Below are 112,173 nucleotides of genomic sequence, written 5' to 3'. Positions count from 1 at the left end.
GCGCGGCCTTCGGCTCGATCTGCGGCTCGTCGGTGGCCACGGCGGCCACCATCACCTCGGTGGCCCTGCCCGAGATGCGGCGCCACGGCTACAGCGGGCGCCTGTCCACCGGCACGCTGGCCGCTGGCGGCACGCTGGGCATCCTGATCCCGCCGTCGGTGCCGCTGGTCATCTACGCCATCCTCACCGAGCAGAACATCGCCAAGCTGTTCGCCGCCGCGATGGTGCCCGGCATCATCGCGATGCTGGGCTACATGGTTGCCATTGCCATCTACGTGCGGCTGGTGCCGGGCCAGGCCCCCGAGCACGACGAGGCGCCGGCCATCACGCTGCGCTCGCTGGCCGGCATCGCGCCGATCGCCATCGTCTTCCTCATCGTCTTCGGCGGCATCTACGGCGGCAAGTTCACGCCTACCGAGGGCGCCGCGGTGGGCTCGGCGGCCACCTTCATCGCCGCGCTGATGAAGCGCGAGATCAACTGGAGCAAGTTCAAGCAGTGCTTCTATGCCACCGCCGAATCGTCGGCCATGATCTTCATGATCTTCATCGGCGCCGACCTGATGAACTCGGCCCTGGCGCTGACGCAGGTGCCCACGCAACTGGCCAGCGTGGTGCATGGCTGGGGCCTGCCGCCGCTGATGGTGGTCTCGGCGATGCTGCTGTTCTACGTGGTGCTGGGGGCGGTGATGGACGAGTTGTCGATGATCCTGCTCACCATCCCGATCTTCTTCCCGATGATCATGGGCCTGGACCTGGGCATGACCAAGGAGCTCACCGCCATCTGGTTCGGCATCATGGTGCTGATGACCGTGGGCTTCGGCATGCTGGCACCGCCGGTGGGGCTGAACGTCTACGTCGTCAATTCGATGGCCCGCGACGTGCCCATCGGCGAGAGCTACCGCGGGGTGATGCCCTTCCTGATCAGCGACACGCTGCGCACGGTGCTGCTGCTACTGTTCCCGCCGATTTCGCTGTGGCTGGTGAAGTACGTCGGTTGACCTACGGGTAAACCGCGAGCACTGCGCCGCGCCCCGGCCGTTAAGTTCCCGCCCAGCCCAATTTCCCGCAAGGAGACCCGCCATGAAACGCCGTTCACTGATCCAGGGCGCTGCCGCGTCGGCCCTCGGAGTTCCCCACCTCATGGGCTTCGCCCAGCAGGCCGTCACGCTGAAGTTCCACACCTTCATGGCGCCCTTGTCCAACGTCTGGCTGACGATGCACAAGCCGTGGATGGAGAAGGTCGAGAAGGAGTCGGGTGGCCGCATCAAGTTCGAGGCCTACCCGGCCATGCAGCTCGGCGGCACCCCGGTGCAGCTGTACGACCAGGCGCGCGACGGCGTGGTCGACGTGGTGTGGACGCTGCCGGGCAACACCGCGGGTCGCTTTCCGCGCATCGAGGTCTTCGAACTGCCGTTCATGATGAACAACGCCGAGGCCACCTCCAAGGCCTACTGGGAGTACTTCAGCACCCAGTGCCCCGACGAGTTCAAGGAAACGCACGTCATCGCGCTGCAGGTGCACGGCCCGGGCATGTTCCATTCGGTCAGCAAGATGATCAAGAGCCCGGCCGACCTGAAGGGCATGAAGGTGCGCGGCCCGACCCGGCAGATCACCAAGATGCTGGGTTCGGTGGGCGCCACGCCGGTGGGCATGCCGCTGCCGCAGATCCCGGACGCGCTGTCCAAGGGCACGGTCGAGGCCTGCGCCATCCCCTGGGAGGTGGTGCCCTCGGTCAAGGTGCACGAACTCACCAAGTTCCACAGCGAGTTCCCGGCCAGCGGCCCGGCGCTGTACACCACCACCTTCGTGATGGCGATGAACAAGGCGAAGTACGACTCGCTGGCGCCCGACCTCAAGAAGGTGATCGACGCCAACTCGGGCCTGGCCACCTCGGCCTGGCTGGGCAAGACCCAGCAGGGCAACGACGCCATCGGCCGCAAGGCGGCGGTCGACCGCGGCAACCAGATCCACACCTTCACGGCCGCCGAGGCGCAGGAGTTCATCAAGCTGTCCAGCCGCGTCGACGACGAATGGGTGGCCGACATGGACAAGCGCGGCTTCAAGGGTGCCGCGCTGCTGGAAACCGCCAAGTCGCTGATCGCCAAGCACGGCAAGGGCTGACGGGCCAATACCCCGGCGCCCGCTGAAAAGGGCCGCTTCGGCGGCCCTTTTTGTCGTCCCGTTGCGGGTGGATTCAGGCCAGCCGCAGGGGCTCGCCGCGCCAGCGCGAGTTGGCCAGGGCCTCGGGATAGTTCGATTCGAGCCCGTCGAGGGCGGTGGCGAACTGGCTGCGCGGCAGGCTGGAGACGATGACCTGGGTATCGGCCGCCAGCACGCTGTTTTCAGGCCGCCGCAGGCCCACCGGCGTGAGCCGGTAGCCCAGCTTGGACATGCACGACAGGTTGGGCGTGCCCGCCGCATGGGCCGACAACAGAACCCGTGCGCCGCAGCGCTGGGCGGCGCTGATGTAGTGGTGCCGCATGATCGGCAGCAGCCCGAGGCCGCGCTGCCCCACCGCCGAGGCCGCGCGCTGCAGCACCACCGCCGGCAGTTCGTCCGCCAGGTCGTCGGGCACTGGGTTCTCGAGCAGGTCGCCCACGGCACGTGCCGAGCGCAGCAGCGTCACGGCCACGGTGGACAGCAGCATGCCGTCGCGCTCGATCAGCAGCACCCGGGTGTCGGGGTGGTCGCGCTCGCGCTTCAATGCCGACATGTCCAGACCGGGGAACCAAGGCGCCGCCGCGTAAGAGGCGAAACGCAAGGCATCGATCGCCGGCGCGTCCTGCGGCCGGGCCACCCGCACCACCAACTGCGGTGCGGCCGGTGGTTCCGAGAGGGGCACCGCCAGCGGGATCGGCAGCACGGCCCTCTGTGAAGTGCCGAGCGCGGCGGTGTCGTTGAACGGTCTCATGGGTGCCCGATCCACACGGATCGCCTCCTGGCCCCGATGCTAGGCACTCCTCCGCGCGGCGTGAAGTCTCGACACCTTTTGTAGCCAAGTCGTTGATCTGGCTAAAGCATCTCGAGCGCCAGCAGTTCCTGGATGGTCTGCCGCCGCCGCACCAGCCGCGCTTGACCGCCGTCAACCAGCACCTCCGCCGCGAGCGGTCGGCTGTTGTAGTTGGAGGACATCGAGGCCCCATAGGCGCCGGCATCGTGGAACACCAGCAGGTCGCCCACCTGCGCCTCGGGCAGCTCGCGCGACAGCACCACGCCGCCCTCGCCCTGCGTGAACACGTCGCCCGATTCGCACAGCGGCCCGGCCACCACCGACGGGCGCAGCGCGCGCGGCCGCTCGTCGGCCGGCAGCAGCTCGATGCCATGGTGGCTGCCGTACATCGACGGCCGCATCAGGTCGTTGAAGCCGGCATCGACCAGCACGAAGTGGTTGGCGCCCATCGCCTTGGTGGCGCGCACCTCGGCCACCAGCACGCCGCACTCGGCCACCAGGAAGCGCCCGGGCTCGATCTCCAGCTGGATGGCGTGGCCGCGCGCGGCGGCGATGCGGCGGCGCGCGTCGTCCCACAGGCTGAAGTAGTGCGCCGTGTCGATGCGCGGTTCGCCGTCGCGGTAGGGGATCGACAGGCCGCCGCCGGCCGAGATGGCCTCGATCGGACCCGTCACCCGCGCGGCCAGGTCCACCATCGCCTGGCACACCTGCTGCAAGTGGCCGTAGTCGACGCCCGAGCCGATGTGCATGTGCAGGCCCACCAGGTGAAGGCCGTGCGCGCCGATGGCCGCCAGCGCCTGCGCGAGGTCCTCGTGCCAGATGCCGTGCTTGCTGTGCTCGCCGCCGGTGTTGGTCTTGTTGCTGTGGCCGTGGCCGAAGCCCGGGTTGATGCGCAGCCACACGCGGTGGCCGGGCGAGCGCCGGCCCAGCTGGTGCAGCATGTCGACCGACCCGGCGTTGACGGGGATGCGCTCGCGCACCACGCGGTCCAGCGTGGCCGCGTCCAGCAGGTCGGCGGTGAAGACGATCTCGCCGGCGTCGCCCGGCGCGTAGCCGGCGGCCAGCGCGCGCTCGATCTCGCCCAGCGACACCGCATCGACGCGCACGCCCTGGGCGCGCATCAGCTGCAGCAGGTGGATGTTGGCGTTGGCCTTCTGCGCGAAGCGGATGGTGTCGAAAGGCCGCAGTTCGGCGATGCGCTCGCGCACGGTGTCGGCGTCGTACACCCACAGCGGCGTGCCGTGCTGTTGCGCCAGCTGGCGCAGGAGGGTCGGGGCGAAAGGGTTCATGGGACGCGATGGTGCGTCGGCCTCGCAATGCATGCAATGACAGAAATTCGACTGGATCATGCAAAATCGATATGCATGAAGCTCACCCACCGCCAGATCGAGGTGTTCCGCGCCGTGATGGCCGCCGGCCACGTCACCCGAGCGGCCGATGCCATGGGCAGCTCGCAACCCACCGTCAGCCGCGAACTCGCGCGGCTCGAACGCACGCTGGGCATGGCCTTGTTCGACCGCGTGCGCGGCCGGCTGCGGCCCACGGTGCGGGCGATGGCCCTGCTCGACGAGGTGGAGCGCTCGTTCATCGGCCTGGAGCGCATCGCCGCCGCGGCCGCGGGCCTGCGCGAGTTCGCTCAAGGCCGGCTGGCGCTGGCCTGCCTGCCGGCGCTGGGCCATGCGCTGCTGCCCGACGCCGCGCGCCGCTTCCTGCTGGGGCATCCGCAGGCCGGTCTGTCGATCACCTCGCAGGAGTCGCCGCTGCTCGAGCAGCAGCTCACCGAGCAGCGCTTCGACCTCGGCCTGGTCGAGGCGCGGCAGGCGCCGCCGGCCACGGCGCTGAAGCCGCTGCTGCAGGCCGACGAGGTGGCCGTGCTGCCCGATGGCCACCCCTTGTTGGCCCGGCGCGTGCTGCGCCCGCGCGATTTCGCCGGGCAGGCCTTCGTCAGCCTCGCGCGGGCCGATCCGTACCGTCAGGCGGTGGACGCTCTTTTTGAAAGCCAGGCGGTGGCGCGCACGATGGCGGTCGAGGCGGCCAGCGCCGTCACCGTGTGCGCGCTGGTGCGCCAGGGCCTGGGCGTGGCCATCGTCAACCCGCTGACGGCGCTGGAACTGGCCGGCCCGGGCCTGCACATCCGGCCGCTGTCGGTGTCGATCCCCTTCCACGTGGGCCTGGTCAGGCCCGAGCTGCGCGCCCCCAGCCCGCTGGCCGAGCCCTTCGAGCGCGCGCTGTTCGAGGCGGCCGCGGCGCTGCAGGCGCGGCTGGTCGGGCTGTCGCGGAAGGCCTGAGCTCCCGGCGGCTTCATCCCTACGATTGGGGATACCGGCCTTGCCCGTCCCCCCTAACATCCCATGGCCATCGGAGGGCCAGGGTGACCGAGATCAGCGAGTGGGTGCAGCGTGCCAGCGCCGGCGAAACCGGCGCGCGCGACGCGTTGTTCGCCGCCGCCTACGGCGAGCTGCGCAAGCTCGCGCGCTCGCGCCTGCGCGGCGGCAACCGCAGCCACTGCCTCGACACCACGGTGCTGGTGCACGAGTCCTACCTGCGCGTGCTCAAGGGCGGAGCGATCCGCGCCGAAGACCGCCGGGCCTTCTTCGCCTATGCCTCCAGCGTGATGCGCTCGGTGATCGTCGACGCCGTGCGCGAACGCCAGGCCCAGCGCCGTGGCGGCGATTGCGAGCAGCAGACGCTCGATACCCAGGTGCTGAACCAGCTTCCCGCCGCCGAGGTGGAGTTGCAGCAGGTGCATGAAGCCCTCGACGCCCTAGCCGAGGCCGAGCCGCGCCTGGCCAAGGTGGTTGAGATGCGCTACTTCGGTGGCTACACCGAAACCGAGATCGCCGAGGCGCTGGACCTCACCGAGCGCACCGTGCGCCGCGACTGGCACCGGGCCCGCCTGCTGCTCGACGCGATCCTCAGGAACTGAGCGGGGCGCGGGCGCCCCACGGCGGCGGCGTGGGGGTGCCGATGCGGCCGCACCCGTGCCAGGGCCGACTCAGGGGGGGCTTGTCCTCTTTCGTCCCCGATCGGCGTCTGGGTTTGTGTCGGGCCGCCATCGAGGCACGGGCCTGGCAGTGGAGACGCCCATGACGATGTGGAACTCGGTGACCTGGCTCCTGGCCTGCGGCCTGGCCGCATCGACCTCGGCCCACGGCGCTGCGGCAGCGCCGACACCGGCACAGGCCGAGGCGGCTCAGTCCGGGGCCCTGCCCTGGGGGCCGCCGGTGCCGCGGGCCCTGCAGGCGTCGGCGCTGGCCCACCGCCAGCGGGTGCTGGCCCACTGCGTGCGCCTCCGGATGAACCAGGCTCGGTCGGTCGACGAGGCCACCCAGGCCTGCCTGCAGAGCCTGCCGTGGCCGCAACCGCGCCCGACCCATCGATGGGCGTCCCGCCCGATGCCCGACGGCACGGGGGTGGCGCAATGACCGCCCGCCAGCAGGCGGCGTCCGGTCCGGCCTCTGCAGCGGCCTGTGCCCTGCCGGCGCGCGAGCGCATCTGGACGCTCGACGTGCTGCGCGGCGTCGCCCTGATGGGCATCCTGATCATGAACATGCCGATGTTCAGCAGTTCCGGCTTCGCCGAGGCCGATGGCGCGCACCAGTGGCCAGGCGCCATCGACCAGGCGGCCGAGCAACTGCGCGACATGCTCTTCTCGGGCAAGTTCAACAGCATGTTCTCGATGCTGTTCGGGCTCGGATTCACGCTGCAGTACGCCCGCATGCGCGAGCGCGACCCGGCGCGCACCCCTGCCCTGTACCTTCGGCGCCTGGTCCTGCTCGCGCTGCTCGGCGCGCTGCACGCGGTGCTGTTGTGGACCGGCGATGTGCTGCACGTCTATGCCGTGCTGGGCATCGTGGCCTTGTTCGGGCTGGCGCGGATGGGAGACCGCGGCATCGTCGTGTTGATCGGGCTGTGCCTGCTGTATCCGCTGGCGGCCGGCCTGTTGCGGCTTCAGCTGGTCACGCCCGAGATCACCGCGATGCGCGTGGCCCAGGCACAGGCTTTCGAGGCCAGCAACAACGCGGCCTACGGTCACGGCAGCCTGGCCGACATGGTGGTCGAGAACGCCCGTGTGATGGCGTATGCCTACGGCAACCGCTGGTCGCTTTGGGGCAGCTTCGGCTGGTACGTGCAGATGCTGCTGACGATGCTCGTCGGCGTGCTCGCCGGGCGACGGCACTGGGCTGCGCGCATCCCGGAGCTCATGCCGCAGATCCGGCGCCTCATGTGGTGGGCCCTGGCGATCGGGCTGGCCTGCGGGGCAGGCTTCACCCTGATCTTCGAGTTGAACCGTGCCCCCGGCCCGTCGCCGATCAAGGTGCTGGGCGGGCTGTGCTACTGGTTCAGTCGGCTGTCGATGACGATCTTCTACGTGTTGCTGATCACGCGCATCGCCCACGGCCCGCGAGGCCCGCGCCTGCTCGCGCCCCTGGCGGCGGCGGGTCGCATGCCGCTCACCAACTACCTGATGCAGACGGTGCTGTGCCTGCTGATCTTCCAGGGCTGGGGCCTGGGCCTGTGGGGGCACGTGGGCCCGGCCGCCGGGGTGGCGCTCGCGCTGGCCATCTTCTTCGCGGTCCAGGTGCCATGGAGCCTGTGGTGGTTGGCGCGCCACGAGCGCGGCCCCTTGGAGGCCCTGTGGGCCGGATGGACCTATGGCCGGCCATCCGGCAGGGCAGCGCCGGCCGCCTTGATCCGCTGACAGGCCAAGGCCGTGGCGGCGCCCGGCGTGGCCGGTGCCGCCACGGCCCCAGGCTCAGCGCGTCGGGCTGCAGCTGGCGCTGCAGGCGTCGCTCTTGCTGCTGCCACAGGCCGCCTGGCATTGCAGATCCGGGTTCTCGGCCAACAGCAGCAGCAGGCCCTGCTGCGCCTGGGTGGACAGGTTGCAGATCTTGTTGGGGTAGGGCGTCGGCACTTTGCTCCACATGATGGAGATCCGCATGGCCCGGGTCGACGTGTCGATCGAGTCGCGCGGCAGGGTGGCAAAGGCACTCAGCGCGTCATCAAGGGCCTTGCAGATGGCAATGGCCTCGGGGCTTGTCGGTGTAGTGGCCCGGGCGCTGGGCACGGGGGTGAGGGGCAATGCACAGCCGCTGGCCGCGATCGCCAGGGCGAGCATCAGCCAGCGTCCGGGTGGGGCAAGGCGTGTCATGGATCGATGCATGGTTCCTCCGATGTGCGTTGTCTACAGTACCCAAGGGGCCGCGGCGGCCGGGTCGGCAGCCAGGGCGTTCACCATCGGCCGCCATGCCGAATCGGCAGGCAGCAGCTCCAGGTACTTCCGCGCTGCGTCGGCGGCGGCGGACGGCGCTGCACCCGGCAGGCGCGCCTCGGCCAGCGCGGCCTCGAGCGCATTGCGTCGCCGCAGCGGATGCGGTTCGGGCAGCGCGGCGGCGAGCAGCGACCGTGCCTCGGCATGGCGCGTGCGGGCGGTGGCGGCAGCACCGGCCTGGCGCTCCAGCGCCCCCAGCAGATCCAGCGCCAGTGCCAGGTCGACAGGCGCCACCGGATGCGCCGGATCGCTGCCCCGGTGCGCGGCCGGCACCGGGTCGAGCAGGGCGCGTGCCTCAGCGATGCGCCCGGCGCGCAGGGCCACCTCGCCTGAGATGCGCCGGGCGCGCAGCAACGACACGCTGCCGGGCGCCAGGCCCAGCCGGACCAGCCCGGTGCGCACGGCCTCCATGTCGGCCAGCGCCTCGGTGTGGCGGCCCAGCGCCGACAGGGCGCGCGCGCGGGCCTGGCGGGCGAACAGCCGCTCGCTGCCGGGCTCGTCGTCGCGCGCGGTGGCCAAGGCCTCGTCGGCGTTGATGAGGGCTTGCTCGAAGCGCCCGAGGGCGTACATCGACTGCGAGAGCAGCCTCCTCACCAGCGCGCCGAGGGGGGCACCACCCTCGGCGACCGACAGCACCTGCAGCGACGACACGGCGTCCTGGTGGCGGCCCAGATCGGCCAGGCTCAGGGCCTGGTTCAGGCGCAGGTGCTGCGCGTCGGCCGCACGCATCGGCACCTGCGCGGCCGTGGCCATGGCCTGATCGAGCGCCTCCGCGGCCTCGCGCAGGGCACCGGTGCTGCGCAGCATGATGGCCAGGTGCAGCCGGGCCATCGCCGATTCGGCGTGGCGCGGGCCGAACGCGGCGTCGTGCTCGCGCACCGCATGGCGGCCATTGACGACCATCGCGTCGGTGTCGCCGCGGGCGTTGGCCGACAGCATCCAGGCGCTGTAGGCGTAGGCCCGCGCCTTGGCGCAGCGGGCGCTGGTCGCGGGGCAGCCGGCCAGCGCCTGGCCCGCAAGGTCATCGGCCTCCTTCGACCGCTCGGCACTCGGGCTGACCAGCAGTTGCAGGGCCAGTTGCGCGCGGGCGATTTGCAAGGCGGGGTCGTCGCGCTCGGCGTGCCGTTCGAGCAGCGCCAGGCCTTCGCGCAGGATGGATTCCGCCTCGGCGGGCTGCTGGAAGCGGCGGAACAGCACGCCCAGCTCGACCAGCACCTGCGCGCGAAGGTCCGGCTGGCTGGCAAAGCCCAGCCGCGCGCGTGCCAGGGCGGCCTGGGCCATGCGGACACCGGTGACCTCTGCGCCGGTCTGCCCGTCCAGTGGCTCGGCGTCCTCGAACAGGTCGAACAGGAACTCGCGCGCCTGCGCCGCGCGGTCGGCCTGCACCCGGGTGCGGGTCTGCTGACTCGCATACAGCGCAGCACTGGAGCCCATCAATCCGAGCACCACGGCCGCCGCGCCCAGAGCGAGGCTGTGACGGCGGGCGAACAGCGCGGCGCGGTGCCATGGGGCCGCCGGCTCGGCGGTCACCGGGTGCCCCGACAGCACCCGGCGCAGGTCGTCGCCCAGTCGCTCGACCGAGCTGTAGCGCTCGTCGGGGTTGTCGCGCAGGGCCCGGCGCAGCACGGCCCGCAGGTCGCGGTCCAGCCCGGCGCGGCCGGCCTTCAGCTGGTCGGCCGGCGCATCGGGCAGGGTGCCGGTGAGCATCTCGTGCAGCACCACGCCGAGCGAGTAGATGTCGGCTGCAGTGCTCACCGGATCGCCCTGCCGCTGTTCGGGCGCGGCGTAGCGGGGCGTGTGCGTGCGCTGGCTGCCATCGCTCAGGCTGTTGGTCATCGGGCCGTCGATGTCCAGCAAACGGGCAATGCCGAAATCCAGCAGCTTGACCTGCCCCCCGTGGTCGACCAGCAGATTGGACGGCTTGATGTCGCGGTGCACCACCAGCAGGCGGTGGGCATGGGCCAGGGCGGCGCAGGTCTGCAGCATCAGGCCCAGGCGCTGCCGCAGATCGAGCCCCTCGCGATCGCAGTGGGCGATCAGGTTGACGCCCTGCACGCGCTCCATCACGAGATAGGGGCGGCCGAGCGCATCGATGCCGGCATCGTAGAGCCGTGCGATGTGCGGATGCTCCAGCAGCGCGCCGATCTGGCGCTCGCGCGCCATGCGGTCGGCCAGCCCGGGGTGGCGCGACAGGCGCGGCATCTTCACCGCCACCTCGCGTTCGAAGATGCCGTCGACGCGGTCGGCCAGCCACACCGCGCCCATGCCGCCGCGGCCGATCACCTGGCGCAGCCGGTAGGGCCCGACGCGCTCGCCTTCGGCCGCCTCGGCCGGGGTGCTGTCGCCTGCGTCGGCGGCCAGTCCGTCCAATTGGGGCAGCGTCGCCAGCAGACTGCCCTCGGTGTCGGCGCCCGACTGCGCCAGCATCCGACGCAGCGGTTCGACCAGGGCCTGCCGGGCCGCCGGCAGTGCCGCCAGCCAGGCCTCGCGTTCGTCCACGGGCAAGGCCAGCGCCTCGTCGAGCAGGCGGCTCAGGTCGCGGATCTGGTCGGCGGTCAAAGGCATGGGTGCAGGCAATGGTGCGGCGAGCTCGCCACTGCCCTGGGCCGGCAGCAGGCACGGCCTCGGCGGGATCGCACGGCCATGGCATGACAGACGCGATCCTGGCCGCAAAGCGGACACCCGTCGTCATTCGACTTCATGATGGGCGCGCCGGTGGCGGGGCCGCACCGACCCTCGCACGGCCTGGTCAGCGCCGTGCGGCCGGGCCGGATTCGCGCCCGTGCCTGGCGTGTTGCATGGGCCGACCGAACGCGAGCAGGGCCTCAGTGGGTGCGCAGCGCCACGACGATCACCAGGCTGTCGTGGGGCTGCAGCCGGTCGATGGTCAGGCACAGCGCATGGTCGAGGCCCATGCGCAGGCCGTGCATCGCATTGAGCCCATCGGGGTCGGACAGCGTGCAGCGGGGCGGCAGCGGCACGCGGACGACGGCACCCTGCATCACTTCGTCGCTGGTGTTTTCGACGACGATGGACAGCCCCCGCGCGGCAAGCTCGTCCGCGTCGAAGCCCTGACCGGCGATCTCGGCCCGGTCGGCCGTGGCGGCTGTCTGGTGCATGGTGGTGGTACTCCGGCGGTTGAAGCCCGCTGCACCCATCAGACGGGGTGCTCGCGCCAGACCGGACAAGCCCGGGCCCGTGGCGGACGGCCCATGCCGTCGGCCTGGGCGCTGCATCACACCGGCTCGGACACCTCGATCAGGTTCAGGTCCGGGTCGCGCAGGTAGACCGAGCGGATGCGGCCGGTGGCGCCGGTGCGCAGCACCGGACCTTCGACGATCGGCCAGCCGGCGGCGGCCAGGCGGGCCATCACCTCGGCCAGTGGCACGCTGGCGATGAAGCACAGGTCCAGCGCGCCGGGCACCGGCGTGTGCGCCTTGGGCTCGAATTCGCGGCCCTTGACGTGCAGGTTGATCTTCTGCGCGCCGAAGGCGAAGGCCTTGCGCTCCACCGGCGGCGTGCCACCGACGAAGGCGTCGAGCCGCATGCCGAGGACGCGGGTGTAGAAGTCGACGCACGCAGCCTCATCGGCGGTGGTGAGCACCAGGTGGTCGAGGTGGTCGATCATGGGCGCTGCGCCCTCAGTTCGTCCAGCACCGCGGCGGTGTCCTGCCCCAGCGCGGGCGCATTGCGGCGGTGGCCGCCGGGCGTGCGCGACAGCTTGGGCACGATGCCGGGCACGGTGAGCAGGCTGCCGTCGTCCATCGCCACCGTCTGCAGCATGCCGCGGGCCTGGTAGTGCGGGTCGTGGGCGATGTCGGCCACGGTGTAGATGCGGCCGCCGGGCACGGCGGCGGCGTCCAGCGCGGCCAGCACCTCGTCGACCGTGCGCGTGGCCGTCCAGGCGCCGATGGCGGCGTCGATCTCGTCGACGCGGGCGACGCGGCCGGTGTTGTCGGCCAGCGCCGGGTCGCGGCCCAGGTCGTCGCGGCCGATGGCCGCCATCAGCCGGCGGAAGATGCTGTCGCCGTTGCCGGCCACCAGCGCGTGGCCGTCGCGGCAGGCGTAGGCGTTGCTGGGCGCGATGCCCGGCAGCGCGCTGCCGGCCGGGCCGCGCACCGCGCCGAAGGCGCTGTACTCGGGCAGCAGGCTCTCCATGCAGTTGAAGACGGCCTCGTACAGCGCCACGTCGATCACCTGGCCGCGGCCGCTCCGGTGGCGTTCGTTCAGCGCCATCAGGATGCCGATCACGCCGTGCAGCGCGGCCAGCGTGTCGCCGATGCTCACGCCCACGCGCACGGGTGTGCGGCCGGGTTCGGCGCTGAGGTGGCGCAGGCCGCCCATGGCCTCGGCCACGACGCCGAAGCCGGGCTTGTCGCGGTAGGGCCCGGTCTGGCCGTAGCCGCTGATGCGCAGCACGATGAGCCTCGGATTGGCGGCCAGCAGGTCGTCCGGCGCCAGGCCGAAGCCCTCCATCGCGCCGGGGCGGAAGTTCTCGACCAGCACGTCGGCATCGGCGGCCAGTTGCCGCACCACGGCCTGGGCCTCGGGGTCTTTCAGGTCCAGCGCCACCGAGCGCTTGTTGCGCGACTGCACCTGCCACCACACCGAGGTGCCGTCCTTCAGCAGCCGCCACTTGCGCAGCGGGTCGCCGCCGTCGGGCGATTCGATCTTGATGACGTCGGCGCCGAAGTCGGCCAGCGTCTTGGCGGCGAAGGGGCCGGCGATGAGCTGCCCGAGTTCGATCACCTTGAGCCCGGCCAGCGGGCCGGCGCCCGCGGCGCCTGGGGGGAGGGGGGTGTCAGCCATGCCCCGCAGCATGCAGCGCGGCGCGGCGCGCGTCCATTGCCGATTGTGCGGGTGGACCTTTCGGGGTCGACGATGCAATGGGCCGGCGGGTCCGTTGGCCGGCGCCGTCACGCCACCGACAGGCTCACCTGGATCTGGTCGCGGCCCTCGCGCTTGGCGCGGTACAGCGCCTGGTCGGCGCGGGTCAGCGTGTCGTCCAGCGTCTCGTGGGGGCCGACCATCGCCACGCCGATGCTCACCGTCACCGGCTCGGCGATGCCCAGCCCGTCCGACCAGGGCGTGTCGGCGATCGCGCACCGCAGCCGTTCGGCCACGCGGCGCGCCGCGGGCAGGTCCTCGATGGGCATCACGGCGACGAACTCCTCGCCGCCATAGCGCGCCAGCAGCGCGTCCGGCCGCAGCTGCGAATGCAGCTCCAGCGCGGCCACCTGCAGCACCGCGTCGCCGCGCGCGTGGCCGTAGGTGTCGTTGATGGTCTTGAAGCGGTCGAGGTCCAGCATCATCACGGCCACGTCGTGGCGGCGCTGCCGGTGCTGTTCGATCAGCGGGGGCGCCAGTTCGCGCAGCGCGCGGCGGGTCATGCTGCCGGTGAGTTCGTCGGTGATGGCCAGCGTGCGCAGTTGCTGGCGCAGCCGGGTGTTGACCAGGCCGAGCAGCAGCGTGGCCACGATCATCGGCAACACGCCATAGAGCACGCCGAAGGCCGAGCGCATCGGCTCGGGCGCGTAGAGCAGGTCGAGGCGCGCGGGTCCGGTGTCGCCCAGCGTGACACCCAGCCGCAGCCAGCCCGACAGGGCCATCGCCGCGAGGGCAGCGCCGAGCGCGCGCTCGGTGCTGTCGCGCGGGCTGGTGATGAAGCCGCGCGTGAGCCAGGCCGTCAGCGAGCCCGCGGCCGCCAGCGAGGCCGCGTAGGCGAGGCCGAACAGCCGGTCATCTGCCGCCATCGTGGCGGCCGTCACCACGGCGAAGCCGGCGGTCAACGCGCCCGTCCAGACTGCCGACAGCCTGCGGCCCTGCAACTGGCCCAGCCCCCCGGCGATCAGCACCAGCCCGGCCAGGCTGCCGAACGTGAGCGTGAACTGCGCCAAGGGGTGGCGCAGGCCGTCGCCCAGCAGGGTCACGAGCAGCGACAGGCCCAGTGTGACGAAGCCCCAGCCGCACCGTTGCAAGGCCGCCTGCGTGCGCGGCTCGTTGGCTTCGGCCATGCGCAGCATCGCTGCACCGACCAGCGAGCCGGCGCCGCAGACCACGTAGCCACTGAGAACGTCGACGTGCAGCATGTGCCATGGCCCTGGACGGGCCACCTTCGCCGGGTTGTCGGCCTGCCGCCACCAGGGCTTGAGGCCGTGCGCCCTGGCGCGGGGCGTGCAGCCGGTCACAATGCCCCGACCTGCCACCTTTTTCGTCGGCGCCCTGCGCCGGCCCGCGCCATGAACCGCCCCAGTGACATCGGTCTCGTCGGCCTGGCCGTGATGGGCCAGAACCTGGTGCTCAACATGGCAAGCCGCGGCTTCCAGGTGAGCGTGTTCAACCGCACCCCCGAGGTCACCGACGCCTTCGTCGCCGCGCACCCCGGCCAGCACCTGGCCGGCTTCCATGCGCTGGACGACTTCGTGCGCAGCCTGGCGCGGCCGCGCAAGGTGATGCTGATGGTGAAGGCCGGCGCGGCGGTCGACGCGGTGATCGGGCAACTGGTGCCCTTGCTCGAGGCCGGCGACATCGTCATCGACGGCGGCAACAGCCTGTACACCGACACCGAGCGGCGCGACGCGCAACTGGCGGCGCTGGGCCTGCGCTTCGTCGGCGCTGGCGTCTCGGGCGGCGAGGAGGGCGCGCGCAAGGGCCCGGCCATCATGCCCGGCGGGCCTGACAGCACCTGGGACGAACTGCGGCCGATCTTCGAGGCCATCGCCGCGCGCGTCGACGGCGCGCCCTGCGTGCGCCACATCGGCCCGGGCGGCGCCGGCCACTACGTGAAGATGATCCACAACGGCATCGAGTACGGTGACATGCAGCTCATCTGCGAGGCCTACAGCCTGCTGAAGGCGGCGGGCCTGTCCACCGACGAGATGGCCGCGGTGTTCGACCGCTGGAACGAGGGCGAGCTGCAGAGCTACCTGATCCAGATCACCGGCCGGGCGCTGGCGCAGAAGGACCCGCAGACCGGCCTGCCCGTCGTCGACCTCATCCTCGACAAGGCCGGGCAGAAGGGCACTGGCCAGTGGACGCTGGTCAACGCCGCCGAGCAGGCGGTGGTGGTGAGCACCATCAACGCCGCCGTGGAGGCGCGCGTGCTGTCGTCGCAGAAGGCGCTGCGCGTGGCGGCCAGCACGCAGCTGCAGGGCCCGCTGCCGGCGATCGGCGGCGACCGCGCGGCGCTGGTGGCGCAGGTGCACGACGCGCTGTACGCGTCGAAGATCGTCAGCTACGCCCAGGGCTTGACGCTGATGCGCAGCATGAGCGATCGCCAGGGCTGGGCGCTCGACCTCGGCGGCATCGCGTCGATCTGGCGCGGCGGCTGCATCATCCGCGCGCGCTTCCTGAACCGCATCACCGAGGCCTGCAGCGCCGACCCCGGCCTGCAGAACCTGATGCTCGCGCCCTTCTTCCGCGAGGTGCTCAACCGCAGCCAGGCGTCGTGGCGTGCGGTGGTGGCGCTGGCCGTGACGCAGGGCGTGCCGGTGCCGGCCTTCAGCGCGTCGCTGGCCTACTACGACAGCCTGCGCACCGCGCGCCTGCCGGCCAACCTGCTGCAGGCGCAGCGCGACTTCTTCGGCGCCCACACCTACGAGCGCATCGACCGGCCCGCGGGCGAGTGGTTCCACACCGTGTGGCCCGAGGTGATCTGATCGGCCCCTCGCGTGCTCCGCGCCGCCCGGCCCGCGCCCGCACTGCTGGCAGTGGTGTCGTTCAGACTGTTCAGGTGTCGGCATGCGACGATGCCTTCATGAGGCGCTCATTTGACGTGGTGCTCTTTGGCGCCACGGGCTTCACCGGGCAGCTGGTGGCCGAAGCGCTGCTGGCCCGCAGCGGCGAGGGCCTGGCCTGGGCGTTGGCCGGCCGCAGCCTGCAGCGCCTGGCGGCGGTGCGCGACCGCATCGGCGCGCCGGCCGGGCTGCCGCTGATCGCCGCCGATGCCACCGACCCGGCCGCGCTGGCCGAACTCGCGGGCCGGGCCCGGGTGGTCATCAGCACCGTCGGGCCCTATCAGAAACATGGCGCGGCCATCGTCACCGCCTGCGCCCGGGCCGGCACCGACTATGTCGACCTCTGCGGCGAACCGGCGTGGATGGCGCAGATGATCGGCCGCCTGCAGGCGCCGGCGCGGGCCAATGGTGCCCGCATCGTGTTCTCGTGCGGGTTCGACTCCATCCCCTTCGACCTGGGCGTGGTGGTGCTGCAGCACGCTTCACGTCGCCGCTTCGGCCGGCCGCTGGTGCAGGTGCGCGGGCGGGTGCAGATGCTGCGCGGCGGGCTGTCGGGTGGCACCGCCGCCAGTGCGCTGGCCACCTTCGAGGCCGCCGCACGCAGCCCCCGCGTGGCCCGCGCGATGGCCGACCCCTTCGCGCTGACGCCCGGCTTCAGTGGCCCGCCGCAGCCCGATGGCCAGGGGGCGGTGTGGGACGACTGGGCGCAGGCCTGGGCCGGCCCCTTCGTGATGGCCACCATCAACACCAAGAACGTGCACCGCACCAACGCGCTGCGCGGCCACCCCTGGGGCCGCGACTTCGTCTACGACGAGCGCCAGCTCACCGGAGACGGTGCGGCCGGGCACCGCCGGGCGCTGGCGCTGGCCGGTCTGACGCGGGTGCAGGGCGCGCTGCTGGGCTTTGCGCCGACGCGTGCGCTGCTGCGCCGCCTGGCCCTGCCGCAGCCCGGCAGCGGGCCCAGTGCCGCGCAGCGCGAGCGGGGCGGCTTCGAACTGCGCTTCACCGGTCAGACGGCCGATGGCCGCCGCCTGCAGGCCACGGTGAGCGGCCACCGCGACCCGGGCTACGGTGCCACCTCGCGCATGGTCACCGAGAGCGCGCTGTGCCTGCTGCACGACATCGACCACCACGCCACCGGCGGCGGCGTCTGGACCCCCGGCGCTGCGATGGGCTTGCCGCTGGTGCGGCGGCTGGAGGCCCATGCCGGGCTGCGCTTCACGGTGGACGGCTGACCGGCCCGGCGGCCGCTATCCTCGCGCCCACGCCCACGCCCACGCCCACGCCCCGAGCACCATGGCCATCGACATCGTTCCCATCGCCGAAGCGCACATCGAAGGCTTCCACGCCTGCCTCGACACGGTGGCCCGCGAGCGGCGCTACCTGGCGCAGATCGAGGCGCCACCGATGGAGCGCGTGCGCGACTTCGTGCGTGATGGCCTGGCGGCCGACGTGGCGCAGTTCGTCGTGCTCGACGGCGGTCGCGTGGTGGGTTGGTGCGACATCTTCCCGTCGTGGGCGCATGCGCTGGCGCACACCGGCTCGCTGGGCATGGGCCTGCTGCCCAGCCACCGTGGCCAGGGCCTGGGCGAACGGCTGCTGCGCGCCTGCCTGGCCAGGGCGCGGGCGCGCGGCCTCGAACGCGTGGTGCTGGAGGCGCGGGCCGACAACGCGCGCGCGCTGCGGCTGTACGAGCGCGTGGGCTTCGTGCGCGTGTCGGTGGAACACCGGGCGATGCGCTTCGACGGTGTCGACCACGACTCGGTGCGCATGGTCTGGCTGGCCCCCGATCCCACGGCCCGCGCCGCGCCGGCCAGCGACCAAGCCGCACCGTGGCGCCTGCGCGCCGCCACGTCGGCCGATGCGCGCTGCCTGGCGGTGCTGGCGCAGCAGGTGTTCCTCGACACCTATGCCACGCAGGGCGTCCGCCCGCCGATCGCCGACGAGGCGCTGTCGGCCTTCGCGCCCGACACCCTGGCCGCGTTGATCGGCCGCACCGGCACCGAGCTGATCGTGGCCGAGCGCGACGGCCACCTGCTGGGCTTCGCGCAGGTGAGCCTGGGGGTGGCGCAGGCCATGGTGCCGGGCGGCCTGCCAGCCACGGCGCAGGCCGAGCTCGACCGGCTGTACGTGCAGGAGCGGTTCACCGGCCAGCACCTCGGCACGCGGCTGCTCGCCGAGGCCGAGCGGCGGGCCGCCGCGCGCGGGGCGCGGGTGCTGTGGCTCACGCCCTGGGTGCACAACGCGCGTGCGCTGGCCTTCTATCGCCGTCGCGGCTACGTCGACCACGGCGCCACGGTGTTTCGCCTGGGCGACGAGTCGCACGAGAACCGCGTGCTGGCCAGGGTGCTGGACTGACCCTGCCGCCGGGCGCGGACGTGGCGGCGGCCACGTGCCGGCCCGGCCCCTGCCGGGCTCAGTTGCTCAGCAGCAGTTCCAGGATGATGCCGGTGGTGATGGCCACCAGCAGGTAGTCGCCGCCGGCCTGCACCCAGTGGTAGCCGCGCGGCGGCGCATTCAGGCGGTGGCCGCGCCAGTCGTCGACCACGTAGTAGCGGTTGTTGTACTGCGGGGGCAGGCGGCCGCCGCGGTAGTAGCTTCCGTCGCGCCCGCGGCCGGGGTCGGCCCAGCGATAGTTGGCGCCCGGTCCCATGCCGCGGTCGGCCCAGCGCCCGTCGCGGCCTGGCCCGTCGAAGCGGTCTGCCCGTCGCCCGTCGCGGCCCTGGCCATCGAAGCGGCCCTCCCAGCGGCCCCCGGAGGCGGGTGGCACGCCGCGGTCGTCGCGGCGCTGCCAGCCGTTGCCGCGGTCGCCCGGCTGGGGGCGGTCCGGGCGGTTGGCGTTGTCGTTGCGGCGATCCTGAGGGCCGTTGCCGCGCGATTGCTCGCCGCGGCCTCGGTCGTCGCGCCCTGGGCGATCGTCCCGCCCCTGGGGCTGCGCGAACGCCAGGCCGGCAGCCGCCACGGTCAGTGCGACGGCGGCGGACAGTGTGCGTGTGAAGGCCATGGGGTGCTCCTTGTGTGGCGGTGGTGCACCGCGCGATGCGGGCACTCGCCGAGCCTCCAAGGTAGTGCGCCGGGGGCTGTGGCGTCGGTGCGCTGGCGAACGTGGCGCCTTGGCCCGGCAGCGCGGGGTCAGCGCCGCGTGGCCAGCCAGATGCCCGGCAGGATCATCAGCGCGCCCAGGCCGTGGAAGGCCTCGATGCGCTCGCCCAGCACCGCCCAGCCGATCAGCGCGCTGTACAGCGGCCCCAGGTACAGCACCATCGACACCCGCGCCGCGCCCAGTGCGCGCTGCATCATCGAGAAGGCGCCGTAGGCCCCGGCCCCGGGCAGCAGCGCGGTGGCCAGCACCAGGCCGGCGCTCTTCCACGACAGCTCGGTGGGCAGCCAGGCCAGCGCCTCCCACAGCGTGAAGGGCAGCAGCACCACCACGCCGGCCGCGGCCACCAGCGTCAGCCGCGCCAGCGGCCCGAAGGCCGAGGGCCACGCGCGCAGCAGCAGCGAATAGGCCGTCCAGCAGGCCACCGCGATGGCGATCCAGGCATCGCCGGGGTTGATGCGCAGCTGCCCCAGCGCCGCCCATTCGCCCTTCACCAGGATGTGCGCCACGCCGGCCAGTGCCAGCGCCACGCCCACCAGTTGCCGCGGCCCCAGCCGCTCGTGCAACCACAGCGCCGAAGCCAGCGCCACCAGCACCGGCGACACCGAGTACAGCAGCCCGATGTTGATGGCCGTGGTGCTGCGCCCGCCGATGTAGACGAAGGCGCCGCACACCCACATGCCCAGCGCGCCGAGCACCAGCAACTGCTTCCATTCGGCGGCGATGTGCCGGCGCTTGGCGACCAGTTCGTGCCGGCAGAACAGCGCCAGCACCAGCGCGGCCACCGCCCAGCGGCCCAGGGCCAGCGCATGCGGCGCGATCACCCCCGGCGCCCAGCGCGCGGCGAGGTAGTTGACGCTCCACAGTGCCGGCGTGATGAAGATCAGCATCTGGGCCGTCCGCACCTGGGCGGCGGACACGGTGGGGTGGGCGTCGGCGTCGGCGGCGGGCATCGCGGCATTGTCCGCGGGCCCGGAAGTGGCCCGCGTGGGGCCCGCTCAGACCAGGCCGATGGCCCGCACCGCCAGCGCGAACGGCCCGGCCTGGCGGTCGGCCGTCATCAGGCCGATCTGGCGCAGTTGCGCCGGGTCCAGCGGCGCCGCGCCGGGCACCGGCCGGCCGCGCCAGGTGGCGGCGAAGGCCGACAACGGCAGGCGCAGCGTGGTCCAGGTGCCCAACGGCGGGTCGAACTGGGCCTGGTGGTTGACGCCGTCGAAGCCGTCGTCGGTGCGCAGGTTCAGCTTGTAGCGGCGCCCGTCGCCGCACAGCTCGATCACGCAGGCCTGCGCGCCGGCCAGCCCCAGCGGCAGCGGCCGGGTGCGCACCGAGGCAAAGCCGCCGCCGTGGCGCAGCGACACCTCGCCCTCGAACACCGCGTGCCCGGCCGGGTCGGCCCGCAACCGGCTGGTTGAGCAGCCGCCCATCACGGCGTCGTCGATCGGCGACCAGTCGGCCACCGAGGCGGGCGTGTCGAAGCGGAACAGGGTCAGGCGCATGCGTCGATCATCACAGCTCTGCAACACCCTTCACGCGCCGGGGCATCGCCAGCGCCTGTGCCACCGGCTCGACTGCACGGCCGTGGAAGTGGTCGAGCAGACCCGTCCACTGCGCCCGCACCGTGGCCACGCTGGCCAGCTTGACATGGCCGTAGCCGCGCACGCCCTCGGGCAGACGCGCCAGGCGCAGGGCAGGCTCGAGGCGGTCTGGCCGCAGGTGGGCCAGCACCTCGTCGAGCAGGGCTTCGTAGTCGGCCAGCAACTGCCGCTCCATCCTGCGCTCGGCGGTGTGGCCGAAGACGTCGAGCACGCCGCCGCGCAGCCGCTTGCCATGGGCCAGCCACGCCATCGCGCGCAGCGCCCAGGCGCCGAACTCGATCTTGCGCGGATGGCCGTCGGGGCCGCGGCGAGCCAGCAGCGGCGGGGCCAGGTGCACGCTCACGCGCTCATACCCTTCGAACTGCGCGTCCAGTGCCGCCTGGAAGCCGCCGTCGCTGTACAGCCGCGCCACCTCGTACTCGTCCTTCACCGCCATCAGCTTGGCCAGGCCCTGCGCCACCGCGCGGGTCAGGCGCAGCGGCCGGCCGGCCTCGCCCAGCGACAGCTCGGCCGCGCGCACGCGCTCGACGCGGTCTCGGTAGCGGCCGGCCCAGGCGGCGTCCTGGTAGGCGGTGAGGAAGGCCACGCGGCGAGCCAGCAGGCCGTCGGGCCCATCGAGCGGCTCGACCGAAGGCACAGGCACCCGGGCCTGGCCGGCGCCGCCCAGGCGGCGCAGCGCGTCGGGCGCGGCCATCGCCAGCCGCCCCAGCGTGAAGGCGGTCTGGTTGGCCTGCACCGCCACGCCGTTGAGTTCGATCGCGCGCATCAGCGCCGCATGGCTCAGCGGCACCAGCCCGCGCTGCCAGCAGGCGCCCAGCATCACGATGTTCGACGGCAGCGTGTCGCCCATCAGTGCCTGCGCGATGGCCTGGACATCGAGCGTGGCCAGCAGCGCGTCGTTGCCCACCGCGTGCCTCATCTTGGCCAGCAGCGCCGCGGCGTGCAGCGTGGCGTCGGGCTGGCGCACGAAGGTGGCGGTGGGCACCTCGTGCGTGTTGGCCAGGATCACGGTGCGGCCGGGCTTCACGGTGCCCAGCGCGTCGGGCGAGGCGCCCACCACCAGGTCGCAGGCCAGCAGCACGTCGGCCTGCTGGGTGTCGATGCGCACCTGGTTCAGCAGGTCGGCCGTCGGCGCCAGCCGCACGAAGCTGAGCACCGAGCCGCCCTTCTGCGCAAAGCCCATGAAGTCGAGCACCGAGGCCTGCTTGCCCTCAAGGTGAGCGGCCATTGCCACCAGCGCGCCGATGGTCACCACGCCGGTGCCGCCGACGCCGGTGACCAGCAGGTCGAACGGGCCGGTCCAGGCCCAGGCCGGCGGTGGCGGCAGCGCATCGGCCTCGCGCGCCAGGTCGGCCGCGTCGAAGCCGCCGGCCGCGCGGCGCTTCAGCCGCCCGCCGTGCACCGAGACGAAGCTGGGGCAGAAGCCGTCGACGCACGAGTAGTCCTTGTTGCACGAGCTCTGCTCGATCTGGCGCTTGCGGCCCCAGTCGGTCTCCACCGGCACCACGCTGAGGCAGTTGCTGGCCTGGCCGCAATCGCCACAGCCTTCGCACACCGCCTGGTTGATGAACAGGCGCCGCGGCGGATCGTCCAGCTCCTTCTTCTTGCGGCGGCGGCGCTTCTCGGCGGCGCAGGTTTGCTCGTAGATCAGCACGGTGACGCCGTCCACCTCGCGCAGCCGGCGCTGCACCGCGTCGAGTTCGCTGCGGTCGTGGAAGGTGGTGGCCGGCGGGAACTGGCCCTGCTGCCCGCGGTACTTGCCGATGTCGTCGGAGACGATGGCCAGCTGGCGCACGCCCTCGGCCTCCACCTGCCGCGCGATCTGCGGCACGCTGGTGCTGCCGTCCACCGGCTGGCCGCCGGTCATCGCCACCGCGTCGTTGTAGAGGATCTTGTAGGTGAGCGTGGCCTTCGCCGCCACGGCCTGCCGGATGGCCAGCAGGCCCGAGTGGAAGTAGGTGCCGTCGCCCAGGTTCTGGAACACATGCCGCTCGGTGGAAAAGCGCGACTGCGCCGCCCAGTCGACGCCCTCGGCACCCATCTGGATCAGGCCCGAGGTGCCGCGCTCCATCCAGCTGGCCATGAAGTGGCAGCCGATGCCGGCCTGCGCGCGCGAGCCCTCGGGCAGCCGCGTGCTGGTGTTGTGGGGGCAGCCCGAGCAGAAGTAGGGTTGGCGGCGCACGCCGTCGGCCTCGTTGTGCAGCAGCGCGGGCTCGAGAAAGTCCACCACCAGGTGGCGGCGGTCGAGCGCCGGGTTCAGCCGCGCCAGCCAGTCGGCCACCGTGGCCATGATGCGCGAGGGCCGCAGTTCGCCGAGTGACGACAACACGGCGCGGCCATGCTCGTCGGTCTTGCCCACCACGCGGGGGCGCTGCGCGTCGGGCCGGTGGTACAGCAGTTCCTTGATCTGGCGCTCGACGACGGGGGCCTTCTCCTCGATCACCAGCAGGTCGGTCAGGCCCTGCGCGAACGCGACGATGCGCGTGGGCTCGAGCGGAAACACCAGCCCCACCTTGTACACGCGCACGCCGGCGGCGGCCAGCGCGTTGGGGTCGAGGTCGAGCCGGCGCAGCACCTCCATGAAGTCGTAGTGCGCCTTGCCGACGGTGACGATGCCCAGCGTGGCGCGCGGGCTGGCGACGATGTGCTTGTCGATCGCGTTCACCTGCGCGAAGGCCCGCACCGCGTCGAGCTTGTGGGCCAGGCGCACTTCCAACTCGAGCGAAGGCAGGTCCACCGTGCGGATGTGCAGGTTCACGCCCGGCGCGGGGTCCACCGGCAGCTCCAGGTGGTGTGGCACCGTGTCCAGGTCCACCGTCATGCCCGACTCGACCACCTCGCTGATCGCCTTGAAGCCGACCCAGGCGCCCGAGAAGCGGCTGAGCGCCCAGCCGTACAGGCCGAACTCCAGGTACTCGGCCACGTTGGCCGGGTGCACCAGCGGCATGCTCCAGGCCTGCAGCGCGCCGTCGCTCTGGTGCGGCGTGCTCGACGAGACGCAGCCGTGGTCGTCGCCGCACACCACCAGCACGCCGCCCAGCGGCGACGAACCGTAGACGTTGCCGTGCTTCAGCGCGTCGCCCGAGCGGTCGACACCCGGCCCCTTGCCGTACCACATCGCATACACGCCATCCACCGTGCGCTTGGGGTCCAGCCCCACGCGCTGCACGCCCAGGCAGGCGGTGGCGGCCAGGTCTTCGTTGATGGCCGGCAGGAACTGCACGCCGGCGGCATCGAGCAGCGGCTTGGCCTTCCACAACTGCTGGTCGACCATGCCCAGCGGGCTGCCGCGGTAGCCGGAGACGAAGCCGGCGGTCTTCAGCCCCGCGTGGTCGTCCACCGCGCGCTGCGCCAGCAGCAGCCGCACCAGCGCCTGCGTGCCGGTGAGGAACACCGCGCCGGTGGTGGCCGACAGGTTGTCGGCCAGGCGGTAGTCGCGCAGGGCGGGGGCGGGCTGGAGTGATGGCATGTCGATCTCCCGGTGGGGCGTCGGATGCGCGAGATTCTTGGGGTGGCCGCGGAGAGTTTGTGCCCGAAATGACTCCCGACAAAGGCCCCGGCGAGAGAATCCCTCTCAGGAGATGCCGGAATGGAAAACGAACGCTTCGATCGCGCCACGCGCCTGATCCTGCAGGCCCTGCAGGTGGACGGCCAGCTCAGCACGCAGCAACTGGCCGACCGCGTGGGCCTGTCGGCCACGCCGGTGTGGCGGCGCGTGAAGGAACTGGAGGCCTCGGGCGTGATCCGCCGCCACGTGGCCCTGGCCGACCGCGAGAAGCTGGGCCTGTCGATCTGCGTGCTGGCCCATGTCTCGCTGGTGCACCACAGCGAGGGCGCGGTCGAACAGTTCGAGCGCATGGTGACGGCCAGCCCCGAGATCGTCGAGTGCCAGGCCATCACCGGCGAGGCCGACTACGTGATCAAGGTGGTGGCCCCCGACATGAAGGCCTACGACCAGTTCATGCAGGCCAACCTCTTCAAGCTGCCCGGCGTGGCCAGCGTGCGCAGCAACGTGGTGCTGCGAGAGGTGAAGTACGAGACGGCGTTGCCGGTGGGGTGACGGGCCGCGGGCGCGGGCGCCCGGGCCACGCACCCACCAACGGGCTCACGCCGCGAACGTGAACCGCGTCCCCGTCGACGAGCGGATGAACCGGTCCGGCATCTCCTGCTGCACCATCGAGATGAAGGTTTCGCCCGAGCAGTGCATCGGGATCAGGAAGTCGGGGTTGATGGCCTTCAGCTCGGCGAGTGTCTGCCGCTGGTAGTCGGCCGGGTGCGGCGCCAGGTGGAAGCCGCCCAGGATGGCGTGCACCTTGTCGACGCCGGTCACCTTCATCGCGGTGCGCACCGAGTTGACGATGCCGCGGTGGCCGCAGGAGGTCATCACCACCAGGCCGCGGCCCTTGACGTGGTAGACGGTGGCCTGCTCGTGCTCGAAGTCGTCGGGCGCTATCGCGATGCTGCGCTTGGCCTCGGGCAGGCCGGCCGGCGCGCAGCCCACGCCGCCGGACTGGCCCACGCTCATGCGGGTGGGCGACAGCACGCGCTCGAACGACGCGCGCGGGATCCAGCCGGTGGTCACGCCGTGGTCGGCCAGGATCGACGGCTTCTCGGCGAAGGTGACGGTGAGGCCGGCGTCCTGGATGGACTGGCGGTCGAGGGCGCCGAAGCTGCCGGGGTCGCCGGTGACGTTGAGCTCGCGCGTGCAGAAGCACTCTTCGCCGCCCAGGTAGAAGGGCAGGCCGGCCTTCAGCTTGCCTTTGTTGGCCTGCAGGAGGCCGACCATGCCGCCGAAGTGATCGTAGTGGCCGTGGCTGAGCGCCATCGCGTCCAGCTTGCCGGCGTCGATGCCGGCCAGCAGCAGGTTGTTGAGCAGCGTCTCCGACGTGTAGGCAAAGTCGATCAGCACCTGGCGCGTTTCGGCGCCGCGGGTGGATTCGAGGTGCAGCGCCAGGCCCCATTCGTTCTGCAGCGTGCGCTTGGGCGGCGTGCGCGGGGCCACCGCGAAGCCCAGCCGCTGCACCAGCACCGGGCCCTGCGTGCGCGGCGGCTCGAAGGCGTGGTGGTACGAATCGGTGACCACGCGCACCGCCAGCTTGTCGACCACCGGCACCGCGGCCGGCGAGGCCAGCGCCTGGGCCTGCGCGACACGGCTGCCGAACAGGCCGCCGGCGGCCAGCACGGCGATCGAGCCCGCGCCGGCGCGGAACAGCGCGCGCCGCGTGGGCTGGCCCAGGTAGTCGGATTCGGTGGGGTGGTCGTCGGGGGTGTTGAGGGTGGGCATCGCGGGTCTCCTCGGGGGCGCTTCGTCGAGCGCACGGGTGGGCCCGCATCGCATACCGTCACGGGCATGCGGCCGATTCTGCGGGGGGCCGGCTGCCGGGTCAATGACGCAACGGACCGTGCCACGCGCAGGCCTCGGTCAGTAGGTTTCTAGGTGCAGGCGACCCTCGCGCTTCAGCGCGGCGCCGACCGTGTCCCAATCGAGCCCGGCCTGGGTGGCCACGTCGCGCAGGGCCAGCACCACGCCTTCTTCCATCGCCTTCAGGCCGCACACGTAGAAGAACGCGTTGGAATCGGCCAGCAGCGCGGCCAGGTCGGCGGCGCGCTCGCGGATGGCGTCCTGCACGTAGCGCCTGGGCTGGCCCGGCGTGCGGCTGAAGGCGAAGTGGATGTCGATGAAGTCCTTGGGAAGGTTCTGCAGCGGGCCGAAGTAGGGCAGCTCTTCCTTCGTGCGGGCGCCGAAGAACAGCATCAGCTTGCCGCCCTCGAACTTGCCCGACGCGCGCAGCCGCCGGCGCCATTCGGTCATCGCCCGCATCGGCGCCGAGCCGGTGCCGGTGCAGATCATCACGATCGACGAGCGCGGGTGGTTCGGCATCAGGAAGCTGGTGCCGAAGGGGCCGATCACCTGCACCTTGTCGCCCACCAACAGGTCGCACATGAAGTTGCTGGCCACGCCGCGCACCGGCCGGCCCTGGTGGTCTTCCAGCACGCGCTTGATGGTGAGCGACAGGTTGTTGTAGCCGGGGCGCTCGCCGTTGCGCGGGCTGGCGATGCTGTACTGCCGAGCATGGTGCGGCCGGCCCGCCGCATCGGTGCCCGGCGGGATGACGCCGATGCTCTGGCCCTCGAGCACCGGGAAGGGCATGGTGCCGAAGTCCAGCATCACGTGGTGGGTGTCGTACTCCCTGCCCACCTCGGTGACGCGCACGTTGCCCACCACCGTGGCGGTGATGTGCTTCTCGGCCGCCTTCGGGCCGTAGAGGTTGGTGTAGGCGTGCGCGGCCGACCACGGCGGCAGCGTGGCGCCGTACTGGCCGGCGTTGAACGGCGCGGTGCCGGTGGGGTCGGCCACTGCCACGGTCTCCGCGGGCACTGCCGCGGGTTCGTCGACGGCCGCGCCGCCTTCGACGATCAGTTGGTCGGGCGACAGTTCGGCCGGCAGCTCGTCCCAGCCGAACTGCTCGTCGAGGCTGTAGGCCTTCAGGCGCAGCACCTTGCGGTAGTTGTCGATGCTGCCGGTGGGGCAGGGCGAGATGCAGTCGTTGCACCAGTTGCACTTGGTGGCGTCGACCACGTAGTTGCGCGCGTCGTGCGTGATCGCGCCCACCGGGCACATCGTCTCGCAGGTGTTGCAGCGGATGCAGATCTCGGGGTCGATCAGGTGCTGCTTGATGACGGCGCTGTCAGCGACGCCGGTGGCCGTGTCCATGGAGGTCTCCTCGCGAAAAGGGGGCCTTGCAGCCCCCCGTCACTCTAGCGGGGCGCAGGGCCCTCAAGCAAAACGGACGTACTCGAAGTCGACCGGCTGGCGGTTGATGCCCATGACCGGCGGCGCGATCCAGTTGGCGAACTTGCCCGGCTCGACGACGCGGCCCATCAGGCTGGCGACGAAGGCGCGGTCGCCACCGGACGGCAGCCAGGCGTCGACGTTGGCCTTCCATTCGGCGTCGCTGACCACGCGGCCGTCCGGCGACACCTTGGCGCCCGACAGCGAGCCGATGTTGCGGTGGAAGGCCTTGTGAGGCACCTTCAGGCGGAAGGGGATGCCGGCCTTCTCGATGACCTTGTTCCAGCGCTCGACGCCGCCGACCGAATCCTTGATGTAGTCGTCGCGCAGCACCTCGTTCAGCGCGTTGAGCATCGGCACCTCGCGCTCGACCAGCTGGCCGCCCACGACGTTGAGCACCTTGTAGGTCTGGCCCTTCAGCACGTGGTCGTCGACGCGCTTGCCTTCCTCGAAGCGGCCCTTCAGGCCGGTGGAGTAGAAGGTGGCGGCGTTGCTGGACTCGTCGGCGCCGAACAGGTCGATCGTCACGCTGAAGTGGAAGTTCAGGTAGCGCTGCAGCGTGGGCAGGTCGATCACGCCAGCGGCGCGCAGCGTGGCCGGGTCGTCGGTTTTCAGCTCGTTCATCGCGTTCACGGTGCGCTGGATGACGCGCGAGATGCCGCTCTCGCCGACGAACATGTGGTGCGCCTCTTCTGTCAGCATGAACTTGGTGGTGCGGGCCAGCGGGTCGAAGCTGCTCTCGGCCAGCGCGCACAGCTGGAACTTGCCGTCGCGGTCGGTGAAGTAGGTGAACATGAAGAAGCTCAGCCAGTCGGGCGTCTTCTCGTTGAAGGCCTGCAGGATGCGCGGGTTGTCTTCCTGGCCGCTGCGGCGCTCGAGCAGCGCCTCGCCCTCTTCGCGGCCGTCGCGGCCGAAGTACTTGTGCAGCAGGTACACCATGGCCCACAGGTGGCGGCCTTCCTCCACGTTCACCTGGAACAGGTTGCGCAGGTCGTACTGGCTGGGGCAGGTCAGGCCCAGGTGGCGCTGCTGCTCCACGCTGGCCGGCTCGGTGTCGCCTTGCGTGACGATGATGCGGCGCAGGTTGGCGCGGTATTCGCCGGGGATGTCCTGCCAGGCGTCTTCGCCCTTGTGGTCGCCGAAGTGGATCTTGCGGTCTTTCTCGGCCGGGTTCAGGAAGATGCCCCAGCGGTAGTCGGGCATCTTCACATGGCCGAACTGCGCCCAGCCCTGCGGGTCGACGCTGACGGCGGTGCGCAGGTAGACGTCGAAGTTCTGCGAGCCGTCCGGGCCCATGTCGTCCCACCACTGCAGGTAGTTGGGCTGCCACTGCTCGAGCGCGCGCTGCAGCGTGCGGTCTTCGCTGAGGTTGACGTTGTTGGGGATCTTGTCGGTGTAGTTGATGGTGCTCATGTTGTCTGCTCCGTATTCTGTTTAGACACGATTCCAGTCGAAGGCGGCTTTGTCGCCTTTTCCGTAGACTTTCAGGGCACCCTTTTCGCCGACGGCGTTGGGGCGCTGGAAGATCCAGTTCTGCCAGGCAGTCAGGCGGCCGAAGACGCGGGTGAACATGTTCTCGGGGCCGTTGAAGCGCAGGTTGGCCTCCATGCCGGTGAGCGCGTCGGGGCTCATCGAGACGCGCTCCTCGATGGCGATGCGGGTTTCGTCGGCCCAGTCGATGTCGTCGGGGTTGCTGGTGACCAGGCCCAGCGCGAAGGCGGCGTCGGCGTCCAGCGCCTGGCCGGCCTTGGCCCGCACCGCATCCAGCGCGGGGGCCTCGTCGTAGAAGCGGCGCTGCAGGCGGCTCTGGCCGGTGGCCATGGGGTAGAGGCCGAAGTTGGTGTCGCCCACCGTGATCTTCGGCGCCTTGGCCTCGTCGTCCGGCAGCGCCAGGTGGTAGCTGCGGTCGCAGGCCAGGGCCAGTTCGAGGAAGCTGCCCGCGAAGCACGAGCCGGCGTCGATCAGCGCAAACAGGCTGCGCGACGACACGTCGAGCCGGCTGAAGGTGCGGCGCAGCAGGCCGATGGTCTCGCGCACCAGCCAGTGGTTCTGGTGCGCCATCAGCGTGGCGTCCATGGCCATCACGGCGGCGGCGTCGCCGCGGGTTTGCAGCAGCCACAGGCCGATGTCGAGCTCGTTGGTGCGCATCTGCAGGATGGCGTCTTCCAGCTGGCGGGCCAGGGCCAGCGGGAACCAGGCGGCGCCGGCGGCCTGGATGCCGGCCAGGTCGGCGGGCTGGGCGCCGGCGGGCGCCGTCACGGTGAACACCGCGGTGCGCTTGGCGCGGTCGATCTCGACCGTGACGTGGTCGTAGCGCAGCGCGTCGGCGTCGATCGTGCAGCGCAGCGGGGTCAGCGCCACGCCCTGGCCGTCGGCTGGGCGATCGCTCTTGGCGGCCAACTCCAGCGCGCGTTCCTGTACTTTGGCCGCGAACTGCGCCGGCTTGGCGATGTCGTCGACCAGGCGCCAGTCCTTCGCCTTCTGGCCGCGCACGCCCTCGCTGGTGGTGCAGAAGATGTCGGCCAGGTCGTGGCGCACGTGACGCTTGTCGGTGACGCGGGTGAGGCCGCCGGTGCCGGGCAGAACGCCCAGCAGCGGCACCTCGGGCAGGCTGACGGCGCTGCTGCGGTCGTCCACCAGGATGATCTCGTCGCAGGCCAGGGCCAGCTCGTAGCCGCCGCCGGCGCAGGCGCCGTTGACCGCGGCCAGGAACTTCAGGCCGCTGTGGGCGGACGAGTCTTCGAAGCCGTTGCGGGTCTCGTTGGTGAACTTGCAGAAGTTCACCTTCCAGGCGTGGCTGCTGACGCCCAGCATGAAGATGTTGGCGCCCGAGCAGAACACCTTTTCCTTCGCGCTGGTGACGACCACGGTGCGCACCTCGGGGTGCTCGAAGCGGATGCGGTTGAGGGCATCGTTGAGCTCGATGTCCACGCCCAGGTCGTAGCTGTTGAGCTTGAGCTTGTAGCCGGGGCGCAGGCCGGCGTTCTCGTCGAAGTCGGCGGCCAGCGTGGCCACCGGGCCTTCGAACTTCAGCTTCCAGTGGTGGTATTGGTCGGGCGAGGTCTGGTAGTCGACGCGGGGGGCTTGGCTCACGGTGGTCTCCAGGAAAGACGATGCAGTCAGGTGCAGGTGTTGGTGGGATCGATGAGACGCATCATAGTGCATGTCAACGACATGGTCAACTGAAAGCTGCATTTAAATGCATGTTCCGTCAGGCGGGCAGCTCCAGCGCCGCCCTCACCAGGCTGCGCAGGGCGTCGAAGGTGGGTTGCAGCGGCTGGCGGCTGGTGTCGAGGGTGAACTCGGCCTTCGAATAGAAGGCGGCTCGGCCGGCCAGGATGGACTTCAGGTCATCCATGGCCTCGCGGCTGGCGGCCATCGGCCGCATGTCGCCCTGGGCGACGACGCGCTTCATGTGGTCCTCGGGGTCGGCCTGCAGCCACACCGTGGTGCAGTGGGCCAGCAGCAGGTTGAAGTTGGCCGGGTCCGAGACGATGCCGCCGGGCGTGGCGATCACCGCCTCGGGGTAGATCTGGATCGCTTCTTCCAGGGCGCGGCGCTCGTAGCGGCGATAGGCGCTCTGGCCATACAGGGCCTGGATCTCGGTGATGCTGCAGCCGGCGAACTTCTCGATCTCGCGGCTCAGTTCGACGAAGGTGAAGCCCAGGTCCTGCGCCAGCAGCGCGCCCAGCGTGCTCTTGCCGGCGCCGCGCAGGCCGATCAGCGCCACGCGCTCGCTGCGCTTGCGGGTGCCCGCGCCCAGCGTGGCGTTGGCGCCGCCGGTGCCCAGCAGCTCGCCCACCGCGACGCGCACGCGGCGCAGCGTGGGTTCGTCGCAATGCTCCAGCAGCTCGCGCAGCATCAGCCACTCGGGCGACGAGGTGGTGATGTCGCCGATGAGTTCGGCCAGCGAGCATTGCAGCGCCCGCGCCACCTGCAGCAGCACCAGGATCGAGGCGTTGCCGAGGCCGTATTCCAGGTTCGCCAGGTGCCGCTCCGACACATCGGCCGCGGCGGCCAGCGCCTTGCGCGTCATGCCGCGGCGGGCCCGCATCGCCCGGGCGCGTTCGCCCAGGGCCACCAGGAAGGGGTTCTTGGCCTCCTCGTCGCCGGCCTGGGGTGACTCGGCCTCGGTGGCCGTGCCGCCGCCGCTGACGCGGTCGAGCGCCTCGGCACTCAGTGGATTCCCTCGGGTATGCATTATAGTGCTTGACATGGTCATTGGGCGGCCCTAAAGTGCCGACACGCACAATACTGCATCTCCCTGCCCAAGGCAAGCGAGCCGCAGGCTGCACGGAGACGCCCCCCATGACCCCCGAACGCTTTCGCGCCCAACTGGCCGAACTGACCGCCGCGCTGGCCGGCAGGCCGCTGGACGCCGACCTGGACGCCTGGCTCAACCACGAACACGGCGCCGGCAGCGCCACCTTCGCGGCACTGACCGCCGCCTGCGAGGCCGGCACCCAGGCGGGCTGGCTGTGCAACCGCGAAGGTGGCGGCATCCGCTACGGCCGCATCTTCAAGCCGGCCGACGACCTGCACGGCTTCTCGGTCGACGTGGTGGACATGCAGGACATCGCGGGGCCGCACCATGTGCACCCGCAGGGCGAGATCGACCTGGTGATGCCGCAGGGCGGCGACGCCCGCTTCGACGGCCGACCCGCCGGCTGGGTGGTGATGCCGCCGGGCAGCGCCCACCGCCCCACCGTCACCGGCGGCCGCGCCCTGGTGCTGTACCTCTTGCCGCAGGGCGCGATCGAGTTCACAAAGTAAGGCCGGCGGCTGCTGCCTTCGGCCCGTCGCCTTCAGGAGACACCCCATGACCCCCGTCGCCACCACGGATGTCGCCCCGCCGGGCGAACTCTTCAACTTCGCCCAGCACCTGCTGTCGCTGAACGTCGACCGCGCGGCCAAGGCCGCCTTCGTCGACGACCTCGGCACGCTGACCTACGGCAGCCTGGCCGACCGCGTGCGGCGCATGGCCACCGGCCTGCGGTCGCTGGGCCTGAAGCGCGAAGAGCGCGTGCTGCTGCTGATGCTCGATGGCAACGACTGGCCGGTGGCCTTCCTCGGTGCGATGTACGCCGGCCTGGTGCCGGTGGCGGTGAACACGCTGCTCACGGCCGACGACTACGCCTACATGCTGGAGCACAGCCGCGCCCAGGCGGTGCTGGTGTCGGGTGCGCTGCTGCCGGTGCTGACCGGCGCGCTGATCAAGTCCGACCACGAGGTGGGCAAGGTCGTGGTCTCGCGCCCGGCGGCGCCGCTGCACCCGGCCGAGGTGGAACTGGAGGCCTTCCTCGACGCGCATGCGCCGATGGCCAAGCCGGCCCCCACGGGCGCCGACGATCCCGGCTTCTGGCTCTACTCGTCGGGTTCCACGGGCCGGCCCAAGGGCACCGTGCACTCGCACGCCAATCCGTACTGGACGGCCGAGCTGTACGGCCGCCGCGTGCTCGAGCTGCGCGAGGACGATGTCTGCTTCTCCGCCGCCAAGCTGTTCTTCGCCTACGGCCTGGGCAATGCGCTGACGTTCCCGATGAGCGTGGGCGCGACGACGCTGCTGATGGGCGAGCGGCCCACGCCCGACGCGGTGTTCAAGCGCTGGCTGGGGGGCGTGGGCGACGTCAAGCCGACGGTCTTCTACGGCGCGCCCACCGGCTTCGCCGGCATGCTGGCGCACCCGCAGCTGCCGGCCCGCGACGCCGTGTCGCTGCGCCTGGTGTCGTCCGCCGGCGAGGCGCTGCCGGCCGAGCTGGGCGAGCGCTTCAAGCGCCATTTCGGCGTCGACATCGTCGACGGCATCGGCTCGACCGAGATGCTGCACATCTTCCTGTCGAACACGCCCACGCGGGTGCGCTACGGCACCACCGGCTGGCCGGTGCCGGGCTACGAGATCGAGCTGCGTGGCGACGACGGCGCGCCGGTGCCCGACGGCGAGCCGGGCGACCTGTACATCCACGGGCCGTCGTCCGCGATGATGTACTGGGGCAACCGGGCCAAGACGCGCGACACCTTCCAGGGCGGCTGGACCAAGAGCGGCGACAAGTACGTGCGCAATGCCGACGGCAGCTACACCTATGGCGGCCGCAGCGACGACATGCTCAAGGTCAGCGGCATCTACGTCAGCCCCTTCGAGGTGGAGGCCACGCTGGTGCAGCATGCCGCGGTGCTGGAGGCCGCGGTGATCGGCGTGGTCGATGCCGAGGGCCTGACCAAGACCAAGGCCTTCGTCGTGCTCAAGGACGGCGCCCAGGCCACCGAGGCCGAGCTGAAGGCCTTCGTCAAGGACAAGCTGGCGCCCTACAAGTACCCGCGGCACATCGCCTTCGTCACCGAGCTGCCGAAGACGGCCACCGGCAAGATCCAGCGCTTCAAGCTGCGCGAGCTCGAGCGGTCGTGACCCCTGGCTTCGTCGACATCGACTGGGCCGGGCGGCCCGTGCGCCTCGAGCACCAGTGGCTCGACGCGCACCGCGCCGGCGCGCCGCTGATCATCTTCCTGCACGAGGGCCTGGGCTCGCTGGCGATGTGGCGCGACTTCCCCGCGCAACTGTGCCGCGCCGCCGGTGCGCGCGGGCTGGTCTACTCGCGGCCCGGCTACGGACGGTCCACCCCGCGCGCGGCCGAGGAGGCCTGGGACCTGGACTTCATGCACCGCCAGGCGCACGAGGTGCTGCCGGCGCTGCTGGCGGCCCTGGGCGTGGACACGGCGGTCGACCGGCCCTGGCTGTTCGGCCACAGCGACGGCGGCTCGATCGCGCTGCTGCACGCGGCGCGGTACGCCGACCGCGTGCGCGGGGCCATCGTCGTCGCACCGCACATCGTGGTCGAGGACCTGTCGGTGGCCAGCATCGAGCAGGCGCGCCGGGCCTACGAAGACACCGACCTGCGCCAGCGCCTGGCCCGATACCACGACGACCCGGATTCGGCCTTCTGGGGCTGGAACCGCATCTGGCTGCACCCACCGTTCCGGCAGTGGTCGATCGAGGCCGAGATCGCCGCCATCGCCTGCCCGCTGCTGGCCGTGCAGGGGGTGGACGACGAGTACGGCACCCTGGAGCAAATCCGGGGCATCGCGCGCCGGGTGCCGCACACACAATTGCTGGAACTGCCCGCCTGCGGCCACTCACCGCACCGCGACCAGCCCGACGCCCTCATCGCCGCCGTCACGGCCTTCCTGACACGACACGGAGACTCCGCATGAACCTCTTCCGCACCACCCTGCTCGCCGCTGCTGCCGCCACCGCGGTGCTGGCCACCCCGATGGCGATGGCCCAGGGCGCCAAGCTCAAGGTCGGCCTGATGCTGCCCTACACCGGCACCTTCGCGGCGCTGGGCGTGGCCATCGAGAACGGCTTCCGGCTGTACGTGCAGGAGCAGGGCGGCAAGCTCGGCGGCCGCGAGATCGAGTTCGTCAAGGTCGACGACGAGAGCGACCCCAGCAAGGCCACCGACAACGTCAACAAGCTGGTCAAGCGCGACAACGTCGACGTGATCGTCGGCACCGTGCACAGCGGCGTGGCCATGGCGATGGCCAAGGTGGCCAAGGACACCGGCACGCTGCTGATCGTGCCCAACGCCGGCGCCGACGCGGTGACCGGCCCCATGTGCGCGCCCAACATCTTCCGCTCGAGCTTCAGCAACTGGCAGCCCGGCTTTGCGATGGGCGAAGTGGTGGCCAAGAAGGGCCACAAGAAGGTCGTCACCATCACCTGGAAGTACGCGGCCGGCGACGAGTCGGTGAAGGGCTTCAAGGAAGCGCTCGAGAAGGGCGGTGGCCAGGTCGTCAAGGAGCTGAGCCTGCCGTTCCCGGGCGTGGAGTTCCAGGCGCTGCTCACCGAGATCGCCGCGGCCAAGCCCGATGCGGTGTACACCTTCTTTGCCGGTGGCGGCGCGGTCAAGTTCGTCAAGGACTATGCCGCGGCGGGCCTGAAGAAGAGCATCCCGCTGTACGGCGCCGGCTTCCTGACCGACGGCACGCTGGAGGCCCAGGGTGCCGACGCCGATGGCCTGTTCACCACGCTGCACTACGGCGACAGCCTGGGCACGCCGCGCGACAGCAGCTTCCGCCTGGCCTATGCCAAGAGCTACAAGCTGCAGCCCGACGTGTACGCCGTGCAGGGCTACGACGCGGCGCAGATCCTGGGCACGGGCCTGGCTGCGGTGAAGGGCGACGTCAGCAAGAAGGCCGAGTTCGCCGCCGCGGTGCAGAAGGCGAAGATCGACAGCCCGCGCGGACCGTTCACCCTGTCGAAGGCGCACAACCCGGTGCAGGACATCTACCTGCGGCAGGTGGTGGGCAAGGAGAACAAGGTGGTGGGCATCGCCTCCAAGGGCCTGACCGACCCGGCCCGCAACTGCCGGATGTGACGCATCTCCCTGCTGCGCGCCCCGATCTCAGGCCTGCGGTGCTCGCCGTACGGGTGTACGGCTGTGCTCCTCGACCTGACCTCGGGGCGCTCGCGACGGGACCTGCGCCACATCCGATTTCAGCTGGACCTCAGTGATCGAACCTGCACGGCTGCGTTGACCTGCCCATGGACCTTGCCACCTTCCTGATCCAGTGCCTGAACTCGCTGCAGTACGGGCTGCTGCTGTTCCTGGTGGCGTCGGGGCTGACGCTGATCTTCGGGATCATGGGCGTCATCAACCTGGCGCACGGCAGCTTCTACATGATCGGCGCGTACATGGCGTTCGCGCTGGCGCCGGTGGTGGAGCGCACGTTCGGCGGCGGCTTCTTCGCGACGCTGGCGGTGGGCGTGGTGCTGGCCGTGCTGCTGGGCTATGTGCTGGAGTGGGTGTTCTTCAGCTTCCTCTACGAGCGCGAGCACCTGCAGCAGGTGCTGATGACCTACGGGCTGATCCTGGTGTTCGAGGAACTGCGCAGCCTGCTGGTCGGCGACGACGTGCACGGGGTGCAGCCACCGCCGCTGCTGGCCGGCACGCTGCCGCTGGGCGAGTTGATGACCTACCCGGTGTACCGGCTGTTCGTCAGCGGCGTGTGCCTGGCGCTGGCGGCGGGCATGTGGTTCGTCTTCACGCGCACGCGGCTGGGCATGATGATCCGCGCCGGCAGCACCAACCGCGAGATGGTGCAGAGCCTGGGCATCGACATCAAGTTCCTCTACCGGGTGGTCTTCGCGGCCGGCGTGGCCATCGCGGTGCTGGCCGGCATGGTGGCGGCACCGGTGTCCAGCGTGTACCCGGGCATGGGCAACTCGGTGCTGATCATCTGCTTCGTGGTGGTGGTGATCGGCGGCATCGGCTCGATCCGCGGCGCATTGCTGGCGGCCCTGCTGATCGGCGCGGTCGACACCTTCGGCAAGGTGCTGCTGCCGCAGGCCGCCGGCGTGCTGGTGTACGTGCTGATGGCGCTGATCCTGCTGTGGAAGCCGGACGGCCTGTTCAAGGCGGGATGATGACGCTCGACCGTTCCAAGGCCGCCTTCGTGATCGTCGCCTTCGCCGCGCTGGCGCTGTGGCCGCTGGTGTCCGGCGCCTATGGCGTCGACCTGGTCACCAAGATCATGGTCTACGCCATCTTCGCGCTCAGCCTCGAATTGCTGGTCGGCACCACCGGTCTGGTGTGCTTCGGCCAGGCGGCCTTCTTCGGCATCGGCGCCTATGCCACCGTGCTGCTGTCGCCGGCCTCGGATGCCCCCGGCCTGCTCTGGCTGCTGCCGGCCTGCGTGCTGGCGGCCGCGGCCTATGCGCTGGCGGTGGGGGCGCTGTCGCTGCGCACCAAGGGCGTGTACTTCATCATGGTGACGCTGGCCTTTGCGCAGATGGCCTACTACGTGGTGCACGACACGCCACTGGGCGGCGGCACCGACGGCATCTACCTGACGGCCAAGCCGGTGCTCGGCACCTGGGTCGACCTCGACAAGCCGGTGGTGCTGTACGGCTTCACGCTGGCCTGCCTGGTGGCGGTGTTCGGCTTCCTGGCGCTGCTGCTGCGCTCGCCCTTCGGCCGCGCGCTGGCCGGCATCCGCGTCAACGAGCAGCGCATGCGGGCCACCGGCTTTTCCACCTACCCGTACAAGCTGGCGGCCTTCACCGTGTCGGGCGGCATCGCCGGGCTCGCGGGTTTCCTGTTTGCCGTGAAAGATGGATTCGTCAACCCCGAACTGATGAGCTGGCACCTCAGCGGCGCCGTGCTGATCATGATCATCCTGGGCGGCCTGGGGCACCTGCGTGGCGCGCTGATCGGTGCCTTCGCCTTCGCGCTGCTGCAGGAGTTCTTCAAGTCCGAGGCGGTGTTCGGTGCCTTCGCCAAGCACTGGCACCTGGGCCTGGGCCTGACCATCATCGCCAGCGTGGCCCTGCTGCCGCGCGGCCTGGTGGGGCTGCCCGGCCAGTGGCGCGACCGGCTGACCGGGTCATTGAGCGGGCGATCGGGCAGCGACCGCCGCGCCGAATCCACGGAGGCCACGCATGGGCCCGTCTGAGGTATTGCTGCGCGGCCGTGAACTCACGCGCCGCTGGGGCGGCCTGGTGGCCGTCAACCAGGTGTCGCTCGAAGTGGCCCGCGGCGACGTGCATGCGGTCATCGGCACCAACGGGGCCGGCAAGTCGACGTTGATCAACCTGCTGTCGGGCGAGATCCCGCCGTCGAGCGGCAGCGTCGACCTGCTCGGCCACGACGTCACCGGGTGGACGCAACCGCGCCGCGCGCGCGCCGGCCTGGGCCGCAGCTACCAGCGCAACACCATCTACCCGAGCTTCAGCGTGCTGGAGAACTGCCGCCTGGCCGCGCAGGCGCGGCAGCAGCAGGCCTGGGCCTGGTGGCGCGACGCCGCGCGCATCGCGCCGACGGTGGCCGCCGCGCGCGATGCCGCGGCGCGCGCCGGCCTGTCCGACCTGCTCGACCGCTCGGCCGGCCTCCTCAGCCACGGCCAGAAGCGGCAGCTCGAGATCGCGATGTGCCTGGCCACCGCGCCCCAGGTGCTGCTGCTCGACGAGCCGCTGGCCGGCATGGGCGCCGAGGAGACCGAGCGCATGCTGGCGCTGCTGGCCGAGCTGAAAGCCGCGCACGCCATCCTGCTGGTCGAGCACGACATGGACGCCGTGTTCCGCATCGCCGACCGCATCACCGTGATGGTCAACGGCGCCGTCATCGCCTCGGGCACGCCGGCCGAAGTGCGCAGCAATGCCGAGGTGCAGATGGCCTACCTCGGCGACACCGCCGCCTTCGGAGGCCACTGATGGCCGCCGAAGCCATCGTCGAGGCCCGCGGACTGCACGCCTGGTACGGCAGCAGCCACGTGCTGCACGGCGTCGACCTGGACATCGCCCGTGGCGAGACCGTCGGCCTGCTGGGCCGCAACGGCATGGGCAAGAGCACGCTGATCCGCACGCTGCTGGGCCACGTCACCGAGCGCGACGGCCGCATCACGCTGTTCGGCCAGGACGCGTCGCGCGCCCGGCCGCACGAGGTGGCCCGGCTGGGTGTCGCCTACGTGCCCGAAGGCCGCGGCATATTTCCCAATCTGAGCGTCCGGGAGAACCTGGTGATGGCCTCGCGCCTCGGCCGTGACGGCCGTGGCGACTGGTCCTTCGACAAGGTGATGCAGACCTTCCCCCGCCTGTCCGAGCGGCTGGGCAACCTGGGCAGCCAGTTGTCGGGTGGCGAGCAGCAGATGCTGTCGATCGGCCGCGCGCTGATGACCCACCCTGAACTGATCATCCTGGACGAGGCCACCGAAGGCCTGGCGCCGCTGATCGTGGCCGAGATCTGGCGCGTCATCGGCGAGATCCGCGCCAGCGGCATCGCCACGCTGATCGTCGACCGCGACTACCGCAAGGTGCTGGCCCGCAGCGACCGCGCCATCGTGCTGCAGAAGGGCCAGGCGGTGCTGCAGGGCGCCGCGGACGAGGTGGCCGACAGCCCGGCGCTGGCCAGCTTCCTGGGCGTGTGAGCGGCCGGGCGCCGGTCCGGCGTCAGCGCCGGAAGGCGCCGTTGGGGCCGATGATCGACAGGTCGGAGTAGTCCAGCCCGGTGTGGTCGGTGGGGCTGAACGACACCTCGAGACCGCCGATGTCGACGCGCTTGAAGGTTTCCAGCGCGGCCCTGATGCGGTCGCGCGTGGGGTCCTTGCCGGCACGCCGCAGTGCCTCGACCATCACCTTCGCCGCGGCGAAGCCTTCCAGCATCGCCGGCGTCACCTCGCCCTTGGCCTTGGTGGCCGCCAGCAGGTCGGCCAGTTCCTTCACGATGGGGGCGGACATCGAGCGCTCGTAGGGGAACACCTGGCTGACCACCGTGCCACGGGCGTTGTCCTTCAGTGCCTTGACGAAGCCGGACGAGGCATTGTTCGACAGCGTGACGATCTGGGCCCGTGAACCCGCGTCGCGCAGTGCCGCCACGCCATCGGAGACATGCGTGCCCGCGCCGATGAAGATCACGGCCTGGGCATCCGACTCGATGATCTTCGGCACCACCGGGGCGAAGTCGGGCTTGCTGCGGTCGTACTTGATGTGCACGCGCGGCGTCTTGCCCACCGCGGCGAAGCCTTTCAACGCCCCGGCGGCACCATCGTCGCCGAAGGCATCGCTGGACTGCAGCAGGACGATGCGCTCGACGCCGATCAGGCTGAGGTGGCGCACCGCGCGCTCGGCCTCCTTCTGGTAGGTGGCGCGCACGTTGAACACCCAGGGATGCACCGGCTCGTGCAGCAGCATGGCGCCGGTGGACGGCGCGATCAACGGGATGCGGTGCTCGGTGAGCAGCGGCAGGATGGCCTGGGTCTGCGGCGTGCCGCGGTTGAAGAACAGCGCCACCACGCCCTGGTCGATCAGCGTCTTGGCGTTCTGGGCGGCCAGCGTGGCGTCGAACTTGTCGTCCAGCGACACCAGCTCGATGCGCTGCCCCAGCACGCCGCCGCGGGAATTGACCTGGTCGATGTACAGCTTGGCACCGTCGGTGCCTTCCTTGACCCCAGAGGCCACCGGGCCCGTGAAGCTGGAGGTCTGGCCGATCTTGATCTGGCCAAAGGCCGACGCGGCCAGCAGGCACAGCATCGCGAACGCGGTGGCGGGCCGCAGTGGGCTCTTCTTCATCTTGTCTCCACGGGCGCGCTCGGGAGAACGCTGCCCCAACGATCGGCAATTGTCGCCTCGCCCCTTTGCGTCGATGCCGTCGAGGACACCCCTCAGTCGGGGGTAGGGACTTGCCGACGCTGCGGTGCCCGCCGTCCCGTCGGGCCGCCGAGAGCGGGTTGTGCAAGGCGGGCATCGCCGCCCGGCGGACTGTCGGCGACCTTTACATCCTGCGGTCGCGCAGCCTTGGCCCATCCTTCGGGATGGGTGCGAAAGTGCCTTTGAATCAACGGCTTGGCGTCAGGCCATTGCATGTGGCGTGGAAATTGCACCCACTGCAATCAATGCGACCAACGTGGTCGCGTGATCCGATCGGAGCCTTCATGCATCTCGTGCCATCTGTCCGTCGCACCGTCGCGGCCTTTCTGCTGGGCGCGTTGGCCCTTGTCTCGGCCCACGCCGCCCCGACCCCGATCGTGCCGCCGCCGGCGCTGGTGGACGGCTTCAAGGTCGAGTGGGCGCAGGTGGATGCGTCGCCGCACTCGATCGCTGACGCGGTCAACGCGCTCAACGGCGCGGGCGGTTTCAACGTGCTGAACCGCGCCACGCAGTTCATGGATTTCGTCGATCTGCAGGACGCTGACGTGCCGTTCGCTGGCGCCGACCCGCTCTTCGCCGTGCGCGTGTCGGGCTTCATCACGCTTGCGGCGGGGCGCTACAGCTTCCTGTCGTTCCACGACGACGGCCTGCGGCTCACCGTGGGCGGTGACGAGGTGATCACCTTCAACACCGACACGGCCAACGTGCAGACCGATTCGGCCTTCTTCGACCTGGCCGCCGGGGTGTACGAGTACGAAGCCATCAGCTGGGAGCAGGGCGGCGCGTTCAACCTGCAGTTGGGCATCGACTTCAACGGCGCCCGGGATTTCGTGCTCGGCAGCCGCGCTGCCGTGGTGCCCGAGCCCGCCTCGCTGGGCCTGGCGGCCTTCGGTCTCCTCGCCGCCGGCCTGGCCGGACGGCGTCGCGCCACGCGGGCCGCCTGAGGCCACTGCCGGCCGTCGGGCCGGCTTGACCTGAAGTTCAACATCGCCCGTTGCCGCTGTCGTGGCAACGGGCGATGTCACGTCCGGGTGGGCCCGTCTGCCTAGAATGGTCCGCTTCGCCGCCCCAGCCCCCGCCCGAGCCATGTCGTCCGGCTTCATCCGCATCCGCGGCGCCCGCCAGCACAACCTCAAGAACCTGGACCTCGACATCCGCACCGGCGAGATGACGGTGGTCACCGGGCCCAGCGGCTCGGGCAAGTCCAGCCTGGTGTTCGACACGCTGTACGCCGAAGGCCAGCGCCGCTACGTCGAGACCTTCTCGGCCTACGCGCGGCAGTTCCTCGACCGCATGGACCGGCCGGCGGTCGATCGGGTGGACGGCGTGCCGCCGGCCATCGCCATCGACCAGACCAACCCGGTGCGCACCTCGCGCTCGACGGTCGGCACGATGACCGAGCTGAACGACCACCTGAAGCTGCTGTTCGCGCGGGCCGCCGACCTGTTCGACCGCCAGACCGCGCAGCGGGTGCGCCACGACACGCCCGAGACCATCCATGCCGATCTCGCGGCGCGCGCCGCCGCGGCGGGTGACCCGCGGCTGACGCTCACCTTTCCGGTGGAACTGCCCGACAGCGTGACGCCGGCCGAGGTGGAACAGTGGCTGTCGGCCAGCGGTTTCACCCGGGTGCATGCCGAGCGCATCGTCGAGTCGCAGTCGCCAGCGCCGACCGATGCCGCCGCGCCGGCCAAGGGCAAGGCCAAGGCCGCTGCGCCGGCCACGATGAAGCAACTCGATGTCGTGGCCGACCGCCTGCGCATGGGCAACGCCGACAAGGTGCGTGTGGTCGAGGCGATCGAACTGTCCTTGCGCCGCGGCAGCGGGCGCGTCAACGTCTACGCGGCCACCGACCCGGCCGAAGGCGCCGAGCAGGTGCTGTGGCGCTATTCCACCGGCCTGCACTGCCCCGACAGCGACCTGCGCTATGCCGACCCGCAGCCGGCGCTGTTCAGCTTCAACTCGGCCTTCGGCGCCTGCGAGACCTGCCGGGGCTTCGGTCGCGTCATCGGCGTCGACTTCGGCCTGGTCATCCCCGACCACCGCAAGACGCTGCGCAACGGCGTCATCAAGCCGCTGCAGACGCCGGCCTGGAAGGATTGCCAGGACGATCTGCTCAAGTACGCCGGCGAGGCCGGCATCCCGCGCGACACCGCCTGGGCGCAGCTGAGCGAAGCGCAGCGGCACTGGGTGATCGAAGGCTCGCCGCACTGGACCGGCAACTGGAACAAGCAGTGGTACGGCGTGCGCCGCTTCTTCGGCTACCTCGAGACCAAGTCGTACAAGATGCACATCCGCGTGCTCTTGTCCAAGTACCGCAGCTACACGCCCTGCCACGCCTGCGGTGGCGCGCGGCTCAAGACCGAGGCGCTGCTGTGGCGCATCGGCTCCAAGGCCGATGCCGACGGCGCGATGGCGCCCGAACGGCGCATGCTGCCGGTGGGCACTGCCTGGTCGCGCGAGCAACTGGAGGCCTTGCCGGGCCTCAGCCTGCACGACCTGATGCTGCTGCCGATCGACCGGCTGCGGCGCTTCTTCGACGACTTCGCCCGGGGCGCGGGCAGCGCCAGCGGGGCGGCCGAGGCGCGCACCGCGGGGCCTGGCGACGGCGCGGCGCTGCGCGGCGCCAGCCTGCCCAGCGCGATGCTCGACGACGCGCTGCGCCTGCTGCTCGACGAGATCCGCACGCGGCTGCGCTACCTGTGCGAGGTGGGCCTGGGCTACCTCACGCTCGACCGCCAGAGCCGCACGCTCAGCGGCGGCGAGGTGCAGCGCATCAACCTGACCACCGCGCTGGGCACCTCGCTGGTGAACACGCTGTTCGTGCTCGACGAGCCCAGCATCGGCCTGCACCCACGCGACATGAACCGCATCGTCGAGGCCATGCACCGGCTGCGCGATGCTGGCAACACGCTGGTGGTGGTCGAGCACGACCCCGCCGTGATGCTGGCCGCCGACCGCCTGATCGACATGGGCCCCGGCCCCGGCGAGCGCGGCGGGCGAATCGTCTTCGACGGCTCGCCCGACCAGGCCCGCCACGCCGACACGCTGACAGGCGCCTACCTCGGCGCGCGCAAGCGCGTGGGCATCGGCCAGCGCCGCGTCGTCACCGATTCGACGCCGCGGCTGGTGCTCGAAGGTGCGCGCGAGCACAACCTCAAGGACATCGAGGTCGATTTTCCGCTGCAGCGGCTCACCGTGGTCACCGGCGTGTCGGGCTCGGGCAAGAGCACGCTGGTGCAGGACGTGCTGGTGCCGGCGCTGTTGCGCCACTTCGGCAAGCCCACCGAGGGTGCCGGCGCGCACGACCGCGTGCTGGGCATGGACTGGCTGTCCGACGTGGTGTTCGTCGACCAGAGCCCGATCGGCAAGACCGCGCGCAGCAACCCGGTCAGCTACGTCGGCGCCTTCGACGAGATCCGCAAGCTGTTTGCCGACGTGTCGCTGGCGCGCGAGCGCAGCTACGGCGCCGGCATGTTCAGCTTCAACGCCGGCGACGGCCGCTGCCCCACCTGCGGCGGCTCGGGCTTCGAGCACGTGGAGATGCAGTTCCTCTCCGACGTCTACCTGCGCTGCCCCGACTGCGACGGCCGGCGCTTCCGCGCCGAACTGCTGGACGTGAAGCTGGTGCGCGGCGCCTACCAGCTGTCGGTGGCCGACGTGCTGGACCTCACCGTGGCCGAGGCCTGCATCGTGTTCTCGGGCGACCCGGCGGTGACGGCGCGGCTGCAGCCCATCGTCGACGTGGGCCTGGATTACGTTCGCCTGGGCCAGCCGGTGCCCACGCTGTCTGGCGGCGAGGCGCAGCGGCTCAAGCTCGCCGGCTTCCTGGCCGATGCGGCCAGCGGCCCGCGCCAGGCGGTGGCGAGGAAGGGCACGCTGTTCCTGTTCGACGAGCCCACCACCGGCCTGCACTTCGACGACATCGCCAAGCTGATGCGCGCACTTCGCAGGTTGCTCGATGCCGGCCACTCGCTGATCGTCATCGAGCACAACCTCGACGTGATCCGCAGCGCCGACTGGATCGTCGACCTCGGCCCCGAAGGCGGCGAGGCTGGCGGCGAGGTGGTGTGCACCGGCACGCCCGACGACGTGAGGGCCCATGCCACGTCGCACACCGGCAAGGCGCTGCGCGACTACGAGCTGTCGCTGGGCACCGGCGTGCTGCAGGCCGAGGAGGGCCGGCCGCTGCAGGCGCTGGTGAAGGCCCGGCGCGAGGCGGCGCGGGCGGCGGCGGGCGACGACATCCGCATCGTCAATGCCAAGGAGCACAACCTGCGGTCGATGTCGGTGGACATCCCGCGCGGCAAGTTCAGCGTGGTCACCGGCGTGTCGGGCTCGGGCAAGAGCACGCTGGCCTTCGACATCCTGTTCAACGAGGGCCAGCGCCGCTACCTGGAATCGCTCAACGCCTACGCCCGCAGCATCGTGCAGCCGGCCGGACGGCCCGAGGTGGACGCGGTGTACGGCATCCCGCCCACCGTGGCCATCGAGCAGCGACTGTCGCGCGGCGGCCGCAAGAGCACGGTGGCCACCACCACCGAGGTCTGGCACTTCCTGCGCTTGCTGTGGGTGAAGCTGGGGCTGCAGCGCTGCGTGCACGACGGCACCGAGGTGCGGCCGCAGAGCGTGGAGAGCATCGCGGCGCAGGTGCTGCGCGATCACAAGGGCCAGCACATCGGCCTGCTGGCGCCGCTGGTGGTGAACCGCAAGGGCGTCTACACCGACCTGGCCAAATGGGCCAAGGCGCGCGGCCACACCCACCTGCGGGTCGACGGCGAGTTCATCCCGCTCGATCCCTGGCCCCGGCTCGACCGCTTCAAGGAACACACCATCGAGCTGCCGGTGGGCGACCTCACTGTGGCGGCGAAGGACGAGGCCGCGCTGCGCGAACTGCTGGCCAAGGCACTCGACCTGGGCAAGGGCGTGGTGCACCTGCTGGCCCCGCTGGACGGCCTGGCCGGCACGCTGGCCGCCGGTGGCAGCACCGTGCGCATCGGCGCGCTGAAGGTGTTTTCCACCAAGCGCGCCTGCCCGCAATGCGGCACCAGCTACCCCGAGCTGGACCCGCGCATGTTCAGCTACAACAGCAAGCATGGCTGGTGCACCGGCTGCGTCGGCACCGGCCTGACGCTGACGCGAGAGCAGCGCAAGGCCTACGACGACAGCGTGCGCGACGACGACGACAAGGGCCGCGAGCAGAGCTTCCCGTCCGAAGAGCCCGAGGTCGATGGCGTCGGCGGCGAACCCTGCCCCGACTGCGCCGGCACGCGGCTGAACCCGGTGTCGCGCTCGATCAGCTTCGACGGCCATGCCATCACCGCCGTGGCGCAGTGGGCGGTGGCCGACGCGCGGCGCTGGGTGGAGGCGCTGCAGCTCGAAGGCCGCGACGCCGCCATCGCGCGCGACGTGGTCAGCGAGATCCGCAGCCGGCTGCAGTTCCTCGAAGAGGTGGGCCTGGGCTACCTGACGCTCGATCGCGCCGCCCCCACGCTGTCGGGCGGCGAGGCGCAGCGCATCCGGCTGGCCGCTCAGTTGGGCAGCAATCTGCAGGGCGTGTGCTACGTGCTCGACGAGCCCACCATCGGCCTGCACCCGCGCGACAATGGCGTGCTGCTGAAGGCGCTGGGGCGCCTGAGTGAGCAGGGCAACACGCTGGTGGTGGTCGAGCACGACGAGGACACCATCCGCCGCGCCGACCACCTGATCGACATCGGCCCCGGCGCCGGCAAGCGCGGCGGCCGGCTGATCGCGCAGGGCAGCGTGGCCGACCTCTCGGCCGCGGCCGAATCGGTCACCGGCCGCCTGCTGGCCCACCCGCCGAGGCACCCGCTGCAGCCGCGCCGCGCCATCGACGCCGCCACGCCGCGCCTGCTGGTCAGCGGCGCCACGCTGCACAACCTGCGCTCGGTGGACCTGTCGCTGCCGCTGCAGCGCCTGGTGGCGGTGACCGGTGTCTCGGGCTCGGGCAAGAGCACGCTGGCGCGCGACGTGCTGCTGGCCAACGTGCAGTCGGTGGTCTCGATGAAGGCCACCAAGGCCGGCCGCGACGCGCTGGGCTCGGGCCTGCTGCCCACGCTGGTGGGCTGTGGCGGGCTGTCGGGCTTCGAGGCCATCGACCGCGTGCTCGAGGTCGACCAGACGCCGATCGGCAAGACGCCGCGCAGTTGCCCGGCCACCTACATCGGCTTCTGGGACGCCATCCGCAAGCTCTTCACCGAGACGCTCGAGGCCAAGGCCCGCGGCTATGCCGCGTCGCGCTTCTCGTTCAACACCGGCGACGGCCGCTGCCCGGGCTGCGAGGGCCAGGGACTGCGCACCATCGAGATGAGCTTCCTGCCCGACGTGAAGGTCAATTGCGACCAATGCCACGGCATGCGCTTCAACCCCGAGACGCTGGCCGTCAGCTGGCGTGGCCGCCACATCGGCGAGGTGCTGAAGATGGAGGTCGACGAGGCGGTGGAATTCTTCGCCTCGATGCCGGCCATCTCGCACCCGCTGAAGCTGCTGCAGGACGTGGGGCTGGGCTACCTGACGCTGGGCCAGCCGTCGCCGACGCTGTCGGGCGGCGAGGCGCAGCGGCTGAAGCTGGTGACCGAGCTGAGCAAGGTGCGCGACGACGTCACTCGGCGCGGCCAGAAGCCGCCGCACACGCTGTACGTGCTGGACGAGCCCACCGTGGGCCTGCACATGGCCGACGTGGAGCGGCTCATCCGCGTGCTGCACCGCCTGGTCGATGGCGGCCACAGCGTGGTGGTGATCGAGCACGACCTCGACGTCATCGCCGAATCCGACTGGGTGGTCGACCTGGGCCCCGAAGGCGGCAACGCCGGCGGCACCGTGGTGGCGGCGGGTGCGCCCGAATTGCTAGTGGCGCGCGGAACGCACACCGGCCGGGCACTGGGGCCGGTGCTGGCGCGGTGAGCACCACGCGCTGATCGTGGCGCGTTGACCGCGAGGGGTGGAGGGGGCTGACGCGGGCTCGGCAGGCGCGCCGCGCCAGGGTCACATCAGCAGGTGAGACGCCTTCATGCGCAACGCGTCCGCCGGCGCATCGGCGGCGCTGTCGGCATCGGGCTGCAGGCCCAGCAGCGTGATCGCGCGGTCTTGCAGCGTGGCCGCATCGTCGTGGTCGCCGCAGCGGTTGAGCACGTCGCTCACACGCAGCAGCACCTTCACTTCCCAGTGGGCATCGGTGGTCTGCGAGGCCAGCTGCGCGGCTTCGAAGGCCCGGTCGCGCGCGCGCTCTCGTGCGCCGCGGCGGATGTCGGCCTGGGAGCCGCCGCGCGGCGCGTCGGCGGCCTCGTCGTCTTCCAGCATCTCGGCCAGCGTGCAGGCCACCTCGGCCAGCTCGCACAGCACGTCGACGCGGGCATCCTGGCCATGGATCAGCGCCGTCCAGGCCAGCGATTCGTTGAGGTAGGCCTCGGCTGAACCGAAGTCGCGCATCGCCTTCAGGCAGCGCGCCACCTGGGCCGTGGCCTGACTCATGTCATGCGGTTTGCGATACACCTTCGCGAGCTCGAGCACGCGCACCGCCAGTTGCAAGGCCTGGCGGGTCAACGCGCTGGACGACATCGCGTGCGGCGTCGAGGGCTGGGTGATGTCCATGCCCGCATGCTAGGCGTCGGCGCCGCGCTTGGCTCTCCCGTGAGCCGGGGGGCGCGAACGAGGGGCCGTGACCCGCGTCACAGCCCTGCACGCGCGTTTTCCTGAATGGGTGCGGCGCACCCGGCCGGCACAATACCTTCAGTTTGCATCCCTGCAGGAGTTCCTGGCATGTTCGCTCAATTCAAACCTTCGCCCCGCACGCTGGGCCTCCTTGGCGCTGCGTGCCTGTCCGGCGCCGCCGCATCCGCCCAGGTGGTGCTCACCGCGTCGTCCTGGGTGCCGCCCACGCACGCGCTCACCGAGTCGCAGAAGGAGTGGTGCAACCTGCTCGAGCAGAAGACCACCGGCAAGGTCAAGTGCAACCTGCTGCCGCGGGCCGTGGCCGCGCCGCCGGCCACCTTCGACGCCGTGCGCAATGGCCTGGCCGACCTGTCGTTCACGGTGCACGGCTACACGCCGGGCCGCTTCGTCACCACGCAGATGGCCGAGTTCCCGTTCCTGGGTGATGCGTCCGAGCCGGTGTCAGTGGCCTTCCAGCGCCAGTACGCCAAGACGCCGGCCATGGCCGAGGAGCACAAGGGCGTCAAGGTGCTGGCCGTGTTCACGCACGGCCCCGGCATCGTCTTCAACACCAAGCGCCCGGTCACCCGCATCGAAGACCTCCAGGGCATGAAGTGGCGCGTCGGCGGCGGCATGGTCAATGAACTCGGCAAGACGCTGGGCATGAACGTCACGCTCAAGCCCGCCACCGAGAGCTACGAACTGCTGTCCACCGGGGTGATGGACGGCACGCTGTTCCCGGCCGAGTCGGTCGAGAGCTTCAAGATCGACAAGGTGATCCGCCACGCCACCGTGTTCCCGGGCGGGCTGTACAACACCAGCTTCGTCTTCATGATGAACCAGGCCAAGTACGACGCGCTGGCCCCCGACGTGAAGAAGGCCGTCGACGAGCTGTCGGGCGAGTTCGCGGCGCGCCTGTTCGGCAAGACCTGGGACAAGGTCGACCGCCGCGGCCTGGCCTTCATGCAGGCCAATGGCGTCACCCTCACCAAGGCCGACGCGGCCTTCGTCAAGTCGGTCGGCGACAAGGTCGCGCCGATGGTCGACACCTGGGCCAAGGCCGCCGAGGCCAAGGGCATGAAGGATCCGAAGAAGGCGCTGGCCGACTTCCGTGCCGACATCGCCAAGCTGAAGTGATCTCGACGTCGTTCCCGCCGCGCCGGCCCGTCCCTTGAGGCGCCTGCTCGCCACGCTCTGCGGCCTGTTGGCCGCGGTTGCGCTGTTCGCCATCATGGCGCTGACCTTCGTCGACGTCGGCGGGCGCAAGCTGTTGTCGACGTCGGTGCCGGGCTCGCTCGAGCTGACCGAGTTGCTGATGGTCGTCGTCATCTTCGCCGGCCTGCCGCTGGTGTCGCTGCAGGGCGAGCACGTGGTGTTCGATTCACTCGACCGCTGGATCCCGCCCGCCGTGCGGCGCGTGCAGCAGGCCATCGTCGACGGCATCAGCATGCTCGCGCTCCTGGGCATCGCGTGGCTGATGTGGACCAAGGGCAGCCAGATGATCGAGTACGGCGACATCTCCGCGCAGCTGAAGTTGCCGCTCGGCCCCTTCGTCTGGGTGATGAGCGTGCTGTGCGTGGTGACGGCGCTGGTGCACGGCCTGCTGATGCTGCAGCCGGTGGCGCACCACCACGCTGGCGTCGACGAGACCACGCCGTGACCGACGCGCTGCTGGGCTTCATCGCGGTGTTCGTGCTGGCGGTGCTGCGCATCCCGCTGGCCTTCGCGATGGGCATGGTCGGCTTCGTCGGCCTGGGCCTGCTGCGCGGCTGGCCACCCACCATGGCCAACGCGGCACAGGTGGTCTACGACACCGGCTTCGCCTACACGCTGTCGGTGGTGCCGCTGTTCATCCTGATGGGCAACTTCGTCGCGCGGGCCGGCCTGGCGCACGAGCTGTTCCGCGCCGCCTACGCCTTCATCGGCCACCTGCGCGGCGGCCTGGCGCATGCCACGGTGATCGCCTGCGCGGGCTTCGGGGCCATCTGCGGCTCGTCCATCGCCACCGCGGCGACGATGGCCAAGGTGGCCTACCCGCCGATGAAGAAGCTCGGCTATGCCGACTACCTGAGCACCGGCGTCATTGCCGCCGGCGGTACGCTGGGCATCATGATCCCGCCGTCGACCATCATGGTCATCTACGGCATCGTCACCGAAACCAACATCGGCAAGCTGTTCGCCGCCGGCGTGATCCCGGGGGTGATGTGCGCCGGGCTGATGATGCTGGGCGTGGCCTGGATCACCTGGCGCGACCCGAACGCCGGGCCGGCCGGCCAGCGCTCCACCTGGGCCGAGCGCTGGCAGGCGGTGCGTGGCATCTGGGGCGTGGCGCTGCTGGTGATCGTGGTGCTGGGGGGCATCTACGGCGGTGTCTTCACGGCCACCGAGGGGGCCGGCATCGGGGCCTCGGGCGCCTTCTTCTTCGCCCTGGCGCGGCGTGCGCTGACGCTGCGCATCCTCTACGAGGTGCTGGTCGAGAGCGCCCGCACCACCGCGATGCTGTTCACCATCCTGATCGCCGCGATGCTGTTCTCGAGCTTCGTCAACTTCACGACGATGCCGGGCGACCTCAAGGCCTGGATCCTCGAGATGGGCCTGTCGCCGGTGATGGTGGTCGGGGCGATGATGGTCATCTACATCCTGCTCGGCACCATCATGGAAGAGCTGTCGATGGTGCTGCTGACCATCCCGGTGTTCTTCCCGATCGTCACCGGCCTGGGCTTCGACCCGGTGTGGTTCGGCGTGCTGATCGTGCTGGTGGTGCAGATCGGCCTGATCTCGCCGCCGGTGGGCATGAACCTGTTCGTCCTGAATGCCCTGCTGAAGGACGTGCCGCTGTCTCAGATCTTCCGCGGCGTGTGGCTGTTCGTGGCCATGCTCGGGCTGGCCGTGGTGCTGGTGCTCGAGGTGCAGCCGCTGGCCCTGTGGCTGCCGGGCTTCATGAAGTAGCCGGCGCGGCCGCGCGGGCCCGGCGGCGCTGCTGCCAGCGCCACAGCCGCCAGCCCAGCAGCAGGGCCACCACGGCCGCATAGACCGACCATTCGCCGAAGTCGGCCTTGGCCGCGCGCATCCAGAAGAAGTGCAGCAGGCCCAGCAGCGCGATCGCATAGATCAGCCGGTGAAGGCGCTGCCAGCGCTTCGCGCCCATCGCGCGGATGGCGCGGTTGAACGAGGTGGCCGCCAGCGGCGTCATCAGCAGCATGGCCAGCGTGCCGACCAGGATGAACGGGCGCTTGGGGATGTCGCGCGCGATGTCGCCCAGGTCGAACGACATGTCCAGCCACGCATAGCACGTGAAATGGAGGACACCGTAGAAGTAGGTGAACAGGCCCATCATGCGGCGCAGCCGGGCCAGTGCCGACCAGCCGGTCCACTCGCGCAGCGGGGTCACCGCGAGTGTGAGGCACAGGAAACGCAGCACCCAGTCGCCGGTGCCGCGCACCAGGGCCTCGGCCGGGTTGGGACCCAGCGTGTCGGCGATGGCGCCCCACAGCAGGTGCGCGAAAGGCAGCAGCGCCAGCGCGAAGAGCAGCGGCTTGGTGGCCGGGTGCAGCAGCAGCTTGTTCATCAGGTCGTGGGGTGGCGGTCGCCGCCGCGCCGGCCCTGTGCCTTGGCGGGGCAGGCGGCGCGCGGCGGTGGCCGGGCCGTCAGAACTGCTTGGCCAGGTCCATGCCGGCGTACAACTGCCCCACCTGGGGCTCGTAGCCGTTGAACATCAGCGTCGGGCGCTTCTTGGCGAACAGGCCGCCTTCTTCGCCGATGCGGCGCTCGGTGGCCTGGCTCCAGCGCGGGTGGTCGACCTTCGGGTTCACGTTGGAATAGAAGCCGTACTCCGACGACGCGGCCTTCATCCACGCGGTGTTGGGCTGCTTGTCGACGAAGCGGATCTTCACGATCGACTTGCCCGACTTGAAGCCGTACTTCCAGGGCACCACCAGCCGCACGGGCGCGCCGTTCTGGTTGGGCAGCACCTCGCCGTACATGCCGAAGGCCAGCAGCGTCAGCGGGTGCATGGCCTCGTCCAGGCGCAGGCCCTCGACATAGGGCCAGTCGAGCACCGATGAGCGCAGGCCCGGCATCTGGGCCCGGTCGGCCAGGGTCACGAACTCGACGAACTTGGCGTTGCCGGTGGGTTCGACGCGCCGGATCAACTCGGCCATCGACCAGCCCACCCAGGGGATCACCATCGACCAGCCCTCGACGCAGCGCAGGCGGTAGATGCGCTCTTCCATCGGCGCCAGCTTGAGCAGTTCGTCGAGGTCGAAGACCTTGGGCTTCTTCACCTCGCCCTCGACCGCCACGGTCCACGGCCGCGGCTTCAGCGTGTGGGCCGTGCGGGCAGGATCGGACTTGTCGGTGCCGAATTCGTAGTAGTTGTTGTAGGTGGTGGCATCGTTGCGCGAGGTGGGCTTTTCCATCGTCACCGCGCCAGCCACCGCACTCTTGGCGCCGACCAGCGGTGCGCCTTTGGCCTGGGCCAGCGCGTCGCGCGCGGCCCAGCCGGCGAGACCTGCACCCAGTGCGCCCGCGGCCACCTGCTGCAGCCAGCGCCGGCGGCCGTCGTAGGCCGCGCGTGGCGTGATCTCGGACGGTGTCGGGTGGACGAACCCGCGTTCGCTGGGGTGGGACATGGGGACTCCGATGAGAGATGACAGAGCCTCTTTCGCTGGCCCTGCCCCCAGGTTACACAGTCTCGGACAAATGCGGCCTCGGCAGGGTGCTTGACCCCGCCGCGGCCGGGCCGGGCGCCGCCCGGCCCGGCCGGGTCACAGCTCGCCGTACGAGTGCAAACCCGACAGGAACATGTTCACGCCCAGGAAGGCGAAGGTGGTGATCACCAGCCCCGACAGCGCCCACCAGGCCGACGGGGCACCGCGCAGGCCCTTCATCAGGCGCATGTGCAGCCAGGCGGCGTAGTTGAGCCAGACGATCAGGGCCCAGGTTTCCTTCGGGTCCCAGCTCCAGTAGCCGCCCCAGGCTTCGGCGGCCCAGAAGGCGCCCAGGACCGTGGCGATGGTGAAGAAGGCGAAGCCCACCGCGATGGCCTTGTACATCAGGTCGTCCAGCACCTCGGGCCCGGGCAGTCGGGCGGCAATGCGCCGGCGCGAGGCCAGGATGCCGCCGACGATCAGCAGGCTGATGCCGGCGTACACCGCCCAGTAGCTGGCCGAGGTGCTGAGCTTGGCGGTGCGGAAGACGATGGGCTCGAAGCACAGCACCAGGCCGAACAGGCCCAGCGGGGCCAGCTTCCACCAGCGCGTTTCCTCGGCCTGCCGCTGCACCAGGTAGGCGAAGGCCACCATCGCGGCCAGCGCGAACGTGCCGTAGCCGATGAAGTTGGCCGGCACGTGCAGCTTCATCCACCAGCTCTGCAGGGCCGGCACCAGCGGCTGGATCTCCTGCGCACCGCGCTCCACGGTGTACCAGAGCAGGAAGCCGACGGCCGCGCTGACGATCAGCATCGCGAAGGCGCCCAGCGCCCGGGTGCGGTAGTGCTGCTCGTAGAACAGGTAGAACAGCGCGGTGAGCCAGCAGAACAGCACGAACACCTCGTAGAGGTTGCTCACCGGGATGTGGCCGATGTCGGGCCCGATCTGGTGGCTCTCGTACCAGCGCACCATGGTGCCGACCAGGGCCATGAAGACGCCCGACCAGGTGAGCCGCGTGGCCAGGCGCTGCGCGGTGTTGTCGTCCTGGCCGACGAAGAAGCCGATCCAGTACAGCGCCGTGGCCATGAAGAACAGCATGCCCATCCAGAGGATGGCGCTCTGGCTCGACAGGAAGTACTTCAGCAGGAACACCTGGTCGGCGCGCGACAGGTCGGCGCCGAAGGCGTCGCTGACCTGGCTGTACATCGCGATCGCCCCCAGCGTGGCGGCGCCGACCGCCAGCGCCAGCGCCCGCAGCGGGCCCCACAGCCAGCCCAGCAGCACCAGGGCCGGCACGCTGCCGACGAGGATGGCCTTTTCGTAGCCGTCCATCGACGCGTGGTAGCGCTGGAAGGCATAGCCGGCACCGCCGATCACGAGCAGCGCGAACAGCCAGTCGAGCGCGCTGCGGCGGCCCAGGCGGGACATCAGGCCGGGCTGGCCGAGGGTCATCGTCTCGGGGGCGGTGGTGGTGTTCATGCGGGTTCCTTCAACAGTTCGGCCTTCAGCGCCTCGAACTCGGCATCGGCATCGAGCGTGCGCCGCGTGGTGGACAACGCGGCGCGCAGGCGAGTTCCCCCGCCGTCGTCGGCCTGCAGCCAGATCCAGAGGCGCCGCTCGCGGATGTAGAGCATGGCGAACACGCCGATGATCAACAGCACCGCGCCGAGGTACACGAGCTTCTGTCCCGGTGCGCGTGCCAACTGGAAGACACTGGCCTGCACCTGGGTGAAGCCGGAGGGCATCAGCAGCACCGGGGCGGGGTAGAACGCGGCATCCGACAAGGCCAGCACGGCCTGGCGCATGAAGCGCTGCGTGGCCTCGTCGTCGGGCAGCGGCTTCAGGCCGGCCTGCTCGCGCGCCAGGCCGGACAACTCATGCAGGCTGCCATTGACGATGCGCAGCAGCACCTCGGAGATGCGCGCGCGCTCGGCCTCGGGCACGCTGGCCTCGATGAACTGCGCCAGCGCGTTGAGCCCGCCGTGCGGTCCGGGCTCGGCGGCCTGCGCGCCGAACGATTCGCCGGCGAACAGGGCCATCGCCCGGCGGGCCGTCACCAGCAGGGCCTCGGCCATCTCGGGCTTGCCGGGCGGCGTGGCCTGGGCCACGTAGCGCTTGGTGGCCTGGTCGCGCAGCGACGGGTCGTGCAACGCGGCCTTCAGCCGCTGCCAACCCTCGATGCTGCCCTCGGCGTCGACGGGGATGCGCAGGTAGCGGAACGGCTCGCCCGGCGTGTCGCGCACGCCGGCCAGGAACACGCGCTGGCCTTCCATCTCGACCGGCACCATGTAGTTGTTGAACTCACGCGCCTGGCCGCTGGCGTCGCGCAGCTTGTAGCTCATCGACGGACCGATGTTGCGCAGCATCTTGTCGCCGCCGCCCTTGGCCCCCGAGCCCAGGTGCTTTTCGAACGAGCCGACGAGATCGACCTTGCGCACGTCGGTGGCGCCTTCGTCGGCTGCCGTGCCGGCCAGGTTCTCGACGTTGATCACGCGCAGGCCGCTGAACTCGAGCGTCAGCTTTTCCACGCCCTCGGCCCTCGACAGTGGCGTCGATTCGCCCACCGTGCCGGCCATGTCGAAGGGCTTGCCGCGGCCGTCCATCGACCAGGCGCGCATCTCGACGCGCGAGCCGCCGTCGTCGAAGCTGCTCTGGTAGATGGCAATGCCGCGGTGGTGCGCCGGTTCGTTCACCTTCACCGTGGCCGGCACCGCCTGGCCCGTCTCGTGGTCGTGGATGACGATCTCGCTGGCGAACAGCTTGGGCATGCCGGTGTCGTAGTACTCGACGATGAACTTCTTCAGTTCGATGTCGAAGGGCAGGTCCTGCAGCAGCACGCCGTCGGCCATGCTCAGCACCGCAGTGCCGGCGCGCCCGTTCTCGGGCACCAGCAGGTTGCCGCGGAAGGTGGGGTTGCGCGCGGACAGGCGGTGCTGCGCCGGCACGTCCTTGATCAGCCCGGCGCCGCTGTAGGCGCGCTTGTCGAGCAGGGCCATCTGCGCGCGGACGATCAGGTCGCCGTCGAGCAGGCCGCCCAAGCAGATCAGCACGATGGCCGAGTGGGCGCACAGGTAGCCGATCTTGTTGGCCATGCCCTTGCGGGCGGCGACCATGGTGCCGTCCGGGCGCACCTGTGCGCGCGCCTGCCAGCCGCGCTTGGCCAGCAGGCCGGAGACATGCTGCAGGGTGGCGGTCGGCGGCATGGCCAGTTGCCCCTGCGCCTTGTGGTGGAAGGCCGCCAGCGCCTGCTCGCGCAGGTGTTCCTTGTAGCTGCGAAGCTCGTTGAGGATCTTCGGCGTGTTGCGGGCGATGCACAGGCTGGTCGAGGTGACCAGGAAGGCCAGGATCAGCAGGAACCACCAGGCGCTGTAGACCTGGTACAGCCCCACCGTGCCGAACACCTCGGCCCAGAACGGCCCGAACTGGTTGACGTAGTTGGTGTAGGGCTCATGCTGCTTGACGACCGTGCCGATGACCGAGGCGATGCAGATCAGGCTCAGCAGCGCGATCGCGAAACGCATCGACGACAGCAGTTCGACCGCGTCGCGCAGGGCAGGCGACCGCGGCGTGCCGTCGGTGCCGGATGGGGCGGAGGACATGGCGCGGATTATCCCGGCTCGGGGTCTGCAATGAAGAAGGGCCGGTCATCGACCGGCGCTCAATGACAAAGGGCTGGTCATCGACCGGCGCTCAATGACAAAGGGCTGGTCATCCACCGGCGCTCAATGACAAAGGGCCGGTCATCGACCGGCCCTGTGCGGGACGCGTGGCGGGCGAAGCTCAGTTCAGCCCGGCCATGTAATCGGCCACGGCCTTGATTTCCTTGTCGCTCATCCTGGCGGCGATGGAGACCATCTGCGCAGAGTTGCCACGCTGGCCGGCGCGAAAGGACACCAGTTGCGCCTCGGTGTACTCGGCGTGCTGGCCGGCCAGGCGCGGGTACTGGGCAGGGATGCCGGCACCGGTGGGGCTGTGGCAACCGGCGCACGCGGGCACCTGCTTGGCGGCGATGCCGCCGCGGTAGATCTTTTCGCCCAGGGTCACAGTGTCGGCGTTCTTGGCGGCACCCGGCTTGGCCTGCTTGCTGCTGTAGAACGCGGCGACGTTGCGCATGTCCTCGTCGGTGAGCGTTGCGGCCATGCCACTCATGATCGGGTTGGCGCGCTTGCCGGCCTTGAATTCCGTCAGTTGCTTGACGAGGTAGTCGGCGTGTTGACCGGCCAGGATGGGGTTGGCCGGGGTGCCGCGGCTGCCATCAGAGGTGTGGCACGCTGCGCACATCTGGGCTTTCTCCTGGCCCTTGGCCAGGTCTGGCTTGGCTGCCGCAGGGGCGTCGGCGCCAAAGGCGGGGGCGAGGAGTGCGGTGAGCAGTGTCAGGGCAAGCAGCGACTTCATGTCGAGGGACCTTGGGAGGGGGCAAACCGGCGGATTTTACAATGCTCCATGAGTTCCCCTACCAAACCGTTGGACCCGATCGAACGCGAGGCGCTGGCGTGGACCCAGAGCGCGCGTTTCCTGACCACCGCAAGCCGGCTCGACCAGCTGCCACCGCCGGGTCTGCCGGAGGTCGCGTTCGTGGGGCGCAGCAATGCCGGCAAGTCGACCGCGATCAACACGCTGGCGCAGCATCGGCGGCTGGCCTTCGCCTCGAAGACGCCTGGCCGCACGCAGCACATCAACCTCTTCGAACTGGGCCCGGCCGATGCGCCCGACACGCTGTGGGCCGACCTGCCCGGCTACGGCTACGCGGCCGTGGCGCGCGGCGCCAAGCTGCGCTGGCAGCAGGTGATGGCCGACTACCTGGAGCACCGTCACTCGCTGTCGGGCATCGTCATGATGGTCGATTCGCGCCACGGCTTCACGCCGCTGGACCGGCAACTGCTGGCCTTTGTCGCGCCCCGCGTCGGCTCGGGCGAGGTGCGCCTGCTGGTGCTGCTGACCAAGGCCGACAAGCTCAACCGAACCGAGTCGGAGCGCGCCCTGGTCGACGCCCAGACGGTGCTGGCGGAGGTGGCGACCGACGAGTCGGACATCGGCGTGTCGCTGTTCTCTGCGCTGTCGCGAAAGGGCCTGGGCGATGCGGCCTGCATGCTGCGCGCATGGGTCGGCAAGCCGGTCGCGCGGGGGCCGCAGGCCTGAGCTTGACCGAGGCCGCGTCGCTCGGCCTCGGCCCCTGAGCGCATGGTCCCGGCCATCGGCCGGGAGACCGGCTCATTGGTGCACCCTACGGCCTGCGGCCGGTCCCGCCACGCGGGAATGACCCCTCGGCAAGGCCTGCGGGCTCATGGTCGACCGATGAACAGGGCCAGCCCGGCACTGCCCCGCGGGGCATAGGTCACGCCGAGGTACAGCGGCCCGACACCGGTGTCGGCACCGATGAACACGCTCATGCCCGTGCGCAGGTCGTTCAGGCGCATGGCGGCGCGGTCGGCCCAGGCGTTGCCCGCCTCCACCGTGGCGCCGACGAAGAACCCGCGTGTCAGCGCGGGTGTCTGCGACAGGCGCCGGTACCAGGTCAGGCGCAGCAGCAGGGTGTCGTTGCCCGTGAGCTGGCCGGGCTGGTAGCCCGAGAGCTGGTGAAAGCCGCCCAGGCTGTAGCGCTCGATCTCGAGGTTTTGCCGCTGGTCGGCCATCTGCAGCAGGCCATAGATGCTCAGGGTGTGGGCGCCCCAGGTGCGCACGGCCTGGCCCTCGGCCTCGACGCGGCCGAAGCGCCCGCTGAGGTCGCCGCTGCGCCGGCCCACCCAGGCGTCGACTTCGGCGCGGTAGCCACGCTGCGGAAAGCTGGCGAAGTCGAGCTGGTCGACGACCACGCGGGCGCGCAGGGCGTCCTCGATCCAGCGCACACGCTCGGTGATGCCGGTGTAGTCGGTGCCGACCAGCAGCGGCAGTGTGCGCAGTGCCAGGCGGGACCACCCCAGGCGCAACTCGCCGAACTCGCCCCAGGGCTGCCCGAGGTCGACCCCGGTCGTGAGCTGGACGCGCCGGAACAGCGCGCGCTCTTCGCCATCGTCGGCGCCGTAGCGCCACAGGCGCCGCCGTTCCAGGCCGGCGTAGCCGGCGACGAACCAGTCATCTGCGCGCGAGGACGTCCAGGCCAGCGGGTGGTACAGCTCGGTGAAGGCCGTGGGCACCTCGCCGATCTGCACCCGGTTGCGCCACTCGGTGCCGTTGCGGGTGAGCCAGTGGCGGTTGTGGCTGATCTTCAGGTTGAAGGCGCTGCGGCCGCGGAAGTCGGTGCTGAGATCGATGCCGGCGCGCAGGTAGTTGGGCCCCCAGGGCTTGTCCTCGAGGTCGAACACCAGGCCGTCGAGGCCGCCTTCGCGTGCCAGCTGGTAGTCGGCCCGGGTGTAGTCGCCGCCGCTGGCCAGGCGTTTGGCGTCGCGCTCGGCGCGGGCCGCGTCGAACACCTGGCCCGGCTTCGATTCGAGCATGGCCTGCAGCCGCTCGGGGTTGGTGAATGCTGTGCCTTCGATGCGCACGAAGGCCAGGTCGGGCGCGGTCAGCCGCGGCGTGCCGTGACGGGCCCGCCAGGCGGCGTACTCTTCGCCGCCCACGGCCAGTGCGGCCAGGCGGTCGCTGCGCCCGCGGGCACCGGCCACGCCCAGGCCGATGAAGTGCCGCACCTCGGCGAAATCGGCGGCCGTGAGCCCGCCGAGCGTCGGTGCGATGAGCACGTCCCGCGGCCCCAGCAGGGCCAGGCTGCGCTGCACGTTCTGCTCGGTGAGGATGTTGATCATCTGCGCCGTCAGGCCCACCGCCGAGCCCAGCGCGTCGCGCGCGGACAGTGGCGTGCCGATGTTGACGACGATGACCACCTCGGCGCCGAGCGATCGCGCCACCGCCACCGGCGTGTTGTCGACCAGCCCGCCGTCGCCCAGGATGCGACCGTCGAGCTCGGTGGGCGAGAACACCCCCGGCACGCTCATCGACGAGCGCATGGCCATCGCCAGGTCGCCGCGGTCCATCACCACCGCCTGGCCGGTTTCCATGTCGGTGGCCACGGCGCGGAAGGCGATCGGCAGCATGTCGAAGCTGTCCACGTGCCGCACGGGCAGGGTGTAGCGCCGCAGCAGCGACTCGAGCCCGCGGCTGGACACCGCGCCCTGCGGCGTGCGCAGTTCGCCCTGGCGCATGCCGAGCTCGATCAGCGGTGAGATCTCGAAGTCTTCTTCCTTGCGGCGTTGCGACAGTTGCGGGCGCTCGATGCGGTTGGCGAACACCTCTTCCCAGCGGATGGCCAGCAGTTCGCGCTCCAGCGTGTCGGCGCGCATGCCGCTGGCGTACAGGCCGCCGACGATGGCGCCCATCGACGTGCCGGCGATGACGTCGATCGGCACCTGCAGCTCTTCCAGCACCTTGAGCACGCCGACATGGGTCAGCCCGCGTGCGCCGCCGCCCGACAGCACCAGGCCGATGCGCGGTCGCGCCGGTCGGGCGTCCGGGCGCGTGTCCTGGCGGGCGTCATGGGACGGACCCGGGACGGCGTCCGCGGCTGCCGCCGGCGCCATCAGCGTCGGCAACAGGCACAGGCCCCACGCCACCAGGCGCCACGCCTGCCCCACGACCCGTGCGGCGAGCGCTGCGGCACTGGGCAGGGATCGGGTCCGTCGGTGCATGCAGCCATTCTCGCCGGGCCGCGCCCATGCCGGCACGCGCCCGCGCACGGGGCGCCGTCGCGCGTAACGCGGAAGCTCAGCGCGCAGGCGGGATGGCCCGTGCCACCTGGCCGGCGGCCACCCGCACCAGCGAGCGCGGCCGCCAGGGCAACGCCAGGCGCTCAGCGGCCAGGCGCTCGAGCGCGCTGCGGCGCAGGGCCCAGGGCTGGTCGGTGCTGGTGTCACGCAGCAGCCAGAGATCGGCGACCGGATCGACCCACAGCACCTGCAGCAAGCGCCAGTCGCCATGCAGGTAGATGCGCACCCGGTGGCCGGGGTGCAGGTCAGGGGCGGACGGTGTGGGCAGCGGTTCGTCGCTCATCAACTCGGCCGGCACGGTGTCGAGGTTGCCGACGTCGATGGGCGGGTCGCCGCCGTCGGCGGTCGACCGCAAGCGCTCGATGTCGGGGCGCGCGGCGGCGATGCTTTGTTCGAGCAGGTGCCGATCGAAGGCCATCAGGCGGCCGGTGGCCCAGTCGAAACGCGCCGCGTCGGCGTTGCCGTCGGCGACGAGGTGGTCGATCAACTGGCGGCAGTGCGACAGACAACGCTCTGCGGCGCTGGCCGGCACGCTGTCGATGACGAAGGCCAGCACGTCCATGAAGCGCCAGACCGGGTGGTCGTAGGCCTGCAGCATGCCGGTGTCGCGCAGGGCCACGCGCAAGGCCGACGGCTGAAGGCGCAGCAACAGCGACACCGTGGACGGCGACAGCCGGGTGTCGGACTGGATCGCGTCGAACAGGCGTGATAACAGCTCGATCAGACGTTGGTCAATCGCCGCCTCACTGGGCGACAGGGTCGGCGGCCGGGCGGTGGCCCGGGCCGGCACCGGCTCGTCGAGTGGCATCGGCAGACTGTCGCGGATCTCCTCGAGGGACTCGGACGCCTGGGCTGGGTACAAGGTACCGCCGCGGCTGGTGACGCTGAGCACGATGGTGCGGTGCGCCGCGGGCTCGATGCCCTGGCCCTCCAGGCGACTGCAGGCGGCGGCGTAGCCCTGGCGCAGGGCCTTGGCCATCGGCTCGGCGGCGTCGCGCATGAACGCGGCCTGGCGCGCCCTGGGCATCGACACGCCCTGGACGCCGGACCACAGCGCCCGCACGTAGGCCTCGGGCCTGAACGGATTGGTGTCTCGGGCGACGTTCACGTCGTCGACCAGCGCCGAGGTGTAGGCCTGCAGTTCGCGCAACTCGAACTCGGCGGCCGACTTGATGCGTTCGACGGCCCGCGACACCTCGATGTCGGCACTGATCTCGTCGTCGCCGATCAACGAAAGTTCGAGGCGGGCCGGCGCGGCTGTGGCCGGCGCAGCTCGCCGGGGTGCTGGCGTGCCGGTGATTTCGGCGGACACCTGCGCACGCAGCCCCAGCATCGCGTCGCGCACGACCTCGCGCCGGTGGTTGTGCAGCGCACGCACCTCGTCGGCATCCCAGCGCGACGAGGCCGGCGAGGCGCGGCGCCATTGCTCGAGCACGGCGTCGACCACCGTGTCGAAGGCCAGCGGTGCACGCAACAACTCGTCGTCGACGAAATCTTGGAGGCTGGGCCGGGTTTTCATGGGCGCTAAGGGACAGCGCTGGAATTATGGTGCGCCAGCCGTCGACCTGTAGCCATGAAAAAAGCCGCCCGAAGGCGGCTTTCCTTGGTCGATGCCGGTGGCCGAAGCCGCCAGCGTCGGACCGCGCGACATCACATGTCCATGCCCATGCCGCCCATGCCGCCCATGCCACCAGGCATGCCACCGGCGCCGGACTCTTCCTTGGGCGCTTCGGCGACCATGCACTCGGTCGTCAGCATCAGGCCGGCCACGGAGGCGGCGTTCTGCAGCGCGGTGCGGGTGACCTTGGTCGGGTCCAGGATGCCCATTTCGATCATGTCGCCATAGGTGCCGTTGGCGGCGTTGAAGCCGTAGTTGCCCTTGCCTTCCATGACCTTGTTGATGACCACGCTCGGCTCGTCGCCGGCGTTGGCGACGATCTCGCGCAGCGGCTGCTCGATCGCGCGCAGCACGATCTTGATGCCGGCGTCCTGGTCGTGGTTGTCACCCTTGATGGTGCCAGCCGACTGACGGGCGCGCAGCAGCGCCACGCCGCCACCGGCCACGATGCCTTCTTCCACCGCGGCACGCGTGGCGTGCAGGGCGTCTTCGACACGCGCCTTCTTTTCCTTCATCTCGACTTCGGTGGCGGCACCGACCTTGATGACGGCCACACCACCGGCCAGCTTGGCCACGCGCTCTTGCAGCTTCTCGCGGTCGTAGTCGCTGGTGGCTTCCTCGATCTGCACGCGGATCTGCTTGACGCGGGCTTCGATGTCGGCTGCGGCACCGGCGCCGTCGATCAGCGTGGTGTTTTCCTTGCCGATCTCGACGCGCTTGGCCTGGCCCAGGTCGGCCAGCGTGACCTTCTCGAGCGTCAGGCCGACTTCCTCGGCGATGACCTTGCCGCCGGTCAGGATGGCGATGTCTTCCAGCATGGCCTTGCGGCGGTCGCCGAAGCCCGGGGCCTTGACGGCGCAGACCTTCAGGATGCCGCGGATGGTGTTGACCACCAACGTGGCCAGGGCCTCACCCTCGACTTCTTCGGCCACGATCAGCAGCGGACGGCCGGCCTTGGCCACCTGCTCCAGCGTGGGCAGCAGGTCGCGGATGTTGCTGATCTTCTTGTCGAAGAGCAGGACAAACGGGTTGTCCAGGATCGCCGACTGCTTCTCGGGGTTGTTGATGAAGTAGGGCGACAGGTAGCCGCGGTCGAACTGCATGCCTTCGACGACGTCGAGCTCGCTGTTCAGGCTCTTGCCGTCTTCGACGGTGATGACGCCTTCCTTGCCGACCTTGTCCATCGCCTGGGCGATGATGGTGCCGACTTCGTCGTCGCTGTTGGCCGAGATGGTGCCGACCTGGGCGATTTCCTTGCTCGTCGTCGTGGCCTTCGACTGCTTCTTCAACTCGGCGACCAGGGCGATGACCGCCTTGTCGATGCCGCGCTTCAGGTCCATCGGGTTCATGCCGGCGGCGACGTACTTCATGCCTTCGCGCACGATCGACTGGGCCAGCACGGTGGCGGTGGTGGTGCCGTCGCCGGCGATGTCGGATGTCTTGGAAGCGACTTCCTTGACCATCTGCGCGCCCATGTTCTGGAGCTTGTCCTTCAGCTCGATTTCCTTGGCCACCGAGACACCGTCCTTGGTGACGGTGGGGGCGCCGAACGAACGCTCGAGGACGACGTTGCGGCCCTTGGGACCAAGCGTGACCTTGACCGCGTTGGCCAGGATGTTCACGCCTTCGACCATGCGGTGACGGGCGTCAGCGCCAAAGATGACGTCTTTTGCTGCCATGTGTATCTCTCCGGATTCAGTGTGGTTGGATGGGGGCGGGGGAGAATTACTTCTCGACCACGGCGAAGAGGTCTTCTTCGCGCATCACCAGGAGTTCGTCGCCATCGACCTTGACGGTCTGGCCGCTGTACTTGCCGAACAGGACGCGGTCGCCGACCTTGATGTTCAGGACCACGAAGTCGCCCTTGTCGTTGCGCTTGCCGGGTCCAACCGCCAGCACTTCACCCTGGTCGGGCTTCTCGGCGGCGTTGTCGGGGATGACGATGCCCGAGGCGGTCTTGGTTTCCTGTTCCAGGCGCTTGACGATCACGCGATCGTGCAACGGACGAAGTTTCATCACATCTCCTTTGATGTCGAAATCAGCTGTGGCAAGCAGATGCTCGAAAGCGAGCACCCATTCACTTGTAGATTGACCGCCCCGGCAGAACTGCCCGGCGGTTGTTAGCACTCCAACCCGTCGAGTGCTAGCAAACTGATTATAGGGGCCGTCGCGCGATCTTCAAGGGGGGGTGGAGTACGCCGACAGCAGACGGCCTGTGGGAACGCCGAAGGGCGGCGGTCGACGCGGTGCGTCAGTTGGCGGGGCCGTCGTCCTCGTCAGCCGGCGGCTTGGCGGCCACGCGGTAGCGTTCGCTGGCCCAGGCGCCCAGGTCGACGCTCCGGCAGCGCTGGCTGCAGAAGGGGCGCCATGGGTTGTCGGGTGCAAACCGCGTCAGCGTCTGGCAGGTGGGGCAGGGCACCATGGGCGCCTTGGGCGCGGGGGCGTCGGTCATGGCGGCTCGCCGGCGGGTCAGGCGCACAGTGTCAATTCGAACGGCACCGTCTCGGTCACCGTGCGGAGGCGGCCTTCGGCATCGCCGCGCATGACTCGCACGGACACCATCAGGCGATGGCCGCTGATCTCAGGCACCAGGCCGAGTTCGCCGTCGATGCGCAGGCGCAAGAGCTGGTAGGCCTTGCCCTGCGGCAAGCTTTGCTGGTAGTGGCCGCCGACCGCCATCACCTTGTGCGGGGAGCCTGTCTCGCGCAGCAGGCGCAGCAGCATCTTCAGTGCGTGGGCCAGCGGCATCAGCGTAGACGTCCAACCCTGAAGGTCAATGCGCCGCTGGCCGCTGTCCAGTTGTTGCCATGCGTAGTACGCCGGCAGGTCGAACTCACAGGTGCCGCCCGGAATGCTGATGCGGCTGCGCACCGCCATCAGCCACTCGTTGCCGGACAGCGACTGGCCCGCCTTGCCAGTCTGCAGGTTCAGCGCGGAAAAACAGCGATCGATGTCACCGATGGCCGCGTCGAGTGCAGTCTGCGAGACCTGCGGGTTGCTGCGGTAGGCCATGAACTGGCTGCGGTGGCGTTCAAGGTCTTTCAGCAGGTCCGACTTGAGGTCGGCGCGCGACGCCACGTCGATGATCTCGAACATCGTCACCAGGGCGAAATGGTGATCGACCGGCTCGTCGCGTGCCAGCATCACGCCGAGGCGGTCGAACAGGTGCTCCAGCCTGAGCATCGTGCGGATGCTCTCGTTGAACGGGTACTCGTACAGAACCAAGGCGGGATCCCTCTTCAGCCTGCCGGACGCGATGAGGATCGGCCGACGACCGGGATTGTTTCACAGCGCCGAGTCGTGCCCGAACCAATGCGCCCAAAGCCGCTCGACCTGCAGGCGGAGTTCGTCGATCGACAGGCCGTCGTTGTGGATCACCGCATCGGCCATCGCCCTGCGCCGCTCTCGCGTGGCTTGCTGGGCGATCACGCTGCGCACCTGGGTTTCGTCCCAGCCCGATCGGGCCATGACGCGGCGCACCTGGGTGTCGGTGGGGCAGTCGACCACCACGAGGCGGTCGCAACGCTCGCGCCAGTGGCTGGACTCCGTCATCAAGGGCACGTCGAAGACAACCACGCCGGCGGCCTCGTTGGCCTGCCGCATGGCTTCCAGGCCGATCATGGGATGGAGGATCGCTTCGAGCCGGCGCTTGGCGCTGGGATCGGAGAACACGATCTCGCGCATCCGGGCGCGGTCGAGGGCGCCATCGGCTCCGACAAGGCCGTGGCCGAAGGCCTCTGCCACCGCGTCCATGGCCCGGCCCGAGGGGCCGGTGAGTGCACGTGCGATCGCGTCGGTGTCGACCAGGGTGGCCCCCAGGGCCACCAGCATCGAGCCGACGGTGCTCTTGCCACTGCCGATGCCGCCAGTCAGACCCAGGCGATCGGGTCCAGGCCGCCGGATCAGGTCTGCAGGAACCACTTGGCCAATGCGGCGCCGAAGAACAGCGCGGAGATCCCACCGCCGGCCAGGTAAGGGCCGAACGGGATCGGTATGCTCCGCTCGTGTCCGCGTGCGGCAATCATGAAGATGCCCACGGCAGCACCCACCACCGACGACAGCAGGATGATCGCGGGCAGGGCCTGCCAGCCGAGCAGGGCGCCCAGCCCGGAGAGGAGCTTGAAATCGCCTTCGGCCATGCCGTCGACGTGTCGCACGGCTTTGTAGAGCGCAGCGACCGCCCACAGCGCGAAGTAGCCGAAGAAGGCCCCGAGCGCGGCATCCGGAAGGGACACCGGAATCCACTGCTGCCAGGCGGCGACGATGCCCAGGCCGATCAGCGGCAGCGTCAGGTCGTCCGGCAGCAAGGTAGTGTCGAGGTCGATCAACGCCGCGGCAACGATCATCGCGCCGGCCACGCAGTACACCACCGTTGCCGCGCCGGGGCCGAACTTGATCGCGATGGCCGCGAACAGCGCCCCGGTGAGCGCCTCCACCAGGGGGTACCGCGCCGAGATCCGGGTGCCGCAGGCCGAGCAGCGCCCCCGCAGGCGCAGCCAACCGAGCACGGGGATGTTCTCGTGCCAGGCGATGCCATGGCCGCAACTGGGGCAGCGCGAGCGCGGCTTCGACAGGCTGAGCGCGGGCAGGCGTTGCAGGTCGGCCTCGAGCGACCGCCCCACGGCCGCCAACTGCCCGATCGGCCCTTTGGCCGGACCCAGCACGCGGGCCATCGCCTGGTCGTCCTGCAGGTACTGCGCGGCATCGGTTAGCCACTGTCGCTCGAGCATCACCGGCTTGCGGTGAATGACCACGTTCAGGAAGCTGCCGATCATCAACCCCAGCACAGCCAGGGCTGGCGGCGACAGCAGCCAGTCGATCGCTTCGGGCGCCATCGGGTTCAGACCACGGCGCCGAGCTTGAAGATCGGGAGGTACATCGCGATGACGATGCCGCCGATCATGACCCCCAGGATCACGATGATGATGGGCTCCATCAGGCTGGACAGGCCCTTGACCATGTCGTCGACCTCTTCTTCGTAGAACTCGGCCGCCTTGGACAACATGTGATCGAGGGAGCCGGCCTCTTCGCCGATGGAGGTCATCTGCAGCACCATGTTCGGAAAGACACCTGTCGACTGCATGGCGGTGGTCAGCGACGAGCCCGTCGACACGTCACGCTGGATCTGTTGAGTGGCTTGCGCGTACACGGCATTGCCCGACGCGCCGCCGACCGAGTCGAGCGCTTCGACCAGGGGAACGCCAGCGGCGAACATCGTGGACAGCGTGCGTGTCCAGCGGGCGATGACGGCCTTGTCGATCAGCGAGCCGAAGATCGGGATCTTGAGCAGCAGGCGGTCCATGAACGTCTGCATCTTCTCGGACCGCTTCCAGCTCTCGAAGAAGAAGTAGCCGCCACCGATCAGGATGCCGAAGACGATCCACCAGTAGGCGACGAAGAACTCGGACAGCGCGATGACGAACAGCGTCGGTGCCGGCAGGTCGGCACCGAAGGACTTGAACACGTCCTTGAATGCCGGAATGACCTTGATCATGATGACCACGAGCACCAGGAAAGCGACGACGATGACCGAAATCGGGTACATCAACGCCGACTTGATCTTGCTCTTCAGTGCCAGCGACTTTTCGAGGTAGATCGCCAGGCGCTCGAGCAAAGCCTCCAGAATGCCCGCGGCCTCACCGGCCTCGATCAGATTGCAATACAGCGCGTCGAAGTGCATCGGGTGCTTGCGGAACGCCGCCGACAGGCTGGTGCCGGTCTCGACGTCGGAGCGGATGTCGTTGAGCAGGCGCGTCAACCGGGGATTGGTCGCGCCCCGGCCGACGATGTCGAACGACTGCAGCAAGGGCACGCCGGCCTTCATCATCGTGGCGAGCTGCCGCGTGAACAGGGCGATGTCCTTCTGCTTGACCGAACTGCCGCCGCTGGTGCGGCGCTTCTTGACCTTGGTGAGCAGGATGCCCTGCCGGCGCAAGCTGGCGCTGACGGCTGCCTCGCCGCCGGCACGGAGCTCTCCGCGCACGATCTTCCCGTTCTTGTCTCGGCCCTCCCACTCGAAGACCATCTCCTTGACACTTCTCGCGGCTGCAGCAGTCGCCATGGCTTTCGGACTCCAGTCTTCTGTCAGCAATCCACCCGGGTCGTACGGGTGGTCATTCGTTGGTGACGGCGATCACCTCTTCGAGGGTCGTCATGCCCGCCCGCACCTTGATCAGGCCGGACTGGCGCAGGTCGCGCACACCGTCTTTCTTGGCTTGTTCGGCGATGTCCATGGCCGACCCTTCGGCCAGGATGATGCGCTGCTGTGCTTCGGTGATCGGCATCACCTGGTACAGGCCCACGCGCCCCTTGTAGCCGCTGTTGCATGCGGAGCAGCCGACCGCACGGTAGGGCTTCCAGGAGCCATCCAGGTCTTCGGGCTTGAAGCCTGCCCGCAGCAGGGCCTCGCGGGGGTAGTCGGCGGGCTGCCGGCACATCTCGCACAGGCGCCTTGCCAGCCGCTGCGCGGTGATCAGGATGACGCTCGAGGCGATGTTGAACGGGGCGACGCCCATGTTCAGCAACCGGGTCAGGGTGGCGGGCGCATCGTTGGTGTGCAGTGTGGACATCACCATGTGGCCGGTCTGCGCGGCCTTGATCGCGATGTCGGCCGTCTCGAGGTCACGGATTTCGCCGACCATGATGATGTCCGGATCCTGGCGCAGGAACGAGCGCAAGGCGGCCGCGAAAGTCAGCCCTGCCCGGTCGTTCACGTTGACCTGGTTGATGCCGGGCAAGTTGATTTCGGCCGGGTCCTCGACGGTGGAGATGTTGACACCGGGCTGGTTGAGGATGTTCAGGCAGGTGTACAGCGAGACGGTCTTGCCCGAGCCCGTCGGGCCGGTGACCAGGATCATGCCGTACGGTCGCCCAATGGCGAGCATCAGCCGTTCCTTCTCGATCTTCTCGTAGCCGAGTGCCTCGATGCCCAGCTTGGCGCTGGAGGGGTCGAGGATCCGGATCACGATCTTTTCGCCGAACAGCGTAGGCAGCGTGGAAATCCGGAAGTCGATGGCCTTGGTACCGAACTTCAGCTTCATCCGGCCGTCCTGCGGGACGCGCTTCTCGGCGATGTCCAGGCGGCTGATGACCTTGATGCGCGAGGCCAGCTTGTCCTTGATGGCCACCGGGGGCTGGGTGATCTCGCGCAACTCGCCATCGACGCGGAACCGCACGCGGTACGTGCTCTCGTAAGGCTCGAAGTGCAGGTCGGAGGCGCGCATGTTGATCGCGTCGATCAGCATCTTCTGCAAGAAGCGCACGACCGGAGCGTCCTCGACCTCGGTGGCGACCTCGGCGCTCTCCTGGTTCGGATCTTCCTCGGTGACGTCGAACTCGAAATCCCCGCTGGTGATGTTCTCCAGCGTTTCGGCCGCGGTGGTGCCTTGGGCCTCGAGAATGCGGGCGAGCTTGTCGTATTCGACGATGACCCATTCCGGGGTCAGCTGCGTGGCGAACTTGATGCGCTCGGTGGCCTCCTGGTCGGTGGGGTCGGCGCCACCAATGAAGAGCCTGTTGCCCCTGCGGCCCAGCACCACGACCTGGTATTGCTGCGCCAGCTTGCCGTCGATCACGCCCTTGGGCATGCGCTCGGCGTCGACCGCGTTCAGGTCCAGCAGCGGCAGAGCCAGCGAGGCCGACAAGGTGTGCGCCAGGTCGCTGGGAGACACGGCTCCCGACGCGATGACGGCAGACACGAACCCGATTTTTCGTTCGAGGGCAGACTTGGACAGGTCCTCTGCCGCCTTGCTCGACAGCCGCCCAGCGTGCACGAGCACGCGGGCCACGCCGGAGAGGGCTGATTGGGGCGAGGTTTCGACCAGGGTATCCACAGAGGATTCGAGCAGCGACAACAAAAAAAGGGGATCAAATCATGATCCCCCATCCAAGTGGCACTGTAAACCCGAACAGACGATTGATCCGGCGCTAGTTCACGAGCCGTTACGGCTGCGTTGCCGGCGCGCCATGCGCGCTCGGCCGGATGATCACCGTGAAATCCTGGTCGGGGTGAGAGGATTCGAACCTCCGGCCTCTACGTCCCGAACGTAGCGCTCTACCAGGCTAAGCTACACCCCGATGGAAAGGCCCCTTCCGGGGCCTTCATCGCCCGGTCAAGAAGACCTCTCTACCGAGCGAACGCATAATTCTAGCAGAGCTTCGCGGGCAGGTCCGTCTGGCAACGTGCAGATGCTGTCACGGGCCTTTGCCGCTTCGATGCGGGCCGCGTCGCGCGTGGCCTGAATGGCACCGACTCGCCTCACGATCGCAATGATTTCCGCGAGCCGCTCGCTTTCGCCATGCTCGATGGCGTGGCGGATGAGCTGCCGCTCGTCCGGCGTGCCGCGTTCCATGGCCAGCAGCAGGGGAAGGGTGGGTTTGCCTTCGCGCAGGTCGTCGCCGACGTTCTTGCCCAGGGCGGTGGTGTCGCCCTCGTAGTCGAGCAGGTCGTCGACCAGTTGAAACGCGGTGCCCAGGGCGCGGCCGAAGTTGGCGCACGAGCGCTCCACGTCCGCGGGCGCGTCAGCCAGCACGGCACCGAGTTGCGCGCTCGCCTCGAACAGCTTCGCCGTCTTGAACCGAATGACGCGCAGGTAATCGTCGACCGACAGGTCGGCGTCGTGCATGTTCATCAACTGCAGGACTTCACCTTCGGCGATGACATTGGTGGCATCGGCGAGCACGTCCAGCACGCGCAACCGGCCCGCACTGACCATCATCTGAAAGGCGCGGGAGTAGAGGAAGTCGCCGACCAGCACGCTGGCGGCGTTGCCGAACAGCGCGTTCGCGGTCTTGCGGCCTCGCCGAAGGTCGGATTCGTCGACCACGTCGTCGTGGAGCAGCGTCGCGGTGTGGATGAACTCGACCGTGGCGGCCAGTTCGTATTTCTCCTGACCGTTGAATCCAAGCGCAGCGGCGGTCAGCAGCACCAGGCGCGGTCGGATGCGTTTGCCACCGGCGCTGACGATGTAGTGCGAGATCTGATTGATCAGCACCACTTCGGACGCCAGGCGGCGCCGAATCACATCGTCCACCCGCTGCATCTCGGCGGCCATCGGGTCGGCGGCGGCCGAGGCGGTTGCGGTGGGGTCGGTCACGGGGGGCGTGGGGTTAAAGATGAGCGAAATTATAGGGAGGCGCGCAGTGCGGCCAGGGGCTTCCTGCGCCAGTGCGATCCCGCCACTCAGGCGGTTTGAGCGGGTCGCCACGCATGCTACACTCCCGGGTTCTTTCGGCCATGCAGGTCGCGAGAGAGCAACAGCACTTTCAAAGAGGCACTTATGTACGCGCTCATAAAAACCGGTGGCAAGCAGTTCAAGGTTGCTGCCGGCGAAAAGATCAAGGTAGAACAGATAGCAGCGGACGTGGGCCAAGAGATCGTGATCGACCAGGTGCTTGCCATCGGCAACGGTGCAGACCTGACGATCGGGACGCCCTTGGTGGCCGGTGCTGCCGTGAAAGCCACGGTGGTGTCGCACGGCAAGCACGACAAGGTGCGCATCTTCAAGATGCGTCGCCGCAAGCACTATCAGCGGCATGGCGGTCACCGCCAGACCTACACCGAGCTGCAGATCAACGCCGTGAGCGTCTGATCCGCCACCTGAATTCAAGGAGTTCTGCACCATGGCACAGAAAAAAGGCGGCGGCTCAACCCGCAACGGCCGCGATTCGCAACCCAAGATGCTGGGCGTCAAGGTCTTCGGTGGCCAGACCGTCCCGGCCGGCTCGATCATCGTGCGCCAGCGCGGCACGCGTTTCCACGCCGGCGACAATGTCGGCATGGGCCGCGACCACACGCTGTTCGCGTTGGTCGACGGCGAGGTGTCGTTCGCCGTCAAGGGTTCGATGAACCGGCAGACGGTGTTCGTGAAGCCGGTCTGACGTTCACGTCTCCCAGGCCTTCCTCGAAGCCCCGGCCTGCCGGGGCTTCTGTGTTTGAGGGCTCCCACCGAGGATCCACGCCATGAAGTTCGTCGACGAAGCCACCATCGATGTTGCGGCCGGCAGCGGCGGCGCCGGCTGCATGAGCTTCCGGCGCGAGAAGTTCATCCCGTTCGGCGGACCCAACGGCGGCGACGGCGGCCGCGGGGGCAGCGTCTATGCGGTGGCCGATCGCAATCTCAACACGCTGATCGACTTCCGCTACGCGCGCCGCCACGAGGCCCGCCATGGTGAGCATGGCCGCGGCTCCGACCAGTACGGTGCCGCCTCGGAAGACATCGTGCTGCGCATGCCGGTGGGCACCATCGTCAAGGACTTCGAGACCGGCGAGGTCATTGCCGAGTTGCTGGTGCCCGACGAGCGCGTGCTGCTCGCCAAGGGCGGAGACGGTGGTTTCGGCAACCTGCACTTCAAGAGCAGCACCAACCGGGCGCCGCGCCAGAAGACGCCGGGCTGGCCAGGCGAGCAGAAGAAGCTGAAGCTCGAACTGCGTGTGCTGGCCGATGTCGGACTGCTGGGCATGCCCAATGCCGGCAAGTCCACGCTGATCACCGCGATCTCGAACGCCCGGCCCAAGATCGCCGACTACCCGTTCACCACGCTGCATCCCAACCTCGGCGTCGTGCGCGCCGGCCCGGAGCGCAGCTTCGTGGTCGCCGACATCCCGGGCCTGATCGAAGGGGCGTCGGAGGGGGCGGGTCTGGGCCATCAGTTCCTGCGTCACCTGCAACGCACGCGCCTGCTGCTGCATGTGGTCGATCTGGCACCGTTCGACGATGCCGTCGATCCCGTGGCGCAGGCCAAGGCCATCGTGAAGGAACTGCGCAAGTACGATGAGGCGCTGTATCAGAAGCCGCGCTGGCTGGTGCTGAACAAGCTCGACATGGTGCCGGAAGAAGAGCGCGAGGCCCGTGTGAAGGACTTCGTCAAGCGCCTGCGCTGGAAGGGGCCGGTCTTCCAGATTTCGGCCCTTGCGCACACCGGGCTCGACCCGATGGTGCAGGCGATCTACGAGCACGTGGCCGCCGCCAAGGTGGTGCTGCCCCCTGAGGTCGATCCCCGCTTCGACACGCCGGTCGGGGTGGCCGATGCCTGAGGCGCTGAAGTCGGCCCGGCGCATCGTCGTCAAGGTGGGGTCGAGCCTGGTCACCAACGAGGGCCGGGGCATCGACGCCGACGCCGTGGGCAACTGGTGTCGCCAGCTGGCGGCGCTGGCCCGCGAGGGCCGCGAGGTGGTGATGGTGTCCAGCGGCGCCATCGCCGAAGGCATGAAACGCCTGGGCTGGAGCACCCGCCCGACCGAACTGCACGAGTTGCAGGCCGCGGCCGCGGTCGGCCAGATGGGCCTGGCCCAGATGTACGAGACGCAGTTGTCCCGGCACGGCATGGGCAGCGCGCAGGTGTTGCTCACGCACGCCGACCTGGCCGACCGCGAGCGCTACCTCAATGCGCGTTCGACGCTGCTGACGCTGCTGTCGCTGAAGGTGATCCCGGTGATCAACGAGAACGACACCGTGGTCAACGACGAGATCAAGTTCGGCGACAACGACACGCTGGGTGCGCTGGTGGCCAACCTGGTCGAGGCCGACGCACTGGTCATCCTGACCGACCAGCGCGGCTTGTATTCCGCCGATCCGCGCAAGGATCCGCAGGCCCGCTTCATCGACACCGCCAGGGCAGGAGATCCGGCCCTCGAGCAGATGGCCGGCGGCGCCGGCTCGTCCATCGGGCGTGGGGGCATGATCACCAAGGTGCTGGCGGCCCGACGGGCTGCGGGCAGCGGGGCCAGCACCGTCATCGCCTGGGGCCGCGAGCCCGACGTGCTGTTGCGGCTGGCCGCCGGCGAATCCATCGGCACCGCGCTGCTGGCCGGGACCGCCAAGCAGGCGGCGCGCAAGCAGTGGATGGTCGACCACCTGCAATTGCGCGGCGCGGTCGTGGTCGACGACGGGGCGGCGCACAAGGTCTGCGACGAGGGCAAGAGCCTTCTGCCGATCGGTGTCACCGAAGTCGACGGCGAGTTCCACCGCGGCGACGTGATCGCGGTGCGCACGGCCGCGGGACGCGAGATCGCACGGGGTCTGGCGAATTACTCGTCGACGGAAGCCCGGCTGATCGCCCGCAAGCCATCGTCGCAGATCGCCGGACTGCTGGGCTTCGCCAACGAGGCCGAACTCATCCACCGCGACAACCTGGTCCTGACCTGACGTCCTGACCAGGCCCGTGCCGCCGCGGCGCGGGCCTCAGCCGCGCCGCAGTTCGAATCGCTGGATCAGTCTTCCAGTTCGGCCTTGGCCATCTCGATGTCGAGACGCTCCATCGCGTCGGCGGCCTGGCACTCGGCGGCCTGGGCATAGAGCTTCTCGGCTTCCTTCATGCGCTTGTCCCCTTCGAGCATCACCAGCCCGTTGGCGTACTCGATCATCGCGATGGCACTGGCCGGGTTGAGCTTGAGCGCCTGCTGGAACATCTTCAGCCCCGTGGCGGTGTCCGCCCCCTGCGTCTTGCCCAGCAACTTGCCGACCTTGTCGATGACCTCGGCATGGAAGGTGCCCAGCGCGATGTGCGCGTCGGCATGCTTGGGCGAGAGCTTGATGGTGGTCTCGAGCGCGGTCTTGACCTTGGCGCCCAGCCCCTGGGCCAGCGCCTTGGCCACGCTGATGCCCTGGCTGTAGCGCCCCAGCGCATAGGCCATCCAGTAGTGCGCATTGGCATTCTTGGGGTCTTCGGCGGCCTGGGCTTCGGCGCGCTCGGCGATCTCCTGGAACATCGCGAGCTTGGTCTTCTCGCTCTTCTCCAGGTAGTTGGCGTAGATGGCCTGAGCCTTGTTGGCCACCGTGATGCCGGCGGCTCCGGCCTTGAGTCCGGCCTCGCAGGCCTTCTGGAACTCGCCGGCATGGAACAGCGCCCAGGCCGCCAGCACCTTGTCGTCCTTCGGCAGCGGCTCGGCGTCACCCGCGTGCAACCGGCCCCAGGCCTTCTTCAGCGCGGCCGCGTCTAGGCTGTAGTCAGTGTCGTCGTAGGGAAATGCGGTCCACTTGGCCATTGTTCGTCTCCTGGTTGTCGTTGGCATCACTCGCCGTTGCGATAGGCGCCGGCGATCTGGAACAGGTGTTCTCGGGCGGCCGGCTCGAGGTAGGGCATCAGCAGGGTCAGCACATGGTAGGCACCGCGCGACAGGGCCGCCGCGGCGCTTTCGGGTTCGAGCGCCTTGCGCGGGTCGCGCACGTACTCGTAGCTCAGCCAGTAGGTGAGCACCACCACCATGGCGCTGGCCATCGGCTCGGCCTCGCGACGCTCGATGCGCACGGTGTTGCTGCGGGTGAGGCCGTCGAGCACCGTCTGCACCGCCTTCGACTTGTTCTTCAGCACGAACTGGAAGTGCGTCTCGAGGCGACGGTTCTTGCTGAGCAGGTCGTTCAGGTCGCGGTACAGGAACCGGTACTGCCAGATGAGCTCGAACAGCATGTGGAAGAAGAGCCAGGCATCCTCGACGTTGCGCACGTTGTCGGCGGCATGCAGCAACTCATTGAGTCCGCGCTCGTAGCGGTCGAACAGCGAATTGATCAGTTCGTCCTTGGCCGGGTAGTGGTAGTACAGGTTGCCCGGGCTGATGTTCAGCTCGGCCGAGATCAGCGTGGTGCTGACGTTGGGCTCGCCGAACCGATTGAACAGGTCGAGCGAGACCTCCAGGATGCGCTCGGCGGTGCGGCGCGGTTTCTTGGCTTGTGGCTGCATGGGCGATGTGGATGCCATCGGCGAATCTAGCACCAAGGTGACCCTGGTCGACCGAGCGCTCTCCCTACAATCGACGTCCATGCCCGCCATCAGCTTCCAGGACGTTGCCAAGACCTACACCGGGGCCCGCGGCACCTTCAAGGCACTGGACGGCGTGTCCTTCGACATCGCGCAGGGCGAATTCTTCGGTCTGCTCGGTCCCAACGGGGCAGGCAAGACCACCCTGATCAGCATCCTCGCGGGCCTGGTGCGTGCCACCGCCGGCCGCGTGACGGTGATGGGCCACGAGGTGGTGGCGGACTTCGCCGCCGCTCGCCGCGCGCTGGGCATCGTGCCGCAGGAACTGGTGTTCGACCCCTTCTTCTCGGTGCGCGAGACGCTGCGCATCCAGAGCGGCTACTTCGGCGTGCGCCACAACGACGACTGGATCGACGAACTGCTGACCGAACTCGGCTTGGCGGACAAGGCCGGCGCCAACATGCGGCAACTGTCGGGCGGCATGAAGCGGCGCGTGCTGGTGGCGCAGGCGCTGGTGCATCGGCCGCCGGTCATCGTGCTGGACGAGCCCACCGCCGGTGTGGACGTCGAGCTTCGCCAGACCCTCTGGGCTTTCATCGCCCGGCTCAACCGCGATGGCCACACCGTGCTGCTGACCACCCACTACCTCGAAGAGGCCGAGGCGCTGTGCCATCGCATCGGCATGCTCAAGCAGGGCAAGCTCGTGGCGCTGGACCGCACCGCGGCGCTGCTGGCCGGCACCACCAGCACGATGCTGCGCTTCAAGACCGACCAGGCGCTGCCGCCCGCCATCGCTGCGCAAGCGCGGGTCACCGGCCGCATCGTGCAGCTCAAGGCGCGCGATGCCGAGGCGGTCGAGCGTGCGCTGGCCACCGTGCGCGAGGCCGGCGTGCACATCGAGGACCTCGAGATCGGCCGCGCCGACCTCGAGGATGTGTTCCTCGAGATCATGCAGGGTGGTCGGTCGTTGGAGGTGTCCGCGTGATGCTCTCGGGTGCCCGCACGCTGTTCTACAAGGAAGTCCTGCGGTTCTGGAAGGTCGCCTTCCAGACCGTGGCCGCGCCAGTGCTCACGGCCGTGATGTACCTGCTGATCTTCGGCCATGTGCTCGAAGACCGCGTGCAGGTCTTCCAGGGCGTGGGCTACACCAGTTTCCTGATCCCGGGCCTGGTGATGATGAGCGTGCTGCAGAACAGCTTCGCCAACAGCTCGTCGAGCCTGATCCAGAGCAAGGTCACCGGCAACCTGGTGTTCCTGCTCGTCACCCCGCTGTCGCACTGGGCCTGGTTCGCCGCCTACGTGGGCGCCAGCATCGTGCGGGGCCTGGTCGTGGGCCTGGGCGTGTTCCTGGTGACGGTGTGGTTCGCGCCGCCATCCCTGGTCCAGCCGCTGTGGATCGTCGTGTTTGCCGCGCTGGGCGCCGGCATGCTGGGCTCTCTGGGGCTGATCGCCGGGCTGTGGGCCGAGAAGTTCGATCAGCTGGCCGCCTTCCAGAACTTCATCATCATGCCGATGACCTTCCTGTCGGGGGTCTTCTACTCGGTGCATTCGCTGCCCGGCATGTGGCAGGCGGTGAGCCACCTGAACCCGTTCTTCTACATGATCGACGGGTTCCGGCACGGCTTCTTCGGCGTCAGCGACGTCTCGCCCTGGCTGAGCCTGGCGGTGGTGGGGGCCAGCTTCGTGGTGGTCGCCGGGGCGGCGCTTCGCCTGCTGGCCAGCGGCTACAAGCTGCGGCAATGAGATAATTCGGGCCATCATGCCCGATCCCACTGCTGCCGACGTGCGCGGCTTCATCGCCGCCGGCCTGAATTGCGACCACCTCGAAGTCGATGGTGATGGCCAGCACTTCTTCGCCACCATCGTGTCGGACCAGTTCGAGGGCCTGTCGCGCGTGGCGCGCCACCAGCGGGTCTACGCGGCCCTCGGCGATAGAATGCGCGCCCAGATCCACGCGCTGTCGATGAAGACGCTCACCCCTGCCGAATGGGCTGCCGCGCCGGCAGCGCCGCAGCAATCGCACCACTGACCCACCGCGGCCACGGGCTGCGGTAGGCGGGTGGCGTGCTCCTGCGCCACGGTCTGCCCCGGCGCGTGACCCAGCCCAGGCCCAGCCCATGGACAAACTCCTTATCCGCGGCGGCCGCCGATTGCACGGCAGCGTGCAGGTTTCGGGCGCCAAGAATGCCGCCCTGCCCGAGTTGTGCGCGGCGCTGCTCGTGCCCGGACCGGTGACGCTGCACAACGTGCCGCAATTGCAGGACGTGTCCACCGCACTGAAGCTGCTGCGCAACATGGGCGTCAAGGCCGAGCGCTCGGCCAGCCAGCCCGACGCAGTGACGATCGACGCCACGGCAGTGACCACGCCCGAGGCGCCGTACGACCTGGTGAAGACCATGCGCGCGTCGATCCTGGTGCTGGGGCCGCTGCTGGCGCGCTTCGGCCGTGCCACGGTGTCGCTGCCGGGCGGTTGTGCCATCGGTTCGAGGCCGGTCGACCAGCACATCAAGGGCCTGCAGGCCATGGGTGCCGACATCAAGGTCGAGCACGGCTACATCATCGCGCACGCCCGGCGGCTGAAGGGCGCGCGCATCACCACCGACATGGTCACCGTCACCGGCACCGAGAACCTGCTGATGGCCGCCACGCTGGCCGAGGGCGAGACGGTGCTCGAGAACGCCGCGCTGGAACCCGAGATCCCCGACCTGGCCGAGTTGTTGATCTCGATGGGGGCCCGCATCGAGGGACACGGCAGCGGCCGCATCCGCATCCACGGCGTCGAGCAACTGCATGCGCCGGCCCAGCCGCACCGCATCATCCCCGACCGCATCGAGGCCGGCACCTTCCTCTGTGCCGTGGCCGCCACGGGGGGCGACGTGCTGGTCGAAGGCGCCCGCGCCGAGCACCTGGATGCCGTCATCGACAAGCTGCGCGAGGCGGGTGTGTCCATCGAAGCCGGCGACGGCTGGGTGCGCGTGCGCGCCGACCGGCGGCCCAGGGCCGTGGGCTTCAGAACCAGCGAATACCCCGCCTTTCCCACCGACATGCAGGCGCAGTTCATGGCGGTGGACTGCATCGCCGAGGGCGCGGCCAAGATCAGCGAGACGATCTTCGAGAACCGCTACATGCACGTCAACGAACTGGTGCGCCTGGGCGCGCAGATCGCCGTGGACGGCAAGACGGCGGTGGTCACCGGTGTGCCGCAACTGTCGGGCGCCACGGTCATGGCCACCGACCTGCGTGCGTCGGCCAGCCTGGTCATCGCCGGCCTGGTGGCGCAGGGCGAGACAGTGGTCGACCGCATCTACCACCTCGACCGCGGCTACGACCGCATGGAAGCCAAGCTGCGCGGCATTGGCGCGGACATCGAGAGGTTGAAGTGAACCGCACCGTCACGCTCGCACTGTCCAAGGGCCGCATCTTCGACGAGACGCTGCCGCTGCTGCGGGCTGCCGGCATCGAGGTGACCGAAGACCCCGACAAGAGCCGCAAGCTCATCCTCGCCACCAGCCGGCCGGAGGTGCGCGTGGTGCTGGTGCGTGCCACCGACGTGCCCACCTACGTGGAGCATGGCGGCGCCGACCTGGGCGTGGTCGGGCTCGACACGCTGCTCGAGCATGGCGGCGCCGGCCTGTACCAGCCTCTCGACCTGAAGATCGCGCGCTGCCGCATGAGCGTGGCCGTGCGAGCCGACTTCGACTACCAGGCCGCGGTGAAGCAGGGCTCGCGCATCCGCGTGGCCAGCAAGTACACGCAGATCGCCCGCCAGCACTTTGCCGACAAGGGCGTGCACGTCGACCTGATCAAGCTCTATGGGTCGATGGAACTGGCCCCGCTCACCGGCCTGGCCGATGCCATCGTCGACCTGGTGTCCACCGGCAGCACGCTGAAGGCCAACCACCTGGTGGAGGTCGAGCGCATCATGGACATCAGTTCCCGCCTGGTGGTGAATCAGGCCGCGCTCAAGCTCAAGCGCGAGCCCATTCGCCACCTCATCGACGCCTTTGCCGGCGCCGTGGCCTGACCTGGTGCCCGCCATGTCGCCCGTCCAGATCCGCCATCTCGCCACCGATTCGGCCGACTTCGACGCGCAGTTCCGTCAACTGCAGCATTGGTCGGCCGAGACCGACCAGGCCATCGAGGAGCGTGTGGCGGCCATCCTGGCCGACGTGCGGAGCCGCGGCGACGCGGCCGTGCTCGAGTACACGGCGCGCTTCGACCAATGGTCGGCGCCAACGGTCGCCGGCCTCGAACTCTCGCGCGACGAGTTGCGTGCGGCGTTCGACAGCATCACCCCGGCCCAGCGCCGGGCGCTGGAGGCCGCGGCGCAGCGCGTGCGCAGCTACCACGAGCGGCAACTGCAGGCCTGTGGCCTGAGCTGGCAGTACCGCGACGAGGACGGCACGCTGCTGGGCCAGAAGGTGACGCCGCTCGACCGGGTGGGCATCTACGTGCCCGGCGGCAAGGCCGCCTACCCGTCGTCGGTGCTGATGAACGCGCTGCCGGCGCAGGTGGCCGGCGTCGGCGAGATCGTCATGGTGGTGCCCACCCCACGCGGCGAAAAAAATGCGCTGGTGTTGGCCGCGGCTTACGTGGCCGGCGTCCACCGGGCCTTCACCATCGGCGGCGCCCAGGCGGTGGGTGCGCTGGCCTATGGCACCGAGACGGTTCCGCGCGTCGACAAGGTCACCGGCCCCGGCAATGCCTACGTGGCCAGCGCCAAGCGCCGGGTCTTCGGCCAGGTGGGCATCGACATGATCGCCGGGCCCAGCGAGATCCTCGTGCTGGCCGATGGCAGCACGCCGGCCGAGTGGGTGGCGATGGACCTGTTCAGCCAGGCCGAACACGATGAACTGGCGCAGAGCATCCTGCTGTGCCCGGAGGCGGCCTACCTGGCCGAGGTGCAGGCGGCCATCGACCGGCTGCTGCCGACGATGCCGCGGCAGGCGGTGATCCGCGCGTCGCTCGAGGGCCGTGGCGCGCTGATCCACACGCGCTCGATGGACGAGGCCTGCGCCATCAGCAACCGCATCGCGCCCGAGCACCTCGAAGTCAGCTCGCGCGACCCGCACCGCTGGGAGCCGTTGTTGCGCCATGCCGGCGCGATCTTCCTGGGCGCCTACACCAGCGAGAGCCTGGGCGACTACTGCGCAGGGCCGAACCACGTGCTGCCGACCTCGGGCACGGCGCGCTTCTCGTCGCCGCTGGGCGTCTACGACTTCCAGAAACGCAGCAGCCTGATCGAGGTGAGCGAAGCCGGCGCCCAGGTCCTGGGGCCGATCGCCGCCGAGTTGGCCTATGGCGAAGGGCTGCAAGCCCACGCCCAGGCGGCGGAAATGCGCCTCAAACGTTGACACGAAGTTCGTGCGACACGAGAATAGTGCAACACGAAGTTCGTGAGATGTCATGAAGAACGTCACCGTCACGATGGAAGACAGCGTTGCCGACTGGGCGCGGATGGAAGCGGCGCGTCGAAACACCAGTGTGTCCCGGTTGGTGGGCGAGGTGCTGGCCGAACGCATGCGGCACGACGACGCCTACGAGCGCGCGATGCGCGAGGCGCTCGAGTTCAAGAGCTGGGGCAGTTCCAACGGCCCGTACCTGACGCGCGACGAGATGTACGACCGGAGCCGGTCGCGATGAACGGCCGCGCCTGCGCCCTTGGGCCGCGCCGCGTCGTGGTGGCCGCATGATGGCTGACGTCTTCGTCGACTCCAATGTCCTGCTGTACGCCTTCGACGACAAGGACGTGCCCAAGCGAGACCGTTCCCGCGAGTGGCTGACCGTCTGCTGGCAACGCCGTTGTGGCCGGGTGAGCACACAGGTGCTCAACGAGTTCTACGCCAATGCGCGCCGCAAGTTCAGTTCGGCCTTGTCGGCCGGCGATGCCAGGGCCGAGGTGCGCCGTTACCAGCACTGGCGGCCCTGGTCCGTCGACCATCCGACGATCGAGACGGCCTGGGCGGTCGAGAGCCGCTACGGACTCAACTACTGGGACGCCTTGATGGTGGCCGCCGCCCAGCAGCAAGGCTGCACCCTTCTGCTCACCGAAGACCTGCCGCATGACCAGCAGATCGATGGCGTGCGCATCGTGAACCCCTTCGTCCTCGGGCCCGAACTGCTCGACGCCGCCCCATGACCCCCCGACTTGCCGATCGCCTGCGCGCGACCATCCGACAGGACGTGGCCTCGATGCACGGCTACGCCATCCAGCCCAGCGCCGGCTTCGTGAAGCTCGATGCGATGGAGAACCCGTTCAGCCTGCCGCCCGCCCTTCAGACGGCATTGGGCGAACGCCTGGGCCGTGTCGCGATCAACCGCTACCCGGCGCAATGCGCGGCCGACGTCGTCGCGGCCCTGTCCTCGTTCGTCGACCTGCCCGCCGGCTGCAAGCTGATGCTGGGCAATGGCTCCGACGAACTCATCGACATGCTCTCGGTCGCGTGCAACGTGCCGGGCGCTTCCATCCTGGCGCCGCTGCCCGGCTTCGTGATGTACGAGATGTCGGCCAAGCTCCGTGGCCTGACGTTCGTCGGGGTGCCGCTGACGGCGGACTTCGAACTCGACGAAGGCGCGATGCTGTCGGCGATCGAGACGCACGCCCCCGCGCTCACCTACATCGCCTACCCGAACAACCCGACGGCGAACCTGTTCGACGAGCGCGTCGTCGAGCGCATCGTCGCCGCCGTCGGTGCGCAACGCGGGCTGGTGGTCTTCGACGAGGCCTACCAGCCGTTCTCGTCGCGCACCTGGATGCAGGGCATGGCGCAGCACGAGCACGTGCTCGTGATGCGCACGCTGTCCAAGTTCGGCCTGGCCGGTGTGCGGCTGGGTTACCTGTGCGGCGCCGCTGCGCTGATCGACGAGGTCGAGAAGGTGCGCCCGCCCTACAACGTGAGCGCGCTCAATGCCGAGGCGGCGCTGTTCGCGCTGGAGCATGCCGACGAGTACGCCCGGCAGGCGGCCGTGCTGTGCGCGGAGCGCGGCCGCCTTCAGCGCGCGCTGGCCGCCATGCCCGGCGTGCACGCCTTCCCCAGCGAAGCCAACATGATCCTGGTGCGCGTGCCCGACTCGAAGACCGCTTTCGACGGCATGAAGGCACGCGGCGTGCTGGTCAAGCACATCGCCGGCTTGCACCCGCTGCTGGCAAACTGCCTGCGCCTGACGGTGGGCACGCCCGACGAGAACGACCTGATGATCCGTGCACTGAGAGAGAGCCTGGCATGACCCGCACCGCCGACGTGAAGCGCGACACCAAGGAGACGCAGATCCGCGTCCAGCTGAACCTGGACGGCACCGGCAACGCCCGCCTCGCCACCGGCATCGGCTTCTTCGACCACATGCTCGACCAGATCGCACGGCACGGGCTCATCGACCTCGACATCGACGCCAAGGGCGATCTGCACATCGACGGCCACCACACGGTGGAAGACGTCGGCATCACCCTGGGCCAGGCGGTGGCGCAGGCGGTGGGCGACAAGAAGGGCATCACACGCTACGGCCACGCCTACGTGCCGCTGGACGAGGCGCTGTCGCGCGTGGTGGTCGACTTCTCCGGCCGGCCCGGGCTGCACATGCACGTGCCCTTCAAGGCCGGCATGATCGGCGGCTTCGACACGCAGCTCGCGTTCGAGTTCTTCCAGGGCTTCTCCAACCACGCCGGTGTCACGCTGCACATCGACAACCTGAAGGGCGAGAACGCCCACCACCAGTGCGAGACAGTGTTCAAGGCCTTCGCGCGCGCGCTGCGCATGGCGCTGACGCCCGACCCGCGCTCCGCCGGTGTCATCCCCTCCACCAAAGGCTCGCTCTAGACCATGACCAGAACTGTCGCCGTGGTCGACTACGGCATGGGCAACCTGCGCTCGGTGTCGCAGGCCGTGATGCACGTGGCGGCCGACAGCGGCTACCAGGTCATCGTCACCCAGCGCCCCGAGGACGTGATGGCCGCCGAGCGCGTGGTGCTGCCCGGTCAGGGCGCGATGCGCGACTGCATGCGCGAGCTGCGCGAATCGGGATTGCAGGAGGCCGTGCTCGATGCCGCGGCGCGCAAGCCGCTGATGGGCGTGTGCGTGGGCATGCAGATGCTGCTCGACCACAGCGAGGAGCAGGACACGCCGGGCCTGGGCCTCATCGCCGGCCAAGTGCGGCGCTTCCGGCTCGATGGCCGCCTGCAGCCCGACGGTAGCCGCTACAAGGTGCCACAGATGGGCTGGAACCAGGTCGTGCAGCGCCGCCCCCATCCGATCTGGGCGGGCGTGCCCGACGGCAGCTACTTCTACTTCGTGCACAGCTACTACGCCGCGCCGTCGGACCCGCACCACAGCGTCGGCGAAACCGACTACGGCGATCGCTTTACCTGCGCCGTGGCGCGGGATAACATTTTTGCCACCCAGTTCCACCCCGAGAAAAGCGCCGACCACGGCCTCTGCCTGTACCGGAACTTCCTCAGCTGGAAGCCTTGAGCGCTTCATCTCCCGACACGGCCATGCTGCTGATACCTGCGATCGATCTCAAAGACGGCCACTGCGTGCGGCTGGAACAGGGCGACATGAGCGCCTCCACCACCTTCGGTGAAGACCCCGGCGCCATGGCGTCGCGGTGGCTGGCGGCCGGGGCGCGGCGCCTGCACCTCGTCGACCTCAACGGTGCCTTCGCTGGCAAGCCGGTCAACGAGCCCGCCATCAAGAGCATCCTGGCGGCGGTGGGCGACGACATCCCGGTGCAACTGGGCGGCGGCATCCGCGATCTCGACACCATCGAGCGCTACCTCGACGACGGCATCGGCTACGTCATCATCGGCACGGCCGCGGTCAAGAACCCGGGCTTCCTGAAGGAAGCCTGCACGGCGTTCCCTGGCCACATCATCGTCGGGCTCGACGCCAAGGACGGCAAGGTGGCCACCGACGGCTGGAGCAAGCTCACCGGCCACGAGGTGGTCGACCTGGCCCGCAAGTTCCAGGACTACGGCGTCGAATCGGTGATCTACACCGACATCGGCCGCGACGGCATGCTCACCGGCATCAACATCGAGGCCACCGTCAAGCTGGCGCGCGCGCTGACGATCCCGGTCATCGCCTCGGGCGGCCTGTCCGACATCGCCGACATCGAGCGGCTGTGCGCCGTCGAAGGCGAGGGCATCCAGGGCGTCATCTGCGGCCGCTCCATCTACACCGGGGCGCTCGACTTCGCCTCCGGGCAGCGCCGCGCCGACGAACTCGGCTCTGCCTGAGTTCTTCCTGGCTTCCAATTTCCACGGCCCGCACCCGCGGGCCAGCAAGGCGCCCATGCTGGCCAAACGCATCATCCCCTGCCTCGACGTCACCGGCGGCAGGGTCGTCAAGGGTGTCAACTTCGTCGAGCTGCGCGACGCCGGTGACCCGGTCGAGATCGCTGCGCGCTACAACGAGCAGGGGGCCGACGAACTCACCTTCCTCGACATCACCGCCACCAGCGACGGGCGCGACCTGATCCTGCACATCATCGAGGCCGTGGCCTCGCAGGTGTTCATCCCGCTGACGGTGGGGGGCGGTGTGCGCACCGTCGAAGATGTGCGCCGCTTGCTCAACGCCGGGGCCGACAAGGTGAGCTTCAACTCGGCCGCGGTGGCCAACCCGCAGGTCATCCGCGACGCGTCGGACAAGTACGGTGCCCAGTGCATCGTGGTGGCCATCGATGCCAAGCGGCGCCAGGGTGAAGACCTCACGGCGCGCGGCCCAGGGTGGGACGTCTACACCCACGGCGGGCGCAAGAACGTCGGCCTCGACGCCGTGGCCTGGGCGCGCCAGATGACCGACCATGGCGCCGGCGAGATCCTGCTCACCAGCATGGACCGCGACGGCACCAAGATCGGTTTTGATCTCGAGCTCACACGCGCCGTCAGCGATGCCGTGCCGGTGCCGGTGATCGCCTCCGGCGGCGTCGGCGCGCTGCAGCACCTGGCCGAGGGCATCCAGATCGGCGGCGCCGACGCGGTGCTGGCCGCCAGCATCTTCCACTATGGTGAGTTCACGGTCGGCCAGGCCAAGGCCCTGATGGCCAGCCATGGCATCCCGGTGCGGCAATGAGCACGCACCGGCGTTCTGACCCGCGCGCCACTGACCTGGCCCCGGCCGTGCGTCCGACAGCGACGCGCGGACACCGCGGCCCGAGTGAGGTGCGGATCATCGGCGGGCTGTGGAAGCGCAGCAAGCTGCCCATCGCCGATCGGCCCGGGCTGCGCCCCACGCCGGACCGCGTGCGCGAGACGCTGTTCAACTGGCTGGGTCAGGACCTCAGCGGCTGGCGCTGCCTGGATGCCTTCGCCGGCACCGGCGCGCTGGGCTTCGAGGCGGCCTCGCGCGGCGCTGCGGATGTGGTGCTGCTCGAACGCGACACGGCGCTGGTGCGCAGCCTGCACCTCAGCCGCCAACGATTGAAGGCCGAGGGCCTGCGCATCGAGACGGCGGACGCCTTGTCCTGGATGCCACGCTGTGCGCCGGGCAGCTTCGAACTGGTCATGCTTGATCCGCCGTTCGATTCGACGCTGCTCGGCCCGGCCATTGCTGCGGGTGCGCCGCTGGTGGCCCCGGGCGGGTGCCTGTACATCGAGTCGCCCGCACCGCAGACCGATGCGCCGACGGGTTTCCAGCTGTGGCGCCAGGACCGTGCCGGCGCCGTGCACTTCTGCCTGATGCGGCGCGACGGCTAAACTGCCGCCGCCGCCCGAGGAGACGCCTGTGATCGACCATCCGAAGCCGCTGATCGCCGTGTACCCGGGCACCTTCGACCCGATGACGCTTGGCCATGAAGACCTGATGCGCCGAGCCGCGCGCCTGTTCGACAAGCTGATCCTGGCTGTTGCGGCCGGGCACCACAAGCGCACGATGTTCACCATCGCCGAACGGCTGGAGATCGCCTCCGAGATCGCGCGGCCCTACGGCAACATCGAGGTCGTCGCCTTCCGTGGCCTGTTGCGCGACTTCGTCGTCGCCAACGACGGCAAGGTGGTGGTGCGCGGGCTGCGCGCGGTCAGCGACTTCGAGTACGAGTTCCAGATGGCCGGCATGAACCGCCAGCTGATGCCGGAGGTCGAGACGCTGTTCCTCACGCCGTCGGACCAGTACCAGTTCGTCAGCGGCACCTTCGTGCGCGAGATTGCCACCTTGGGCGGTGATGTCTCCAAGTTCGTGGCACCGTCGGTGCTTCGACGCTTGAAGGAGCGCGTGGCGCAAGCCCCGCAGAGCTAGGCACACCATGGCATTGATGATCACCGACGAATGCATCAACTGCGACGTCTGCGAACCGGAATGCCCGAACCAGGCCATTGCGATGGGCGAGGAGATCTACGAGATCGACCCCGGCAAGTGCACGGAATGCGTCGGCCACTTCGATGAGCCGCAGTGCGTTCAGGTGTGTCCGGTGGCGTGCATCCCGGTCAACCCGCAGCGCGTCGAAACCCGCGACCAACTCTGGGACAAGTACCGGCAACTGATCGCCCAGGTGCCCGCCGACACGGCCTGACGACGGCCTTTGATGGTGCGCGGGCCGCGCACCCGGCCTACTGGCGAGACTTGCCGCCGACCACCACGGGTGGCGTCATGCCCGGAGGCAGGTCGTCACCCTTCTTGGATTTCTTGCGCTTGGCGCCCGTCGGCTTCGAAGCCGCGGCGGCCACGGGCCGTGGCGCCGCATTGAGCCGCGCCGCGCCACCCGGGCGCACCGAGGCCTCGCGGTCCCGGCGTTCGCGGGCCAGCCGCTTCGCGAGCCTGGCTTCCCTCTGGGCGGCGTCTTCGGCCTGCTGCCGTTGGTCGTCGGTGCGGGTGTCGTCCAGGGCCACGGCCTTGCCGCCCGGGCAGGGCGACGACGAATACTGCCGTCCGTCCGGGCCGCAGCGGTACACCGTGGTCTGCGCCGACCCGGGCCATGCCGTCGCCCACAAGACCGTCGCCGCCACGGCGGGCAGTGCGCGCCTCAGCCATGCGGCGCTCGCAGGTCGAATGGGCCTCATGGTGTCGTCTCCTCGGCGGGTGGTTTGGGCCGCGGCGGCTTGGCGTGGACCTTGGCCAAGGCCCGGTCCATCGGTCCGTCGATCAGCAGCGGCAAGGCCTCGAGCGACTTGTCGATGGCGTCGAGGATCGCCTCGCGCTGGTCGGGGGCGGGCTTGCGCAGCACCCAGTTGACGACCTCGTCGCGGTGTCCGGGGTGGCCGATGCCGATGCGCAGGCGCCAGAAGTCCGGCGTGCCCAACTGGGCCTGGATGTCTTTCAGGCCGTTGTGGCCGGCGGCGCTGCCCCCCAGCTTCATCTTGGCCTGGCCGGGCGGCAGGTCGAGTTCGTCGTGGACCACGAGGATCTGTGCCGGCTCGATCTTGAAGAAGCGCGCCAGCGGGCTGACCGCCTTGCCCGACAGGTTCATGAAGGTCTGCGGCTCGAGCAGCCACACCGGGCCGCCTGGCAGGTTGGCCCGCGCCACCAGGCCGTGGTACGCACGGTCGTAGGCCAGCGGCACCCCCAGCTTGCGCGCCGCGGCATCCACCCACCAGAAGCCGGCGTTGTGGCGCGTGCCTTCGTATTCAGCGCCCGGGTTGCCCAGGCCGACCATCAATCGGATCATGGCCGGCATTATCCCGGCGGCGGCCTCAGGGACTGCCGGGCCCCATCGGCCAGGGCCTGGCCGATGCGATCGAGTGCGCCGGCCCGCAGCGTGGGCTCCGGCATGTCCTCGGCGTGCAGCTTCCATTGGTGCCAATGCAGCCGCACGTCGACCCACACCTCTGGATGCAGGGCCACCAGTTCGCCCGCGTCCAGCCAGTGCTCCGCCATCTGCTCGGGCATCACGCCGATGCCCCATCCCAGCACCGCCGCGCGCGCATGCGCCTCGGTCGACGGCACCGAGCGCGGTGTGAGCCGGGGTTCGGCGATGCCAAAGGCCTGGGCCACCCAGGTGGCGTGCATGTCGTCCTTGCGGTTGAACACCAGCCAGGGCAGCTTGGCGAAGTTGGCGCGGTTCAGGCCGCGCGGCATCTCACGCTCGACGAAGGCCGGGCTGGCGACCGCGATGTAGCGCATCGTGCCCAGCGCGCTGACGTGGCAGCCGCGCAGCGGCTCGGCCACCGTGCTCACGCAGCCCAGCACGGCACCCTCGCGCAGCCAGTCGTGGGTGAAGTCCTGGTCGTCCACCACCAACTCGAGCCCGAAGCCGTCGCGCTGGCCGGCGCGCACCACCGGGTCGAGCGCCGGCAGCACCCAGGTGGCCAGGCTGTCGGCATTCACGGCGATCGGCAGCCGTTCGTCCTGCGCGCGGGCGGTGCCCAGTTCGCGGGAGATGTCGGCGCGCAGGGCCTGCATCTGCCGCGCGTAGCGCAGCAGCACCTTGCCCGGCTCGGTCAGCCGCAGCGGACGCGAGCGCACCACCAGAAGCCGGCCCAGGCTGGTTTCCAGCGCCCGAAGCCGCTGCGACACCGCCGACTGCGTGATCGACAGCTGTTGCGCCGCGCGGTCGAAGCTGCCGGCATCGGCCAAGGCCGCCAGGCATTCCAGCGCTGCAGGGTCGAACGCATTCATCAGGCTTGCTAATGTACGGCCACAAATGGCGCTGGATCTTCATTCCCGGGCGAACGCTTCTCACAATGGAGCCGTTCAACACCGAGGAGAGACTGTCATGCGCATCGCCGTGCCCAAGGAGATCAAGAACCACGAGTACCGTGTCGGGCTGACCCCGTCCAGCGTGCGCGAACTGTTGGTCCACGGCCATGAGGTGTGGGTGCAGGCGGGCGCCGGCACGGCCATCGGCCTGGACGACGCGGCCTACGAGGCGGCCGGTGCCCGGCTTGCCACCGATGCGGCCGAGGCCTTCGCCCGCGGCGAGATGATCGTCAAGGTCAAGGAGCCGCAACCGGCCGAGATCGCGATGCTGCGAGAGGGGCAACTCCTTTACACCTACCTGCACCTGGCACCCGATCCCGCGCAGACCGCGGGGCTGGTGAAGTCGGGCGCGGTGTGCGTCGCCTACGAGACGGTCACCGGACCCGGCGGTGGCCTGCCGCTGCTGGCGCCGATGAGCGAGGTGGCCGGCCGCATGGCCGTGCAGGCCGGGGCGACCCACCTCGAGATCTCGAAGGGCGGCATGGGCATGCTGCTGGGCGGCGTGCCCGGCGTGCCGCCGGCCCACGTGGTGATCCTGGGCGCCGGCGTGGTGGGCACCCATGCGCTGCAGATGGCCGTGGGCCTCGGCGCACGGGTCACCGTGCTCGACAAGAACGTGGACCGGCTTCGCCACCTCGACCTTGTCTTCGGCAACCGCATCACCACGCAGTACTCCACGGCGCACGGCGTCGAGGAGGCGGTGCTGGGCGCGGACCTGGTGATCGGCGGCGTGCTGATCCCCGGTGCTGCGGCGCCCAAGCTGGTGACCCGCGCGATGGTCTCGCGCATGCGCCGCGGCGCCGTGGTGGTGGACGTGGCGATCGACCAGGGCGGCTGCTTCGAGACCTCGCATGCCACCACGCATGCCGAGCCCACCTACGTGGTCGACGGCGTGGTGCACTACTGCGTGGCCAACATGCCAGGCGCCGTGGCGCGCACCTCGACCTTTGCGCTGAACAACGCCACCATCGGCCACGCGCTGGCCTTGGCCGACAAGGGCTGGCGCGCGGCCCTGCGCGACGACGTGCACCTGCAGGCCGGCCTGAACGTGGCCTTCGGCCAGGTGACCTGCGAGCCGGTGGCCCAGCAACTGGGTTACGCGCACACGCCGGTGGCGTCCGTGCTGGCTTGAGGCCACTGCCCGGCCCTGGCGGGATCGTTCAACAGCCAACGCTGGCGAATAGGGCTCAGAAACGACAAACCCCGCCGAGGCGGGGTTTGCTGCGTTCGCGGTGCTTGCAGGAGGTGATCCTGCAGGCCGCTGCGATGCGTCACTTCTTCTTGGCGTCCTTGGCAGGCGCGGCGGTCTTGGCGGGCGCGGCCTTGGCCGGCGCACCCTTGCCACCCTTGGCCGGGGCCGCCGGGGCTGCGGCAGCCTCGGGCGCTTCTTCCTCGATCTTCGGCGCCGTGGCGGCGACGATCACCGGGTTCAGCGTGCCGTGGCGGACGACCTTGATGCCCTCCGGCACCTTGATGTCGGACACGTGCAGCGACTGGCCCTTGACCAGGCCGCTCAGGTCGACGGCGACGAACTCAGGCAACTGCATCGCCAGGCATTCGATCTCGACCTCGGTGGCCACGTGGGCGACCAGGCACTTGTCGGTCTTGACGGCCACCGAGTTCTCTTCGCCCGAGTAGTGCAGCGGCACCTTCTTGTGCACGCGGGTGGTCTCGTCGACGCGCTGGAAGTCGATGTGCAGGACCTGTTGCTTCCAGGGGTGCATCTGGAAGTCGCGCAGCAGCACCTTCTGCTCGGCGCCGGCCAGTTCCATCTCGAGGATCGACGAGTGGAAGGCTTCCTTCTTGAGCGCGAAGTACAGCGCGTTGTGGTCGAGCTCGATCATCTTCGGCTCGCCGGCCCCGTAGACAATGCCGGGCACCTTGCCAGCACTGCGCAGGCGGCGGCTCGCTCCGGTCCCCTGCAGATTGCGCTCGAAAGCGACAAATTTCATGGTTCACTCCAAGTGAATGGGCGCCCGCGACCAGGTCGCCCAGGTAATGCGATGGGCCAGCGGCCCACCACGGTGAGGGGCTCCGGATGGAGCCCGTTTCTTCGTCTCAGAAATTGTTGTTCTGCTCCGCGAACAGCGAGGTCACCGATTCACCGTCGGAAATGCGGCGGATGGTCTCGGCGAACAGGAAGGCCACCGTGAGCTGGCGGATCTTCTTGCAGGCCTTGGCCTTCTCGGTGAGCGGGATCGTGTTGGTGATGACGACCTCGTCGAGCTGGCTGCCGGCGATGCGGTCGATGGCCGGGCCCGAGAAGATCGGGTGGGTGCAGTAGGCGAACACGCGCTTGGCGCCGCGTTCCTTCAGCACCTCGGCCGCCTTCACCAGCGTGCCGGCGGTGTCGATCATGTCGTCCATGATCACGCAGTTGCGGCCTTCGATCTCGCCGATGACGTGCATCACCTCGGACACGTTGGCGCGCGGGCGCCGCTTGTCGATGATGGCCAGGTCGCTGCCCAGCTGCTTGGCCAGGGCGCGTGCGCGCACCACGCCGCCGACGTCGGGGCTGACCACCACCAGGTCGGGGTAGGCCTTGCTCTTCAGGTCGGACAGCAGCACCGGCGAGGCGTAGATGTTGTCCACCGGGATGTCGAAGAAGCCCTGGATCTGGTCGGCGTGCAGGTCCATCGTGAGCACGCGCTCGACACCCACGGTCTCGAGCAGGTTGGCCACCACCTTGGCGCTGATCGGCACGCGCATCGAGCGTGGCCGGCGGTCCTGCCGCGCATAGCCGTAGTAGGGGATCACGGCGGTGATGCGGCGCGCGCTGGCGCGCTTCAACGCATCGACCATGATCAGCAGTTCCATCAGGTTCTCGTTGGTCGGCGCACAGGTGGGCTGCACCACGAAGACATCGCGGGCGCGGACGTTCTGGTGCACCTCGACGGTGACCTCGCCATCGGAGAAGCGGCCGACCGTGGCCTTGCCAAGTTCGGCACCGAGGCTGGTGGCGATCTCCTGGGCGAGCGCGGGATTGGCATTGCCGGTGAACAGCACGGTGTTGAACAGCACGGCACGCGCTCCGTCAGGGCTGGGACTGCTGGGGTGGAATTGAAGAGGTTTGGCAGGGGAGGAAGGACTCGAACCCTCGCATGTCGGAATCAAAATCCGATGCCTTGACCAACTTGGCGACTCCCCTACACAGGACCCGGCTCGCACCGGACCCTTCAAAATCGTCTCAGTCTGCCCACCCGACCAGCGGGTGCGCCGGCAGACTGCGGCACATGCGGCCCACCCACTGGGGCGGGAGGTCGTCCGCGCCCCAAGTCGCCTCGGGCTGGCCGCCTGCACCGGCTCTTGCGAACACCGCGCTACCGGAGCCCGACATGCGGCTGTTGCCGAATCGGGCCTCCAGCCATCGGGCGACCTGGGTCACCTCTGGGCAGTGGCGCTGGGCGGGCGGTTGCAGATCATTGCGACCAAATCCGCCGACGAGCCGCTGCGATAGCTGAGCGTCTGCAAGAAAGTCCATGACTATAACAGGTTCGGTGTCACGCACCAGTGCCGGGTCGCCGAAGATGCCTGCGGTGGCGATGCCCTGTGCCGGCTTCACCACGGCCAGCCACAGCGGCGGCAGGCTCAGCGGCGACAGCCGCTCGCCGATGCCCTCGACGAAGGCATTGCGCCCGCCGACGAAGAAGGGCACGTCCGCGCCCAGCGACAGCGCCAGCGGCATCAGGCGTTCGCGCGGCCAGTGCAGGCCCCACAGGCGGTTCAGCGACAGCAGCACGGTGGCCGCGTCCGAGCTGCCGCCGCCCAGGCCCGCGCCCCAGGGCACGCGCTTCAGCACCGAGATGTCGGCGCCGAGGCGGGTGCCGCTGGCCGTCTGCAGCGCCCGCGCCGCGCGCAGGCTCAGGTCGTCGGCGGGCAGGGCCGGGCCCAGGTCGTGGCGGCGCAACTGGCCGTCGTCGCGACGCTCGACGTGCAGCGTGTCGCACCAGTCGATCAGCACGAAGACCGATTGCAGCAGGTGGTAGCCATCGGCGCGGCGGCCCACGATGTGCAGGAACAGGTTGACCTTGGCCGGCGCCGGCAGGTCCCAGAGGCTGTGCAGCGCCGTCATGGCCGATCCAGGCGCGCCCGCACGCTGACGACGGGCGGTGCCTCGCGCACGGCCTCGAGCCAGCCCTCGGCGAAGCGCGACAGGTCGATGCGCCAGCCCAGTTGGTCGAAGCCCGGTCGGCCGTCGGCCCGGGGGGTGTTGGGGGCGCCGTCCCACGGCTTGCCGCGCAGCCAGTCGAACAGCGCGGCGATCGGGATGGCCTCGCCCAGCGTGGCGGCGGCCAGGCTGTCGAGGTCGGGGTAGTCGGTGCGCTTGCCGTCGGCAACGATCCAGGCCTCGCCCGGTGCCCAGCCGGCCTGGGCCGCGGTGGTGCCGAGCGGTCCGCCGAGCTGCAGGCGCCCTTCGCGTGCGGTGCCGCCGAGTTCGAAGCTGGCGCTGAGGTTGCGGTCCGATTGGCCATCGACCTTGATGGCCAGCCGGCCAGCCAGGTCGGGGGGCGGTGCCGCTGGGCGGCTGGCGCAGCCCGCCAGCAACAGCACCAGCATCGCGGCCCCCAGCGGCCGCGATGCGAAGGTCATGCGCGAGCCTTCACAGGCCCACCTTCAGCCGGGCCAGGGTTTCGCGCAACACCTCGTTGGCGGCATCGCGACCGCGGGCCTCGCGCCAGATGCGGCGGGCTTCGTCCTGCTGGCCCAGAGCCCACAGCACTTCGCCCAGGTGGGCACCGATCTCGGTGTCCGGGCGCGAGCTCCAGGCTTGGCGCAGGAGCCGCAGGGCCTCGTCGCCATTGCCCAGGCGGAACTCGACCCAGCCCAGGCTGTCGGTGATGAACGGGTCGCCCGGTGATAGGGCCAGGGCCTTGCGGATGAGGTCGCGCGCCTCGGGCAGCCGCACCTTGCGGTCGGCCAGCGAGTAGCCCAGCGCATTGTGGGCGTGGGGGTGGTCCGGCTTGAGCTCGATGACCCGGCGCAACAGGCGTTCCATGTCGTCGTAGCGCTCGAGCTTGTCCTCGATCATCGCCTGCTCGTAGAGCAGGTCGGCGTCGTTGGGGTGCCGCTGGTTGGCGGTCTGCAGCACGTCGGACGCCTCGCGCCAAAGTTTCACTTCGCGCAGCATCTGGGCCTCGGCCAGCAACTTGGCGCGCGCGTCATCACCGGTGCGTTCCGGCGCGGACTGGATCATGGCGCGGGCCTGCGCCACCTTGCCCTGGCGTGCCAGCAGCGTGGCGCGGCGGCTTTGGACTTCGAGTGCACGCTGCGGGCTGTCGACCTTGGCCAGCCAGGCCTCGGAGGCCACCATGTCGCCCTGCATTTCGGCCGCCTGCGACAGCAGCAGCCAGGCTTGCGTCAGGTCTCTCGGCTGCGGCGACGGTGCTGGGGCGGGCTCGTCGTCGTCGTTGTCGTCGGCGGCAGCAGCAGCGGCAGACGGCGCGACGGGCGCGGGGGCCACAGGCAGCTCGTTGCCGGCCAATTGGATGAAGCGCTTCAGAGCGGCTTCGCCTTCCCGTGGGTGCTTGAGTTCGATGTGCAGGGCACCGAGCGTCAGCCAGGGTTCGGGGAGTTCGGCCTTGTCGCGGGTGACGATTTCGAGCTGCGCGATGGCATCGGCATACCGTTGCGACTGGGTGAGCATGCGCACGTAGGCCAGGCGCACCGCCGGCTCGGCGCCGGGGCGCGCAAAGTAGGCGGTGACCAGGCGCTCGGCCTCGGGCAGGCCGGGCAACAGGTCGAGGGCCAGCAGGGCCGGACCGGACGCCGACGGCTCGTCGTCATGGGCGCGGCGCGCCAGCGCCAGGGCCTGGTCGGCCTGGCCCGCAGCCAGCGCCATGCGGCCCGAGGCGACGAGGCTCGACACCCGCGTCTCGGGCGCATCGCGGTAAGGCAGCAGCACGCTCTCGACCACCGCCGAGGCCTTGGCGCGGTCGCTGGCGCGCTGCAGGATGCGGGGCAGGGCGGCGATGAGCCCAGGCCGTTCGATCACCGAGGCACCCGCCAGCCAGGCGGCGAGCGGCTCGGCCATCTCGTCGATGCGGTTGAGCGCCAACAGCAGCTGGGTCTGGTAACGCAGCGCGTCGGTGGAGGTGGGCACCGCCTGCCGCCAGAAGCGTGCGGCGGCCAGCGCCTGATCACCGGCACGCCCCTGCAGGGCGATCTCCACGGCGCGCTGGAAAAGCGCTGGATCGTTGCTCCGCCGCGCGGCGTCGAGGATCACTTCATAGGCGTTGCCGGCCCGGCCCGACCGCAACTCGATCTCGCCGATCAGCAACTGGTAGAAGAGCGGCGCATCGAGCGACGAGTTCTGCGGCGGTTCGGTGGCGGCGGCTGCCGACGCACACCAGGCCCATGCCGCGCCCGCCAAGGCCGCGCGCCAGCTGGCACCGCGGACCCACTTCGACCTCTTCATCGCAGCTCCTGACATGAGCGATCGATTCTAGGCGGCACCCATAATCCCTGGATGCCCGAGCTGCCCGAGGTCGAAGTGACACGTGCCACACTCGCCGGACGCCTGCACGGTGCGGTGGTGCGGCAGGCGCGGCTGGGCAAGCCCTTGCGCTGGCCGCTGGGCTGCGTGCCCGAGGCGCTGGTGGGTCTGCAGGCGGGCGAGATGTCCCGCCGGGGCAAGTACCTCTGGCTGCCGCTGCAGGGTGTGCAGCGCACGGGCGGCCTGCTGTTGCACCTGGGCATGTCCGGGTCGCTGGGTCTGGACGACGCCCCCCCGGGTGCAGCGGCACCGGCCGGCCCGCATGTGCACTTCGAGTTGCAGTCCGACCGAGGCACCCTGCGCCTGACGGACCCACGGCGGTTTGGCGCCGTGGTGTGGTCCGACGGGCTGGGCGTCGACCCGGCGGCCCGGCTGCTGGCCCGGCTGGGCATGGAACCCTTCGACCCTGCGCTGACGCCAGCGGCGCTGCGCCTCGGGTTGCGCGGCCGCCGCACACCCATCAAGACGGCGCTGCTGGCCGGCGACGTCGTCGTCGGGGCGGGCAACATCTACGCCAGCGAAGCCCTGTTTCGCGCCGGCATCGATCCGCGCACGCCCTGCGATCGCATCGGACCCGTGCGCTGCGAACGGCTGCTGGACGCGCTGCGCCTGACCCTGGGACGGGCCATCGAGCTGGGCGGATCGACGCTGCGCGACTTCCGCGACGCCCACGGCATGAGCGGCGCCTTTCAGGACGAGGCCCAGGTCTACGGCCGCGACGGTGCGCCCTGTCCGCGCTGCGGCCAGACGCTGCGCCGCATCGTGCAGGCTCAGCGGTCCACCTACTTCTGCCCTGGCTGCCAGCGGCGCTGATCCAGTTGCGCGACCCTGTCATCCCATCGCGGGATGACATATTGCCTGTCAGCAGTTGTTTCTTCAGTCGGTTCGACCGGGACCATGCGCTAGCATGAACTGGCGCACACTTTGACTGGCGACAGCTCGAATGCCCACCAACCTGTCCCGTGACCTGGATTCGCTTGCCGACTGGCGACGCGCCCTCGACCGGCGCATCGAGCAGTTCGGCCTGCAGCTCGCCGATCACGACGTTCTCGACCCGGACGGCGCGGCCCTGGTGCAGACGCTTCGCCAGAGGCTGTCCAGTGACCGCCTGGTGTTGGCCTTCGTCGCCGAGTTCTCGCGCGGCAAGTCCGAGCTGATCAACGCCTTGTTCTTCACCGACGCCGGCCGTCGCGTGCTGCCGGCCACGCCCGGCCGGACCACCATGTGTCCGGTCGAGCTGGCCTGGGACCCGGCCGAGTCGGCCCACCTGAGCCTGCTCCCCATCGCCACGCGGCGAGAGGGCCTGACTGTCTCGACCCTGCGGAACCGGGCCGATGCATGGAAGCGCCTGACGCTCCCGCTGGGCGACCCCGAGGGCCTGGCCCGCGCGCTGCAGCAGGTCACCCGCGTCCAGCGCGTGTCGCTCGACGAGGCGCGGGCACTGGGCTTCTGGGACGACGAGCATCCTGAGGACAACCCCCCGCGCGACGACGATGACCAGGTCGAGGTGCCCTGCTGGCGCCACGCGCTCATCAACTACCCGCACCCGCTGTTGCGGCGCGGCCTGGTCGTGATCGACACACCGGGCCTCAATGCCATCGGCGCCGAGCCCGAATTGACCCTCGGGCTGCTGCCGTCGGCGCATGCCACCGTGTTCCTGCTGGCCGCGGATGCGGGCGTCACGCGGTCCGACCTGTCGATCTGGCGCGACCACCTCGGCGACCGGGCGCTCGAGCGCTTCGTCGTGCTGAACAAGGTGGACACCTTGAACGACCCGCTGCTCACCGCCGAGCAGATCGCCGGCCAGGTCCGCCGGCAGGTGGAGCAGGTGGCGACCACGCTGGCCGTGCCCGTGGACCGCGTGTTCCCGATGTCGGCCCGGCAGGCCCTGAACGCCCGCTTGGCCTCCGATGGGGCGGCGCTGCAGGCCAGTGGCCTGCCCGCGCTCGAGCAAGCATTGGCCAACCAGTTGCTGCCGGAGCGCGGCGCGGTGATCGGCCGGCTGGTCGAGGACGGCGTGCTGTTTCTGCAGCAGACCGCGCTGCGCCGCCTGAACGACCGCCGCCGGCAGATGGCCGAGCAACTGGCCGAGCTGTCGTCTTTGCGGGGCAAGAGCGGCGCCAAGCTGCAGATGATGAACCGCCGCTTCGAAGCCGACGCGGCCATGTTCGACGACTGCCTGCCGCGCCTCACGGCGCTGCGCTCGGTGCACACGCGCCAGATCGCCGAGGTGATGCAGCAGTTGTCCACCGACCGGGTGCGCCAGGAGGTGGCCCGCATGCAGAGCGACAGCGAGGCCAGCCTGTTCCGTCTCGGCGCGGGGCGCGCCTTCAATCAGCTGGGGCTGCGCCTGCACGCCATGTTCGACGCCGCGGAAACCGGCATCGACGAGATCGACCAGATGCTGGCCGCGGGCCACCGCCAGTTGAATGCCGAACACGGATTCGCGCTGGCCGCCGGCCCCAGGCCCGCCTTGGCGGCCTACCGTCGCGAGCTCAAGCGCATCGAGAAGGCCTACGGGCAGTACTTCGGCGTGACCAAGCTCTGGCGCCTGTCGGAGCCGGGCTTCCTGTCGCAATTCATGCAGGTGCTGCTGTCGCGCCTGCGGGTGGTGTTCGAGAACGCGGCGGTCGAGGTCGAGCTGTGGGGCAAGACCACCACCACGCAGATGGAATCCCAGTTGCGCGAGCGTCGGCGCGGCCTGAGCAGCCGGCGCGATGCGTTCAACCGCATCCAGCTCGCCGGCACCGAGCTGGAACGCCGCATCGACGAGGTGGCCTCGCAGGATTCGCACCTTCAGCAGGTGGCCGAACGCATCGCCGAGACGGTGGACGGGCTGCGCATCCTTGCCGCCACCGTGCCGCGCAGCGGCAGGCCCGAGGCCGCTGCCGAGCATGGCCCGCGGCTCGAACTCGTCCGCCCGGCGGCCAGCCAGGGTTCCCGCGGCGCGGCATGACCGGCCCGGCCCCGGGCCTGGCCACACGGGTGGTCGAGTGGCAGCGCGCGCACGGGCGCCATGAACTGCCCTGGCAACGCACCCGCGACCCCTACCGGGTGTGGCTGTCCGAGATCATGCTGCAGCAGACCCAGGTGGTCACCGTGCTGGGCTACTACCAACGCTTTCTCGAGCGCTTCCCCGATGTGGCGGCGCTGGCCGCCGCACCGCTGGACGACGTGCTGTCGCTGTGGAGCGGGCTGGGCTACTACAGCCGCGCCCGCAACCTGCACCGCTGTGCGCTGGCCGTGGTGCATGAGCATGACGGCGCGTTCCCGCCGTCGGCGGCCGCGCTGGCGCAATTGCCTGGCATCGGCCGGTCCACCGCAGCGGCCATCGCCGCCTTCTGCTTTGGCGAGCGGGTGGCCATCCTCGACGGCAACGTCAAGCGCGTGCTGACGCGGGCCCTGGGCTTTGCCGACGACCTGGCCGAGGCGCGCCACGAGCGCACGCTGTGGGCGCGTGCCGAGGCGCTGCTGCCGGACGAGGGCATCGAGTCGTACACGCAGGGGCTGATGGACCTCGGTTCGACGCTGTGCACCACGCGCCAACCGCAGTGCGAGCGCTGTCCCCTGGCCGACCTGTGCGTGGCCCGGGCCCAGGGGCGCCCGTCGGACTTTCCGGTGAAGACCCGCCGGCTGAAGCGCCACCAGCGCTCGAACCTGCTGCTGTGGCTGATGCACGGGGGCCGCACATGGCTGGTGCAACGGCCGGACACCGGCGTGTGGGCTGGCTTGTGGACGCTGCCCGAGTTCGCCGACGAGGCGGCGCTGGCGGCCTTCACCGCCGGCTGGCCGGGCGACACGGCCCGGCTGCCGGCGATCACGCATGTGCTGACGCACCGCGACTGGCTGCTGCAACCCGTGGCCTGGCGCTGGCCGCACCGGCTGCCGCCGGCCGATCGCGAGCGCCTGCAGCGCAGCCTGCCCGACGGCCGTTGGGCCACGTCCGACGAGGCCTTGTCGCTCGGGCTGCCGGCCCCGGTGCGGCGCTGGTTCGAAGGCCCGCTGCCGTTCGGCGGCGGCGACGCTGCAGGCTGACGCGTCGCCGGCGGTTCGGCTACACGACGCCCTTGCCGCGCAGGAAGTCGTCGACCAGTTGCAGCCGCAGCGCAGGCTCGTCCAGTTCCATCAGCTTCTGCTTGGCGGCCAAAGAGATCGGCAGGATCTCGCACCAGCGGTTGGCCACCCAGCCGGCATCGTCGAGGTGGTGCGGCTCGATGAACGGGTGCTGTCCCTGGCCCGACAGCGCCTCGATCGCGTTGCTCAGCGCCGCCACCGACGGCGCCAGGTTGGCCGAGGGCGGCTGCGGGTCGTCGTCGACCAGCAGGTCGGCGTCAGCGAACCACAGCCCATCGGCCCGCTGCCTCGGCGTCTTCAGGCGGAAGCGCTGCCCGCCCTGGCAGGACACCTGCAGGATGCCGGCCTGCTCGGCATCGACGTCCAGCAGATGGGCCAGCACGCCGACGCCTTCGAATCGCACCTTCGAGCCGTCACTGCCCACCTGGAGCTCGCCGCCCTGGCGCAGGCAGACGACCCCGAAGGGCTCGCGGTCGCGCAGGCAGCGGCTGACGAGGTCGAGGTAGCGGGCCTCGAACACCTTCAGCCGCAGCAGCCCTCCCGGGAACAGCACGGCCTTCAGCGGGAACAGGGGCAGGGCCGGCATCAGCGTCGTGCGGGCTTTCAATCGATGGCGTCCAGTTCGCGATGGCGGGTGAGGATGGCGTTGTTGCGGCCGACAAAGCGCCGGGCAAGCTGCTCGACGATGTAGACCGAGCGGTGCTGCCCGCCGGTGCAGCCGATGGCCACGGTGACATAGGCCCGCTGGTCGGTGGCCAGCGCCGGCAGCCAGCGCCGCAGGAAGACCTCGATCTGCGACAGCATCTCGTCCGCCTCGGGCTGCTCGGACAGGTACTTGGCCACCGGCTCGTCGCGGCCCGACAGCGGGCGCAATTCGCGCACGTAGTAAGGGTTCGGCAGCATGCGCACGTCGAACACGTAGTCGGCATCCAGCGGCACGCCGTACTTGAAGGCGAAGGACTCGAACACGACGGTCAGGCGGTCGTGCGGCGCGGACACCAGGTCGCGCACCTGGGCGCGCAGCCCGGCCGGGCGCAGCGTGCTGGTGTCGACGACGGTGGAAACCTCGCGCAGTTCGGCCAGCAACAGGCGTTCCAGCTCGATGGCCTCGATCAGGGCGTGCTGCGCGGTCTCGTTCTGGCCCGGGTGGCTGAGCGGATGCGGCCGCCGCGTCTCGGAGAATCGCCGCACCAGCGTGTTGGTGCTGGCATCCAGGAAGAGCGGCCGGATCTGCACGCCCTCGGCGCGCAGCTCGGCGATCAGCGGCACCAGCGCCGGCAGCGAGCGCGCGGCCCGTGCATCGACCGCGATCGCGACGCGCTCGACATAGCGCGGATGCTGCAGTTGCATGTAGCTGCGCAACAGCTCGGGCGGCAGGTTGTCGACGCAGAAGTAGCCGGCGTCTTCCAGCGCGTGCAGCGCGACGGACTTGCCCGACCCCGAGATGCCGGAGATCAGCACCAGTTCGCGCGGACCGCCGGGCCCGGGCGGGAGGGCCGGCAGCGTGCCGCCCAGGGTATCGGTCATGGTGTCGTCGGCGCTGCCGTTCATGCCTTGCTCCGGGGGCGGTGGGGCTTCGGGGCTGGGCCCTGCTGCAGCATGGCCTGCGCGTGGGCCAGGCTGGTGTCGGCCATGCGCTCGCCGCCCAGCATGCGGGCAATCTCGACCACCCGCGCCTCGCGCGAGGCCAGTTGCACCTGGCTGGCGGTGGCACCGTTGTGCGCCGACTTCGACACCACGAAATGGTGGTCGGCGCAGGCCGCCACCTGGGCCAGGTGGGTGACGGCCAGCACCTGGCGCGCGGCGCCGAGCTGCTTCATCAGCGCACCCACCGCGTCGCCGACGGCGCCGCCGATGCCGGCGTCGACCTCGTCGAAGATCAGCGTGCCGGCCCCGGCGCCGCCCTGTACGGTGGTGACGGCGATGGCCAGCGCGAGACGAGACAACTCGCCGCCGGAGGCCACCTTGGCCAGTGGCCGCGGCGTGCTGCCGGCATGGCCGGCGACGAGGAACTCGATCGACTCGAGCCCCTGCGCCTGCGCCTGGGCCAGCGGCTCGATGGCGATGTCGAAGCGGCCGCCGGCCATGCCCAGCGCCTGCATGGCCTGCGTCACGGCCGTGGCCAGCGGGGCGGCGGCACGGCGGCGGGCGGCGCCGATGCGGCTGGCCTCGTCGCGGTAGCGGCGGTCGGCGGTGGCCAGCGCCTGCTCGAGCGCGACGGTGTCGGTGGTCGCGTCCAGCGCCTTGAGTTCGTCGCGCCATTGCGCCTGCAGCGCAGGCAGGTCGGCCGGCGGCCGGCGGTGTCGGCGGGCCAGGCCCATCCAGGCCGACATGCGGGCGTCGAGTTCGGCCAGGCGGCGCGGGTCGAGATCGGCGTGGTCGAGGTAGCTGGCCAGCGAATGCGAGGCGTCGCGCAACTGCGCCACCGCGCCCTGCAAGGCTTCGATGATCGAGGCCAGGCGCTCGTCGTGCGAGGCCACGTCCTCCAGTTGGCCCAGGGCCTGGGCGCTGAGCCCTTCGGCGTTGGGTTCGGCATCGGCCACGGCATCGAGGGCCGAGCGCGCCGCGTCCATCAGCGCCTGGGCATGGGCCAGTCGACGGTGCTCGGCGTCGAGTTCGTCCCACTCGCCGGGGGCCGGCGCCAACTTGTCGAGCTCGGCCAGCTGCCATGCCAGGCGCTCGCGCTCGCGGTCGATCTCGTCGCGCCGCTCCTGAGCGCGTTCCAGCGCGTCGGCCGCCGCCTTGCGCTCGGCGAAGCAGGCGGCCAGCCGCGTGGTGTCGAGCCCGGCCTGGGCATCGAGCAGCGCGCGGGCGGCGGCCGGCCGGGTGAGGCTCTGCCAGGCGTGCTGGCCGTGGATGTCGACCAGGCGGTCGGCCGCCTCGCGGAGCTGGGCCACCGTGGCTGCGCTGCCGTTGATCCAGGCGCGGCTCTTGCCCTGGGCGTCGATCGTGCGGCGCAGCAGCAAGGCATCGTCCTGAGCGAAGCCGGCCTCGTCGAGCCAGCCGGCCATCGACGGCACGGCGTCGAACTCGACGCTGATCTCGGCGCGTGCCGCGCCTTCGCGCACCACCGACGCATCGCCCCGGCTGCCGAGGGCCAACTGCAGCGCATCGACCAGGATGGACTTGCCGGCGCCGGTTTCCCCGGTGAGCACCGAGAAGCCGGCGTGGAAGTCCAGCTCGAGCGCCGGCACGATGACGAAATCGCGCAGGGACAGTCGGCGCAGCACGGCTAGACCACTCCCTCGTACCAGCGCAGCTTGCGGCGCAGCGTGGCGTAGTAGCTCCAGCCCCGCGGGTGCAAAAAGCGCACCTTGTGCGCCGAGCGCCGCACGCGGATCTGATCGCCGTGCAGCAGGCTGGCCAGCCCCTGCATGTCGAAGTTGGCCGAGGCGTCGCGCCCGGCCACCACGGTGATGCGCACCTCGTCGGCGTCGGGCAGCACGATGGGCCGGTTGGACAGCGTGTGCGAGGCGATCGGCACCACCACCCAGCCGGCGATGCCCGGGTGCAGGATTGGGCCGCCGGCCGACAGCGAGTAGGCGGTGGAGCCGGTGGGCGAGGACACGATGAGGCCGTCCGAGCGCATGTTGGCGACGAACTCGTCGCCGATGTCGATGCGCAGCTCGACCATGCTGGCGGTGGCCCCGCGGCTGACGACCACGTCGTTCATCGACAGGCCCTCGAAGATGCACTGGTCGTCGCGCCAGACCTCGCTTTCGAGCATGGCGCGATAGTCTTCTTCGTAGTCGCCGGCGATCATCGGTGCCAGCGCCTCGCGGAACTGGCCGATCGGGATGTCGGTGATGAAGCCCAGGCGGCCCTGGTTGATGCCCACCAGCGGCACGTTGTGGCGCGCCAGCTCGCGGGCGATGCCCAGCATGGTGCCGTCGCCGCCCACCACCACCGCCAGGTCGCATTGCGCACCGATGCGGTCGGCCGTCAGCGCACCGAAGTCGGTGACGCCGGTGCTCAGCGCCGTCTGCTGCTCGAAGGACACCTCGAGGCCCTGGCGCACCAGGAAGTGCGCGATGTCCTCGAGCACCGACCGAATGCCCTCGGCCTGGTATTTGCCAACCAGCGCGGCATGTTGGAAGCGGCCAGTCATGCGAGGAATTACACCACAGCGCTCCTCGGGGCGCGGGCCTGCCCCAGGGTGTGTCCGTACAATGATTCACCCCATGGACGAACGCGCCCGCACCCTGCTGAAAACCCTGGTCGAGCGGTACATCGCCGACGGCCAGCCGGTGGGATCGCGCACCCTGTCGCGCGCGTCCGGGCTCGAGCTGTCGCCGGCCACCATCCGCAACGTGATGGCCGACCTCGAGGACATGGGTCTGATCGCCAGCCCGCACACCAGCGCCGGTCGCGTGCCCACGCCGCGCGGCTACCGGCTGTTCGTCGACACCATGCTCACCGCACGGTCTCTGGATCTCAACGAGGCGTCGGCAGAACTGGCTGGCGCCCGTGAGCAACTGCAGCCCGACCAGCCGCAGCGCGTCATCGCGCAGGCCGCGCACCTGCTGTCGAACCTGTCGCACTTCGTCGGGGTGATCACCGCGCCCAAGCGCGCCGACGTGTTCCACCACATCGAGTTCCTGCGCCTGGGCGAGCGCCGCGTGCTCGTCATCCTGGTCTCGCCGGACGGCGACGTGCAGAACCGCGTCATCTTCACCGCGCGAGACCACAACCAGTCCGAACTGCAGGAAGCCACCAACTACCTCAATGCCCACTATGCGGGCCTGAGCATCGAGGCCGTGCGGGAGCGGCTGAAGGTGGAGGTCGACGCCCTGCGCAGCGAGATCGCCGCGCTGATGCAAGCCGCCGTGCAGGCCGGCACCGATGCCTTGCAGGACCAGGGCGAGCAGGTCATCGTCTCGGGCGAGCGCAACCTGCTCGACGTGCAGGACTTCGGCAACGACATGGGGTCGCTGCGCAAGCTGTTCAACGTCTTCGAGCAGAAGACCGAGCTGATGCGCCTGCTCGACACGTCCAGCCGCGCCGAGGGCGTGCGCATCTTCATCGGCGGCGAGAGCCGCGTGGTGCCCTTCGAGGAACTCTCGGTGGTCACCGCCCCCTACGAGGTCGACGGCCGCGTCGTCGGCACCCTGGGCGTGATCGGCCCCACGCGCATGGCCTACGAGCGCATGATCCAGATCGTCGACATCACTTCGCGCCTGGTATCCAACGCGTTGTCGGCGCCGCGTTGACCCTGCCGGCGCAGGGCCCCACCTACAATCCTTTGGGGGTTCTCCCGGGCTGCATACCCCGGGCGCCTTTCGAAGGGCCGTTAGCTCAGTTGGTCAGAGCAGAGGACTCATAATCCTTTGGTCGTTGGTTCAAGTCCAACACGGCCTACCAGTCTTGCCAGTTCGCTACGCCCGTGTCGGCAGCAGGAAGTGCGACAGCGCCGGGATCAGCACCACCGCGCCCACCATGTTCCAGACGAACATGAAGGCCAGCAGGATGCCCATGTCGGCCTGGAACTTGATGGGCGACAGCGCCCAGGTGGCCACGCCGGCAGCCAGCGTCACGCCCACCAGCACCACCACCTTGCCGGTGAACTGCAACGCGACGCGGTAGGCCTGTGCCAGCGGCACGCCAACGCGCTGCTGCGCCAGTTGCACGCTCAGCAGGTACAGCGCGTAGTCCACGCCGATGCCCACGCCCAGTGCGATCACCGGCAGCGTGGCCACCTTCACGCCGATGCCCAGGGCCACCATCAGCGCCTCGCACAGCACCGAGGTGATGACCAGCGGCACCACCGCCACCACCACCGCGCGCCAGCTGCGGAAGGTGATGAAGCACAGCACGGTCACGGCCAGGTACACCAGCCCCAGCATCTGCACCCAGGCCTTGCGCACGACGATGTTGGTGGCGGCCTCGATGCCCGCGCTGCCGGCGGCCAGCAGGAACTGCCGGTCGGCCGTGCCGTGGTCGCGGGCGAAGGCGTCGGCCGCGGCCACGACCCGGTCCAGCGTCTCGGCGCGGTGGTCGCCCAGGTAGGCGATCACCGGCATCACCGAGCAGTCGGTGTTGAACAGATCCGGGTTGTTGACGCTCGCCTGTTGCGCACCGTAGTTCAGCACGTCCTGGTTGCGGGCGATGGTCAGCCACTTGGGGCTGCCCTCGTTGCTGCCGGCCGTGATCTGGCGCACCGCGTTGGTCAGGCTCAGCGTGGTCTGCACCCCGGGCACCTGCTGCAGTGTCCAGGCCAGGCGGTCGGCCTCGACCAGGGTCTCGTACTTCAGGCAGCCTTCCTTGGGCGTCTTGACGATCACCGCGAAGGTGTCGGACGACAGCGCGTAGTGCCCGGTCACATAGGCGTTGTCGCGGTTGTAGCGGCTGTCGGCCCGCAACTCGGGCGCGCCAGGGTCCAGGTCACCGATCTTCAGGTGCGTGCTGACCGCATAGCCGCCCGCCAGCAGCAGGGCCGAGGCGATGACGGTGACGGTGGCCCAGCGCGGCTCGACGAAGCGGGCCAGCAGCGTGAACAGCCGGTTGAAGCCACGGTCGCGCGTCTCGGGGCTCTCGGCTTGCAGCGTGCGTGCCGCGGCACCGGGGCTGACGCCCACGTAGCTCAGCAGCACCGGCAGCAGGATCAGGTTGGTGAAGATGAGCACCGCCACGCCCAGGCTGGCGGTGAGCGCCAGGTCCTGGATCACCGCGATGTCGATCACCATCAGCACCGCGAAGCCCACTGCGTCGGCCAGCAGCGCGGTCAGCCCGGCCAGGAACAGGCGGCGGAAGGTGTAGCGCGCGGCCACCAGCCGGTGCGCGCCGCGCGCGATGTCCTGCATGATGCCGTTCATCTTCTGGGCGCCATGGCTCACGCCGATGGCGAACACCAGGAAGGGCACCAGGATCGAGTACGGGTCGAGCTCGAAGCCGAAGGCCGCCACCAGGCCCAGCTGCCAGACCACGGCCACCAGCGAGCAGGCCATCACCAGCGCGGTGGACCGCACGCAGCGGGTATAGGCCCAGATGATGGCCGTGGCGATCAGCGCGGCCAGGCCGAAGTACAGCGCCACCTGCATCAACCCGTCCATCAGGTCGCCCACGAGCTTGGCGAAGCCGATGACGTGCAGCTTCGCCTGCCCGCCGGCCTCCACCTTGGTGCGGATCGCCTCCAGCGAGGCCGACAGCGCCCGCACGTCCAGCTTGGCGCCGGTGGTGGGGTCGGTGTCGAGCAACGGCACCACCAGCATGCTGGACTTGAAATCGGTGCCCACCAGGCTGCCGACGATGCCGGCGCGCGCGATGTTGGCGCGCAACCGCTCGGTGGTGGCCGGTGTGCCGTCGAAGTTGTCGGGCATCACCGGGCCGCCCTGAAAACCCTCCTCGGTGACCTCGGTCCAGCGCACGCCAGGTGCCCACAGCGACTTGACCCAGGCGCGGTCCACGCCGGGCGTCAGGAAGACCTCGTCGTGCACCTGCTTCAGCGTCTGCTGGTAGCGGGCGTCGAAGATGTCGCCGTTCGGGCTCTCGACGACGATGCGCAGCGCATTGCCCAGGCCGCGCAGTTCCGTCCTGTTCTCCAGGTAGGCCTGGATGTAAGGGTGGCTGCGCGGGATCATCTTCTCGAAGCTGGCCGACAGCGACAGTCTGGTGGCCGCCAGCACCGCCAGCAGCACCGTGACCAGCGCGCAGGCCAGCATCACCGCGCGGCGGTGGTTGAACACTGCGCGTTCCAGCAGCGAGCCGCTGTGGGTGTCGAACTGCTCCAGCGTGTCGGGCAGGGCGGGCAGGTCATCGAGCGTGGTGGCGTGCATGGCAGCTCTCTCAGGACAGGGGCAGCGTGTGCACGCCGCGCGGGCCGGCAATGGCCAGCGTGGCCGGGCCGGCGCTCACCACGGCGGCGGCGGGCAGGGCCTGCGGCAGCTTCAGCGGCTTGAAGCTGGCGCCGTCGTCGGTGCTGATCAGCACATGGCCCGACTGGCTGACGACGACGATGCGGCCGCGCGCGTCCAGCGTGCTGGCGGTCAGGCCCACCTGCACGCCGGTGGCCACGGCCTGCCAGCTGCGGCCGGCATCGGTGCTGCGCAGCAGGTTGCCGCGCAGGCCATGGGCCAGCACGGCGCGCTCATGGCCGACCAGGCCGAACAGCGTGCCCTGGTACGGCAGCGCCATCGCCGCGAAGCGTCCACCGGTGGCGTCCCATTTCATCGCCAGGCCTTGTTCGCCGGCGATGTAGACCTCACCGGCGATGTGCCGCACCGCATACAGGTGCAGGCCCTTCGGGTTTTCGGCCGCATGCAGCAATGGCTCCCAGGTCTGGCCACCATCGGCGGTGCGCAGCAGCAGGCCGAAGGCACCCACCAGCAGGCCGTTGCGGGCATCCTGGAAGTGCACGTCGAGCCAGGGGTTCTCGGCCCCCTGCGCGGCCAGGCGTTTGGCCTCGGACAACCACCGGGCATCGCCCAGGCGCTCGTAGAACGCCACCAGCACGGCACCCAGGCCGCGGCCGTCGAGCTGCCGCGTCCAGCGCCGGCCACCGTCGACGGACTTCAGCACCACGCCGTCGTGGCCCACGGCCCAGCCGATGTCCGTGGTGGGAAAGCTCACGGCGACCAGATCGCTGCTGACAGGCACCTCGGCGCCCAGCCACTGCTGCCCGCCATCGTCGCTGGTCAGCACGTGGCCGCGCTGGCCCACCGCCACCAGGCGCTGACCGGCCCGTGCCAGGCCGCTGAGCAGGCTGCGCTGCGCCAGCGGGCTTGGCCGCGCCGGCGTGTCCAGCACATCGCGGAAGGCGGGCGCGCGGGTGGCTGCTGGTGCGGCTGCGGGTGCGGCGGTCGGCGCGCTGGCCTGGGGCCGGGCGGGGCCGGTGAGCGGCAACACCGCGCCGGCCGCCAGCCCCTGGAGCAGGGTGCGGCGTTGCATCGTGACGTCTCCGGTTCAGTGCGATGGAGGCGTCACCTGACGCCGGCGCCGGCCAGCGCGTCGGCGGTCCACTCGCGGTCGGGCAGCGGCTTGGTGTGGCGCAGGCCGCCGGTCTCGGCGATGAACCCCGTCAGCGAATACTGGCGCGAGACCAGGTCGTAGTGGCCGAACATGTCGGTGTAGGGCGCGGGCAGGTCGTAGCTGGGCGCCATGTAGGCGAAGCCGGTGCGGTAGAGCTGGCCACGCGCGTCGTACGCGTCGCTGGCCACGGCCGCCCACGAGTCTTCGTCGAGGTAGAAGGTGCGCTTGCCGTAGACGTGGCGCTTGCCTTCGCGCAGCGTGGCTTCCACCACCCACACGCGGTGCAGCTCCCAGCGCACCAGGTCGGGATTCAGGTGGTTGGGCTTGAGCAGCTCGTCCTGCTTGGCCCCGTACACCGCGGCATAGGCGTTGTAGGGCACGAGCATCTCCTTCTTGCCCACCAGCTTGAAATCGAAGCGGTCCATCGAGCCGTTGAACAGGAAGATGTCGTCGAAGGTGTTGCCGCCGGCCGTGCCGGGGTTGGGCGTGTCGTGGCCCAGGTCGGGCGCCACCTTCACGCGGCGCTGGCCGGGCAGGTAGGTCCAGGCGCGACGGTCCTTGTTGCCGATGTCCAGCGGGTCGATGATCATCAGCGCCTCGCCGGCGCGGCGGGCCGGGCCGGTGTAGGTGAGCTTGATCTTCCAGTAGGTGTCGGCGCTGGTCTTGCTGTTGTCCCAGTACGGGTACTCCTGGTTGCTGAGGCCTTCGGTGGCCAACGTGACGCGGCCGCCGGCGTCCACTGTCAGGTTGCGGTACTTCGATTCGTAGGCCTGGCCGTTGAAGCGCACCAGGTGGTTCCACATGGCCTCGTAGCCGGTCTTCGGGATCGGGAACGGGAAGCCGGCGTGCGCGCCCTCGATCGAGCGGCCGTCGTTGCCGGTCCTGGCCTTCACCGCGTTCTTCGCCGTGTTGTCGGCCACCCACTTCGGGAAGGCCACGCTGCGGTGCGTGGGGTACACGTCGACGCGGAAGCTGGGGTACTTCTGCAGCAGGGCCTTGGTGCCCTCGGTCAGCTGGCCGGCGTGGGCGGCCATGGTCTTGCCGTCGATGGACAGGCGGGGCTTGTCGCCGGCAAAGGGGTTGGGGCGCATGCCGTCGCCGGGCTTGAACCCGGCCGGTGGCGTCGTCAGCCCGCCGGTGTAGGCCGGGATGCTGCCGTCCTTGTTGGCGGACTTGTCGGCGCCGACGGCGGTGAGCGTGGTGCCGAGGGCCTTGGCCTCGTCGGCACTGAGTGCGGCCGTCGCCGGCACGGAGACGGTGGCGGCCAGCAGGGCCGCGAGCAGCGAGATGCGGGGGGTCATGGCGGGCTCCTCAGAACGTGGTGCGGAAGGTCAGGCTGACGAAGCCCCGGTCCTTCAGGAAGGTGGTGAAGCCGTTCTGCGTCGTCACGGCGGTGCCGTTGTCGCGGTAGCGGCCGACGTAGTCGACGTACTTCAGGTCGAAGCGGTACTTCTGCTGCACGTCGGCGGACAGGCCCACCGTGTAGTTGCCCAGGCCCTCGTTGCCGCCGAACACGGTGGCCGCGTTGCCGGAGACGCCTACCGCGTAGGTCAGCGGCGCCGACAGGTCGACGCCTGGCAGCACCTGGAACCAGCTCGGCGTGAACGCGAAGGCGACGCCGACATAGTCCTTGGTCGTGCAGCCATCGAAGCGGTCCCAGTCGCGGGTGCGGGTGGTGCCGTTGGCCTTGCAGGGGGCGAAGCCCTCCGCGTTGAACAGGTTGGCGCCGCTGCGCACCTTGCTCCAGCGCGACCACTGCACTTCTGCGGCCCAGGTGGCGGCGTCGAACACCGGCGTCTTGGACACCGTGCCCAGCAGGTTCACCAGCGCATGCCAGGTGTCGCCGCGCGGGCCCTTGGTCTCGCCCTGAGTGGGCAGGCCGATGGCGACGCCCAGCACCTGGCTGCTCAGCGGTGTGTTGCGGCGCTGAGAGAGCTCGGCTCCGAGGCTGATGCCGCCGACGTTCTTGGCCAGGCTCAGGCCGACCAGCTCGACGTTGTCCGCGTAGATCAGGTTGTAGCGCGCCGGCCCGATGGGCGGCGCCTGTGTGACCAGCGTCTGCGGCATCTTGTCGGCGAACTTGCGGTAGTACAAGCCCAGCGTGCCGTCCAGCCAGGCCGGGCTCCAGCGGGCCGACAGGCCCCATTCGCCGCGCTGCTTCGGTTCGGACGCATCGCCGCGGGCGATGAAGCCCAGGCCGGGCACGAACTGGCGGTCGGGGCCGTTGAAGGCGAAGTCCACCGGACCCAGGTAGGTGCCGCCCTCGGGGTAGCGTGCCGATTCCCACTCCAGCATGGCCTGCGCGGCCACCGACAGCGTGTCGGTCAGCTGTGCCTGGGCCGACAACTGGTTCAGCGGTCGGAACAGTTCCTTGGCCTCGGTGCCGGGCGTGGCGAAACCCTTCTGCAGGTCGAGCGGGTTCTGCGCATAGGCCACGCTGTGCATGTGGCCGCCCAGCAGCAGCGACTCGCCCCAGTACACCGTGTGGCGGCCCAGCTTGGCGCTGACCGGCACGTCGCCCAGGTTGAAACCGGTGAAGACGAAGGCGTCCATCACCTCGCCGGTGCCGCCGCGGTACAGGCGCTTGATGGTGCTGCTGTACTGGTTGCCGATGTAGCTGGGGATGCCGGCCAGCGGCGGGTTCGGGTTGGCGCGGCTGCGGCTGCCGTAGGCGCCGTCGTACCAGGCGGTGGCGCTGACGCGCAGGCCATGGCGCTTCTGGTAGACGAGGTCGAACTCGCTGAGCAGGTCGACGCGCTTTGCCACCATGTCGCCACGGTCGAAGCTGTAGGTGCCTTCGTCCGAGATGGCCGAGTTGCCGATCTTCGGGTCACGGCCCTCGACGCGCGTGGCCAGGTTCAGGCGCAGGTTGTTGTCCCAGCGCAGCGCCAGATCCGGGTTGCCGGTGTCGATCTCGAACGCATGGCCCGCGCCGGCCGCCAGCAACAGCGCAGCGGCGACCGCCGTGGCGGCGCGCATGCAGGGCACCGGGGGGCGGCGCGCGGCGCCGCGAGAGGGGGAGTTGGATGGGGTCACGTGGTCTCCGCTGGGGGTGTGATCGACGGGCTGCGAATACGGTGGCGCAGCAGGTTCGGTGTGGGGA

102 protein-coding genes and 3 tRNA genes (1 of these 105 only partly in view) are annotated in these 112,173 nt (G+C 69.9%); 50 read left to right on the top strand and 55 right to left on the bottom strand.

The features are described 5' to 3' along the window. Positions 1-998, top strand: the 3' portion of a protein-coding gene (locus tag EOINJALH_RS22790) for a TRAP transporter large permease (RefSeq protein WP_088284417.1). 319 nt of this gene lie to the left of the window's left edge; the window shows 998 of its 1,317 coding nt (coding positions 320-1,317); the start codon falls outside the window, past its left edge; it ends in the stop codon at positions 996-998. A gap of 82 nt (positions 999-1,080) precedes the next feature. Next, the gene (locus tag EOINJALH_RS22785; RefSeq protein ID WP_088284415.1) at positions 1,081-2,121 is read left to right on the top strand and encodes a TRAP transporter substrate-binding protein; all 1,041 of its coding nucleotides are present in this window, start codon (positions 1,081-1,083) and stop codon (positions 2,119-2,121) included. 73 nt (positions 2,122-2,194) lie between these two features. On the opposite strand, the gene EOINJALH_RS22780 is transcribed toward EOINJALH_RS22785, so the two are convergent. After that, positions 2,195-2,911: a hypothetical protein gene (locus tag EOINJALH_RS22780; protein ID WP_088284413.1), complete on the bottom strand. Its 717-nt coding sequence runs from the start codon at positions 2,909-2,911 to the stop codon at positions 2,195-2,197. Between the two features lie 101 nt (positions 2,912-3,012). Then, complete coding sequence (lysA, locus tag EOINJALH_RS22775) at positions 3,013-4,239, bottom strand: diaminopimelate decarboxylase (RefSeq protein WP_088284411.1); 1,227 nt, start codon at positions 4,237-4,239, stop codon at positions 3,013-3,015. Between the two features lie 75 nt (positions 4,240-4,314). Between lysA and EOINJALH_RS22770 the strand changes: the two genes are divergently transcribed. The 4 genes from EOINJALH_RS22770 to EOINJALH_RS22755 all read left to right on the top strand — a co-directional run bounded on the left by EOINJALH_RS22770 (position 4,315) and on the right by EOINJALH_RS22755 (position 7,652). After that, positions 4,315-5,238 carry a LysR family transcriptional regulator gene (locus EOINJALH_RS22770; protein WP_088284409.1) on the top strand — a complete coding sequence of 308 codons (924 nt, stop codon included), beginning with the start codon at positions 4,315-4,317 and terminating at the stop codon, positions 5,236-5,238. 83 nt (positions 5,239-5,321) lie between these two features. After that, complete coding sequence (locus EOINJALH_RS31925; RefSeq protein ID WP_158219856.1) at positions 5,322-5,876, top strand: ECF-type sigma factor; 555 nt, start codon at positions 5,322-5,324, stop codon at positions 5,874-5,876. 160 nt (positions 5,877-6,036) lie between these two features. Beyond that, on the top strand, positions 6,037-6,375 hold the full coding sequence (locus tag EOINJALH_RS22760) for a hypothetical protein (RefSeq protein ID WP_088284405.1): 339 nt from the start codon (positions 6,037-6,039) through the stop codon (positions 6,373-6,375). Then, entirely contained in the window at positions 6,372-7,652 is a 1,281-nt protein-coding gene (locus EOINJALH_RS22755) for a DUF418 domain-containing protein (protein ID WP_158219855.1), read from the top strand. Before EOINJALH_RS22760 ends, EOINJALH_RS22755 begins: the two co-directional genes overlap by 4 nt. A gap of 54 nt (positions 7,653-7,706) precedes the next feature. Here EOINJALH_RS22755 and EOINJALH_RS22750 read toward each other — a convergent pair whose 3' ends face one another. The 6 genes from EOINJALH_RS22750 to EOINJALH_RS22725 form a co-directional block, all read right to left on the bottom strand. After that, positions 7,707-8,102 (bottom strand): hypothetical protein, encoded by a 396-nt coding sequence (locus EOINJALH_RS22750; RefSeq protein WP_144290135.1) that lies wholly within the window; start codon positions 8,100-8,102, stop codon positions 7,707-7,709. A gap of 33 nt (positions 8,103-8,135) precedes the next feature. Further along, a complete protein-coding gene (locus EOINJALH_RS22745; protein ID WP_088284399.1) occupies positions 8,136-10,787 on the bottom strand; it encodes a serine/threonine-protein kinase in 2,652 nt (883 codons plus the stop codon). 260 nt (positions 10,788-11,047) lie between these two features. After that, positions 11,048-11,341 (bottom strand): hypothetical protein, encoded by a 294-nt coding sequence (locus tag EOINJALH_RS22740; protein ID WP_088284397.1) that lies wholly within the window; start codon positions 11,339-11,341, stop codon positions 11,048-11,050. A 116-nt stretch (positions 11,342-11,457) separates the two neighbouring features. Next, positions 11,458-11,850: a VOC family protein gene (locus tag EOINJALH_RS22735; RefSeq protein ID WP_088284395.1), complete on the bottom strand. Its 393-nt coding sequence runs from the start codon at positions 11,848-11,850 to the stop codon at positions 11,458-11,460. Further along, positions 11,847-13,031, bottom strand: a complete 1,185-nt coding sequence (locus EOINJALH_RS22730) for a CaiB/BaiF CoA-transferase family protein (RefSeq protein WP_088284512.1) — start codon at positions 13,029-13,031, stop codon at positions 11,847-11,849. The genes EOINJALH_RS22735 and EOINJALH_RS22730 overlap by 4 nt, the downstream gene beginning before the upstream one ends. A 107-nt stretch (positions 13,032-13,138) precedes the next feature. Continuing rightward, a complete protein-coding gene (locus EOINJALH_RS22725; RefSeq protein WP_088284393.1) occupies positions 13,139-14,311 on the bottom strand; it encodes a diguanylate cyclase in 1,173 nt (390 codons plus the stop codon). A gap of 150 nt (positions 14,312-14,461) precedes the next feature. On the opposite strand from EOINJALH_RS22725, the gene gnd reads away from it, so the two are divergent. The 3 genes from gnd (at position 14,462) to EOINJALH_RS32265 (ending at position 18,316) form a co-directional block, all read left to right on the top strand. Beyond that, positions 14,462-15,880, top strand: a complete 1,419-nt coding sequence (gnd, locus tag EOINJALH_RS22720; RefSeq protein ID WP_088284391.1) for a decarboxylating NADP(+)-dependent phosphogluconate dehydrogenase — start codon at positions 14,462-14,464, stop codon at positions 15,878-15,880. A gap of 98 nt (positions 15,881-15,978) precedes the next feature. Continuing rightward, positions 15,979-17,193, top strand: coding sequence for a trans-acting enoyl reductase family protein (locus tag EOINJALH_RS22715; RefSeq protein ID WP_088284510.1), 1,215 nt, complete (start codon positions 15,979-15,981; stop codon positions 17,191-17,193). Between the two features lie 61 nt (positions 17,194-17,254). Beyond that, complete coding sequence (locus EOINJALH_RS32265; RefSeq protein WP_199873456.1) at positions 17,255-18,316, top strand: GNAT family N-acetyltransferase; 1,062 nt, start codon at positions 17,255-17,257, stop codon at positions 18,314-18,316. A 58-nt stretch (positions 18,317-18,374) separates the two neighbouring features. On the opposite strand, the gene EOINJALH_RS22705 is transcribed toward EOINJALH_RS32265, so the two are convergent. The 4 genes from EOINJALH_RS22705 to EOINJALH_RS22690 form a co-directional block, all read right to left on the bottom strand. Beyond that, positions 18,375-18,962 carry an RcnB family protein gene (locus EOINJALH_RS22705; RefSeq protein ID WP_088284390.1) on the bottom strand — a complete coding sequence of 196 codons (588 nt, stop codon included), beginning with the start codon at positions 18,960-18,962 and terminating at the stop codon, positions 18,375-18,377. Between the two features lie 128 nt (positions 18,963-19,090). Then, positions 19,091-20,011, bottom strand: coding sequence for a DMT family transporter (locus EOINJALH_RS22700; protein WP_088284388.1), 921 nt, complete (start codon positions 20,009-20,011; stop codon positions 19,091-19,093). A 45-nt stretch (positions 20,012-20,056) separates the two neighbouring features. Further along, complete coding sequence (locus tag EOINJALH_RS22695; protein ID WP_088284386.1) at positions 20,057-20,554, bottom strand: CIA30 family protein; 498 nt, start codon at positions 20,552-20,554, stop codon at positions 20,057-20,059. Positions 20,555-20,564: 10 nt separating this feature from the next. Then, a complete protein-coding gene (locus EOINJALH_RS22690; protein ID WP_088284384.1) occupies positions 20,565-24,122 on the bottom strand; it encodes an indolepyruvate ferredoxin oxidoreductase family protein in 3,558 nt (1,185 codons plus the stop codon). Positions 24,123-24,242: 120 nt separating this feature from the next. Between EOINJALH_RS22690 and EOINJALH_RS22685 the strand changes: the two genes are divergently transcribed. After that, positions 24,243-24,713, top strand: a complete 471-nt coding sequence (locus EOINJALH_RS22685) for an Lrp/AsnC family transcriptional regulator (protein ID WP_088284382.1) — start codon at positions 24,243-24,245, stop codon at positions 24,711-24,713. A 45-nt stretch (positions 24,714-24,758) separates the two neighbouring features. Here the strand turns inward: EOINJALH_RS22685 and EOINJALH_RS22680 are convergent, their stop codons facing one another. The 5 genes from EOINJALH_RS22680 to EOINJALH_RS22660 form a co-directional block, all read right to left on the bottom strand. Then, positions 24,759-25,937 carry an MBL fold metallo-hydrolase gene (locus EOINJALH_RS22680; protein ID WP_088284380.1) on the bottom strand — a complete coding sequence of 393 codons (1,179 nt, stop codon included), beginning with the start codon at positions 25,935-25,937 and terminating at the stop codon, positions 24,759-24,761. A gap of 138 nt (positions 25,938-26,075) precedes the next feature. Beyond that, positions 26,076-27,368, bottom strand: a complete 1,293-nt coding sequence (gene boxA, locus EOINJALH_RS22675; protein WP_088284378.1) for a benzoyl-CoA 2,3-epoxidase subunit BoxA — start codon at positions 27,366-27,368, stop codon at positions 26,076-26,078. A gap of 63 nt (positions 27,369-27,431) precedes the next feature. Beyond that, positions 27,432-28,859, bottom strand: a complete 1,428-nt coding sequence (boxB, locus tag EOINJALH_RS22670; RefSeq protein WP_088284376.1) for a benzoyl-CoA 2,3-epoxidase subunit BoxB — start codon at positions 28,857-28,859, stop codon at positions 27,432-27,434. 21 nt (positions 28,860-28,880) lie between these two features. Next, positions 28,881-30,539: a 2,3-epoxybenzoyl-CoA dihydrolase gene (boxC, locus tag EOINJALH_RS22665; RefSeq protein ID WP_088284506.1), complete on the bottom strand. Its 1,659-nt coding sequence runs from the start codon at positions 30,537-30,539 to the stop codon at positions 28,881-28,883. 118 nt (positions 30,540-30,657) lie between these two features. Then, entirely contained in the window at positions 30,658-31,662 is a 1,005-nt protein-coding gene (locus tag EOINJALH_RS22660; RefSeq protein WP_088284504.1) for a helix-turn-helix transcriptional regulator, read from the bottom strand. Positions 31,663-31,754: 92 nt separating this feature from the next. Here EOINJALH_RS22660 and EOINJALH_RS22655 point away from each other — a divergent pair, with 92 nt between their 5' ends. From EOINJALH_RS22655 to EOINJALH_RS22620, 8 genes are all read left to right on the top strand, one after another. Further along, a complete protein-coding gene (locus EOINJALH_RS22655; protein ID WP_088284374.1) occupies positions 31,755-32,219 on the top strand; it encodes a DUF4863 family protein in 465 nt (154 codons plus the stop codon). 46 nt (positions 32,220-32,265) lie between these two features. Next, a complete protein-coding gene (locus tag EOINJALH_RS22650; RefSeq protein WP_088284372.1) occupies positions 32,266-33,849 on the top strand; it encodes a benzoate-CoA ligase family protein in 1,584 nt (527 codons plus the stop codon). Continuing rightward, positions 33,846-34,652, top strand: a complete 807-nt coding sequence (locus EOINJALH_RS22645; protein ID WP_088284370.1) for an alpha/beta fold hydrolase — start codon at positions 33,846-33,848, stop codon at positions 34,650-34,652. The genes EOINJALH_RS22650 and EOINJALH_RS22645 overlap by 4 nt, the downstream gene beginning before the upstream one ends. Then, entirely contained in the window at positions 34,649-35,818 is a 1,170-nt protein-coding gene (locus EOINJALH_RS22640) for an ABC transporter substrate-binding protein (RefSeq protein WP_088284368.1), read from the top strand. Before EOINJALH_RS22645 ends, EOINJALH_RS22640 begins: the two co-directional genes overlap by 4 nt. A gap of 167 nt (positions 35,819-35,985) precedes the next feature. Then, positions 35,986-36,867, top strand: coding sequence for a branched-chain amino acid ABC transporter permease (locus tag EOINJALH_RS22635; protein ID WP_088284366.1), 882 nt, complete (start codon positions 35,986-35,988; stop codon positions 36,865-36,867). Next, entirely contained in the window at positions 36,867-37,895 is a 1,029-nt protein-coding gene (locus EOINJALH_RS22630; RefSeq protein WP_404872789.1) for a branched-chain amino acid ABC transporter permease, read from the top strand. Before EOINJALH_RS22635 ends, EOINJALH_RS22630 begins: the two co-directional genes overlap by 1 nt. Continuing rightward, positions 37,882-38,652, top strand: a complete 771-nt coding sequence (locus EOINJALH_RS22625; RefSeq protein WP_088284362.1) for an ABC transporter ATP-binding protein — start codon at positions 37,882-37,884, stop codon at positions 38,650-38,652. The genes EOINJALH_RS22630 and EOINJALH_RS22625 overlap by 14 nt, the downstream gene beginning before the upstream one ends. Further along, positions 38,652-39,365: an ABC transporter ATP-binding protein gene (locus tag EOINJALH_RS22620; RefSeq protein ID WP_088284360.1), complete on the top strand. Its 714-nt coding sequence runs from the start codon at positions 38,652-38,654 to the stop codon at positions 39,363-39,365. The genes EOINJALH_RS22625 and EOINJALH_RS22620 overlap by 1 nt, the downstream gene beginning before the upstream one ends. Positions 39,366-39,387: 22 nt before the next feature. Here the strand turns inward: EOINJALH_RS22620 and EOINJALH_RS22615 are convergent, their stop codons facing one another. Then, on the bottom strand, positions 39,388-40,506 hold the full coding sequence (locus EOINJALH_RS22615; protein WP_088284358.1) for an ABC transporter substrate-binding protein: 1,119 nt from the start codon (positions 40,504-40,506) through the stop codon (positions 39,388-39,390). A gap of 362 nt (positions 40,507-40,868) precedes the next feature. On the opposite strand from EOINJALH_RS22615, the gene EOINJALH_RS22610 reads away from it, so the two are divergent. Beyond that, positions 40,869-41,528 carry a PEP-CTERM sorting domain-containing protein gene (locus EOINJALH_RS22610; RefSeq protein ID WP_088284356.1) on the top strand — a complete coding sequence of 220 codons (660 nt, stop codon included), beginning with the start codon at positions 40,869-40,871 and terminating at the stop codon, positions 41,526-41,528. A 142-nt stretch (positions 41,529-41,670) separates the two neighbouring features. Next, positions 41,671-47,508, top strand: a complete 5,838-nt coding sequence (gene uvrA / locus EOINJALH_RS22605; protein WP_088284353.1) for an excinuclease ABC subunit UvrA — start codon at positions 41,671-41,673, stop codon at positions 47,506-47,508. An 81-nt stretch (positions 47,509-47,589) separates the two neighbouring features. Here the strand turns inward: uvrA and EOINJALH_RS22600 are convergent, their stop codons facing one another. Further along, positions 47,590-48,195 (bottom strand): hypothetical protein, encoded by a 606-nt coding sequence (locus tag EOINJALH_RS22600; protein WP_088284350.1) that lies wholly within the window; start codon positions 48,193-48,195, stop codon positions 47,590-47,592. A gap of 168 nt (positions 48,196-48,363) precedes the next feature. Here EOINJALH_RS22600 and EOINJALH_RS22595 point away from each other — a divergent pair, with 168 nt between their 5' ends. The 3 genes from EOINJALH_RS22595 to EOINJALH_RS22585 are packed head-to-tail and all read left to right on the top strand — an operon-like array spanning position 48,364 to position 51,204. Then, complete coding sequence (locus EOINJALH_RS22595; protein WP_088284348.1) at positions 48,364-49,392, top strand: TRAP transporter substrate-binding protein; 1,029 nt, start codon at positions 48,364-48,366, stop codon at positions 49,390-49,392. A 34-nt stretch (positions 49,393-49,426) separates the two neighbouring features. Next, complete coding sequence (locus EOINJALH_RS22590; RefSeq protein ID WP_234413991.1) at positions 49,427-49,915, top strand: TRAP transporter small permease; 489 nt, start codon at positions 49,427-49,429, stop codon at positions 49,913-49,915. Next, positions 49,912-51,204: a TRAP transporter large permease gene (locus tag EOINJALH_RS22585; protein ID WP_088284346.1), complete on the top strand. Its 1,293-nt coding sequence runs from the start codon at positions 49,912-49,914 to the stop codon at positions 51,202-51,204. The genes EOINJALH_RS22590 and EOINJALH_RS22585 overlap by 4 nt, the downstream gene beginning before the upstream one ends. Here the strand turns inward: EOINJALH_RS22585 and EOINJALH_RS22580 are convergent. The 5 genes from EOINJALH_RS22580 to EOINJALH_RS22560 all read right to left on the bottom strand — a co-directional run bounded on the left by EOINJALH_RS22580 (position 51,194) and on the right by EOINJALH_RS22560 (position 57,299). Next, positions 51,194-51,823: a sulfite oxidase heme-binding subunit YedZ gene (locus EOINJALH_RS22580; protein WP_088284344.1), complete on the bottom strand. Its 630-nt coding sequence runs from the start codon at positions 51,821-51,823 to the stop codon at positions 51,194-51,196. The two genes, EOINJALH_RS22585 and EOINJALH_RS22580, sit on opposite strands and share 11 nt — an antisense overlap. A gap of 79 nt (positions 51,824-51,902) precedes the next feature. After that, positions 51,903-52,886, bottom strand: a complete 984-nt coding sequence (gene msrP, locus EOINJALH_RS22575) for a protein-methionine-sulfoxide reductase catalytic subunit MsrP (RefSeq protein WP_088284342.1) — start codon at positions 52,884-52,886, stop codon at positions 51,903-51,905. 135 nt (positions 52,887-53,021) lie between these two features. Then, positions 53,022-54,383: a c-type cytochrome biogenesis protein CcsB gene (ccsB, locus tag EOINJALH_RS22570; RefSeq protein WP_088284340.1), complete on the bottom strand. Its 1,362-nt coding sequence runs from the start codon at positions 54,381-54,383 to the stop codon at positions 53,022-53,024. Beyond that, positions 54,380-56,503, bottom strand: coding sequence for a cytochrome c biogenesis protein ResB (locus tag EOINJALH_RS22565; protein WP_234413990.1), 2,124 nt, complete (start codon positions 56,501-56,503; stop codon positions 54,380-54,382). Before EOINJALH_RS22565 ends, ccsB begins: the two co-directional genes overlap by 4 nt. Positions 56,504-56,684: 181 nt before the next feature. Continuing rightward, a complete protein-coding gene (locus EOINJALH_RS22560) occupies positions 56,685-57,299 on the bottom strand; it encodes a cytochrome c (protein WP_088284338.1) in 615 nt (204 codons plus the stop codon). Positions 57,300-57,347: 48 nt separating this feature from the next. Here EOINJALH_RS22560 and yihA point away from each other — a divergent pair, with 48 nt between their 5' ends. Then, positions 57,348-58,043 (top strand): ribosome biogenesis GTP-binding protein YihA/YsxC, encoded by a 696-nt coding sequence (gene yihA / locus EOINJALH_RS22555; protein ID WP_088284336.1) that lies wholly within the window; start codon positions 57,348-57,350, stop codon positions 58,041-58,043. A 143-nt stretch (positions 58,044-58,186) separates the two neighbouring features. Here the strand turns inward: yihA and EOINJALH_RS22550 are convergent, their stop codons facing one another. From EOINJALH_RS22550 to ispB, 12 genes are all read right to left on the bottom strand, one after another. Continuing rightward, positions 58,187-60,523: a patatin-like phospholipase family protein gene (locus tag EOINJALH_RS22550; protein WP_234413989.1), complete on the bottom strand. Its 2,337-nt coding sequence runs from the start codon at positions 60,521-60,523 to the stop codon at positions 58,187-58,189. A gap of 76 nt (positions 60,524-60,599) precedes the next feature. Next, positions 60,600-62,120 (bottom strand): DUF1631 family protein, encoded by a 1,521-nt coding sequence (locus EOINJALH_RS22545; protein WP_088284334.1) that lies wholly within the window; start codon positions 62,118-62,120, stop codon positions 60,600-60,602. A gap of 131 nt (positions 62,121-62,251) precedes the next feature. Beyond that, the gene (gene groL, locus EOINJALH_RS22540; protein WP_088284332.1) at positions 62,252-63,898 is read right to left on the bottom strand and encodes a chaperonin GroEL; all 1,647 of its coding nucleotides are present in this window, start codon (positions 63,896-63,898) and stop codon (positions 62,252-62,254) included. A 46-nt stretch (positions 63,899-63,944) separates the two neighbouring features. Beyond that, positions 63,945-64,235, bottom strand: a complete 291-nt coding sequence (groES, locus tag EOINJALH_RS22535) for a co-chaperone GroES (protein ID WP_088284330.1) — start codon at positions 64,233-64,235, stop codon at positions 63,945-63,947. Between the two features lie 235 nt (positions 64,236-64,470). Then, positions 64,471-64,671 carry a DNA gyrase inhibitor YacG gene (locus EOINJALH_RS22530; protein WP_088284328.1) on the bottom strand — a complete coding sequence of 67 codons (201 nt, stop codon included), beginning with the start codon at positions 64,669-64,671 and terminating at the stop codon, positions 64,471-64,473. A gap of 17 nt (positions 64,672-64,688) precedes the next feature. Next, positions 64,689-65,444: a cell division protein ZapD gene (zapD, locus tag EOINJALH_RS22525; protein ID WP_088284326.1), complete on the bottom strand. Its 756-nt coding sequence runs from the start codon at positions 65,442-65,444 to the stop codon at positions 64,689-64,691. Between the two features lie 60 nt (positions 65,445-65,504). Next, a complete protein-coding gene (gene coaE / locus EOINJALH_RS22520) occupies positions 65,505-66,140 on the bottom strand; it encodes a dephospho-CoA kinase (protein ID WP_255407135.1) in 636 nt (211 codons plus the stop codon). Further along, complete coding sequence (locus EOINJALH_RS22515) at positions 66,122-67,054, bottom strand: A24 family peptidase (protein WP_088284324.1); 933 nt, start codon at positions 67,052-67,054, stop codon at positions 66,122-66,124. Before EOINJALH_RS22515 ends, coaE begins: the two co-directional genes overlap by 19 nt. A gap of 5 nt (positions 67,055-67,059) precedes the next feature. Further along, complete coding sequence (locus EOINJALH_RS22510; protein WP_088284322.1) at positions 67,060-68,280, bottom strand: type II secretion system F family protein; 1,221 nt, start codon at positions 68,278-68,280, stop codon at positions 67,060-67,062. A 52-nt stretch (positions 68,281-68,332) separates the two neighbouring features. Continuing rightward, positions 68,333-70,051, bottom strand: coding sequence for a type IV-A pilus assembly ATPase PilB (gene pilB / locus EOINJALH_RS22505; RefSeq protein WP_199873455.1), 1,719 nt, complete (start codon positions 70,049-70,051; stop codon positions 68,333-68,335). Positions 70,052-70,218: 167 nt separating this feature from the next. Further along, positions 70,219-70,295: transfer RNA gene (locus EOINJALH_RS22500), tRNA-Pro, on the bottom strand. Between the two features lie 35 nt (positions 70,296-70,330). After that, positions 70,331-71,314, bottom strand: coding sequence for an octaprenyl diphosphate synthase (gene ispB, locus EOINJALH_RS22495; RefSeq protein ID WP_404872788.1), 984 nt, complete (start codon positions 71,312-71,314; stop codon positions 70,331-70,333). 183 nt (positions 71,315-71,497) lie between these two features. On the opposite strand from ispB, the gene rplU reads away from it, so the two are divergent. The 4 genes from rplU (at position 71,498) to proB (ending at position 74,365) form a co-directional block, all read left to right on the top strand. Further along, complete coding sequence (gene rplU / locus EOINJALH_RS22490; RefSeq protein WP_088284320.1) at positions 71,498-71,809, top strand: 50S ribosomal protein L21; 312 nt, start codon at positions 71,498-71,500, stop codon at positions 71,807-71,809. Between the two features lie 31 nt (positions 71,810-71,840). Continuing rightward, positions 71,841-72,098, top strand: coding sequence for a 50S ribosomal protein L27 (gene rpmA, locus EOINJALH_RS22485; RefSeq protein WP_088284318.1), 258 nt, complete (start codon positions 71,841-71,843; stop codon positions 72,096-72,098). Positions 72,099-72,180: 82 nt separating this feature from the next. Further along, a complete protein-coding gene (gene cgtA / locus EOINJALH_RS22480; RefSeq protein WP_088284316.1) occupies positions 72,181-73,254 on the top strand; it encodes an Obg family GTPase CgtA in 1,074 nt (357 codons plus the stop codon). Then, positions 73,247-74,365, top strand: a complete 1,119-nt coding sequence (gene proB, locus EOINJALH_RS22475) for a glutamate 5-kinase (RefSeq protein WP_088284314.1) — start codon at positions 73,247-73,249, stop codon at positions 74,363-74,365. The genes cgtA and proB overlap by 8 nt, the downstream gene beginning before the upstream one ends. 65 nt (positions 74,366-74,430) lie before the next feature. Here the strand turns inward: proB and EOINJALH_RS22470 are convergent, their stop codons facing one another. Together EOINJALH_RS22470 and EOINJALH_RS22465 are read right to left on the bottom strand one after the other, a co-directional pair. Further along, positions 74,431-75,204, bottom strand: a complete 774-nt coding sequence (locus EOINJALH_RS22470) for a hypothetical protein (protein WP_088284312.1) — start codon at positions 75,202-75,204, stop codon at positions 74,431-74,433. A 26-nt stretch (positions 75,205-75,230) separates the two neighbouring features. After that, positions 75,231-75,896, bottom strand: a complete 666-nt coding sequence (locus tag EOINJALH_RS22465) for a TetR/AcrR family transcriptional regulator (protein WP_088284310.1) — start codon at positions 75,894-75,896, stop codon at positions 75,231-75,233. Between the two features lie 79 nt (positions 75,897-75,975). On the opposite strand from EOINJALH_RS22465, the gene EOINJALH_RS22460 reads away from it, so the two are divergent. The 16 genes from EOINJALH_RS22460 (at position 75,976) to EOINJALH_RS22385 (ending at position 87,416) form a co-directional block, all read left to right on the top strand. Beyond that, positions 75,976-76,899, top strand: a complete 924-nt coding sequence (locus tag EOINJALH_RS22460) for an ABC transporter ATP-binding protein (protein ID WP_088284308.1) — start codon at positions 75,976-75,978, stop codon at positions 76,897-76,899. Further along, the gene (locus EOINJALH_RS22455) at positions 76,899-77,657 is read left to right on the top strand and encodes an ABC transporter permease (protein WP_088284306.1); all 759 of its coding nucleotides are present in this window, start codon (positions 76,899-76,901) and stop codon (positions 77,655-77,657) included. Before EOINJALH_RS22460 ends, EOINJALH_RS22455 begins: the two co-directional genes overlap by 1 nt. A gap of 16 nt (positions 77,658-77,673) precedes the next feature. Then, complete coding sequence (locus EOINJALH_RS22450) at positions 77,674-77,943, top strand: BolA family protein (protein WP_088284304.1); 270 nt, start codon at positions 77,674-77,676, stop codon at positions 77,941-77,943. Between the two features lie 88 nt (positions 77,944-78,031). Beyond that, a complete protein-coding gene (murA, locus tag EOINJALH_RS22445) occupies positions 78,032-79,297 on the top strand; it encodes a UDP-N-acetylglucosamine 1-carboxyvinyltransferase (RefSeq protein ID WP_088284302.1) in 1,266 nt (421 codons plus the stop codon). After that, positions 79,294-79,938, top strand: coding sequence for an ATP phosphoribosyltransferase (gene hisG, locus EOINJALH_RS22440; RefSeq protein ID WP_088284300.1), 645 nt, complete (start codon positions 79,294-79,296; stop codon positions 79,936-79,938). The genes murA and hisG overlap by 4 nt, the downstream gene beginning before the upstream one ends. Positions 79,939-79,951: 13 nt before the next feature. Beyond that, complete coding sequence (hisD, locus tag EOINJALH_RS22435) at positions 79,952-81,268, top strand: histidinol dehydrogenase (protein WP_088284490.1); 1,317 nt, start codon at positions 79,952-79,954, stop codon at positions 81,266-81,268. 52 nt (positions 81,269-81,320) lie between these two features. After that, the gene (locus EOINJALH_RS22430; RefSeq protein WP_088284298.1) at positions 81,321-81,557 is read left to right on the top strand and encodes a CopG family transcriptional regulator; all 237 of its coding nucleotides are present in this window, start codon (positions 81,321-81,323) and stop codon (positions 81,555-81,557) included. 46 nt (positions 81,558-81,603) lie between these two features. Next, complete coding sequence (locus EOINJALH_RS22425; RefSeq protein ID WP_234413988.1) at positions 81,604-82,053, top strand: PIN domain-containing protein; 450 nt, start codon at positions 81,604-81,606, stop codon at positions 82,051-82,053. Further along, positions 82,050-83,141 carry a histidinol-phosphate transaminase gene (hisC, locus tag EOINJALH_RS22420; RefSeq protein ID WP_088284296.1) on the top strand — a complete coding sequence of 364 codons (1,092 nt, stop codon included), beginning with the start codon at positions 82,050-82,052 and terminating at the stop codon, positions 83,139-83,141. Before EOINJALH_RS22425 ends, hisC begins: the two co-directional genes overlap by 4 nt. After that, on the top strand, positions 83,138-83,728 hold the full coding sequence (gene hisB, locus EOINJALH_RS22415) for an imidazoleglycerol-phosphate dehydratase HisB (protein WP_088284294.1): 591 nt from the start codon (positions 83,138-83,140) through the stop codon (positions 83,726-83,728). Before hisC ends, hisB begins: the two co-directional genes overlap by 4 nt. Before the next feature lie 3 nt (positions 83,729-83,731). Continuing rightward, on the top strand, positions 83,732-84,379 hold the full coding sequence (gene hisH, locus EOINJALH_RS22410) for an imidazole glycerol phosphate synthase subunit HisH (RefSeq protein ID WP_088284292.1): 648 nt from the start codon (positions 83,732-83,734) through the stop codon (positions 84,377-84,379). Between the two features lie 23 nt (positions 84,380-84,402). Beyond that, positions 84,403-85,146 (top strand): 1-(5-phosphoribosyl)-5-[(5-phosphoribosylamino)methylideneamino]imidazole-4-carboxamide isomerase, encoded by a 744-nt coding sequence (gene hisA, locus EOINJALH_RS22405; protein ID WP_088284290.1) that lies wholly within the window; start codon positions 84,403-84,405, stop codon positions 85,144-85,146. A 55-nt stretch (positions 85,147-85,201) separates the two neighbouring features. Beyond that, positions 85,202-85,981 carry an imidazole glycerol phosphate synthase subunit HisF gene (gene hisF / locus EOINJALH_RS22400; protein ID WP_088284288.1) on the top strand — a complete coding sequence of 260 codons (780 nt, stop codon included), beginning with the start codon at positions 85,202-85,204 and terminating at the stop codon, positions 85,979-85,981. Next, positions 85,978-86,604: a 16S rRNA (guanine(966)-N(2))-methyltransferase RsmD gene (rsmD, locus tag EOINJALH_RS22395; protein WP_088284286.1), complete on the top strand. Its 627-nt coding sequence runs from the start codon at positions 85,978-85,980 to the stop codon at positions 86,602-86,604. Before hisF ends, rsmD begins: the two co-directional genes overlap by 4 nt. A 31-nt stretch (positions 86,605-86,635) precedes the next feature. Continuing rightward, on the top strand, positions 86,636-87,142 hold the full coding sequence (coaD, locus tag EOINJALH_RS22390) for a pantetheine-phosphate adenylyltransferase (RefSeq protein WP_255407136.1): 507 nt from the start codon (positions 86,636-86,638) through the stop codon (positions 87,140-87,142). Positions 87,143-87,149: 7 nt separating this feature from the next. After that, positions 87,150-87,416, top strand: a complete 267-nt coding sequence (locus EOINJALH_RS22385; RefSeq protein WP_088284284.1) for a YfhL family 4Fe-4S dicluster ferredoxin — start codon at positions 87,150-87,152, stop codon at positions 87,414-87,416. Positions 87,417-87,453: 37 nt separating this feature from the next. On the opposite strand, the gene EOINJALH_RS22380 is transcribed toward EOINJALH_RS22385, so the two are convergent. From EOINJALH_RS22380 to EOINJALH_RS22370, 3 genes are read right to left on the bottom strand one after another with little or no spacing between them, the layout of a single operon-like run. Beyond that, on the bottom strand, positions 87,454-87,903 hold the full coding sequence (locus EOINJALH_RS22380) for a hypothetical protein (RefSeq protein WP_144290133.1): 450 nt from the start codon (positions 87,901-87,903) through the stop codon (positions 87,454-87,456). Continuing rightward, positions 87,900-88,508, bottom strand: coding sequence for an aminoacyl-tRNA hydrolase (gene pth / locus EOINJALH_RS22375; RefSeq protein ID WP_088284484.1), 609 nt, complete (start codon positions 88,506-88,508; stop codon positions 87,900-87,902). The genes EOINJALH_RS22380 and pth overlap by 4 nt, the downstream gene beginning before the upstream one ends. Before the next feature lie 8 nt (positions 88,509-88,516). Continuing rightward, on the bottom strand, positions 88,517-89,458 hold the full coding sequence (locus EOINJALH_RS22370; protein WP_088284280.1) for a LysR family transcriptional regulator ArgP: 942 nt from the start codon (positions 89,456-89,458) through the stop codon (positions 88,517-88,519). Positions 89,459-89,555: 97 nt separating this feature from the next. Between EOINJALH_RS22370 and ald the strand changes: the two genes are divergently transcribed. Further along, the gene (ald, locus tag EOINJALH_RS22365; RefSeq protein WP_088284278.1) at positions 89,556-90,671 is read left to right on the top strand and encodes an alanine dehydrogenase; all 1,116 of its coding nucleotides are present in this window, start codon (positions 89,556-89,558) and stop codon (positions 90,669-90,671) included. A 139-nt stretch (positions 90,672-90,810) separates the two neighbouring features. Here ald and EOINJALH_RS22360 read toward each other — a convergent pair whose 3' ends face one another. From EOINJALH_RS22360 to EOINJALH_RS22335, 6 genes are all read right to left on the bottom strand, one after another. After that, positions 90,811-91,491 (bottom strand): 50S ribosomal protein L25/general stress protein Ctc, encoded by a 681-nt coding sequence (locus EOINJALH_RS22360; protein ID WP_088284276.1) that lies wholly within the window; start codon positions 91,489-91,491, stop codon positions 90,811-90,813. A gap of 106 nt (positions 91,492-91,597) precedes the next feature. Beyond that, positions 91,598-92,560 carry a ribose-phosphate pyrophosphokinase gene (locus EOINJALH_RS22355; RefSeq protein ID WP_088284274.1) on the bottom strand — a complete coding sequence of 321 codons (963 nt, stop codon included), beginning with the start codon at positions 92,558-92,560 and terminating at the stop codon, positions 91,598-91,600. 50 nt (positions 92,561-92,610) lie between these two features. Beyond that, positions 92,611-92,687, bottom strand: a tRNA-Gln gene (locus tag EOINJALH_RS22350). Between the two features lie 39 nt (positions 92,688-92,726). After that, positions 92,727-93,602 carry a 4-(cytidine 5'-diphospho)-2-C-methyl-D-erythritol kinase gene (gene ispE, locus EOINJALH_RS22345; RefSeq protein ID WP_199873459.1) on the bottom strand — a complete coding sequence of 292 codons (876 nt, stop codon included), beginning with the start codon at positions 93,600-93,602 and terminating at the stop codon, positions 92,727-92,729. Positions 93,603-93,607: 5 nt separating this feature from the next. Beyond that, a complete protein-coding gene (locus EOINJALH_RS22340) occupies positions 93,608-94,129 on the bottom strand; it encodes a lipoprotein insertase outer membrane protein LolB (RefSeq protein ID WP_088284270.1) in 522 nt (173 codons plus the stop codon). Between the two features lie 10 nt (positions 94,130-94,139). Beyond that, the gene (locus EOINJALH_RS22335) at positions 94,140-95,954 is read right to left on the bottom strand and encodes a tetratricopeptide repeat protein (RefSeq protein ID WP_234413987.1); all 1,815 of its coding nucleotides are present in this window, start codon (positions 95,952-95,954) and stop codon (positions 94,140-94,142) included. A 51-nt stretch (positions 95,955-96,005) separates the two neighbouring features. On the opposite strand from EOINJALH_RS22335, the gene mutM reads away from it, so the two are divergent. The 3 genes from mutM (at position 96,006) to mutY (ending at position 100,067) form a co-directional block, all read left to right on the top strand. Continuing rightward, on the top strand, positions 96,006-96,845 hold the full coding sequence (gene mutM / locus EOINJALH_RS22330) for a bifunctional DNA-formamidopyrimidine glycosylase/DNA-(apurinic or apyrimidinic site) lyase (RefSeq protein ID WP_088284266.1): 840 nt from the start codon (positions 96,006-96,008) through the stop codon (positions 96,843-96,845). A gap of 130 nt (positions 96,846-96,975) precedes the next feature. Continuing rightward, the gene (locus EOINJALH_RS22325) at positions 96,976-98,988 is read left to right on the top strand and encodes a dynamin family protein (protein ID WP_088284264.1); all 2,013 of its coding nucleotides are present in this window, start codon (positions 96,976-96,978) and stop codon (positions 98,986-98,988) included. Further along, on the top strand, positions 98,985-100,067 hold the full coding sequence (gene mutY, locus EOINJALH_RS22320; protein WP_088284262.1) for an A/G-specific adenine glycosylase: 1,083 nt from the start codon (positions 98,985-98,987) through the stop codon (positions 100,065-100,067). Before EOINJALH_RS22325 ends, mutY begins: the two co-directional genes overlap by 4 nt. Before the next feature lie 19 nt (positions 100,068-100,086). On the opposite strand, the gene EOINJALH_RS22315 is transcribed toward mutY, so the two are convergent. Genes EOINJALH_RS22315 through EOINJALH_RS22300 form a run of 4 tightly spaced genes read right to left on the bottom strand, consistent with a single transcriptional unit; the run spans position 100,087 to position 104,214 of the window. After that, positions 100,087-100,713 (bottom strand): LON peptidase substrate-binding domain-containing protein, encoded by a 627-nt coding sequence (locus EOINJALH_RS22315; RefSeq protein WP_310732330.1) that lies wholly within the window; start codon positions 100,711-100,713, stop codon positions 100,087-100,089. Further along, positions 100,710-101,633: an RNase adapter RapZ gene (gene rapZ, locus EOINJALH_RS22310; RefSeq protein WP_088284482.1), complete on the bottom strand. Its 924-nt coding sequence runs from the start codon at positions 101,631-101,633 to the stop codon at positions 100,710-100,712. Before rapZ ends, EOINJALH_RS22315 begins: the two co-directional genes overlap by 4 nt. 20 nt (positions 101,634-101,653) lie before the next feature. Next, a complete protein-coding gene (gene recN, locus EOINJALH_RS22305; protein ID WP_088284258.1) occupies positions 101,654-103,336 on the bottom strand; it encodes a DNA repair protein RecN in 1,683 nt (560 codons plus the stop codon). Between the two features lie 2 nt (positions 103,337-103,338). Then, entirely contained in the window at positions 103,339-104,214 is an 876-nt protein-coding gene (locus EOINJALH_RS22300; protein WP_088284256.1) for an NAD kinase, read from the bottom strand. Positions 104,215-104,287: 73 nt separating this feature from the next. Here EOINJALH_RS22300 and hrcA point away from each other — a divergent pair, with 73 nt between their 5' ends. Then, positions 104,288-105,316, top strand: coding sequence for a heat-inducible transcriptional repressor HrcA (hrcA, locus tag EOINJALH_RS22295; RefSeq protein ID WP_088284254.1), 1,029 nt, complete (start codon positions 104,288-104,290; stop codon positions 105,314-105,316). 74 nt (positions 105,317-105,390) lie between these two features. Then, positions 105,391-105,467: transfer RNA gene (locus EOINJALH_RS22290), tRNA-Ile, on the top strand. A 14-nt stretch (positions 105,468-105,481) separates the two neighbouring features. Here EOINJALH_RS22290 and EOINJALH_RS22285 read toward each other — a convergent pair. The 4 genes from EOINJALH_RS22285 to EOINJALH_RS22270 are packed head-to-tail and all read right to left on the bottom strand — an operon-like array spanning position 105,482 to position 112,049. Continuing rightward, a complete protein-coding gene (locus tag EOINJALH_RS22285; protein ID WP_088284252.1) occupies positions 105,482-107,878 on the bottom strand; it encodes an RND family transporter in 2,397 nt (798 codons plus the stop codon). A gap of 10 nt (positions 107,879-107,888) precedes the next feature. Further along, positions 107,889-108,989 carry a YCF48-related protein gene (locus EOINJALH_RS22280; RefSeq protein ID WP_088284250.1) on the bottom strand — a complete coding sequence of 367 codons (1,101 nt, stop codon included), beginning with the start codon at positions 108,987-108,989 and terminating at the stop codon, positions 107,889-107,891. A 32-nt stretch (positions 108,990-109,021) separates the two neighbouring features. Continuing rightward, positions 109,022-110,371, bottom strand: coding sequence for a DUF1329 domain-containing protein (locus tag EOINJALH_RS22275; protein WP_088284248.1), 1,350 nt, complete (start codon positions 110,369-110,371; stop codon positions 109,022-109,024). Between the two features lie 10 nt (positions 110,372-110,381). After that, the gene (locus EOINJALH_RS22270) at positions 110,382-112,049 is read right to left on the bottom strand and encodes a DUF1302 domain-containing protein (RefSeq protein WP_088284480.1); all 1,668 of its coding nucleotides are present in this window, start codon (positions 112,047-112,049) and stop codon (positions 110,382-110,384) included. Positions 112,050-112,173: the final 124 nt, after the last annotated feature.

The sequence above is a fragment of the Ideonella sp. A 288 genome (genome assembly GCF_002198735.1).
In the GTDB taxonomy this organism is placed as follows: domain Bacteria; phylum Pseudomonadota; class Gammaproteobacteria; order Burkholderiales; family Burkholderiaceae_C; genus Pseudaquabacterium.
This window is presented reverse-complemented; position numbering and strand designations above follow the sequence as displayed.

Excerpts from the sequence above, each read along its gene's own strand:
- EOINJALH_RS22380 (WP_144290133.1), bottom strand. The coding sequence starts at position 87,903 with ATGAGGCCCATTCGACCTGCGAGCGCCGCATGGCTGAGGCGCGCACTG.
- EOINJALH_RS22515 (WP_088284324.1), bottom strand. The coding sequence starts at position 67,054 with ATGGCGCCCGAAGCGATCGACTGGCTGCTGTCGCCGCCAGCCCTGGCT.
- EOINJALH_RS22550 (WP_234413989.1), bottom strand. The coding sequence starts at position 60,523 with ATGCACCGACGGACCCGATCCCTGCCCAGTGCCGCAGCGCTCGCCGCA.
- msrP (WP_088284342.1), bottom strand. The coding sequence starts at position 52,886 with ATGTCCCACCCCAGCGAACGCGGGTTCGTCCACCCGACACCGTCCGAG.
- EOINJALH_RS22450 (WP_088284304.1), top strand. The coding sequence starts at position 77,674 with ATGCCCGATCCCACTGCTGCCGACGTGCGCGGCTTCATCGCCGCCGGC.
- EOINJALH_RS22340 (WP_088284270.1), bottom strand. The coding sequence starts at position 94,129 with ATGACCTTCGCATCGCGGCCGCTGGGGGCCGCGATGCTGGTGCTGTTG.
- rapZ (WP_088284482.1), bottom strand. The coding sequence starts at position 101,633 with ATGACCGATACCCTGGGCGGCACGCTGCCGGCCCTCCCGCCCGGGCCC.
- EOINJALH_RS22595 (WP_088284348.1), top strand. The coding sequence starts at position 48,364 with ATGTTCGCTCAATTCAAACCTTCGCCCCGCACGCTGGGCCTCCTTGGC.
- rpmA (WP_088284318.1), top strand. The coding sequence starts at position 71,841 with ATGGCACAGAAAAAAGGCGGCGGCTCAACCCGCAACGGCCGCGATTCG.
- EOINJALH_RS22460 (WP_088284308.1), top strand. The coding sequence starts at position 75,976 with ATGCCCGCCATCAGCTTCCAGGACGTTGCCAAGACCTACACCGGGGCC.
- mutY (WP_088284262.1), top strand. The coding sequence starts at position 98,985 with ATGACCGGCCCGGCCCCGGGCCTGGCCACACGGGTGGTCGAGTGGCAG.
- EOINJALH_RS22600 (WP_088284350.1), bottom strand. The coding sequence starts at position 48,195 with ATGGACATCACCCAGCCCTCGACGCCGCACGCGATGTCGTCCAGCGCG.
- gnd (WP_088284391.1), top strand. The coding sequence starts at position 14,462 with ATGAACCGCCCCAGTGACATCGGTCTCGTCGGCCTGGCCGTGATGGGC.
- EOINJALH_RS22270 (WP_088284480.1), bottom strand. The coding sequence starts at position 112,049 with ATGCGCGCCGCCACGGCGGTCGCCGCTGCGCTGTTGCTGGCGGCCGGC.
- EOINJALH_RS22685 (WP_088284382.1), top strand. The coding sequence starts at position 24,243 with ATGGAAAACGAACGCTTCGATCGCGCCACGCGCCTGATCCTGCAGGCC.
- hisC (WP_088284296.1), top strand. The coding sequence starts at position 82,050 with ATGACCCCCCGACTTGCCGATCGCCTGCGCGCGACCATCCGACAGGAC.
- EOINJALH_RS22360 (WP_088284276.1), bottom strand. The coding sequence starts at position 91,491 with ATGAAATTTGTCGCTTTCGAGCGCAATCTGCAGGGGACCGGAGCGAGC.
- hisA (WP_088284290.1), top strand. The coding sequence starts at position 84,403 with ATGCTGCTGATACCTGCGATCGATCTCAAAGACGGCCACTGCGTGCGG.
- mutM (WP_088284266.1), top strand. The coding sequence starts at position 96,006 with ATGCCCGAGCTGCCCGAGGTCGAAGTGACACGTGCCACACTCGCCGGA.
- EOINJALH_RS22705 (WP_088284390.1), bottom strand. The coding sequence starts at position 18,962 with ATGGCCTTCACACGCACACTGTCCGCCGCCGTCGCACTGACCGTGGCG.
- EOINJALH_RS22465 (WP_088284310.1), bottom strand. The coding sequence starts at position 75,896 with ATGCAGCCACAAGCCAAGAAACCGCGCCGCACCGCCGAGCGCATCCTG.
- EOINJALH_RS22280 (WP_088284250.1), bottom strand. The coding sequence starts at position 108,989 with ATGCAACGCCGCACCCTGCTCCAGGGGCTGGCGGCCGGCGCGGTGTTG.
- yihA (WP_088284336.1), top strand. The coding sequence starts at position 57,348 with ATGAGTTCCCCTACCAAACCGTTGGACCCGATCGAACGCGAGGCGCTG.
- EOINJALH_RS22650 (WP_088284372.1), top strand. The coding sequence starts at position 32,266 with ATGACCCCCGTCGCCACCACGGATGTCGCCCCGCCGGGCGAACTCTTC.
- hisD (WP_088284490.1), top strand. The coding sequence starts at position 79,952 with ATGTCGCCCGTCCAGATCCGCCATCTCGCCACCGATTCGGCCGACTTC.
- groL (WP_088284332.1), bottom strand. The coding sequence starts at position 63,898 with ATGGCAGCAAAAGACGTCATCTTTGGCGCTGACGCCCGTCACCGCATG.
- EOINJALH_RS22565 (WP_234413990.1), bottom strand. The coding sequence starts at position 56,503 with ATGTCCTCCGCCCCATCCGGCACCGACGGCACGCCGCGGTCGCCTGCC.
- EOINJALH_RS22745 (WP_088284399.1), bottom strand. The coding sequence starts at position 10,787 with ATGCCTTTGACCGCCGACCAGATCCGCGACCTGAGCCGCCTGCTCGAC.
- hisB (WP_088284294.1), top strand. The coding sequence starts at position 83,138 with ATGACCCGCACCGCCGACGTGAAGCGCGACACCAAGGAGACGCAGATC.
- EOINJALH_RS22725 (WP_088284393.1), bottom strand. The coding sequence starts at position 14,311 with ATGCTGCACGTCGACGTTCTCAGTGGCTACGTGGTCTGCGGCGCCGGC.
- EOINJALH_RS22560 (WP_088284338.1), bottom strand. The coding sequence starts at position 57,299 with ATGAAGTCGCTGCTTGCCCTGACACTGCTCACCGCACTCCTCGCCCCC.
- ccsB (WP_088284340.1), bottom strand. The coding sequence starts at position 54,383 with ATGAACACCACCACCGCCCCCGAGACGATGACCCTCGGCCAGCCCGGC.
- EOINJALH_RS22470 (WP_088284312.1), bottom strand. The coding sequence starts at position 75,204 with ATGGCCAAGTGGACCGCATTTCCCTACGACGACACTGACTACAGCCTA.
- EOINJALH_RS22510 (WP_088284322.1), bottom strand. The coding sequence starts at position 68,280 with ATGGCGACTGCTGCAGCCGCGAGAAGTGTCAAGGAGATGGTCTTCGAG.
- EOINJALH_RS22640 (WP_088284368.1), top strand. The coding sequence starts at position 34,649 with ATGAACCTCTTCCGCACCACCCTGCTCGCCGCTGCTGCCGCCACCGCG.
- murA (WP_088284302.1), top strand. The coding sequence starts at position 78,032 with ATGGACAAACTCCTTATCCGCGGCGGCCGCCGATTGCACGGCAGCGTG.
- EOINJALH_RS22545 (WP_088284334.1), bottom strand. The coding sequence starts at position 62,120 with ATGAAAACCCGGCCCAGCCTCCAAGATTTCGTCGACGACGAGTTGTTG.
- EOINJALH_RS22610 (WP_088284356.1), top strand. The coding sequence starts at position 40,869 with ATGCATCTCGTGCCATCTGTCCGTCGCACCGTCGCGGCCTTTCTGCTG.
- EOINJALH_RS22695 (WP_088284386.1), bottom strand. The coding sequence starts at position 20,554 with ATGCGCCTGACCCTGTTCCGCTTCGACACGCCCGCCTCGGTGGCCGAC.
- EOINJALH_RS22625 (WP_088284362.1), top strand. The coding sequence starts at position 37,882 with ATGGGCCCGTCTGAGGTATTGCTGCGCGGCCGTGAACTCACGCGCCGC.
- EOINJALH_RS22760 (WP_088284405.1), top strand. The coding sequence starts at position 6,037 with ATGACGATGTGGAACTCGGTGACCTGGCTCCTGGCCTGCGGCCTGGCC.
- boxA (WP_088284378.1), bottom strand. The coding sequence starts at position 27,368 with ATGGACACGGCCACCGGCGTCGCTGACAGCGCCGTCATCAAGCAGCAC.
- EOINJALH_RS22785 (WP_088284415.1), top strand. The coding sequence starts at position 1,081 with ATGAAACGCCGTTCACTGATCCAGGGCGCTGCCGCGTCGGCCCTCGGA.
- EOINJALH_RS22285 (WP_088284252.1), bottom strand. The coding sequence starts at position 107,878 with ATGCACGCCACCACGCTCGATGACCTGCCCGCCCTGCCCGACACGCTG.
- EOINJALH_RS22780 (WP_088284413.1), bottom strand. The coding sequence starts at position 2,911 with ATGAGACCGTTCAACGACACCGCCGCGCTCGGCACTTCACAGAGGGCC.
- EOINJALH_RS22325 (WP_088284264.1), top strand. The coding sequence starts at position 96,976 with ATGCCCACCAACCTGTCCCGTGACCTGGATTCGCTTGCCGACTGGCGA.
- EOINJALH_RS22370 (WP_088284280.1), bottom strand. The coding sequence starts at position 89,458 with ATGAATGCGTTCGACCCTGCAGCGCTGGAATGCCTGGCGGCCTTGGCC.
- ald (WP_088284278.1), top strand. The coding sequence starts at position 89,556 with ATGCGCATCGCCGTGCCCAAGGAGATCAAGAACCACGAGTACCGTGTC.
- EOINJALH_RS22385 (WP_088284284.1), top strand. The coding sequence starts at position 87,150 with ATGGCATTGATGATCACCGACGAATGCATCAACTGCGACGTCTGCGAA.
- EOINJALH_RS22735 (WP_088284395.1), bottom strand. The coding sequence starts at position 11,850 with ATGATCGACCACCTCGACCACCTGGTGCTCACCACCGCCGATGAGGCT.
- EOINJALH_RS22715 (WP_088284510.1), top strand. The coding sequence starts at position 15,979 with ATGAGGCGCTCATTTGACGTGGTGCTCTTTGGCGCCACGGGCTTCACC.
- boxB (WP_088284376.1), bottom strand. The coding sequence starts at position 28,859 with ATGAGCACCATCAACTACACCGACAAGATCCCCAACAACGTCAACCTC.
- lysA (WP_088284411.1), bottom strand. The coding sequence starts at position 4,239 with ATGAACCCTTTCGCCCCGACCCTCCTGCGCCAGCTGGCGCAACAGCAC.
- EOINJALH_RS22750 (WP_144290135.1), bottom strand. The coding sequence starts at position 8,102 with ATGACACGCCTTGCCCCACCCGGACGCTGGCTGATGCTCGCCCTGGCG.
- EOINJALH_RS22455 (WP_088284306.1), top strand. The coding sequence starts at position 76,899 with ATGCTCTCGGGTGCCCGCACGCTGTTCTACAAGGAAGTCCTGCGGTTC.
- EOINJALH_RS22740 (WP_088284397.1), bottom strand. The coding sequence starts at position 11,341 with ATGCACCAGACAGCCGCCACGGCCGACCGGGCCGAGATCGCCGGTCAG.
- hrcA (WP_088284254.1), top strand. The coding sequence starts at position 104,288 with ATGGACGAACGCGCCCGCACCCTGCTGAAAACCCTGGTCGAGCGGTAC.
- EOINJALH_RS22425 (WP_234413988.1), top strand. The coding sequence starts at position 81,604 with ATGATGGCTGACGTCTTCGTCGACTCCAATGTCCTGCTGTACGCCTTC.
- pth (WP_088284484.1), bottom strand. The coding sequence starts at position 88,508 with ATGATCCGATTGATGGTCGGCCTGGGCAACCCGGGCGCTGAATACGAA.
- EOINJALH_RS22770 (WP_088284409.1), top strand. The coding sequence starts at position 4,315 with ATGAAGCTCACCCACCGCCAGATCGAGGTGTTCCGCGCCGTGATGGCC.
- EOINJALH_RS22635 (WP_088284366.1), top strand. The coding sequence starts at position 35,986 with ATGGACCTTGCCACCTTCCTGATCCAGTGCCTGAACTCGCTGCAGTAC.
- EOINJALH_RS22530 (WP_088284328.1), bottom strand. The coding sequence starts at position 64,671 with ATGACCGACGCCCCCGCGCCCAAGGCGCCCATGGTGCCCTGCCCCACC.
- hisF (WP_088284288.1), top strand. The coding sequence starts at position 85,202 with ATGCTGGCCAAACGCATCATCCCCTGCCTCGACGTCACCGGCGGCAGG.
- EOINJALH_RS32265 (WP_199873456.1), top strand. The coding sequence starts at position 17,255 with ATGGCCATCGACATCGTTCCCATCGCCGAAGCGCACATCGAAGGCTTC.
- proB (WP_088284314.1), top strand. The coding sequence starts at position 73,247 with ATGCCTGAGGCGCTGAAGTCGGCCCGGCGCATCGTCGTCAAGGTGGGG.
- EOINJALH_RS22620 (WP_088284360.1), top strand. The coding sequence starts at position 38,652 with ATGGCCGCCGAAGCCATCGTCGAGGCCCGCGGACTGCACGCCTGGTAC.
- EOINJALH_RS22615 (WP_088284358.1), bottom strand. The coding sequence starts at position 40,506 with ATGAAGAAGAGCCCACTGCGGCCCGCCACCGCGTTCGCGATGCTGTGC.
- hisH (WP_088284292.1), top strand. The coding sequence starts at position 83,732 with ATGACCAGAACTGTCGCCGTGGTCGACTACGGCATGGGCAACCTGCGC.
- EOINJALH_RS22730 (WP_088284512.1), bottom strand. The coding sequence starts at position 13,031 with ATGGCTGACACCCCCCTCCCCCCAGGCGCCGCGGGCGCCGGCCCGCTG.
- EOINJALH_RS22275 (WP_088284248.1), bottom strand. The coding sequence starts at position 110,371 with ATGACCCCCCGCATCTCGCTGCTCGCGGCCCTGCTGGCCGCCACCGTC.
- rsmD (WP_088284286.1), top strand. The coding sequence starts at position 85,978 with ATGAGCACGCACCGGCGTTCTGACCCGCGCGCCACTGACCTGGCCCCG.
- EOINJALH_RS22300 (WP_088284256.1), bottom strand. The coding sequence starts at position 104,214 with ATGACTGGCCGCTTCCAACATGCCGCGCTGGTTGGCAAATACCAGGCC.
- rplU (WP_088284320.1), top strand. The coding sequence starts at position 71,498 with ATGTACGCGCTCATAAAAACCGGTGGCAAGCAGTTCAAGGTTGCTGCC.
- EOINJALH_RS22335 (WP_234413987.1), bottom strand. The coding sequence starts at position 95,954 with ATGAAGAGGTCGAAGTGGGTCCGCGGTGCCAGCTGGCGCGCGGCCTTG.
- EOINJALH_RS22655 (WP_088284374.1), top strand. The coding sequence starts at position 31,755 with ATGACCCCCGAACGCTTTCGCGCCCAACTGGCCGAACTGACCGCCGCG.
- EOINJALH_RS22700 (WP_088284388.1), bottom strand. The coding sequence starts at position 20,011 with ATGCCCGCCGCCGACGCCGACGCCCACCCCACCGTGTCCGCCGCCCAG.
- EOINJALH_RS22755 (WP_158219855.1), top strand. The coding sequence starts at position 6,372 with ATGACCGCCCGCCAGCAGGCGGCGTCCGGTCCGGCCTCTGCAGCGGCC.
- EOINJALH_RS22690 (WP_088284384.1), bottom strand. The coding sequence starts at position 24,122 with ATGCCATCACTCCAGCCCGCCCCCGCCCTGCGCGACTACCGCCTGGCC.
- EOINJALH_RS22630 (WP_404872789.1), top strand. The coding sequence starts at position 36,867 with ATGACGCTCGACCGTTCCAAGGCCGCCTTCGTGATCGTCGCCTTCGCC.
- EOINJALH_RS22430 (WP_088284298.1), top strand. The coding sequence starts at position 81,321 with ATGAAGAACGTCACCGTCACGATGGAAGACAGCGTTGCCGACTGGGCG.
- cgtA (WP_088284316.1), top strand. The coding sequence starts at position 72,181 with ATGAAGTTCGTCGACGAAGCCACCATCGATGTTGCGGCCGGCAGCGGC.
- EOINJALH_RS22680 (WP_088284380.1), bottom strand. The coding sequence starts at position 25,937 with ATGCCCACCCTCAACACCCCCGACGACCACCCCACCGAATCCGACTAC.
- uvrA (WP_088284353.1), top strand. The coding sequence starts at position 41,671 with ATGTCGTCCGGCTTCATCCGCATCCGCGGCGCCCGCCAGCACAACCTC.
- EOINJALH_RS22660 (WP_088284504.1), bottom strand. The coding sequence starts at position 31,662 with ATGTCAAGCACTATAATGCATACCCGAGGGAATCCACTGAGTGCCGAG.
- groES (WP_088284330.1), bottom strand. The coding sequence starts at position 64,235 with ATGAAACTTCGTCCGTTGCACGATCGCGTGATCGTCAAGCGCCTGGAA.
- EOINJALH_RS22580 (WP_088284344.1), bottom strand. The coding sequence starts at position 51,823 with ATGAACAAGCTGCTGCTGCACCCGGCCACCAAGCCGCTGCTCTTCGCG.